This is a genomic window from Klebsiella sp. w6, from assembly GCF_033100215.1.
Classification (GTDB): domain Bacteria; phylum Pseudomonadota; class Gammaproteobacteria; order Enterobacterales; family Enterobacteriaceae; genus Klebsiella; species Klebsiella variicola.
This window is the reverse complement of sequence record NZ_CP136907.1, coordinates 3867058-3980786: the sequence shown is the minus strand read 5'-3', so window position 1 is coordinate 3980786 and position 113729 is coordinate 3867058. Positions and strand designations below refer to the sequence as shown.

Here is a 113729-nt window from a genome sequence, read left to right as displayed (position 1 = left end):
TGGTTGAAGAGGGCACGGACGTGAAGGCCGGTGAGCCGATCCTGGAAATGGATCTGGACTTCCTCAACGCCAACGCGCGCTCAATGATTAGCCCGGTCGTCTGCAGCAATAGCGATGACTACAGCGCGCTGGTGATACTGGCGAGCGGTAAGGTCGTTGCCGGCCAGACGCCGCTGTATGAGATTAAAGGCAAGTAAGGCTCCTGAGTCGAGTTTATGCCTCAGCGGCGAAGGGAAACCTTCGCCGCTTTTTTTTCCAGCAATCGGCCCCATAATCCTCTTCTGATACCTATTTTACGTAACTAATAGTTGTCACTACGTCCTGCTTGTAAGATCATGTGCCGTTATACGTTGTTTACGCTTTGAGGAACCCGTGATGAGTGAGGCAGAAGCCCGCCCGACTAACTTTATCCGTCAGATCATTGATGAAGATCTGGCTACCGGTAAACATACCACCGTTCACACTCGCTTCCCGCCGGAGCCGAACGGTTATCTGCACATTGGCCATGCGAAATCCATCTGCCTGAACTTCGGCATCGCGCAGGATTATCAGGGTCAATGCAACCTGCGTTTCGATGACACCAACCCGGTGAAAGAAGATATCGAATACGTGGAGTCGATTAAAAACGACGTGCAGTGGTTAGGTTTCCACTGGTCCGGGGACGTTTGCTACTCGTCTGATTACTTTGATCAGCTGCATCAGTATGCGGTTGAGCTGATCAACAAAGGTCTGGCCTATGTTGATGAACTCTCTCCTGATGAAATTCGCGAATACCGCGGCACCCTGAAAGCGCCGGGTAAAAACAGCCCGTATCGCGACCGCAGCGTGGAAGAAAACCTGGCGCTGTTTGAAAAAATGCGCAGCGGCGGCTTCGAAGAGGGTAAAGCCTGCCTGCGCGCGAAGATCGATATGGCATCGCCGTTCATCGTGATGCGCGATCCGGTGCTGTACCGCATTAAGTTCGCTGAGCATCATCAGACCGGCAACAAGTGGTGCATCTACCCGATGTATGACTTCACCCACTGCATCAGCGATGCGCTGGAAGGCATCACCCACTCGCTGTGTACCCTGGAGTTCCAGGACAACCGCCGCCTGTACGACTGGGTGCTCGACAACATCAGCATTCCGGTTCACCCGCGTCAGTACGAATTCTCGCGCCTGAATCTCGAATACACCGTGATGTCCAAGCGTAAGCTGAACCAGCTGGTGACCGAGAAGCACGTGGAAGGCTGGGATGACCCGCGTATGCCGACCATCTCTGGTCTGCGTCGCCGTGGCTACACCGCTGAATCCATCCGCGAGTTCTGCAAGCGCATCGGCGTGACCAAGCAGGACAACACCATCGAGATGGCATCGCTGGAGTCCTGCATTCGTGAAGATCTGAATGAAAACGCCCCGCGCGCGATGGCGGTGATCGATCCGGTGAAACTGGTTATCGAGAACTATCCGCAGGGCGAAAGCGAAATGGTGGCGATGCCGAACCATCCGAACAAGCCGGAAATGGGCAGTCGTGAAGTGCCGTTCAGCGCCGAAATCTGGATCGATCGCGCTGACTTCCGTGAAGAAGCCAACAAACAGTACAAGCGTCTGGTGCTGGGTAAAGAAGTGCGTCTGCGCAATGCCTACGTGATCAAAGCGGAACGCGTGGAGAAAGATGCCGAAGGCAATATCACCACTATTTTCTGCACCTACGATGCCGATACCCTGAGTAAAGATCCGGCCGACGGTCGCAAGGTCAAAGGCGTGATCCACTGGGTGAGTGCGGCGCATGCGCTGCCGGTGGAGATCCGTCTCTACGATCGCCTGTTCAGCGTACCAAACCCGGGGGCGGAGGAAGATTTCCTCGCGGTAATCAACCCGGATTCGCTGGTGATTAAGCAGGGATATGCGGAGCCGAGCCTGGCGCAGGCCGAAGCAGGCAAAGCTTACCAGTTTGAGCGTGAAGGTTACTTCTGCCTCGACAGTCGCTATGCAAACGCCTCCAGTCTGGTGTTCAACCGCACTGTCGGGCTGCGTGATACCTGGGCGAAAGTCGGCGAATAAATTTCCCTCTCGTAAAAGCGTCGCACCTTGCGGCGCTTTTTTTTGTTTCAGAATCAGCCAATTAAACTTTTCATTTTCGCGATGCGAATTAATCCTGTTACTGCGCGGTAATAAATAGCGCTTCTGATGTTTCCTGTCATATACAAAAAACCAATGTAATCGCTTTCAGTTCTTCTATTTTTCCCTGATTTTGCAATGACTTCCATGACAAAATTATCAGGGATAAGACTGTAACAAAAAGACATAAATTATGTGCGCTTTGTCATAATCTTAAGCTTTGCCTCACGAAAAACATTGATAATTCGCGTCACGAAAAATAGTCTATCTACAGTGGTTTCGCGGCCTTTTTCACCGCCCCACATTTTGCAGTTTTATTTATTTTTTTAGCGAATGACCGTTGGTCTTCGCCTTTTAAAACGTCAAAGAGGATATGCACATGCGTACGTTTAGTGGCAAACGTAGTACGCTGGCGCTGGCTATTGCCGCCGTCACCGCGATGTCGGGCTGGGTTGTGGTTCCGCAGGCCAGCGCAGCAGGCTTTATCGATGATTCAACCTTAACCGGCGGTATCTATTACTGGCAGCGTGAGCGTGACCGTAAAGATGTCACCGACGGCGACAAATATAAAACCAACCTTTCCCACTCCACCTGGAACGCTAACCTGGACTTCCAGTCCGGCTATGCTGCCGATATGTTTGGCCTTGATATTGCTGCATTTACCGCGATTGAAATGGCCGAGAACGGCGATAGCGGCCACCCGAACGAAATTGCCTTCTCATCGCGCAACAAAGCCTATGACGAAGACTACTCCGGCGATAAGAGCGGTATCAGCCTGTATAAAGCCGCCGCGAAATTCAAATACGGTCCGGCGTGGGCACGTGCGGGCTATATCCAGCCAACCGGCCAGACTCTGCTGGCCCCGCACTGGAGCTTTATGCCAGGTACCTATCAGGGGGCGGAGGCCGGGGCTAACTTCGACTATGGCACGGCGGGCGCGTTAAGTTTTTCCTATATGTGGACGAACGAGTATAAAGCGCCATGGCATATCGAGATGGACGATTTCTATCAGAACGACAAGAAAACCAAAGTTGATTATCTCCACTCCGTCGGCGCCAAATATGATTTCAAAAACGACCTGGTGCTGGAGGCGGCATTTGGTCAGGCTCAGGGCTATATCGATCAGTACTTTGCTAAAGCCAGCTACAAATTTGACGTCGCCGGCGCGCCGCTGAGCACCAGCTACCAGTTCTACGGCACCCGCGATAAGGTCAGCAACGGCGGGGTCAATGACATCTATGACGGCACCGCATGGCTGCAGGCGTTAACCTTCGGCTATAAAGTGGCGGATGTGCTGGATCTGCGTCTGGAAGGCACCTGGGTGAAGGCCGATGGCCAGCAGGGCTACTTCCTGCAGCGTATGACGCCGACCTATGCCTCTTCCAACGGTCGGCTCGATATCTGGTGGGATAACCGCTCCGACTTTAACGCCAACGGCGAAAAAGCGGTCTTCTTCGGCGCGATGTATGACATGAAAAACTGGGATATGCCTGGCTGGGCGTTTGGCGCGTCTTATGTCTACGCCTGGGATGCGAAGCCGGGAAGAATGTCCTCTCCGGATGCGTACTATGACCCTGACTATCGCCTGAAAGAATCGGCTTACAGCCTGGATGCGTTGTATACCGTGCAGGAAGGTCGGGCGAAGGGCACCCTGTTCAAACTGCACTTTACCCAGTACGACAACCATTCCGATATTCCGAGCTGGAGCGGCGGCTACGGCAACATCTTCCAGGATGAGCGCGACGTGAAGTTCATGGTTATCGCCCCGTTCACTATTTTCTGATGCCTGCGCGGCGGGCGTGAGCCTGCCGCACCTCTGTGAGAACGACAATGAAAAAAATGCTGCTTATTGCCATGATGGCCTCGGGTCTGGTGGCCTGCGCCACGTCGCCGGCACCGAAAGAAGACACCAAACTCAAAGATGCCTATAGCGCCTGTATTAATACGGCGGAGGGGAATCCGGACAAGATTGAAGCCTGTCAGAGCGTACTGAATGTACTGAAAGAGGATAAACAGCACCAGCAATTTGCCAATCAGGAGAGCGTTCGCGTCCTGGATTACCAACAGTGTATTCAGGCCACCCGCACCGGCAACGATCAGGCGGTGAAAGCGCGCTGCGACCAGATCTGGAAGGAGATCCGCAGCAATAATACGACCCATTAAATCAGACGTTAGCGGCAAACGGGCGGAGCATACCTCCGCCCGTTTGTTTTTTTAGCGCTGACTCTCCGCCGGCTGATAGCCTCGGCTCAGCCGCACGAACAGCAGCGCGGTGGCAATGAACCCGCACAGCGCGGCGCACATTAGCCACCAGCCCGGCGCGCTTTTATCGCCGGTGAGCTCGACCAGGGCGGTAGAGATAGCCGGCGTCAGGCCGCCGAAAATGGCAGTAGCGAGACTAAAGGCCAGAGAGAATCCCACAGTGCGGACGTACACCGGCATCACTTCGGTGAGCGCCGCCACCATCGCGCCGTTATACATGCCAAAAAAGAACGAGAACCACAGCAGGACCAGCGTCATACGCGTAAAATCGGGCGCGGCGGTGAGCCAGTGCATCACCGGCCAGGTGGTGAGCAGCGCCAGCACGGTAATGCCCATCAGCACCGGGCGACGACCGATCCGGTCAGAGATCGCCCCGCCAATCGGTAACCAGATAAAGTTGGAGATGCCCACCAGCATGGTCACCAGCAGGCTGTCGCGAGCGCTGAGGTGTAGCACCGCTCTGCCGTAGGTCGGCGTATAGACGGTGATAAAATAAAAGGTGGTGGTGGTCATCGCCACCAGTAATGTCCCCGCGCTAATAATGCGCCAGTTCCTGACGATGGTGGTCAGGATCTCCTTGGTATCCGGGCGGTGTTTACGCTGCAGGAATTCCTCTGTTTCCTGCAGCGAGCGGCGCAGCACGAAAATCAGCGGAATAATCAGACAGCCAATGAAGAAAGGGATGCGCCAGCCCCAGTCGGCGATCTCCTCATGCTCAAGCGTGGCGTTCAGCGCATAGCCAATCAACGCCGCCATGACGATAGCCACCTGCTGGCTGGCGGACTGCCAACTGGTATAGAAGCCTTTATTGCCCGGCGTGGCGATTTCCGACAGATAGACCGACACCCCGCCAAGCTCGACGCCCGCGGAAAACCCCTGCAGCAAGCGGCCCACTAACACGAGGATCGGCGCCAGCACGCCGATGGTCTGATAGCCAGGTACCAGGGCGATGAGTAGCGTCCCGCAGCCCATGATCGCCAGGGTGACCATCAGCCCTTTGCGGCGCCCGATTCTGTCGATATAGGCGCCGAGGACCACCGCGCCGATGGGGCGCATCAGGAAGCCCGAACCAAACACCGCAAAGGTCAGCATCAGCGCTGCGAACTCGCTCTCCGCCGGAAAGAAGGTGCGGGCGATATAGGTGGCATAAAAGCCAAACAGGAAAAAGTCGAACTGTTCGAGAAAATTACCGCTGGTCACGCGGAGGATAGCGCCGACGGTGCCGGCGCGCGTGGATTGTTGCGTCATAGGGTGTGCTCTCCATTGTCTTTATCTTGTTTTTATAGAGGTAAGAGGGAGCGGGTTAGTCGCCTGCGACTGCCGCCTGTTTTCCGCGCCGCTTCTCAATTGCCCACTTGAGTAGCGCCGCACAGCGATAAAATCCGTGGGCAAATTTTCCGTAGGGAAGGGTTAAGAACAGGGCCATTACCACCCCGAGGTGAACAGCGAGCAAAATACCCATCCATGAGGTATCCCGTCCCGCCAGCAGCGCCAGGCCGGTGAAGCTGGTCAGCAGCAGTAGCAGGATAAAGCCGCGGTCCATCGGTTTTTGTCGTGCATCGCCGTGCAACGGCGACCGGCGCAGGTTTAGCCACAGCAGGCCAGCCGGCCCCACCAGCAGGCCGATGCCGCCAAGGGTCCCCAGCAGCACCGGGACGCTGAAGAACGGGTAGGGAGCTTCCCGGTCGGCGAAATAGTGATAGCCCGTGGCCACCACGGTGGCGGCGAAGCAGAGCATAAAGCCGTAGAAGGTGAAGTGGTGGAAACGGCGGCGCATCAGCGTGAAGGCGTCATCGGCTTCGTTGCAGCCTTTGCCATGCCCGCCATCGAGATATTTCAGCGTCAACGCATCCTGTGAGGCCTTGGCGATATCAACCGCGTGCGGCTGGCCCGGGGAGATCTCGCGCCAGAAGCGGATCACCCCGGTCATCAGCAAGCCAAAGGCCAGCACGAAGACCGAGCCAAACATCCACGCCAGCAGGTTATGCGGGAATATCTGATAGAAATCGCCCGCCAGCGGCGGATGAAGCAGCGAGCCTTTGAGCCCCATCGCCAGCAGCAGAAAGAAAATCAGTCCGCCGACCAGCGCCAGTACGGTGGTCACGCCAGCCCGGCGGTACAGGCTGCCAAAGGCGGCGGGCTGGGCGTAATGCTGATAAGTTTCCAGCCGAACTTCGGCCATCGCCTTCGGCACGTTAATCGCGAATTCGTGCGGCGGCGCGTACTGACAGGCGTGCAGGCAGGCGCCGCAGTTATGACACAGGTTAGCCAGATAGTTAATATCTGCTTTGCCAAAGGCCAGGCGCTGGGTCATCGCCGGGAATACGGCGCAAAACCCTTCGCAGTAGCGGCAGGCGTTACATACCTGCATCACCCTTTCCACTTCCGCCTCCGGCTCGGTGATGATCTGCGCCTCAATGATCAGCTTCTCAAGCGACTTCATGGTGTTTCTCCTGCTGTGCCGCCCGGGCGGCTTGCTGGCCGGCAATGCGGCCGAAGGTGGTGCCGATCGACATCCCGACGCCGGCGGTATAGCCTTTGCCCAGCACGTTGCCAGCCATCATTTCCCCGGCGACAAACAGGTTGCGGCTGGGTTTACCGGCGAAGTGGACGGCGGCGGTGTCGTCGACGTAGAGCCCGAGGTAGGTGAAGGTGATCCCCGGACGTAAGGCATAGCCGTAGTAAGGCGGCGTATCGATAGGCCGCGCCCAGTGGGTCTTTGGCGGCGTCAGGCCGGCGGTGGCGCAGTTATCCAGGCGGGTATGATCGAACTGGCCTGGCGCGCAGGCGGCATTATAGTCGGCGATGGTTTGCGTAAAGCGTTCGCTGTCCAGGCCGAGCTGGCGGGCCAGCTCGGGAAGGGTGTTGGCCTGAGCGCCGGGAAAGACGGGCGGCATAAAGTGGCCGATGGCTTTGCTGTCGATGATCGAGTAGCCGATTTGCCCGGGCTGGTGGGCGACCAGCCGGCCCCAGATGGCATAGCGTTTGGGCCAGAAATCTTCTCCTTCATCGTAAAAACGGTCGGCATCGCGGTTGACCACTACCCCCAGCGACACGCAGTCGACGCGGGTACAGATCCCGCCATCGTAGAGCGGCGCCCGGGCGTCAATGGCGACGCAGTGGGACTGCGAGGGATCGCCGATAATATCGGCCCCGGCGTCGATCATAAACTTAAGCAGCACTCCCTGGTTGAAGCGGGTGCCGCGGATGAGAAAGTTATCGGCGGGCCATTCACCGCGGTCATTTTGCCCCCAGGCCTCGCGCAGCCATTCGCGGTTGGATTCAAATCCGCCGGCGGCGAGGACGCAGCTTTTTGCAACAATCCGTTCCTCGCCCGCCAGCGCGGCGACAAATTCGCCGTTGCGCAGCTCGAGAGCCTGCACCGGTGTGTTGTAGCGGATCTGCACCCCCATTTGCTCCGCGCTGCGGTAATAGGCATTGACCAGCGCTTTGCCGCCGCCCATAAAAAAGGCGTTGGTGCGGGCCACGTGCAGGGCGCCGGAGAGCGGTGGCTGAAAGTTCACGCCGTGCTGGCGCATCCAGTCCCGGCATTGTGACGAGGTGCGGATCACCATTCGGGCCAGCGCTTCGTTGGTATTCCCCTCGGTGACGCGCAGCAGATCCTGCCAGTACTCTTCTTCCGGGTAGCTGTCGACCAGCACGTCCTGCGGCGCATCGTGCATACAGCGCAGGTTACGCGTGTGCTGCGAGTTGCCGCCGCGCCACTCCCGCGGCGCCGCCTCCAGCAGCAGCACCGAGGCGCCAGCTTCCCGGGCGGTTAAGGCGGCGCATAGCGCGGCATTGCCGCCGCCAATCACCAGTACATCCACCATTATCGGCTCCCTTACAATTTAATTAATTGTTAAATTTGTAATGGGAATGTAGGTGGTAACAGCGGTGAGGCGCTATGGTGTAATGCTAAAGAGGGGTTTAGTGAGCGTAAAGGGTAGCACCCGGCCAGCGGTCAGACTCCACCAGCTGGCGCATGACTTTGCTGAGTATCACTCGAGCCGCAAGGCCTGCCGGAGTGAGTTCATCATCAGACAGACTGACCAGAAAGTTGGGGCGACTGAGTATCGGGTTGACGACGTCGATCACCCTCAGCGCCTGATGGTCGAGGTGGGAGATGGCGGCCCCGGGCTGCAGGGTGGCCCCCAGTCCGCTGCGCACGGCCTGCATCAGCAGGGCCAGACCGTCAATGTCCGCCACCACCTCAACGCTGAGATGATGCTGCTGGCAAACTGCCTCCAGCCTGCCGCGCAGGCCATGGCCCTGGCTTGGCATAATCAACGGCAGGGAGGTGAGCTGGTCAGGGGAGATGTGGTCCTCCTGCAGGGGGGCCAACAGCGCATGGGTGCCAATCAGGAACAGGCGTTCTTCCAGCACCGGTCTGGCGCTCCAGCGCAGGATCTTTTCCTGCTGGAAAACGATAGCTAAATCGAGCTGGCGGGTGTTGATCATCCGCTCCAGATTACCGGAGAGGCTTTCCACCAAATGCAGGCGCACGTCGGGATAGCTTTCGCGCATCGCATTGATGAACGGGACGCCGAGAACGGAGGCGGTGCTGGGGGCCATGCCGACGCTAACGTGGCCTGACAGGCGCGCCTCGCGGGCGGCGAGGATGGCATCATCGGCATGGCGCAGCGCCAGCTGTGCCTGCGAGTAGAAAGCGAGACCCGCGCTGGTGGGCGTGACCCCGCGGGAGGTCCGCTGCAGCAGGCGAATGGCCAGTTCGTTTTCCAGGCGTGCGATCTGCTGGCTGAGCGCCGAGACGCCGATATTAAGATCAAGCGCGGCGCGCCCCATGCTGCCGGTTTCAACAATGCGCACAAAATAGCGTAGCTGGCGAAGTTCCATATCAACTCTCCGGACAAAACGGGGACGCGGGAAGGTCACCTGTGGGACGAGAGCGGTAAGGGCAGCAGAGGCGCCCATAAAAAAGCCAACCGGCAGGTTGGCTTTTCAGTCTCAGCGAAGCGGGGAATTATTTTTCCACCGCGTCGTGGGCGTGTTCGTCCTCGCGGCAATCACCTTCCGCACAATGACCGTACAGATACAGACTGTGGTTGGTCAGGCGGATGCCGTGGCGGGAGGCAATTTCACGCTGGCGTAATTCGATCGAGTCATCGCTGAATTCGATCACTTTGCCGCAGTCGAGGCAAATCAGGTGATCGTGGTGATGCTGCTGGGTCAGTTCGAAAACGGATTTACCGCCTTCAAAATTATGACGAGTCACGATACCGGCATCATCAAACTGGTTGAGTACGCGGTAAACGGTCGCCAGACCGATCTCTTCGCCCATGTCGATCAGGCGTTTATATAAGTCTTCCGCACTGACATGATGGTTATCCGGTTCCTGCAGCACTTCAAGGATTTTCAGTCGAGGAAGTGTGACTTTCAGGCCAGCCTTCTTTAATGCGGTATTGTTGTCAGTCATGCGGAATCTGTCCTGTTGCTAAACGATCTACTTCCTTCAACGGAAGTCATACAGAAATTAACCCGACGTAATGCGTCTCATTATAGAACTGCCACTGGTAAATGAAAACTGCAAGCATCAGGCCTGGTTTGCTGTCAAAAACGAGGCACCAGCTACAAACTGCGTCACGTGCCTCGTAGAATCAGAGGACATTGTACAGATATGTGATTAAAAGTTAAAAACTTGTAGCTATTAGTTTGATTGCTTTTGTCTATTAATGCGACGCAACTCAATGATTGCGCCGCTTAATCATCAGGCGTTTTTGATTTCTTCGAGGTGCAGCTCTTCGGCAACCTGCTTCACCCATTTCTCAACGCGCTCGTTGGTCAGCTCCGGCTGGCGGTCTTCATCAATGGCGAGGCCGACGAAGTGGTCGTCATCCGCCAGGCCTTTGGAGGCCTCAAAATGATACCCGGCTGTCGGCCAGTGACCGACGATGGTCGCGCCGCGCGGCTCAATGATGTCGCGGATGGTGCCCAGCGCGTCACAGAAGTATTCTGCGTAGTCTTCCTGGTCGCCACAGCCGAACAGCGCCACCAGTTTACCATTGAAGTCGATCTCTTCCAGCGTCGGGAAGAAGTCGTCCCAGTCACACTGCGCTTCGCCGTAGTACCAGGTCGGGATACCGAGCAGCAGAATGTCGTGGGCTTCCAGGTCTTCTTTGCTGCTTTTGGCAATGTCGTGAACATCAGCAACATCTTTACCAAGCTGCTTTTGAATCATTTTTGCAATATTTTCGGTGTTGCCGGTGTCGCTGCCAAAAAAGATGCCGATGATTGCCATGAGTAAAATAACCTCTTGAAACTTAAATGATGTGGTAGGGACGCGATGCCCATAGATAACGGCAATCATAGCAGAACAGGCAAGGGCGCGGAAACAGCAATCACGCCCGACTGCACACTCTGCTACACGAATGCGGATTTTTCGCGGAAAGTTAGACTTTTCCCTGGCTGTGCAGGGCGCGCAATTGGGTCATCAGCATCTCTTCAATGAGATCGCTGCGGCTCATATTACGCGCTTCCGCCAGTTCATTGAGCGCATCGACCGCGTCGGCGTTGAGTTTTAACTCGACGCGCTTCAGCCCGCGAACCTTATCGCGTTTCAGCTGGTTACGTTTGTTGATGCGCAGTTGTTCATCGCGCGACAGCGGATTGGTTTTCGGTCTTCCCGGGCGACGCTCGTTTGCGAACAAATCTAATGTCGTACGGTCCGTTTGTTCTTTTGCCATGATTCTGAGTGACTTCGGGGAAACAAGCTGCCGGGCTCTAGCCGGCGCAGATAGCGCGCCATCATACATCAGGCGAACGGCTGCGCCAACGACCGCGGGCATTCTGCGGCGCGGTCGGGCATATTTTAGCCAATCAGGCGGCGATGCTCGTCAGATAGCGGCGGATGGCGCGTAACACCGCCTCGGGTTTCTCGGCATGCACCCAGTGTCCGGCGCCGGCGATGACGTGCGCCCGGGCCTGCGGGAACTGCGCCAGCAGCGCGTCGCGGTAGGCGTCGGTCACATAGGGCGAGTTGCCGCCGGGAATAAACTGCGTCGGGTGCGGCCAGGCCGGAATGGTTTCCCAGCCGACGATATGCGGGTACTGGTCCCACAGCACCGGCACGTTAAAGCGCCATTCGCCGTCGACAAAAGATTTCAGCAGGAACTGAATCACGCCCTCTTCCCGCAGATGCTCACGCATCACCTGCGCCGCCTGCTGGCGACTGCTGGCGGAGGATTCGCTGACGGCGCGGATAGCGGCGAAGATCTCATCATGGCGGCGCACATGATAATCCACCGGCGCGATATCGATCGCCACCAGCCCGCTGATGCGTTCCGGCGCCAGGGCGGTCAACGCCATCACCGCTTTCCCGCCCATCGAATGGCCGATAAAGGTGGCGCGCTCGATCTGGTGCGCGTCAAGCGTATCAAGCAGATCCTGCGCCATGGCGGGGTAGGTCATCTCTGGCGATCGCGGCGACAAACCGTGGTTGCGCATATCGACCTGCACAATATCGTGGTCGGCGATCAGGTCGCGGGCGAGGATGCCCAGGTTGTCCAGGCTGCCAAACAGACCGTGGACCAGCACGATCGGGGAGTGGTTGTGCGGATTCTGTGCAGATTGCGCTCGGCTATTTAATTTCATGGCAAAGTTCTTTTTTTCGCTCCGTCGGGTTAGGGTATTATGTTGGACATTCTGCCATCCGGCTGCAAGACCCAGAAGTTTTCTGAGTTTTACCGCCATCCTGGTTTGACGCTATCCGCGGTTGGGATTTGTACTTATAATCCCAACGATTTGTATTCAGAAAAGATATCGCACTGGATTAAGATGAAAACAATTGAAGTTGATGATGAACTCTATCGCTATATTGCCAGCCACACTCTGCATATCGGCGAGAGCGCATCCGACATTTTACGGCGCATGCTGAAATTTTCCGCCGTTTCCCAACCGGCTACACCGGTCAGCAAAGCCGCGCCGGCACTGGCGCCAGCGCCTGCCGTGGAGGTGAAACCCGCTAACCCGGCGAAAGATAAAGTCCGCGCCATGCGCGAGCTGTTGTTATCTGATGAATACGCCGAGCAGAAGCGTGCGGTGAACCGTTTCATGCTGGTGTTGACGACCCTCTATTCTCTGGACAATAAAGCATTTGCCGAGGCGACTGAGTCTCTGCATGGCCGCACGCGCGTCTACTTTGCAGAAGATGCGCGTACGCTGCTGAAAAGCGGTAATCAGACCAAACCAAAACAGGTTCCTGGTACACCGTGGTGGGTTATCACTAATACCAATACCGGCCGTAAATGCAGCATGATTGAGCACATCATGCAGTCGATGCAGTTCCCTGCGGAGCTGATTGAAAAGGTTTGCGGCACGATCTAGCTTTTTAACATTTGCACCAGAAGGATCAGGCAATGGCAATCGATAAACGTGCGGGGCAGCCTGCGCAACAGAGTGATTTGATTAACGTCGCCCAACTGACTGCTCAGTACTACGTGCTGAAGCCTGAAGTCGGTAATGCGGAGCATGCGGTAAAATTCGGCACCTCTGGCCATCGCGGTAGCGCGGCGCGCCACAACTTCAACGAACCGCATATCCTGGCCATCGCCCAGGCCATTGCGGAAGATCGTGCGAAGAACGGGATCACCGGTCCGTGCTATGTCGGCAAAGATACCCACGCTCTCTCCGAGCCGGCGTTTATTTCGGTGCTGGAAGTGTTAACCGCCAACGGCGTTGACGTGATCGTGCAGGAAAACAACGGCTTCACTCCGACGCCGGCAGTCTCCAACGCGATTCTGGTGCATAACAAAAAAGGCGGTCCGCTGGCGGACGGCATTGTGATCACCCCGTCACACAACCCGCCGGAAGATGGTGGTATCAAGTACAATCCGCCAAACGGCGGCCCGGCTGATACCAACGTCACCAAAGTGGTGGAGAACCGCGCCAACGAACTGCTGGCCGCGGGCCTGCAGGGCGTGAAACGCATTTCTCTGGACGCGGCGCTGGCTTCTGGTCACGTTAAAGAACAGGATCTGGTGCAGCCGTTCATTGAAGGGCTGGCGGACATCGTCGACATGGCGGCGATCCAGAAAGCGGGCCTGACGCTGGGCGTCGATCCGCTGGGCGGGTCCGGTATCGAATACTGGAAACGCATTGGCGAACACTACAAGCTCAATCTGACCATTGTGAACGATCAGGTTGACCAGACCTTCCGCTTTATGCACCTCGATAAAGACGGCGCCATCCGTATGGACTGCTCCTCAGAGTGTGCGATGGCGGGCCTGCTGGCGCTGCGCGATAAGTTCGATCTGGCGTTTGCTAACGATCCGGATTACGACCGCCACGGGATTGTCACCCCAGCCGGGTTGATGAACCCGAACCATTACCTGGCGGTAGCGATCAACTACCTGTTCCAGCATCGTCCGCAGTGGGGCAAAGAGGTGGCGGTGGGTAAAACGCTGGTCTCCTCCGCGATGATTGACCGCGTGGTGAACGATCTGGGCCGCAAGCTGGTGGAAGTGCCGGTGGGCTTTAAATGGTTTGTCGACGGCCTGTTCGACGGCAGCTTCGGCTTCGGCGGCGAAGAGAGCGCCGGGGCCTCCTTCCTGCGCTTTGACGGCACGCCATGGTCCACCGATAAAGACGGCATCATCATGTGCCTGCTGGCGGCGGAAATCACCGCGGTGACCGGGAAAAACCCGCAGGAGCATTATAACGAACTGGCCGAACGCTTCGGTGCGCCGAGCTACAACCGTCTGCAGGCTTCCGCAACCTCCGCGCAAAAAGCGGCGCTGTCCAAGCTCTCTCCGGAAATGGTCAGCGCCGACACCCTGGCGGGCGATCCGATCACTGCTCGTCTGACCGCGGCGCCGGGCAACGGGGCGGCGATTGGCGGCCTGAAGGTGATGACCGACAACGGCTGGTTCGCGGCGCGTCCGTCAGGCACCGAAGACGCCTACAAGATCTACTGCGAAAGCTTCCTCGGCGAAGAGCATCGCAAGCTGATTGAAAAAGAAGCGGTAGAGATTGTCAGCGAAGTGCTGAAGAACGCGTAACCGCAGCCAAACATCAGGCCCCTTGTGGGCCTGATTTTTTTCGCAAGGATAGCGATGAAAATACAACGGAAGTCCCTGTTTTTATTCTGGGCGTGGATGGATCTCTTTTTCGTCCTGCAATTCTTATGGTGGAATATTGCCCACCGCCGCCTCCCTTTTTACGACGACCTGCTGGCTTATCTCCAGCTGCTGCATACTTACGGCTTTGGGGCGGTCTGGCTGTATCCGCTGAATGTTCTGCTGATTATCAGCATCCCGCTATCGATGATCCTCTTTTTCCGTCAGAGCCGCTATGCGCTGTGGCTGGCCTGGGGGCAGGCGCCGCTCAGACTGGTGTTTATGCAGCCTTCGCTGTCGCTGGGTCTGTGGCTGATTCAGGCTGCCGGCGTCATGCATGTAGCGATCCTGGCCGGTTTTCTGCTGCTCTCTGAAGGGCTGAAAATCGCCAGCCTCTGGTACTGCAGAGGCGGGGCTCAGGGCATAAAGCGATAGCCAATGCCGGTTTCAGTCAGCAAATGCTGCGGCCGTGCCGGATCGGCCTCCAGCTTTTGTCGCAAATGACCCATATAGATCCGCAGATAGTGGCTGTGCTCCACGGCGTTAGGCCCCCACACCTGATTCAGCAACTGGCGCTGGGTAAGCACTTTGCCGGGATTATTCAACAGCGCCGCCAGCAGGCGAAACTCGATGGGCGTCAGGTGGATCTCTTCGCTGCCGCGCAGGATGCGGCGGGCGGGGATATTGACCTCCAGGTCAGCGAAGCGCACCACTGGCTCATCGGCCTGCGCCGCGCCGTGGCGACGCAGCGCGACGCGCAGGCGAGCCTGTAGCTCGCCGATGCCAAAGGGTTTACTTAAGTAGTCATCGGCGCCGGCATCCAGGGCGGCAATTTTGTCATGCTCTTCGCTACGCGCTGACAGGACGATAATCGGCATCTGGCTCCACTGACGCAGGTCGCGAATAAAATCAATGCCGTCACCATCCGGCAGGCCCAGATCGAGGATCGCGAGGTCGGGCTTACGGGTAGCGGCTTCAATCAGCCCACGCTGCAGGGTTTCCGCTTCAAATACGCGCATGCCGTCGGCTTCCAGCGCGGTGCGCAGAAAGCGTCGGATAGCGTGTTCGTCTTCGATAATCAGAACGTTAATCACAATTCCTCAGGTAGCTCTTCCAGTTCAGGGGGCGTTTCTCCCGGCAGTGTAACACGGAATGAGGCACCGCCCTCGGGCCGGTTGCTGGCGGAGATGGTCCCGCCGTGAACGTCGACGATGGCCTGACAGATGGCAAGGCCCAGCCCGACGCCAGGGATCGCCGACTCTTTGTTGCCGCGGGCGAATTTATCAAAGATAGCCTGTTCCTGGCCTGCCGGGATCCCCGGACCGTTATCCCATACCTCCAGCGACAGCTGCCGGGCGTCCGCTTCGGCGCGGATGCCGATGTTCGCCCGGGCGCCGGCATACTTATGGGCATTTTCCAGCAGGTTGATCAGCACCCGCTCGAACAGCGGCCCGTCGACATGCACCAGCTGGAGGGGATCGGGGAGATCCAACTGAATGTGCTGGCCGCCGAGGCTCGGTTCGAGCATGCGCAGCGCGCTGCCGACCACTTCCTCCAGCGTCAGCCACTCCTTATGCAGATTAAAGCCGCCGGACTGGATCCGCGCCATATCCAGCAGGTTGTTCACCAGTCGGGTGGTGTTGAGTACATGCTGGCGAATTTCGTTGGCCTGCGGAGCATGCTTTGAACCTTCGCTGGCCAGATCGAGGGTCAGAATTTCCGCCTGGCCAAACAGCACGGTCAGCGGAGTACGCAGATCGTGCGACAGGGCGGCGAGCAGCGAGTTACGCAGGCTTTCCCGCTCGCTGGTCAGCCGGGCCTGCTCTTCGCTGGCGGTCAGGGTGAGGCGCTCCAGGGCGCTGGCCACCAGCAGGGTAAAGGTCTCCAGCAACCGCTGCTGCTCCGGGATCATCAGCTGGCGCAGATTCTCCGGCTCCACCACCAATAGCCCCCAGGTGCGGGCGGCGCTCTTCAGCGGTAAAATTTGGTACGGCACGCCGGGCAGGGTATCGGTGCCGGCGCCGGCAGGCTGCCCCTTATCAAAGCTCCAGCGGGCGATGGCGTCATCCCATGGGGTCAGCCCTGGCTGGTGGGTTAAGGGCAGCAGTTTTCCCTGGGCGTCCGGCAGCAGCAACTGGCTGCGGGCCTGAAAGGTGGAGGCGATGAAGCGCTCGCTGGTGGTGGCGATATCCTGCTGGCTACGACCCACCGCCAGTGCTTTAGACATCTCATACAGGTGGCGGGTACGGCGTTCACGGTAGCGCGCCACCCGCGCCTGGTAGCGTACGCCAGCGGTGAGGTTACCGATAAGCAGGCCCACAGTGAGCATCACGCCGAAGGTGAGCAGATACTGGACATCTGACACCGCCAGCGTCCCGCGCGGGGCGACAAAAAACAGATCGAAGCTGATAACGTTGATCACCGTCGCCAGCACCGACGGCCAGCGGCCATAGACCAGGGCGATGATCACCACCCCCAGCAGATAGAGCATCACCAGGTTGGCGGCTTCGAAGGCCATCAACCACTGCATGGCCACCAGGGTGATGATGGCGCATAGCGCCACCGCCACCGCGCAGCCCTGCAGCTGCAGGCGCCACTTTTCCAGCGCCGTACGGCTGTCGTTGGCCCGCGCAGGGAGAGGGGACGGTTTTTCATCGAGGGCGATCACCACCAGATCGAGGTCCGGCGCATGGCGAGCCAGACGGTCGGCGAAGCCGCTGCGATCCCACCAGCGGCGTTTGCGCTGGCGGCCGATGACGATTTTGCCGAGGTTATGCTCGCGGGCGTAATGGAGGACCGCTTTCTCTTCCGACGGGTCGGAGAGGGTGGCGGTTTCGGCGCCCAGCTCCTGGGCCAGACGCAGCGCGGCGAGAATAGCCCGCCGCCGGGCTTCCGGCAGCCGGTGCAGGGAAGGGGTCTCGACATACACTGCATGCCAGACGCTGCCCAGGCGGGCGGCGAGCCGGGCGGCGGCGCGTACCAGCTTTTCGCTGCCGGTGTTGTGCCCGATACAGAGCAGGATCGCATCGCGGGTGTGCCAGACTTTCTCCTGGCCCTGGCGGTCGCGCCAGGCGCGCATCTGCTCATCGACGCGGTCAGCGGTGCGGCGCAGAGCCAGTTCACGCAGCGCAATCAGGTTTCCCTTGCGGAAAAAGTTTTCGATGGCGCGCTCGGCCTGGCCGCCGATATAGACTTTGCCCTCATTGAGCCGCTGGCGCAGATCGTCAGGGGGGAGGTCCACCAGCACCACGTCGTCCGCGGCGTCAAAGAAGGGGTCGGGAACGGTCTCCCGCACCTGCACGCCGGTGATCCCGCTGACGACGTCGTTCAGGCTTTCCAGATGCTGGACGTTGACGGTGGTAAAGACATCAATTCCGGCCTCCAGCAGTTCATCCACATCCTGCCAGCGCTTCGGATGGCGGGAGCCGGGCGCATTGCTGTGCGCCAGCTCATCCACCAGAATCAGTGCCGGACGGCGGGCGAGGGCGGCGTCGAGATCGAACTCATACACGTACCGCCCGCGATGAGCGAGCCGCCGCGGCGGCAGGGTGCTCAGGCCCTCCAGCATCGCAGCGGTCTCTTTTCGGCCGTGGGTCTCCGCCACGCCAATCAGAATATCCAGCCCCTGGGCGCGCAGCCGCTGCGCTTCCGCCAGCATCGCCCAGGTTTTCCCCACCCCGGCGCAGGCGCCGAAGAACACTTTCAGTTTGCCGCGATGCGGGGCGGCGGTGTGCTGCAGCAGGCGGTCAGGGTCCGGGCGCAGCGGCTCGTCACTCATTTACTTATCCTTCAGGGCATCCAGCGCCATATTGAGTTGCAGTATATTGACCTCCGGCTGACCAAGGAAGCTCAGCAGCGGGGTTTGTGTGGCCTGGTTCACCAGCTGGCTTACCTGCTCAACGCTCAGCTGACGCGCTTTAGCCACCCGGGGGACCTGCCACAGCGCGGCGGCCGGGGTCAGGTTGTTATCGAGACCGCTCGCCGAGGTGGTGACCAGCTCGACCGGCACCCGCGGGTCGGCGTCCGGGTTCGCGGCGCGCAGGGCCTGTACGCGCTCGCTCACCGCTTTATCCAGCGCCGGGTTGCTGGCGGCAAGGTTGCTGCCGCCTGACGCCATGGGATTATCCGCCGTCTCAGCGGTGGCCGACGGGCGGCCCTGGAAATAGCCTGCGGCAGTAAAGTTCTGGCCAAGCAGTCCGGAGCCGCGCACCTCACCGTTCAGGCGGATCAGCGAGCCGTTGGCCTGTGAGTGAAACCACCATTGTCCCAGGCTGGTGGTCAGCAGAGGATAGACGCCGCCGGTGAGCAGCGTTAACAGAATAAATAGCACAAGTGCTGGACGAATCAATGACATAGTTTTTTCCTCACACCAGACCGCTCAGGGTCAGCAGCAGGTCGATGACTTTAATACCGATAAAGGGCACCAGCAGACCGCCGAGGCCGTAGATCCACAGGTTGCGGCGCAGCATCGCCGAGGCGGAGAGTGGGCGATAGCTCACGCCTTTCAGGGCCAGCGGGATCAGGAAGACGATGATCAGCGCGTTAAAGATAACGGCGCTAAGGATCGCTGATGACGGCGAATGCAGGCCCATCACGTTCAGCATGGCCAGCTGGGGATAGACCGCGGCAAATGCCGCCGGAATAATGGCGAAATATTTCGCCACGTCGTTGGCAATACTGAAGGTAGTCAGCGAGCCGCGCGTCATTAACATCTGTTTACCGATATGGACCACCTCAATCAGCTTGGTGGGGTTGGAATCCAGGTCGACCATGTTGCCCGCTTCCTTCGCCGCCTGGGTGCCGGAGTTCATGGCCACCGCCACGTCGGCCTGAGCCAGCGCGGGCGCATCGTTGGTGCCGTCGCCGGTCATCGCCACCAGCCGACCTTCCGACTGATACTGGCGGATCAACGCCAGTTTGGCTTCCGGCGTCGCTTCGGCGAGGAAATCATCGACCCCGGCCTCGGCGGCGATCGCCGCGGCGGTCAGGCGGTTATCGCCGGTGATCATCACCGTTTTAATGCCCATTTTGCGCAGCTGGGCGAAACGTTCTTTGATACCGCCTTTAACGATATCTTTGAGCGAAATAATCCCCAGCACCTTTTCCCCTTCGGCGACCACCAGCGGCGTGGCCCCCTGGCGGGCGACCTCTTCCACCTGCTTATCGACATCGGCAGGGAAGTGGCCGCCGTTGGCCTCCACGTGGCGGCGAATGGCGTCCACCGACCCTTTGCGGATCATGCGTTGATCAATATTGATGCCGCTCATCCGCGTTTGCGCGGTAAAGGGGACAAAGGTGGCGTGCAGCGACTGCAGATCGCGTTCGCGCAGGTTAAAGCGCTGTTTCGCCAGCACCACGATGCTGCGCCCCTCAGGGGTTTCATCCGCCAGCGAGGAGAGCTGGGCGGCGTCGGCGAGGGTTCGCTCTTCCACGCCGCGCGCCGGCAGGAAGGCGGAAGCCTGACGGTTGCCGAGGGTAATGGTCCCGGTTTTATCCAGCAGCAGGACATCGACGTCGCCAGCGGCCTCCACCGCGCGGCCACTGGTGGCGATGACGTTGGCGCCGAGCATACGACTCATCCCGGCGACGCCGATGGCCGACAGCAGCCCGCCGATGGTGGTCGGGATCAGGCACACCAGCAGGGCGACCAGCACGGTAACGCTGACCGCATTGCCGCTCCACGCCGAAAACGGCCAGATGGTGGCGGTGGCCAGCAGGAACACCAGCGTCAGGGCGATCAGCAGGATCGTCAGGGCGATCTCGTTCGGCGTTTTACGGCGCTGGGCGCCTTCCACCATGGCGATCATCCGGTCGAGGAAGGTTTCTCCCGGGTTCACGCTGCAGCGGATCACCAGCCAGTCGGAGAGAATGCGTGTCCCGCCGGTCACCGAGGCAAAATCGCCACCGGATTCACGGATCACCGGGGCAGACTCGCCGGTAATGGCGCTTTCGTCCACCGAGGCGCCGCCTTCGATGACTTCGCCATCGCAGGGGATAATATCCCCGGCTTCCACCAGCACCACGTCGCCTTTGCGCAGGTCTTCCGCTGGCACGTGGTCGACCGTCGCGTCATGCTGCGGGGCGCGCAGTTTGCGGGCGAAGGCCGTTTTTTTCACCCCTTTCAGGCTGTTGGCCTGGGCTTTGCTGCGGCCTTCCGCCATCGCTTCGGCAAAGTTAGCGAACAGCACGGTAAACCACAGCCAGATGCTGACGGCGGCGGTAAAGGTGGCGCTACCGGTCAGGGCGCCGCCAGCCATGGCGATCGCCAGCAGGGTGGTTAACAGACTGCCCACCCAGACGATAAACATCACCGGATTGCGCCATTGCACCATCGGGCTGAGTTTTTTCACGGCATCCAGCAGCGCCTGGCGCACCAGCGTCGGCTCCAGCAGGGCTAATTGTTTGCGACTCATAACAGGGTGCTCCGCATCGCTCAAAGTAAGGAAAAGTGTTCAGCCAGCGGGCCAAGCGCCAGCGCAGGAATAAAGGTCAGGGCGCCCACCAGCAGCACGGTGCCGATCAGTAAACCGATAAACAGGGCGTCGTGGGTGGCCAGGGTGCCGGGGCTGGCCGGTTGAATTTTCTTCGCCACCAGCGAGCCGGCGATGGCCATCACCGGAATGATGACGGCGAAGCGGCCGACCAGCATGCAGAACGCCAGCAGCAGGTTCCAGAACGGCGTCGCCGCACCCAGGCCAGCGAAGGCGCTGCCGTTGTTATTGGCCGCCGAGGTGACGGCGTACAGCACTTCGCTAAAGCCGTGCGGTCCAGGGTTGAACATCCCGGCGCGGCCGGCGTCGGTCATCATCGCCAGCGCCGTGCCAAGCAGCACCAGCGTCGGGGTGACCAGAATGGCGAGGGCGATCATTTTCATTTCCCGGACATCGATTTTCTTCCCGAGGTACTCCGGGGTGCGGCCGACCATCAGCCCGGCGATAAACACCGCCAGCATGACGAACAGCAGCATGCCGTACAGGCCCGAACCGACGCCGCCGAACACCACTTCGCCAATCTGCATCAGCCACATCGGCACCATGCCGCCCAGCGCGGTGAAGGAGTCATGCATGGCATTGACCGCGCCGCAGGAGGCGGCAGTGGTGATCACCGCGAACAGACTGCTGGCGAGAATACCGAAGCGACTCTCTTTACCTTCCATATTCAGGCTACTGTCAGCGCCCAGCGTCAGCAGGTGGGGGTTGCCGCGAGTTTCCGCCCACATCACCACGGCGACGCAGAGGATAAAGATCAACGTCATTGCCCACAGGATGGCGCGTCCCTGACGTCGATCGCTCACCACCTCGCCGAAGGCGAAGCACAGTGCCGCCGGGATCAGGAAGATTGCCAGCATCTGCACGAGATTGGTCAGCGCGGTCGGGTTTTCAAACGGGTGAGCGGAGTTGGCGTTAAAGAAACCGCCGCCGTTGGTGCCCAGCAGCTTAATCGCTTCCTGCGAGGCGACAGGCCCCATCGGCAACAGCTGGTGCGCCCCTTCGAGGGTGGTAAAGGGCTGGTAGGCCAGCAGATTCTGCGGCACACCCTGCTGAATAAAGAACAGGGCCACCAGCAGGGAGAGCGGCAGCAGCAGCCACAGGGTAATGCGCGTCAGGTCGACCCAGGCATTGCCAAGGGTGGACATTTTTTGCCGGGCGAAGGCGCGGGTCAGGGCGAATACCACGGCGATCCCGGTGGCGGCAGAGAGGAAATTCTGCACCGTCAGGCCGACCATCTGGCTGAGATAGCTCATGGTGCTTTCGCCGGCGTAAGCCTGCCAGTTGGTATTGCTGACAAAGCTGACCGCCGTGTTGAGCGCCAGATCCCATGACAATCCCGGCAGATGCTGCGGGTTAAACGGCAACACGCCCTGGAGCATCAGCAGGGCAAACAGGGCCAGGCCGCCGAGGGCGTTAAACAGCAGGATCGCCAGCAAATACTGCAGCCAGCCCATCTCCTCGGCGCGGATCCCGGCCACGCGCCACAGGACGCGCTCGACGCCGGCCAGGCCGGGAAGCGGGATATCGTTCACCATCCTCGCCAGACACGTCCCCAGCGGGCGCGCCAGCACCAGCAACACCAGCAGGTAGCTGGCTAATAATAAAAATCCCTGGGCAGCCATCAGAATGCCTCCGCGTGTATCAAGGCATAAACCAGATAAGCCAGTAACAGGAACACCAGCCCAACGCCAGTGAGTACGCCTGCAGTCACAATCCACCTCCGGGTGTCTTTTTTGATTTACCGGGAGAATAGAAATTACGGCGCAAAGATTTCGCAAAAATCGGCGGGCGCGGTGTAAAAAAAGTATAAAAATGACAAAGGCACAATTTAACTGATGGTTAGTATTAATTTAACTTTTTTGTAACTAATTTACGTGGTGAATGTAAATTAAGTATAAATACGTGCTTTTTAGTGGTCGGATGAGTAGTAAAATTACAACCAGAGCGGTATTATTTTGCTCAGACAAACATGATTAATTTTACCGGCGCTGCTTGCCGGCCTGACAAAGGGGAGAGAAATGATGGCGTTGTACAAAGCTTATCCTGCTCATATTATTTTACTGCGTCGTGCTTTCGCCGTCGTGGCTGGCGTCGCGGCGCTGCCGGTGATGCTGTTCTGGAAAGATCGCGCCCGCTATTACAGCTGGCTGCACCGGGTGTGGTCGAAAACCAGCGAGCAGCCGGTGTGGATGGCGCAGGCGGAAAAAGCCGCTCACGATTTCTATTAATCCGTCCTGCTGCGACGAAGACAAGAAAACCGCCGGTTGCCCCCGGCGGTTTTTTTTCGTCGCTTGTCTACACTCGTTTTCATGCACCGCAGTGGAATTGGCAGGTGCTTATTTTGCCGGAGCGCGCTATTTTTTCCGGCTTATATCATGAGATGAGTTTTGCTGACGGATATTGAGGAGTTATATGGCCACCCATCTGGTCTGGTTACGCACGGATTTACGCATTCACGATAACCTGGCGCTGGCCGCCGCCTGCCGGGATCCGCAGGCGCAGGTGCTGGCGCTGTATATCGCCACCCCGGGGCAGTGGCGTGAGCATCACCTGGCGCCGCGGCAGGCCGCGTTTATCGTCAGCCATTTGCACAGTCTGCACACCGCGCTGGCGGAACGGGGCATACCGCTGTGGGTCGAAGAGGCGGATGATTTTACCGCCAGCGTCGAACGGCTGGTCCATTTCTGCCAGCAGCACCAGGTCAGTCACCTGTTCTACAACTATCAGTACGAATTCAATGAACGTCAGCGCGATGCCGCCGTTGAGAACACCTTGCGCGATGTCATTTGCCAGGGCTTTGACGACAGCGTCCTGTTGCCGCCCGGCAGCGTCATGACCGGCAGCGGCGAAATGTATAAAGTTTTCACGCCGTTTAAGAATGCGTTTATTCGCCGTCTGCGGGACGGGCTCCCGGCGTGCGTGGCGGCGCCGAAGCCGCGCCAGGCGCCTGCCCGCCAGGCGCCGCCGCTGCCTGAGCTCAACTACCCGCAAACGCCGTTCGATGGGCTGCTGTTTGCCGCGGATGAAAAAACGGCGCTGGCGCGGCTGCGCGCGTTTTGTCAGCAACCGGCGGCGGAGTATGAGGGGCAGCGTGACTTCCCCGCCGTGGAAGGGACCAGTCGCCTGTCGCCCTGCCTGGCCACCGGGGTGTTGTCACCGCGCCAGTGCCTGCATCGTCTGCTGACGGAACACCCCGCCGCGCTGGACGGCGGGGCAGGCGCCACCTGGCTTAATGAGCTGATCTGGCGCGAGTTTTACCGCCATCTGATGGTCTACTATCCGAAACTCTGTAAAGGACGCCCGTTTATCGCATGGACTGATAAGGTCGCCTGGCGTGAAGATGACGCCGCCCTGCAGGCCTGGCAGCGCGGGGAGACCGGCTTTCCGATAGTCGATGCCGCGATGCGCCAGCTTAACGCCACCGGCTGGATGCATAACCGGTTGCGCATGATTGTCGCCAGCTTCCTGACGAAAGATCTGCGCCTCGACTGGCGGGCAGGGGAGCGCTACTTCATGAGTCAACTGATTGATGGCGACCTGGCGGCGAACAACGGCGGCTGGCAGTGGGCGGCCTCGACAGGCACCGACGCCGCGCCCTATTTCCGCATATTTAACCCCACCACCCAGGGCGAGAAGTTTGATAAGCAGGGGGTGTTTATGCGTCGCTGGCTGCCTGAGCTGGCAAAGGTGCCGGAGAAGGCGCTGCATCAGCCGTGGGCGTGGGCGGATAAACAGGGGATCAAACTGGATTATCCGCGCCCGATAGTCGATCACAAACAGGCGCGGCAGGAGACGCTGGCGGCCTGGGAGGCCGCCAGAAAAGGAATTACTCCACCGCCAGACGGCGGGTCCTGACCTTCAGCGAGTGATACAGCCAGATGACCAGCACCACGCCGACACAGGCCAGCGCGCCCCAGGTGATCTGGCTGAAGACCTTGATGTAGGCGTCAATGGAGTAGTTCACTGCCCCGGCGGCGTCGAAGGACGCCTGCGAGGTCTGGTCGGCGATGACGCCGGCCAGATAGTTGGCGATGGCCCCGGAGAGCAGCATATAGATACCGGTCAGCACCCCGGTGACCCCCGGGATCTCAATGCGGGTGATTTGCGACATGGCGACCGGGTCGATAAACAGTTCGGCAAAACCCATCACCGCCAGCCCCAGCACCATCAGCGGCATGGACGACTGGCCATAGGCCGCGGACCAGCGGGCGCTGAGGGTCAGGATGCAGAACCCGGCGCTCATCAGGCCCAGACCGAGGGCAAATTTCCCCCAGATGCGCACGGTGCGATTGCCACCGACGCTCTCTTTCACCAGCCACGCCAGCACCATCCCGCAGAGCATCACCGCGAAGGCGTTGACCGACTGGAACATGGCGGTAGGGACTTCGTAGCTCATGATATGGCGATTAACGAAGCGGTCAATATACAGGCTGATGGAGCTCCCGCCCTGCTGGGCGAAGGCCCAGAACAGCAGGCTAAACGCGGTGAGGACGACGATCAGGCGCAGATCCTTACGCTGTTTATCGGTTTCAGCGCGCAGGTAGATCCGCGCCAGCACCGCCAGGCCGATAACGGTGGCCACGATCAGGGCATACACCGACCACTCCTGCCAGAACAGCACGGCGATCAGCAGCGGGGCGGTAACCAGCAGCACCAGCAGCCAGCCCCAGTTCGGCAGCAGGAAGCGGCGCGCGCACAGCGCCTGGCGGTTGACGCCGGCAGTATGCTGGAAGTGACGGTTGCCGCAGAGAAAAATCACCAGTCCCGCCACCATGCCGATGGCCGCCAGGGCAAAGCCCATCGCCCAGCTATACTCCTCCTGTACGTAGCCGCAGGCGATCGGCGCGATAATCGAGCCGATATTGCCCGCGGCATACATCAGCGAGAAGCCGCCGTCGCGACGCGGATCGGCAGGTTCGTAGAGTTCGCCCAGCAGACAGCTGACGTTGGATTTAAACAACCCGTAGCCGCAGACGATGATCGCCAGCGACAGGTAGAGGAAGACTGGGGCGGTTTCGCTGGCTCCGAGCACCAGATGGCCAATGGCCATCAGCAGCGCGCCGAGCATGACCGCCATCCGGTTGCCTAACAGCTTATCGGCCAGATAGCCGCCGAGGATCGGCGTGACATAGACCAGCGAACAGTAGGCGCTGAACAGGGCATAGGCGTGGTTATCGTCATATTTGAGCTGATTGGTGAGATAGAGGATCAGCAGGGCGCGCATGCCGTAGAAGCTAAAATATTCCCAGATTTGCAGCGCCACGACGTAGTAAATCGCCCGCGGTTGCGATGATGTTGTCTTCATGAGAAGTGTGGTTTCCTGGCGTAAAGCGAAAGTCGATCGTTCTGCATGAATAGCGCTTTATTAGTCATATTCATGGCTTGAGGGGCTTTCTGTTTATTTAATATGCTTTATTAATGCATAAATATACACGAATGCGCGATGGGGTGGGTAGACAAAATGCGGGATTAACAAAAAAGTCATGGTCGGTGCCGGTTGTGGACTATCGACGGCCCGAATGGATCTGGTTATGTTATGCCTTTGTATACCCTGATTATCTGCTGGAGTGGCGATGAAAAATAGCGAACTGGAACAACTGATAAACGACAAGCTCAATAGTGCGGCCATCAGTGATTTCGCCCCTAACGGTCTGCAGGTGGAAGGACGTGATACGGTGCAAACGATCGTCACCGGGGTGACGGCCAGCCAGGCGCTGCTGGATGAAGCCGTTCGGCTGCAGGCGGATGCGGTGATCGTCCATCATGGCTATTTCTGGAAAAACGAGTCGCCAGTGATCCGCGGCATGAAGCGCCGCCGCCTGAAGACTCTGCTGGCCAACGATATCAATCTCTACGGCTGGCACCTGCCGCTGGATGCCCACCCGGAGCTGGGCAACAACGCGCAACTGGCGCATCTGCTGGGGATTAACGTGCTGGGTGAAATCGAACCGCTGGTGCCTTGGGGCGAACTGTCGATGCCGGTTTCCGGCCTCGAACTGGCCTCGTGGATCGAAGCGCGGCTGGGGCGCAAGCCGTTATGGTGCGGCGATACCGGGCCGGACACCGTCAGCCGCGTCGCCTGGTGTACCGGCGGCGGCCAGAGCTTTATCGACGCCGCGGCGCGCTTTGGGGTGGATGCGTTTATTACCGGCGAGGTGTCGGAACAAACTATTCACTCTGCCCGCGAACAGGGGCTGCATTTTTATGCCGCCGGCCACCACGCCACCGAGCGGGGCGGCATTCGCGCCCTCAGTGAATGGCTGACGGAAACGACCGACCTGGATGTCACCTTTATTGATATTCCTAACCCTGCCTGACGGGAGAGAGAAAAGTGCAGCGAGCGCGTTGTTATCTGTTAGGAGAAACGGCCGTCGTGCTGGAGCTGGAGCCGCCGGTCACGCTCGAGAGCCAGCAACGGATCTGGGGATTGGCCCAGCGTCTGTCTCACCATGAAGAGGTGGTTGACGCCATTCCCGGCATGAACAATATCACCGTGGTGCTCCGCCGCCCGCAGGAGATGGCGTGGGAGGCGATAGACCGTCTGCAGCGCTGGTGGGAGGAGAGTCTTGCGCTGGAGCCGGAGTCGAGGTCATTAACCATCCCGGTCGTGTACGGCGGCGAGGCCGGGCCGGATCTCGGGGTGGTGGCGCAACACAGCGGCCTGAGTGAAAAACAGGTTGTGGAGCTGCATGCCTCGGTGGAATACCTGGTCTGGTTTATTGGTTTTCAGCCGGGATTCCCCTACCTGGGCGGGCTGCCGCTGGCGCTGGCGACCCCGCGTCGCGCCGAACCGCGCGTGCGGGTCCCGGCCGGATCGGTGGGCATTGGCGGCGCGCAAACCGGCATCTATCCGCTGGCGACGCCCGGCGGCTGGCAGCTGCTGGGGCGGACCGCGTTGACGCTGTTTGACCCGGCGCGTAAGGAGCCTGCGCTGTTGCGCGTGGGCGATAAAATTCGCTTTGTGCCGCAAAAGGAGGGGGTATGTTAACCCTGATCCGCGCCGGTCTGTACACCTCGGTACAGGACGGTGGACGAGAAGGCCTGCGCCAGTCTGGCATCAGCCGCTGCGGCGCTCTGGATTATCCCTCGCTGGTGATTGCCAATCTGCTGGTTGGCAACGAGGCGAACGCCGCCGGGCTGGAGATTACCCTCGGTCAGGTGGAGATCGAATTTGCCCGCAGCGGCTGGTTCGCGCTGACCGGCGCCGCCTGCGAAGCGACGCTGGACGGCAAAGCGGTCTGGGTGGGCTGGCGCACCGCCTACCGGGCCGGGCAACGGTTGGTGCTGAAAACGCCGCAGCATGGCATCCGCAGCTATCTGGCGGTGGCGGGCGGGGTCGCGGTCCCGGTGGTGCTTGGCTCGCGCAGCACGGATCTTAAGGCGGGGATTGGCGGTCTGGAAGGACGCCGCCTGCAGGATGGCGATCAGCTGAAGCTCGGGAAAGCCGCTCGGCGCTTTACCACCTCGCGCGGTGTCAAGCAGCTGCCGCTGGGCAACCGCATTCGCGCGCTGCCGGGCCCGGAGTATCATGAGTTTGATGCGGCCTCGCAGGCGTCGTTCTGGCGCTCCCCCTGGCAGCTCAGTCCGCAGAGCAATCGCATGGGCTACCGCCTGCAGGGGCAGCCGTTGAAACGGATCACCGATCGCGAGATGCTGTCGCACGGTCTGCTGCCGGGCGTAGTGCAGGTGCCGCATAACGGCCAGCCCATCGTCCTGATGAACGATGCGCAAACCACCGGCGGCTATCCGCGCATCGCCTGCATTATTGAGGCTGATATGTACCAGCTGGCGCAGATCCCGCTGGGGCAGCCGATCCACTTTGTCGCCTGCTCGCTGGAGGATGCCTTAAAAGCACGGGCCGATCGCCAGCGTTATCTTGAACAACTGGCCTGGAGACTCCACGATGATGATTGATCTCAATGCCGATCTCGGGGAAGGGGGCGCGAACGATAGCGCGCTGCTCCAGCTGGTCTCGTCGGCGAATATCGCCTGCGGCTTTCATGCCGGCGACGCCGGACTGATGGTGCAGAGCGTACGCGAGGCGCTGAAGTACGGCGTGGCGGTGGGCGCCCATCCGGGATACCCCGACCGGGAAAATTTTGGCCGTACGGCGATGGATCTGCCGCCGGAAACGGTCTATGCCCAGATGCTGTATCAGATTGGCGCCCTGGCGGCGATCGTTCAGGCGCAGGGCGGCGAGCTACAGCATGTGAAGCCGCACGGCATGCTTTATAACCAGGCGGCCAAGTCGCCGCCGCTGGCGGACGCGATCGCCCGCGCGATCCGTGATGTTAACCCGAAGCTGGTGCTGGTGGGGCTGGCGGGCAGCGAACTGATCCGCGCCGGGCAGCACTATGGTCTGACGACGCGCCAGGAGGTGTTTGCCGACCGCGGCTACCTGGCCGACGGTAGCCTGGTGCCGCGCAGCCAGCCCGGCGCGCTGATCGACAGCGAAGAGCAGGCTCTGGCGCAAACCCTCGAGATGGTGCAGCACCACCGGGTGCGCAGCATCAGCGGCGAGTGGGCGAACGTGGTGGCGCAGACGGTGTGTCTGCACGGCGATGGCCCGCACGCGCTGGATTTTGCCCGCCGTCTGCGGGCGGCCTTTGCCGGGCGCCATATTCTGGTCAGCGCGCAACTGGACGCTGAAGCGTGACAACCTGAATGACCGCGAAGGAGAGGATGATGGCGGGAGTATTGCTCACCGGTTTTGAACCCTTTGATGGCGAAACGGTTAACCCTTCATGGGAAGTGGTGAAGCAGCTGGACGGGACGATGATTGCCGGGCAGCCGGTGATCGCCCGCCAGCTCCCCTGTGTGTTTGGCGAGGCGCTGTCGGTGCTTTACGCGGCGATAGAAGACCTGCAGCCGAGGCTGGTCATTGCCGTTGGGCAGGCTGGTGGTCGCGTCGATATCAGCGTTGAACGTGTGGCTATCAACGTCGATGATGCGCGCATTCCCGATAACAAAGGCCAGCAGCCTGTCGACACGCCGATCGTCGACGGGGGGCCGGCGGCGTGGTTCAGTACCTTACCGATCAAAGCGATCGTCAGCGCGTTGCGCGATCGCGAGATCCCGGCTTCGGTCTCCCAAACCGCCGGCACCTTCGTCTGCAATCACGTGATGTATGGTTTGCTACATAAGCTGCAGGAGCAGGCTGGCGTCAGGGGCGGCTTTATCCATATTCCATGGCTACCGGCGCAGGCGGCGGCCCATCCCGGCGAGCCGAGTATGGCGACCGTCACCGTGCGGGAAGCGCTGGAAACGGCCATTGCCGTGGCGCTGCGCCAGTCGGTGGATAGTAAACTGGGCGGCGGCGCCACCCATTAACAGAAGGATGACAGTATGCCGGAAGGTCCGGAGATCCGCCGCGCGGCGGATAAACTGGAGGCGGCAATCAAAGGCGAACCCTTAACCGATGCCTGGTTCGCCTTTCCGCAGTTGCAACCCTATCAAAGCCTGTTGATTGGCCAGCGGGTGACCCATATCGCCACCCGCGGCAAGGCCCTGTTAACACACTTCTCCGGCGGGCTGACCCTGTACAGCCATAATCAGCTGTACGGTGTCTGGCGCGTGGTTGACGCCGGGGAACAGCCCGCCTCTAACCGGGTGCTGCGCGTCAGGCTGCAGACCGCCCGCAAGGCGATTTTGCTCTATAGCGCCTCGGACATCGAGATGCTCACGGCGGAGCAGGTTGCCCATCACCCGTTTTTACTGCGCGTGGGGCCAGATGTGCTGGATATGACGTTAACCGTGGAGGAGGTGAAAGCGCGGCTGCTGTCGGCCAAATTCCGCCATCGTCAGTTTTCCGGCCTGCTGCTGGATCAGGCTTTTCTGGCCGGGCTCGGTAACTATCTGCGGGTGGAGATCCTCTGGCAGGTGGGATTAAGCGGAAAGCGTAAAGCCGCTGAACTGAGCGATAGTCAGCTGGATGCGCTGGCGCACGCGCTGCTGGCTATTCCGCGGTTGTCGTATCACACCCGCGGCCAGGCCGATGACAACAAGCATCACGGCGCGCTGTTTCGCTTTAAGGTCTTCCATCGCGACGGGGAAAGGTGCGAGCGCTGTGGGGGCGTGATTGAGAAGACGACACTCTCCTCGCGGCCGTTTTACTGGTGTCCCGGATGCCAGCATTAAGCCCGGCAGTCAGGCAGATAAAAAAACGCGCCAGGTGGCGCGTTTTTTTTCATCCGGACGGCAAGATTAGCGCTTAATGTCGGACTGGTAATCGCGTTTGGTGTAGCCAGTGTACAGCTGACGCGGACGGGCGATCTTCATGCCATCGCTGTGCATTTCGTTCCAGTGCGCAATCCAGCCCACGGTACGCGCCATGGCGAAGATAACGGTAAACATGGAGGACGGAATACCCATCGCTTTCAGGATGATACCGGAGTAGAAGTCGACGTTCGGGTAGAGTTTCTTCTCGATGAAGTACGGGTCGTTCAGCGCGATATGCTCCAGCTCCATGGCTACCTGCAGCAGATCGTCTTTGGTGCCCAGCTCTTTCAGCACTTCATGGCAGGTTTCACGCATCACGGTGGCCCGCGGGTCGTAGTTTTTGTAAACACGATGGCCGAAGCCCATCAGGCGGAAAGAGTCATTCTTGTCTTTCGCACGACGAACAAATTCCGGAATGTGCTCAACGGAGCTGATCTCTTCCAGCATCTTCAGCGCCGCTTCGTTGGCGCCGCCGTGCGCCGGTCCCCACAGGGAGGCGATGCCAGCAGCGATACAGGCGAACGGGTTAGCGCCGGAGGAGCCGGCGGTACGTACCGTCGAGGTCGACGCGTTCTGCTCGTGATCGGCGTGCAGGATCAGAATACGATCCATCGCGCGTTCAAGCACCGGATTGACTTCATACTCTTCGCACGGTGTCGCGAACATCATGCGCAGGAAGTTGCCGGCGTAGGAGAGGTCGTTGCGCGGATAAACAAACGGCTGGCCGATAGAATACTTGTAACACATGGCTGCCATGGTTGGCATTTTGGACAGCAGACGGTAGGCAGCAATCTCGCGGTGACGTGGGTTATTCACGTCGAGGGAGTCATGATAGAACGCCGCCAGGGCGCCGGTGATCCCGCACATCACGGCCATCGGGTGGGAATCGCGACGGAATGCATGGAACAGACGCGTGATCTGCTCATGAATCATGGTGTGGCGGGTGACGGTGGTTTTGAATTCGTCATATTCGGCCTGAGTCGGTTTTTCACCGTACAGCAGAATATAACATACTTCGAGATAGTTAGATTCGGTCGCTAACTGGTCGATCGGGAAGCCGCGGTGCAGCAGGATCCCCTCGTCACCATCGATAAACGTAATTTTAGATTCACAAGAAGCGGTGGATGTGAAACCTGGGTCAAAAGTAAATACGCCTTTTGAACCAAGACTACGAATATCAATAACATCCTGACCGAGCGTGCCTTTTAGCACATCCAGTTCAATAGCAGTGTCACCACCCAGGGTGATTTTTGCTTTAGCATCAGACATTTATGGTCTCCTTAGCGCCTTTATTGCTTAAGACTGCCGGGTGGTGGATTTGCTTTCGGCCCGCGCCTGCATACGTTACCAGTTTGTTATGTTGCACACAGCTCTGCGTCAGCGAAAAGGGCAGGGTACAGAGCAACGGCGCTTGATGGTACGTCCTTCAGGGCTGCGGTGAAACAACAGCAAATCAGCGTTTTAGCAGTCCGAATATTAAAACCTGTATACCACTAATAACTGTCCTGATTACATCGGTCAATACTGACACACTGTTACATAACTTATTCTCAGGTGAAAGAGTGACCCCATAACTTTTGAGCATTATTGCATTTAACTGGTAATGGTTGTAACAAGAATGTTTAATATTTGTCAAATCAGGTGATTAAAAATTAAAAAAATGTTGTTATCGTGACCTTGATCACTGTTCCGGAGAAAACCCAACAAACTATATGTAGGTTAATTGTAATGATTTTGTGAACGGCCTATACTGCGGCCAGGTCTCCGGAACACCCTGCAATCCCGAGCCACCCAGCGTTGTTTAGTGATGTTTTAATGCCTGAAAAGACGTTTTAACATGACTTCTGGTTATAGAAAGGACGCTGTCTGACCCGCAAGCAGACCGGAGGAAGGAAACAATAAGAACAGCATGTGGGCGTTATTCATGGTAAGAAATGTGAAAAAACAAAGACCTGTCAATCTGGATCTACAAACGATACGGTTCCCAATCACGGCGATAGCGTCCATTCTCCATCGCGTTTCCGGTGTCATCACCTTCGTGGCGGTCGGAATTCTGCTTTGGTTGCTGGGCACCAGCCTTTCCTCCCCTGAAGGTTTTCTGACGGCGGCCTCGATCATGGATAGCTTCTTTGTGAAGTTCATCATGTGGGGCATTCTCACCGCACTGGCCTATCATGTCGTTGTCGGTATCCGCCATCTGATGATGGACTTTGGCTACCTGGACGAAACCCTCGAAGCAGGGAAACGTTCCGCCAAAATCTCTTTTGTTATTACTGTCGTGCTTTCACTTCTCGCAGGAGTCCTCGTATGGTAAGCAACGCCTCAGCACTGGGACGCAACGGCGTACATGACTTTATTCTGGTCCGTGCTACCGCCATCGTTCTGACCCTCTACATCATCTACATGGTTGGCTTCTTCGCCACCACCGGTGAAATCTCATGGGAAGTGTGGACCGGATTCTTTGCCTCCGGCTTCACTAAAGTCTTCACTCTGCTGGCTCTCGTCTCCATTCTCATCCATGCCTGGATCGGGATGTGGCAGGTGTTAACGGACTACGTTAAACCACTGGCTCTGCGCCTGGTTCTGCAACTGGCTATCGTTGTGGCGCTGGTGGCTTACGTTCTTTATGGATTTGTTGTGGTGTGGGGTGTGTAATGAAATTGCCAGTCAGAGAGTTTGATGCTGTTGTTATCGGTGCCGGCGGCGCAGGTATGCGCGCGGCGCTGCAAATTTCCCAGAGCGGACAGACCTGTGCACTGCTCTCCAAAGTGTTCCCTACCCGTTCCCATACCGTATCCGCGCAGGGTGGTATCACCGTCGCGCTCGGTAACTCCCATGAAGATAACTGGGAATGGCATATGTACGACACCGTAAAAGGGTCGGACTATATTGGCGACCAGGACGCCATCGAATATATGTGTAAGACCGGCCCGGAAGCGATTCTTGAGCTGGAACATATGGGCCTGCCGTTCTCCCGTCTTGACGACGGCCGTATTTATCAGCGCCCGTTCGGCGGCCAGTCGAAAAACTTCGGCGGCGAGCAAGCGGCACGCACCGCGGCGGCGGCTGACCGTACCGGCCACGCGCTGTTGCACACCCTGTATCAACAGAACCTGAAAAACCACACCACTATCTTCTCCGAATGGTATGCCCTCGATCTGGTGAAAAACCAGGACGGCGCGGTGGTCGGTTGTACCGCCCTGTGCATCGAGACCGGCGAAGTGGTCTACTTTAAAGCCCGCGCCACAGTGCTGGCGACCGGCGGCGCAGGCCGTATTTATCAGTCCACCACCAACGCCCACATCAACACCGGTGACGGCGTCGGGATGGCCATCCGCGCCGGCGTTCCGGTGCAGGATATGGAAATGTGGCAGTTCCACCCGACCGGCATCGCCGGGGCAGGGGTGCTGGTCACCGAAGGTTGCCGCGGCGAAGGCGGTTACCTGCTGAACAAACACGGCGAGCGCTTTATGGAGCGTTATGCCCCGAACGCCAAAGACCTGGCGGGTCGTGACGTGGTGGCGCGTTCCATCATGATCGAAATTCGCGAAGGCCGCGGCTGCGATGGTCCGTGGGGCCCGCATGCGAAACTGAAACTGGATCACCTGGGTAAAGAGGTTCTGGAATCTCGTCTGCCAGGTATCCTTGAGCTGTCCCGTACCTTTGCTCACGTCGATCCGGTGAAAGAGCCAATCCCGGTTATCCCAACCTGCCACTACATGATGGGCGGTATCCCGACCAAAGTCACCGGTCAGGCGCTGACCGTGAATGAGAAGGGCGAAGACGTGGTGATCCCGGGCCTGTTCGCGGTAGGCGAAATTGCCTGCGTATCGGTCCACGGCGCCAACCGTCTGGGCGGCAACTCGCTGCTCGACCTGGTGGTCTTCGGCCGCGCGGCGGGCCTGCATCTGCAGGAGTCCATCGCCGAGCAGGGCACGCTGCGCGACGCCAGCGAATCGGATGTCGAAGGCTCGCTGGACCGCCTCAATCGCTGGAACAATACCCGCTCCGGCGAAGACCCGGTGGAAATCCGCAAAGCACTGCAGGAATGTATGCAGCACAACTTCTCGGTGTTCCGCGAAGGCGATGCGATGCACAAAGGTCTGGAGCAACTGAAAGTGATCCGCGAGCGCCTGAAAAACGCGCGTCTCGACGATACTTCCAGCGAGTTCAACACCCAGCGCGTCGAGTGCCTGGAGTTGGACAACCTGATGGAGACCGCGTTTGCGACCGCCGTGTCCGCTAACTTCCGTACTGAAAGCCGTGGCGCCCATAGCCGCTTCGACTTCCCGGATCGTGATGATGAAAACTGGCTGTGCCATTCCCTGTATCTGCCAGAGTCGGAATCCATGACGCGTCGTAGCGTCAACATGGAACCGAAACTGCGTCCGGCATTCCCGCCGAAGATTCGTACTTACTAATGCGGAGACAGGAAAATGAAACTCGAGTTTTCAATTTATCGCTATAACCCGGATGTTGACGACGCTCCGCATATGCAGGATTACACCCTCGAAGCGGAAGAAGGTCGTGACATGATGCTGCTGGATGCGCTGATCCAGCTGAAAGAAAAAGATCCGTCGCTGTCGTTCCGCCGCTCCTGCCGTGAAGGGGTTTGCGGTTCCGATGGTCTGAACATGAACGGGAAAAACGGTCTGGCGTGCATCACGCCAATCTCCGCGCTGAATCAGCCGGGCAAGAAGATTGTTATCCGTCCGCTGCCAGGATTACCGGTTATCCGTGATTTGGTGGTGGACATGGGGCAATTCTATGCACAATATGAGAAGATTAAGCCTTACTTGTTGAATAATGGGCAAAATCCTCCGGCTCGCGAGCATCTGCAGATGCCTGAGCAGCGTGAGAAACTCGATGGTCTGTACGAGTGTATTCTGTGCGCATGTTGTTCAACCTCGTGCCCGTCGTTCTGGTGGAACCCGGACAAGTTCATCGGCCCGGCTGGCCTGCTGGCCGCGTATCGCTTCCTGATCGACAGTCGCGATACCGAAACCAGCGAGCGCCTGGAAGGCCTGAGCGATGCTTTCAGCGTATTCCGCTGTCACAGCATTATGAACTGCGTCAGCGTGTGTCCTAAAGGGCTTAACCCGACGCGCGCCATCGGCCATATTAAGTCGATGCTGCTGCAGCGCAGCGCGTAAGCAACACGGTCTGTCCCGGATGGCGCTTGCGCTTATCCGGGCTACCAAAGCAGTAGCCCCGGCAAGCGTTAGCGCTGCCGGGGGACAGATAGCAGGAAATCTTTAAAAACCGCCACAAGATGTACCAGTAATCGAGGCGTTCAGTGCGAGGTAAGGCGGCAACTGAGCGCATCCCCGGGAGCATAGTGAACTATGTGACCGGGGTAAGCGAAGGCAGCCAACGCAACCGCAGCCTGAACGCTGAAGATTAATGGCAGTTTTTAAAGGTTCCTTAGCGGATCGAAACCACAACTCGTCCGCAACAAGTGAACCCCGGCACGTGCACTCGGTGTGCGTGGTAGTTTCTACGGCGAAATAAGCATAAAAGTGCTTAAGGGATCACGATGCAGAACGGCGCAATGAAAGCCTGGCTGGACTCTTCTTTCCTCTCTGGTTCGAACCAGAGCTGGATAGAACAGCTCTATGAAGACTTCTTAACCGATCCTGACTCTGTTGACGCCAACTGGCGTTCGATGTTCCAGCAGTTACCTGGCACCGGAGTTAAACCGGATCAATTCCATTCCAAAACACGTGATTATTTCCGTCGACTGGCGAAGGATGCCTCACGTTACACTTCTTCGATTTCCGACCCTGACACCAATGTGAAGCAGGTTAAAGTCCTGCAGCTCATCAACGCATACCGTTTCCGTGGCCACCAGCATGCGAATCTCGATCCGCTGGGACTGTGGAAGCAAGAGAGAGTGGCGGATCTTGATCCGGCCTACCACGATCTGACCGAGGCCGATTTCCAGGATAGCTATAACGTAGGTTCATTCGCCATCGGTAAAGACACGATGAAGCTGGGCGACCTGATTGCCGCCCTCAAGCAAACCTACTGCGGCTCCATCGGCGCGGAATACATGCATATCACCTCTACTGAGGAAAAACGCTGGATCCAGCAGCGTATTGAATCGGTAGCCGGTAAAGCGAGCTTCACCGCGGCAGAGAAAAAGCGCTTCCTCAGTGAACTGACCGCTGCAGAAGGGCTGGAACGCTACCTCGGCGCCAAATTCCCGGGGGCGAAACGCTTCTCGCTGGAAGGGGGTGATGCCCTGATCCCGATGCTCAAAGAGATGATCCGCCATGCAGGCAAAAGCGGCACCCGCGAAGTGGTGCTGGGCATGGCGCACCGTGGCCGTCTGAACGTGCTGGTCAACGTGCTGGGTAAAAAACCGCAGGACCTGTTCGACGAGTTCGCGGGCAAACATAAAGAACACCTCGGCACCGGCGACGTGAAGTACCACATGGGCTTCTCTTCCGATATGGAAACCGAAGGCGGTCTGGTCCACCTGGCGCTGGCGTTTAACCCGTCGCACCTGGAGATCGTCAGCCCGGTGGTTATCGGTTCCGTACGCGCCCGTCTGGATCGTCTGGACGAGCCAAGCAGCAACAAAGTTCTGCCTATTACCATCCACGGCGACGCCGCCGTTACCGGCCAGGGCGTGGTTCAGGAAACCCTGAACATGTCGAAAGCCCGCGGTTACGAAGTCGGCGGTACCGTGCGTATCGTTATCAACAACCAGGTTGGCTTTACCACCTCCAACCCGCTGGATGCGCGTTCTACGCCATACTGTACCGATATCGGTAAGATGGTTCAGGCGCCGATTTTCCACGTTAACGCGGATGACCCGGAAGCCGTTGCTTTCGTTACCCGTCTGGCGCTGGATTTCCGTAATACCTTCAAACGCGATGTCTTTATCGACCTGGTGTGCTACCGCCGTCACGGCCATAACGAAGCCGACGAGCCGAGCGCAACCCAGCCGCTGATGTACCAGAAAATCAAAAAGCATCCGACCCCGCGCAAAATCTATGCTGACAAGCTGGAGCAGGAGAAAGTTGCGACGCTGGAAGACGCGACTGAGCAGGTTAACCTTTACCGCGATGCGCTGGATGCCGGCGAATGCGTGGTAGAGGAGTGGCGTCCGATGAATATGCACTCCTTTACCTGGTCTCCCTACCTCAACCACGAGTGGGACGAGAGCTATCCGGATAAAGTGGATCCGAAACGTCTGCAAGAGCTGGCTAAACGCATCAGTACGGTGCCGGAAGGTATCGAAATGCAGTCCCGTGTAGCGAAAATCTACGGCGATCGCCAACTGATGGCCGCCGGCGAGAAGCTGTTCGATTGGGGCGGCGCTGAAAACCTGGCTTATGCCACCCTGGTTGACGAAGGCATTCCGGTGCGCCTGTCCGGTGAAGACTCCGGTCGCGGCACCTTCTTCCACCGTCACGCGGTTATCCATAACCAGAGCAACGGTTCTACCTATACCCCGCTGCAGCATGTGCACAACGGCCAGGGCCAGTTCCGCGTCTGGGACTCGGTGCTGTCTGAAGAAGCCGTGCTGGCGTTCGAATACGGTTACGCCACCGCAGAGCCGCGTACGCTGACCATCTGGGAAGCGCAGTTCGGCGACTTCGCCAACGGCGCGCAGGTGGTGATTGATCAGTTCATCTCCTCTGGCGAACAGAAATGGGGCCGGATGTGCGGTCTGGTGATGTTGCTGCCGCACGGCTACGAAGGGCAGGGCCCGGAGCACTCCTCCGCGCGTCTGGAACGCTATCTGCAGCTGTGCGCTGAGCAGAACATGCAGGTTTGCGTACCGTCCACCCCGGCACAGGTTTACCATATGCTGCGTCGTCAGGCGCTGCGCGGTATGCGCCGTCCGCTGGTGGTGATGTCGCCGAAGTCTCTGCTGCGCCACCCGCTGGCGGTCTCCAGCATGGACGAACTGGCGAACGGCACCTTTATGCCGGCCATCGGCGAAATCGACGAACTCGATCCGCAAGCCGTGAAGCGCGTCGTACTGTGCTCTGGTAAGGTTTACTACGACCTGCTGGAACAGCGCCGCAAAAACGAGCAAAAAGATGTCGCCATCGTGCGTATCGAACAGCTCTACCCGTTCCCGCATCAGGCGGTGCAGGAAGCGCTGAAAGCTTACTCGCACGTACATGATTTTGTCTGGTGCCAGGAAGAGCCGCTCAACCAGGGCGCATGGTACTGCAGCCAGCACCACCTTCGTGAAGTAGTTCCATTTGGGGCCTCTCTGCGTTATGCAGGCCGCCCGGCCTCCGCCTCTCCGGCGGTAGGGTACATGTCCGTTCACCAGAAACAGCAACAAGATCTGGTCAATGACGCGCTGAACGTCGATTAATTAAAGGATACACAATGAGTAGCGTAGATATTCTGGTTCCCGACCTGCCTGAGTCCGTAGCTGACGCAACCGTCGCCACCTGGCATAAAAAACCGGGCGACGCGGTCGTCCGTGACGAAGTTCTGGTCGAAATCGAAACTGACAAAGTGGTACTGGAAGTACCGGCATCAGCGGACGGCATTCTGGATGCAGTGCTGGAAGACGAGGGCGCTACCGTCCTGTCTCGCCAGATCCTTGGCCGCCTGCGTGAAGGCAACAGCGCAGGTAAAGAAACCAGCGAAAAAGCGGATGCGAAAGCGTCCACCCCGGCGCAGCGCCAGCAGGCTTCTCTGGAAGAGCAGAACAACGATGCGCTCAGCCCGGCGATCCGTCGTCTGCTGGCGGAGCACAACCTCGACGCCGCTGCCATCAAAGGTACCGGCGTGGGTGGCCGTCTGACGCGTGAAGACGTTGAGAAACATCTGGCGAAAGCCCCGGCGGCGGCTGAAGCCAAAGCGCCAGCGGCTACCGCGGCAGCGACACCAGCGCCGCAGCTGGGTCACCGTTCAGAAAAACGCGTCCCGATGACCCGTCTGCGTAAACGCGTGGCCGAGCGTCTGCTGGAAGCGAAAAATTCCACCGCCATGCTGACGACCTTTAACGAAGTCAACATGAAGCCGATTATGGATCTGCGTAAGCAGTACGGCGATGCCTTCGAAAAACGTCACGGTATCCGTCTGGGCTTCATGTCCTTCTACGTGAAAGCGGTGGTTGAAGCGCTGAAACGCTATCCGGAAGTGAACGCTTCCATCGATGGCGACGACGTGGTTTACCACAACTACTTTGACGTCAGCATGGCAGTGTCCACTCCGCGCGGCCTGGTAACCCCGGTTCTGCGTGACGTTGACCTGCTGGGCATGGCGGACATCGAAAAGAATATCAAAGAGCTGGCGGTGAAAGGCCGTGACGGCAAGCTGACTGTAGATGACCTGACCGGCGGTAACTTCACCATTACCAACGGCGGCGTCTTCGGTTCCCTGATGTCCACGCCGATCATCAACCCACCGCAGAGCGCCATCCTGGGTATGCATGCCATTAAAGACCGTCCGATGGCGGTGAATGGCAAGGTAGAGATCCTGCCGATGATGTACCTGGCGCTCTCCTATGACCACCGTCTGATCGATGGGCGTGAATCGGTTGGCTTCCTGGTGGCGATTAAAGAGCTGCTGGAAGATCCGACTCGTCTGCTGCTGGACGTGTAGTCAGTAAGAGTATGACTTACCGTAGGCCGGATAAGGCATTTTTGCCGCCATCCGGCGTTGATGAGATGCCTGATGGCGACGCTAGCGCGTCTTATCAGGCCTACAGGTTTAAAGATAATTACACCCTGAAGGATGGACTGAACACATGAACTTACATGAATATCAGGCAAAACAACTTTTTGCCCGCTATGGCTTACCGGCGCCGGTGGGTTATGCCTGTACTACTCCGCGTGAAGCAGAAGAAGCCGCTTCAAAAATCGGCGCGGGTCCGTGGGTAGTGAAATGTCAGGTTCACGCTGGTGGCCGCGGTAAAGCGGGCGGTGTGAAAGTAGTTAAGAGCAAAGAAGAGATCCGCGCTTTTGCTGAGCATTGGCTGGGCAAACGCCTGGTGACCTACCAAACCGATGCCAACGGCCAGCCGGTCAACCAGATTCTGGTGGAAGCGGCGACCGATATCGATAAAGAGCTGTATCTGGGCGCGGTCGTTGATCGTAGCTCTCGTCGCGTGGTGTTCATGGCGTCGACTGAAGGCGGCGTAGAAATCGAAAAAGTCGCGGAAGAAACCCCGCACCTGATCCACAAGATCGCCATCGATCCGCTGGCGGGCCCGATGCCTTACCAGGGGCGTGAACTGGCGTTCAAACTGGGTCTGGAAGGTAAGCAGGTTCAGCAGTTCACCAAGATTTTCATGGGTCTGGCGACCATTTTCCTTGAGCGCGACCTGGCGCTGATCGAAATCAACCCGCTGGTTATCACTAAGCAGGGCGACCTGATCTGCCTCGACGGCAAACTGGGCGCTGACGGCAACGCGCTGTTCCGCCAGCCGGATCTGCGCGAAATGCGCGACCAGTCTCAGGAAGATCCGCGCGAAGCGCAGGCGGCGCAGTGGGAACTGAACTACGTTGCGCTCGACGGCAACATCGGCTGCATGGTCAACGGCGCAGGCCTGGCGATGGGCACCATGGACATCGTTAAGCTGCACGGCGGCGAACCGGCTAACTTCCTCGACGTTGGCGGCGGCGCCACCAAAGAGCGCGTGACCGAAGCGTTCAAAATCATCCTCTCTGACGACAACGTTAAAGCGGTTCTGGTTAACATCTTCGGCGGTATCGTACGTTGCGACCTGATCGCTGACGGCATCATCGGCGCGGTAGCGGAAGTTGGGGTTAACGTTCCGGTCGTGGTTCGTCTGGAAGGTAACAACGCCGAACTGGGCGCGAAAAAACTGGCTGACAGCGGCCTGAATATTATTGCAGCGAAAAGTCTGACGGACGCAGCACAGCAGGTTGTTGCCGCAGTGGAGGGGAAATAATGTCAGTTTTAATTAATAAAGATACCAAGGTTATCTGCCAGGGCTTCACCGGTAGCCAGGGGACCTTCCACTCTGAACAAGCGATCGCTTACGGTACGCAAATGGTTGGCGGCGTGACGCCAGGCAAAGGCGGCACCACCCACCTGGGCCTGCCGGTATTTAATACCGTGCGCGAAGCTGTTGAAGCGACCGGCGCGACCGCGACCGTTATCTACGTTCCGGCGCCGTTCTGCAAAGACTCCATTCTGGAAGCAATCGACGCGGGCATTAAGCTGATTATCACCATCACCGAAGGTATCCCGACGCTGGATATGCTGACCGTGAAAGTGAAGCTGGACGAAGCGGGCGTGCGCATGATTGGCCCGAACTGCCCAGGCGTTATCACCCCGGGCGAATGCAAAATCGGCATCATGCCGGGTCACATTCACAAGCCGGGTAAAGTGGGCATCGTTTCCCGTTCCGGTACCCTGACCTATGAAGCGGTTAAGCAGACCACCGACTACGGCTTCGGCCAGTCTACCTGCGTCGGTATCGGCGGCGACCCGATCCCGGGCTCCAACTTCATCGATATCCTGAAGCTGTTCCAGGAAGATCCGCAGACCGAAGCGATCGTGATGATCGGTGAGATCGGCGGCAGCGCGGAAGAAGAAGCGGCAGCCTACATCAAAGAGCACGTGACCAAGCCGGTTGTCGGCTACATCGCGGGCGTGACCGCGCCGAAAGGCAAGCGTATGGGCCACGCGGGCGCCATCATCGCTGGCGGTAAAGGTACTGCTGATGAGAAATTCGCCGCCCTGGAAGCCGCTGGTGTGAAAACCGTTCGCAGCCTGGCCGATATCGGCGAAGCGCTGAAAGCTATCATCAAGTAAACCCTCTCTGCTTCTCCGAAGCAGAAATCTGTCCGATTTCGACATGGTTGGCCACCGTCAGGTGGCCTTTTTTATGGGCGTTATCCATCTCGCCAGAACATCCGCTGAACCGGCGGAATGCCTGCTCCGTGAAAAACCTTATCTATCATATTGATTTTATGAATTATTTCATGAATATAATCCCGGCAGCGTGGTTGCTGAAGGAAATATTTCCGCAATTCGCGACAGGCAAGGGTTTTAGATAGTGAAAAAACAGAAGAGAAGGGCATAAGAAAACAGGAAAAATACTGTGAGCAGTCTAGCATTATTAGGATCGGCGCATTTTTTTCATTTTTCCCCGCGGCGTTAAATAATATTACCTATGATTCTCATATCTCTCTTTTCAGTAACCAAGCAAGCCATACTTTAAACACAACATTAACATTAAGTTCACCAATATTCTTTATTGAGCTACATAATTAACACGTAGAGTAAAAATTGATTTATATCAATGCTTAATGCTTGGAAAAATTCTTCAAAAAACGTTAAATTGTCGCAAGTCAAATTGGCCTAAACAGGCTATCTTCGCTATATATTGATCACCGTCGAAAAATGTAAAACTGGAACAATAAAAACATATTTATTGTAAGGTTATTGCGGCGTAATATATTGGGGAATCAATTGGGTTTTCGTTAACGTATTTGTAACCTTGACGTGGCGTGGCTTCACTTTCAGGTGAAACGCGCTGCGGACGGGCCAACAAATAACTTTTGTATTGGGGCATGCGTATGAGCCAGAGCTTCTCGGTTCATTTTCGGAGTCTTCATGCGATGAGCAAGGAGTCATGATGTTAGATATAGTCGAACTGTCGCGCTTACAGTTTGCCTTGACCGCGATGTACCACTTCCTTTTTGTGCCGCTAACGCTCGGTATGGCGTTCCTGCTGGCCATCATGGAAACGGTTTACGTCCTTTCCGGCAAACAGATTTATAAAGATATGACCAAATTCTGGGGCAAGTTGTTTGGTATCAACTTCGCGCTGGGTGTGGCGACCGGTCTGACCATGGAGTTCCAGTTCGGGACTAACTGGTCGTATTACTCACACTACGTGGGCGATATCTTCGGTGCGCCGCTGGCCATTGAAGGTCTGATGGCCTTCTTCCTCGAATCCACCTTTGTAGGTCTGTTCTTCTTCGGTTGGGATCGTCTGGGTAAAGTTCAGCACATGGCGGTCACCTGGCTGGTTGCGCTGGGCTCCAACCTCTCCGCGCTGTGGATCCTCGTCGCCAACGGCTGGATGCAGAACCCTATCGCATCGGACTTCAACTTCGAAACCATGCGTATGGAGATGGTCAGCTTCTCCGAACTAGTCCTGAACCCGGTTGCTCAGGTTAAATTCGTCCACACCGTGGCCTCCGGCTATGTGACTGGCGCGATGTTCATCCTGGCTATCAGCTCCTGGTATATGCTGAAAGGCCGCGACTTTGCCTTTGCTAAGCGCTCCTTTGCCATCGCAGCCAGCTTCGGTATGGCGGCGATCCTCTCCGTTATTGTGCTGGGTGACGAATCCGGTTACGAAATGGGTGACGTGCAGAAAACCAAACTGGCGGCTATCGAAGCTGAGTGGGAAACCCAGCCGGCGCCGGCTGCCTTTACTCTGTTTGGTATTCCCGATCAGAATGCGCAGACCAACCACTTCGCGATCCAGATCCCTTACGCGCTGGGCATCATCGCCACCCGCTCGGTGGATAAGCCGGTTATCGGCCTGAAAGATCTGATGGTTCAGCACGAAGAGCGTATCCGTAACGGGATGAAAGCGTACGCGCTACTGGAGCAGCTGCGCGCCGGTTCGACCGACCAGGCCGTGCGTGACCAGTTCAATAGCGTGAAGAAAGACCTCGGCTATGGCCTGTTGCTGAAGCGCTATACCCCGAACGTCGCTGACGCCACGGAAGAGCAGATCGCCAAAGCGACCAAAGACTCTATTCCAAGCGTCGCCCCGCTGTACTTCGCCTTCCGTATCATGGTGGCGTGCGGCATCCTGATGCTGTTGATTATCGGCGCCTCCTTCTGGAGCGTGATTCGTAACCGCATTGGCGAGAAAAAATGGCTGCTGCGCGCCGCGTTCTTTGGCCTGCCGCTGCCGTGGATTGCTGTGGAGTCGGGCTGGTTTGTTGCCGAGTATGGCCGTCAGCCGTGGGCGATTGGTGAGGTCCTGCCGACCGCGGTGGCCAACTCGTCGCTGACCGCAGGCGATCTGATCTTCTCAATGTTGCTGATCTGCGGTCTGTACACGCTGTTCCTGGTGGCTGAACTGTTCCTGATGTTCAAGTTTGCCCGCAAAGGACCTAGCAGCCTGAAAACCGGCCGCTATCACTTTGAACAGTCCTCTGCGGCTATTCAGTCGGCACGCTAAGACAGGAGTCGTCAAATGATCGATTATGAAGTATTGCGTTTTATCTGGTGGCTGCTGATTGGCATTCTGCTGATTGGCTTCGCTGTCGCCGACGGGTTCGACATGGGGGTGGGCATGCTCACCCGTTTCCTCGGCCGTAACGACACCGAGCGTCGGATTATGATCAACGCCATCGCTCCGCACTGGGACGGTAACCAAGTGTGGCTGATCACCGCCGGCGGCGCGCTGTTCGCGGCCTGGCCGATGGTTTACGCCGCAGCGTTCTCTGGCTTCTATGTGGCGATGATTCTGGTGCTGGCTTCGCTGTTCTTCCGTCCGGTCGGTTTTGACTACCGTTCCAAGATCGAGGACACCCGCTGGCGCAACATGTGGGACTGGGGCATCTTCATCGGTAGCTTCGTGCCGCCGCTGGTGATTGGTGTGGCCTTCGGCAACCTGTTGCAGGGCGTGCCGTTCCACGTCGATGAATACCTGCGTCTGTTCTATACCGGAAACTTCTTCCAGCTGCTGAACCCGTTTGGTCTGCTGGCCGGTATCGTCAGCGTGGCGATGATCCTGACTCAGGGTGCCACCTACCTGCAGATGCGTACCGTAGGCGAACTGCACCTGCGTACCCGCACCGTTTCCACGGTGGCGGCGCTGGTGACGCTGGTCTGCTTCGCGCTGGCCGGTGTGTGGGTCTACTACGGCATCGACGGCTATGTGGTGAAATCAGTAATGGATCATAGCGGCCCGTCTAACCCGCTGACTAAAGAAGTTGTGCGTGAGGCCGGTGCATGGATGGTGAACTTTAATAACATGCCAGCGCTGTGGGCCGTTCCTGCCCTGGGCGTGGTGCTGCCGCTGCTGACCGTCGTCTCGACTAAAGCGGATAAAGGCGCGTGGGCATTCCTGTTCTCCTCGCTGACCCTGGCCTGCATCATTCTGACCGCCGGTATTGCGATGTTCCCGTTCATCATGCCGTCCAGCACCATGCTGAACGCCAGCCTGACGATGTGGGACGCGACCTCCAGTCAGCGGACGCTGAACCTGATGACCTACGTGGCGATTGTCTTCGTGCCGATCATTCTGGCCTACACCAGCTGGTGTTACTGGAAGATGTTCGGCCGCATTACGCGCGAAGACATCGAAAAGAACACCCACTCGCTGTACTAAGGTAAGGAGCTATATATGTGGTACTTCGCATGGATTTTGGGAACGCTTCTTGCCTGTGCCTTTGGGGTGATTACCGCGCTGGCGCTTGAGCACGTGGAAGCCACCAAAGCAGGTAAAGAAGAACACTGATGAGTATTATCGTGATGCGATATACGAAATCATTCGGGTTGCATCGAGGCGGCAAGTCTGTGAATCCCCAGGAGCTTACACCAGTAAGTGACTGGGGTAAGCAGACGTAGCCAACAAAGAGGCGACGTGAATGATAAAGTATATGTATGCGATAATGGACAAGCGCCCGTTAAGGGCGCTTTCCTTACTGATGGCGCTGCTGCTGGCAGGCTGCATCTTCTGGGATCCGTCGCGCTTTGCGGCGAAGACCAGCGAGCTGGAAATCTGGCATGGTTTCTTGCTGATGTGGGCGGTTTGCAGCGGCGTTATTCACGGCGTGGGCTTCCGTCCGCGTGCCGTTCACTGGCAGGGGATTTTTTGTCCGCTTATCGCTGATATCGTGCTCGCTTTGGGTCTCTTCTTTTTCTTCTTTTGAATAAGAGATCTCTGTTAATGGTATGGGCTTGCATAAGCCCATAAAAATTTACGCCCCGTTTACTTTCCCCCATTCCAAACCACCTTTCCCGCGCGTATAGTAGCGAAGTTTGAAAGCTCTAACCTTTTTTTGCATTACCGGGATGTAAAGTGAATACAACGCTGTTTCGATGGCCGGTTCGGGTCTACTACGAAGATACCGACGCCGGTGGTGTGGTTTACCACGCCAGTTACGTCGCTTTTTATGAAAGAGCACGCACAGAGATGCTGCGCCACCATCACTTTAGTCAACAGGTGCTGTTGGCTGAACGCGTTGCCTTCGTGGTTCGCAAAATGACGCTGGAGTATTTTGCCCCCGCCAGACTCGACGACATGCTCGAAGTCCAGACGGAAATTACCTCGATGCGCGGCACCTCTTTGGTTTTCACGCAGCGAATCGTCAACGCCGAGAATACAGTGTTAAACGAAGCTGAGGTTCTCATTGTGTGCGTTGATCCACTCTTAATGAAGCCACGTGCGCTTCCCAAGTCTATTGTCGCGGAGTTTAAGCAGTGACTGACATGAATATCCTTGATTTGTTCCTGAAGGCGAGCCTTCTGGTTAAACTTATCATGTTGATTTTGATTGGTTTTTCTATCGCTTCCTGGGCTATCATTATTCAGAGAACGCGTATCCTTAACTCGGCCGCGCGTGAAGCTGAAGCGTTCGAGGACAAATTCTGGTCCGGGATCGAGCTGTCCCGTTTGTACCAGGAGAGCCAGGGGCGTCGCGATAACCTGACCGGTTCGGAACAAATCTTCTACAGCGGTTTCAAAGAATTTGCACGCCTGCATCGGGCCAACAGCCATGCGCCGGAAGCGATTGTCGAAGGGGCATCGCGCGCGATGCGTATTTCGATGAACCGCGAGCTGGAAACGCTGGAAACCCATATCCCGTTCCTCGGCACCGTAGGCTCCATCAGCCCGTATATCGGTCTGTTCGGTACTGTCTGGGGGATTATGCATGCCTTTATCGCCCTTGGCGCGGTGAAGCAGGCCACCCTGCAGATGGTGGCGCCAGGTATCGCCGAAGCGCTGATCGCCACCGCGATCGGTCTGTTCGCCGCGATCCCGGCGGTCATGGCGTACAACCGCCTGAACCAGCGCGTGAACAAGCTTGAACTGAACTACGACAACTTTATGGAAGAGTTCACCGCTATTCTGCACCGTCAGGCCTTTACCACCAGCGAAAGCAATAAGGGGTAAGCCATGGCCAGAGCACGTGGACGCGGACGTCGCGAACTGAAGTCCGAGATCAACATCGTTCCGCTGCTGGATGTCCTGCTGGTACTGCTGCTGATCTTTATGGCAACGGCGCCCATCATTACGCAGAGCGTGGAAGTCGATCTGCCGGACGCCACGGAATCGCAAGCGGTGAAAAGCAATGACGATCCGCCGGTGATTGTGGAAGTCTCCGGGGTAGGGCAGTACAGCGTGAAAGTGGGGCAGGAGACGCTGTCCCAGCTGCCGCCGGAGCAGGTGATTGCCGAAGCGAAGCGTCGTCTTGAAGCCAATGAGAAAACGGTATTCCTGATCGGCGGTGCGAAAGACGTCCCTTACGATGAAATTATTAAAGCGCTGAACCTGTTGCATAGTGCAGGGGTTAAATCGGTCGGCTTGATGACCAAACCTATTTAATCGCTTCAGGTATGTGCGTCCGCGTGGCGTCCGATGGTGAGTATCGCTCGCCGTCGGCGTGCATCGCGGGTACAGGCGAACAGTTTTTGGGAACCGATAGTGTCAAAGGCAACCGAACAAAACGACAAGCTTAAACGAGCGATCATCATTTCAGTCGCGCTGCACATCATTCTGATCGCGCTGCTGATCTGGAGTTCGTTTGACGAGCATCTGGATGCCTCTGCCGGCGGCGGCGGGGGATCGTCCATTGATGCCGTCATGGTCGATCCGGGGGCGGTGGTAAATAACTATAACCGTCAGCAACAGCAGCAGGCCAGCGCACGTCGCGCCGCTGAGCAGCGTGAAAAACAGGCACAGCAGCAGGCGGAAGAGTTACGTGAGAAACAGGCAGCGGAACAGGAACGGCTGAAACAGCTCGAACAGGAACGGCTGCAGGCGCAGGAAGCGGCGAAAGAAGCGAAGGAACAGCAGAAGCAGGCTGAGGAAGCGGCTGCCAAGGCTGCCGCGGCGGCGAAAGCCAAAGCGGATGCGCAGGCTAAAGAAGCGCAGGAAGCGGCTGCCAAAGCGGCTGCCGACGCAAAAGCGAAGGCGGATGCCCAGGCAAAAGCGGCTGAGCTGGCAGCGGCTAAAGCCGCCGCTGACGCGAAGAAACAGGCCGATGCCGCCGCCGCGAAAGCGGCAGCCGATGCGAAGAAACAGGCGGAAGCCGAAGCGGCGAAAGCCGCAGCAGAAGCGCAGAAGAAAGCGGAAGCGGCAGCGGCGAAAAAAGCGCAGCAGGAAGCAGAGAAGAAGGCCCAGCAGGAAGCGGCTAAGCAAGCTGCGGCTGAAAAAGCGGCAGCAGAAAAAGCCGCCGAAAAAGCCGCTGAGAAAGCTGCCGCCCAAAAAGCGGCCGCAGAGAAGGCCGCCGCCGAGAAAGCCGCCGCAGCTGAAAAAGCGGCGGCAGCCAAAGCGGCTGCGGCTGAGAAGGCAGCGGCCGATAAAGCGGCCAAAGCGGCAGCAGCAAAAGCGGCGGCAGCGAAGAAAGCGGCTGCCGCGAAAGAAGCGGACGGCGTTGACAACCTGCTTGGCGATCTGAGTTCGGGTAAGAATGCGCCGAAAGGTAGCACCAGCGGTAGCGCAGGCGGCTCTTCACCTGCTAAAGGAAGTAAACCAGGGCAGGGCGGTGCGTCTCAGGCGGAGATTGCCAGCTATATTTCGCAAGTGCAGGCCGCGATTAAAGGACATCTCTATGACTGGGATACGTACAAGGGTAAAGTATGTACGTTGCGCGTAAACCTGGCTCAGGATGGAACGTTGTTGAGTGTGAAATCGGAAGGCGGCGATCCGGCTTTCTGTCAGCAGATGCTGGCGGCAACCAGTCGGATGAGCAAATTCCCTAAACCGCCTTCGCAGGCAGTTTATGAAACGTTCAAAAATGCGCCATTGGACTTCAAACCTTAAGCGCTTTTTCCCCCGCGTCAGTGGGGGAAAAGAATATCGGGCGGTCATGGGGTTTTGGTAGTTTTGTGTATTTCAGTTTGTTAACATTCTGCTAAATTATCGTGGGCTTTCCGCCCGGATAAGGGAGATATGATGAAGCAGGCATTACGAGTAGCATTTGGTTTTTTAATGCTGTGGGCGGCGGTGCTGCACGCAGAAGTACGTATCGAGATCACCCAGGGGGTGGACTCGGCACGCCCTATCGGCGTGGTACCGTTCCAGTGGGCCGGCCAGGGCGCTGCGCCTGAAGATGTTGGCGGTATCGTGGCAGCTGACCTGCGCAACAGTGGTAAATTCAACCCGCTGGATCGCTCGCGTCTGCCGCAGCAGCCGACCAGTGCCCAGGAAGTGCAGCCTGCTGCCTGGTCTGCGCTGGGTATCGACGCCGTGGTCGTCGGTCAGGTCACGTCAAACCCGGATGGTTCTTATCAGGTAGCATATCAGCTGGTGGATACCGGCGGTGCGCCGGGTACAACGCTGGCGCAAGGCTCTTTTAAAGTCACTAAACAGTACCTGCGCTACGCAGCGCATGCTGCCAGCGACGCGGTATTTGAGAAGCTGACCGGCATCAAGGGCGCCTTCCGTACCCGTATCGCCTACGTGGTGCAGAAAAACGGCGGCCAGTTCCCTTACGAACTGCGCGTGTCCGACTACGATGGTTACAACCAGTTCCTTGTTCACCGTTCCTCCCAGCCGCTGATGTCCCCGGCCTGGTCTCCGGACGGTTCTAAACTGGCTTACGTGACCTTTGAAAGTGGTCGTTCTGCGCTGGTGGTTCAGACCCTGGCGAACGGCGCTGTGCGTCAGATCGCCTCCTTCCCGCAGCACAATGGCGCGCCGGCGTTCTCTCCGGATGGCTCTAAGTTGGCCTTCGCGCTGTCGAAAACCGGTAGCCTGAACCTGTACGTGATGGATCTGGGCTCCGGTCAGATTCGTCAGGTGACTAACGGTCGCAGCAACAACACCGAACCAAGCTGGTTCCCGGACAGCCAGAACCTGGCCTTCACCTCTGACCAGGCCGGTCGTCCGCAGGTGTATAAAGTCAACATCAATGGCGGCACGCCGCAGCGTATCACCTGGGAAGGTTCACAGAACCAGGACGCCGACGTGAGCGCGGATGGTAAAACCATGGTAATGGTCAGCTCGGCCGGCGGTCAGCAGCACATTGCCAAACAAGATCTGGAAGCGGGTGGTGTACAGGTTCTGTCATCAACGTTTTTAGACGAAACGCCAAGTCTGGCACCTAACGGCACTATGGTAATCTACAGCTCTTCTCAGGGGATGGGATCCGTGCTGAATCTGGTTTCTACAGATGGGCGTTTCAAAGCGCGTCTTCCGGCAACTGATGGACAGGTAAAATCGCCTGCCTGGTCGCCGTATCTGTGATAATAAATAATTGATTATTAAAGGAATCAAAGAAATGCAACTGAACAAAGTGCTGAAAGGGCTGATGATCGCTCTGCCGGTTATGGCAATCGCGGCATGTTCTTCTAACAAGAACGCCAGCAACGACCAGAGCGGTGAAGGCATGCTGGGTGCCGGCACTGGTATGGACGCTAACGGTAACGGCGGCAACATGTCTTCTGAAGAGCAAGCTCGTCTGCAGATGCAGCAGCTGCAACAGAACAACATCGTTTACTTCGATCTGGACAAGTACGATATCCGTTCTGACTTCGCTGCCATGCTGGACGCGCATGCGAACTTCCTGCGCAGCAACCCGTCCTACAAAGTGACTGTAGAAGGTCACGCGGATGAGCGCGGTACGCCGGAATACAACATCGCTCTGGGTGAGCGTCGTGCTAACGCCGTTAAGATGTATCTGCAGGGCAAAGGTGTTTCTGCCGATCAGATCTCCATCGTTTCTTACGGTAAAGAAAAACCAGCAGTACTGGGTCATGACGAAGCGGCATATGCCAAAAACCGTCGCGCCGTACTGGTTTACTAAGAGAATTGCATGAGCAGTAACTTCAGACATCATTTATTGAGTCTGTCGTTACTGGTTGGCATAGCGGCCCCCTGGGCCGCTTTTGCTCAGGCGCCAATCAGTAGTGTCGGCTCAGGCTCGGTCGAAGACCGCGTCACTCAACTCGAGCGTATTTCCAATGCTCACAGCCAGCTTTTAACCCAACTCCAGCAACAACTCTCTGATAACCAGACTGACATTGATTCTCTCCGTGGCCAGATCCAGGAGAACCAATATCAGCTGAATCAGATCGTTGAGCGCCAGAAGCAGATTCTGCTGCAGATAGATAGTCTGAGCAGCGGTGGCGGCGCAGCGGCAGCATCAGGTACGCAGGCTCCATCGTCTTCCGGCGATCAGAGCGCGGCTGCCACCAGCACAGCGCCAGCGGCCTCGTCAGGCGCCCCGGCGATGACCGGCGATGCGAACACCGATTACAATGCGGCCATTGCCCTGGTGAAGGATGCTTCACGCCAGGATGACGCAATGGTGGCGTTTCAGAACTTCGTTAAAAAGTACCCGGATTCAACTTATCAGCCGAACGCCAACTATTGGCTCGGACAGTTGAATTACAATAAGGGGAAAAAAGACGATGCGGCGTTTTACTTCGCCTCGGTGGTGAAGAACTACCCGAAATCGCCAAAAGCGCCTGACGCCATGTTTAAGGTCGGCGTGATCATGCAGGACAAGGGTGATACCGCGAAAGCGAAAGCGGTTTACCAGCAGGTGATCAGTAAATTCCCCGGCACCGACGGTGCGAAACAAGCGCAAAAACGTCTTAATGCTCTTGGTTGATTACGGCATGACCAGAAATCGCGTTATTTCTGGTCTTGTCGCCTGAATCACCAGCAGTTAAGTGATCTTTATCGAAATTTTAGTTGCGCTGAATTCTGAAATCAGTAATATATGCCGCCGTTGCCAAGGGATATCAAACAAGCCCAAAGCGATGCCAGAGTGGGTCGTTAGCTCAGTTGGTAGAGCAGTTGACTTTTAATCAATTGGTCGCAGGTTCGAATCCTGCACGACCCACCAATCGTTCTGGTGGAACGCGATAGTAAAACGTGAAGGATAACGTTGCGACAGCAACGGCCCATAGGGCGAGGCGAAGCCGAGTCATCCTGCACGACCCACCACTTAGCAGTATCCAGCGCAGTATCGGGTGATTAGCTCAGCTGGGAGAGCACCTCCCTTACAAGGAGGGGGTCGGCGGTTCGATCCCGTCATCACCCACCACCGGGTCGTTAGCTCAGTTGGTAGAGCAGTTGACTTTTAATCAATTGGTCGCAGGTTCGAATCCTGCACGACCCACCATCTTTAACATCGAACGTCGGTGTTAAACGTGAAGGATAACGTTGCTTCAGCAACGGCGCCTCAGGGCGAGCGAAGCGAGTCATCCTGCACGACCCACCATTTTAATGATGGGACCGGTGGACGCAGTATCGGTAGTATCCAGCGCAGTTTCGGGTGATTAGCTCAGCTGGGAGAGCACCTCCCTTACAAGGAGGGGGTCGGCGGTTCGATCCCGTCATCACCCACCACTCGGGTCGTTAGCTCAGTTGGTAGAGCAGTTGACTTTTAATCAATTGGTCGCAGGTTCGAATCCTGCACGACCCACCAATTTCAGCATTTAACTCAAATGTTGAACGTGAAGGATAACGTTGCGTCAGCAATGGCCCGAAGGGCGAGGCGAAGCCGAGTCATCCTGCACGACCCACCAATTTCAATATTGGTGTCGAGTGAAATTATTCAGGTAGTACCAGAGCGGGTCGTTAGCTCAGTTGGTAGAGCAGTTGACTTTTAATCAATTGGTCGCAGGTTCGAATCCTGCACGACCCACCATCCTGAATGATTACAGTAGCAAAATCCCGCAAGGGGTCGTTAGCTCAGTTGGTAGAGCAGTTGACTTTTAATCAATTGGTCGCAGGTTCGAATCCTGCACGACCCACCAATGTAAAAAGGCGCCCTAAAGGCGCCTTTTTGCTATCCGCCATACTCCAAAATTCGACTTCAGCATGACTCCACGGTCACGCTGCGCTTACCGTGGCTACACAGGGTACGAACCGGTCGTTTGGGCAGATGTGTAGCATCGTCCGCGGCATACGGGCTGATGTACAAAATTCATCACGACTTTTTGCTCGTAATCCGCTATCTTGTTTAGCATATAAAACACCATGACCGTGTTAAGGCGCAGACAGGCCATAGTGACGGTCTTAGAGTTAAGCCAGTAAAACGAGATTGCATGATGAGCGTAATGTTTGATCCTGAAACGGCGATTTATCCTTTTCCAGCGAAACCACAACCGCTGACCGTCGACGAAAAGCAGTTTTATCGCGAAAAAATCAAGCGCCTGTTGCGCGAGCGCGACGCCGTGATGGTGGCGCATTACTACACCGATCCTGAAATTCAACAACTGGCGGAAGAAACCGGCGGCTGTATCGCCGACTCGCTGGAGATGGCGCGTTTTGGCGCCCGTCATTCGGCCTCCACGCTGCTGGTCGCCGGGGTGCGTTTTATGGGGGAAACCGCCAAAATCCTCAGCCCGGAAAAGACCATTCTGATGCCGACCCTGAACGCGGAGTGTTCGCTGGATCTGGGCTGTCCGATTGAGGAATTCAACGCCTTCTGCGATGCCCATCCCGATCGCACCGTGGTGGTTTATGCCAATACGTCCGCCGCGGTGAAGGCCCGCGCTGACTGGGTGGTTACCTCCAGTATCGCCGTGGAACTCATTGATCATCTGGACAGCCTGGGTCAAAAGATCCTCTGGGCGCCGGACCGCCACCTTGGCCGCTATGTCCAGCGTCAGACCGGCGCAGACGTGCTGTGCTGGCAGGGAGCGTGCATCGTGCACGATGAGTTTAAAACCCAGGCACTGACGCGTATGAAGGCCCTCTATCCTGAAGCTGCTGTACTGGTCCATCCTGAATCGCCGCAGGCGATCGTCGAGATGGCGGATGCCGTGGGATCCACCAGCCAGCTGATTGCGGCGGCGAAAAGCTTGCCCCAGCGCCAGCTGATCGTGGCCACCGATCGCGGTATCTTCTATAAAATGCAGCAGGCGGTACCGGAGAAAACGCTGCTGGAAGCGCCCACTGCCGGCGAAGGGGCGACCTGCCGCAGCTGCGCGCACTGCCCGTGGATGGCGATGAACGGCCTGAAAGCCATTGCCGAGGGACTCGAACAGGGCGGCGCTGAACACGAAATCCACGTCGACGAAGCGCTGCGCACCGGGGCATTGATTCCGCTTAACCGGATGCTGGATTTTGCGGCTACACTACGGGGATAACGTATTGTCGCGTCGCAAGACGCTGAGGGGATGAAATGGATTTTTTTAGCACGCAGAATATCTTAGTACATATACCCATCGGCGCCGGGGGGTACGATCTCTCCTGGATAGAGGCCGTGGGGACCATCGCCGGGCTGCTGTGCATCTGGCTGGCGAGCCTGGAGAAGATCAGTAACTATGCTTTCGGGCTGGTCAACGTCACGCTGTTCGCCATCATCTTCTTTCAGATCCAGCTGTATGCCAGCCTGCTGCTGCAGCTGTTCTTCTTTGCCGCTAACGTTTACGGCTGGTATGCCTGGTCGCGACAAAGCAGCAACCATGAGGCTGAGCTGCAGATCCGCTGGCTGCCGCGCAGCAAAGCGCTGGGCTGGCTGGCGGCCTGCGTGGTGGCGATCGGCTTGCTGACCCTGTTTATCAACCCGTTTTTTGCTTTCCTTACGCGGATCGCGGTCAGCCTGATGCAAGCGCTGGGTCTGCAGGTCTCCATGCCGGTGCTGCAGCCGGATGCCTTCCCGTTCTGGGACTCCTGCATGACGGTGCTGTCGGTGGTGGCGATGATCTTAATGACCCGCAAGTATGTTGAAAACTGGCTGCTGTGGGTGATTGTCAACGTGATAAGCGTGGTGATTTTTGCCCGCCAGGGCGTCTATGCCATGTCGCTGGAATACCTCTTGCTGACGTTCATTGCGCTGAACGGCAGCCGGATGTGGATAAACAGCGCGCGTGAGCGAGGTTCTCACGCGTTTTCTGGCTAATGGTGGTGGTGATGATCGTGCCCGGCGTGCATCGTGTTGAGATGGCACTCCGGGCCGCTGCAGGGCTGGTACTCCATCTGCACCGTGGCATGCTCAATTTCATATTTATGTTCCAGGAAATGCAGGATACGGTTGAGTAACGCATCATGATCGTGCGGCGGGACCACCTGAACATGGAGCGTCATCACCGGTTTTTCCCCCACCAGCCAGACGTGGACGTGGTGAACATCGCGTACCTCCGGGATAGAGCGACGGATATCCCGCTGCAGGGCCGCCACATCCAGCGAACGCGGCGCGCCTTCCAGCAGTTCATTCAGACTCTCCTTCAGTAATCGCCAGGCGCTACGTAATACCAGGCAGGAAACCAGCACGGAAAGAATCGGGTCGACAGGCGTCCAGCCGGTGGTGAGGATCACCACAGCTGCCACGATTGCGCCGACCGAGCCCAGCAGGTCGCCCAGCACGTGTAGCGCCGCAGCGCGCACGTTGAGATTCTGCTCTTCACTCCCCCGATGCAGGATCCAGAAGGCCAGCACGTTAGCCAGCAGGCCGGCGACCGCAATCACCATCATCGTCACGCCGGCCACCGGCTGCGGATGCTGGAAGCGCTGAATCGCCTCCCAGACAATCAAAATGGTAATCACCACCAGGGCAATGGCATTGAGAAACGCCGCCAGGGTGGTCAAACGCAACCAGCCAAAGGTATGGCGGGTATTCGGTGGGCGGCTGGCGAAGCGAACCGCCAGCAGCGCAAACAGCAGGGCGGCGGAATCGGTGAGCATATGGCCGGCATCCGCCAGCAGGGCCAGCGAACCGGAGATCGCGCCGCCGACGGCTTCAACCAGCATAAAACCGGCGGTGACGATAAACGCCCATCGCAGCCGGCGAGCGTTACTGCTGTCCGGAGCCTGAGCAGGGGGGTGCGAATGCGGGTGGGCCATCGTGTCGTCCCTTAATAGTTATCATTATTACGCTATGACATCATAAACAGAGAGCGATAACAAACGAAGAAAAGGCGAGCCCGGCTCGCCTTTTCTTCGTTTGTTCCCACCGCATCACTTACTGGGTGGTACCGTCGGTTTTGCTGTTGTCGTGGTTCATGCTGCCGCCATTGTCCAGTTTCTTACCGGTGTCTGGACAGCGGCCATCTTTACACATCGAGTTTTTATGCACTTCATCGCTCGACATATTATCCTGGCTCATCGTCGAACCGTCAGGATGGAGCATGGTGCCGCCAGAGCCGGAATTGATCTGGTTATTGTCCACATTGTTTGGCGCCACGTTCTCACGGGCATCCGGCGCCACCTGACCGGCATCCGCTGAAGAGTTGGCCTGGCCATTATTGGACTGGGCGCCAGTGTCTGCCGCCAGGGCCGCGCCGCTGGCAAGACCTAAGGTGGCGGTGAGCAAAAGGGTCGTCAGTTTTTTCATATTCATCGGATACTCCTGTTAAGCCGGGAAGGGAAATGCGCTTCCCGCGGTGAGTGTGCCAGGGATCTGACTCGCTATGGTTAAAGACTCCGCAGACGATCGCAGTGTCACTATATAATCCTGAAACGTAAGACTTAATTAGCTCTAACAGTTAATTATTGTAGTGCATGAGCCTGGTTTCGCTACTTTATGGCGTATTTTTGCCTATTTCCAGGATTATTCCATCACTACTGTAAAATCACGTTTACACTTTTTCGACGAAGAGATAGATTGGAGGGATTGCATTTCATTGAATAAGTATGGCAACGCTGGAAAGAAGATGAATTATCAGAACGACGATTTACGCATTAAAGAGATCAACGAATTATTACCTCCCGTTGCGCTCCTGGAAAAATTCCCTGCTACCGAAAATGCTGCAAATACCGTTGCGCATGCTCGCAAAGCGATCCATCAGATCCTCAAGGGCGACGATGATCGTCTGCTGGTAGTGATTGGGCCCTGTTCGATTCACGATCCGGCAGCGGCGAAAGAGTACGCTTCCCGTCTGCTGCCCCTGCGCGAGGCATTGAAGGGCGAGCTCGAGATCGTCATGCGGGTCTATTTTGAAAAACCACGCACCACCGTCGGCTGGAAAGGGCTTATCAACGATCCCCATATGGATAACAGCTTCCGCATCAACGACGGGTTGCGCATCGCGCGCAAACTGCTGCTGGACATTAACGACAGCGGCCTGCCGGCGGCGGGGGAATTCCTCGATATGATCACCCCGCAGTATGTCGCCGATCTGATGAGCTGGGGCGCCATTGGGGCGCGTACCACCGAATCCCAGGTTCACCGTGAGCTCGCCTCCGGACTCTCCTGCCCGGTGGGCTTTAAGAATGGTACCGATGGCACCATCAAGGTGGCTATCGACGCGATTAACGCCGCTGGCGCACCGCACTGTTTCCTGTCGGTCACTAAGTGGGGCCACTCCGCTATCGTTAATACCAGCGGTAACGGCGACTGCCATATTATTCTGCGCGGCGGCAAAGAGCCGAACTACAGCGCGAAGCACGTGGCGGACGTGAAGATCGGCCTGGCGAAAGCGGGCCTGCCGGCTCAGGTGATGATCGACTTCAGCCATGCCAACTCCAGCAAGCAGTTCAAGAAGCAGATGGAAGTGGGCGCGGACGTATGCCAGCAGATTGCCGGCGGTGAGCGGGCGATCATGGGCGTGATGATTGAAAGCCATCTGGTGGAAGGCAACCAGAGCCTCGAGAGCGGTGAACCGCTGACCTACGGCAAGAGCGTCACCGACGCCTGCATCGGCTGGGAGGATACCGAAACGATCCTGCGTCAGCTGGCGGAAGCGGTGAAAACCCGCCGCGGCTAAGCGAATCTGCGCTGGCGCAGGCAATGAAAAAAGCGTGGAGATTTCCACGCTTTTTTGTTTTTACCGGGAGGAATTACTTCGCTTTACCCTGGTTGGCGACGGCAGCCGCTTTCGCCGCGATCTCTTCCGCATTGCCCAGATAGTAATGTTTGATCGGCTTGAAGTTTTCATCGAACTCATACACCAGCGGTACGCCGGTCGGGATGTTCAGTTCGAGGATCTCGTCTTCGCCCATGTTGTCGAGGTATTTCACCAGCGCGCGCAGGGAGTTACCGTGAGCGGCGATGATCACGCGCTCACCGCTTTTCAGGCGCGGCAGAATGGTTTCGTTCCAGTAAGGCACGACGCGGTCGATGGTCAGCGCCAGGCTTTCAGTGGTCGGCAGTTCGGCGTCGGTCAGTTTTGCATAGCGCGGATCGTGGCCCGGGTAGCGCTCGTCGTCTTTGGTCAGCTCCGGCGGAGTGACAGCGAAGCCGCGACGCCACTGTTTAACCTGCTCGTCACCGTATTTCTCAGCGGTTTCCGCTTTGTTCAGGCCCTGCAGCGCGCCGTAATGACGCTCGTTCAGCTTCCAGGATTTCTCAACCGGCAGCCAGGCCTGATCCAGTTCGTCCAGCACGTTCCACAGGGTGTGGATGGCACGTTTCAGCACGGAGGTATAAGCAAAATCAAAGCTGAAGCCTTCAGCCTTCAGCAGTTTACCTGCCGCTTTCGCTTCGCTAACGCCTTTCTCGGACAGATCAACGTCGTACCAACCGGTGAAGCGGTTTTCGTTGTTCCACTGGCTTTCGCCATGACGAACCAGTACCAGCTTAGTTACAGCCATTCTCTTACTCCTCTCTACACGCCATCCCTCGCGCCGCGAACGGTGCGCTGAATATGTTGGTGTATGTGTTATTGATTGATAACTATTCTCATTATATTGCCGTGATTTGGCTCACGGCAATGCTTATCCCTAACCATAGCGAAAATAGTGGCTCAGTGTAAGGTGCTTGTAAAACACAGGTTATTTTTTTGTCCTTTGGTGACGGAAAATAGAGCAGGTTGCTGAAAAAAGAGGCGGCAGAGAGGAGGGCGGGGACGAAAAACAGCGCCCCCGGCGGAGGGCGCTGGCGATTAACAGGCGATAAACTGATATTCCGTCAGGCTGACGTACTCCTGGCCCGGACGTAACACACAGTCCGGCTGCGGCCATTCCGGATGATTCGGCGAATCCGGCAGGAATTCGCTCTCCAGCGCCAGCCCCTGCCAGTCGGCGTAGGGCTCCGTCGTCTGCGACGGGGTGCCGCCGAGATAGTTGCCGGAGTAAAACTGCAGCGCCGGAGCGGAGGTATAGACCGTCATCTGCAGCTTGCCGTCCTGCGACCAGACCTGCGCCGCAGGCTGGCTGGCGTCGCCTTTGGCATCCAGCAGGAAGGCATGATCGTATCCCTTCACCTTTTGCTGATCGGCGTCGGCGAGGAAGTCGGCGGCGATGGTTTTCGGCTGGCGGAAATCAAAGCTGGTGTTAGCAACATCTTTGAGTTCACCACCCGGGATACCGTCGCTTTCCACCGGCAGATACCTCTGGGCGAGGATCTGCAACTGGTGCTGGCGCACGTCGCGCTGGTCACCGTCGAGGTTGAAATAGACGTGATTGGTCATGTTCACCGGGCAGGGTTGGTCCACGGTGGCGCGATAGGTAATCGCGATGCGGTTATCGTCGGTCAGACGATAGTGCGCGGTGGCCTGCAGAGTGCCGGGGAAGCCTTGATCGCCATCGGGCGAGGTCAGAGCGAACAGCACTTCCTGCTCGTCGGCGCGGACAATGCGCCAGCGGCGCTTATCAAACCCTTCCGGGCCGCCGTGGAGCTGGTGGCCCGCGTCGTTTGATGGCGTGACGTTGACGAGCTGGCCGTCAAGCGGGAAGCGGCTATTGCCGATACGGTTGGCGTAGCGGCCTACCGAGGCGCCAAGAAACGCGGCCTGGCGGGCATAGTCCTCCAGCTTCGCACAGCCCAGCAGCGGATGACGCAGGCTGCCATCAGCCAGCGGCACCTCGGCGCTGAGCAGCGTCGCGCCCCAATCCGCCACGGTAACGGTCATCCCCGCCTTATTGCGCAGGGTCACCTGCTGCCAGGGCTGGCCGTCCGGCGCCAGCGCGGTGGTTTGCGTTACCATTGGCCTGCCCCCTGTGACGGTTTGCAGACATAGAATGTCTCTTTAATACCGGTTTTCGCTTCATACGTTTTAGCAACGGCCTGCTGAACGGTATCGACCAGATCTTCCGGGACCAGCGCTACCACGCAGCCGCCAAAGCCGCCGCCGGTCATGCGTACGCCGCCTTTATCACCGATCGCGGCCTTAACGATCTCCACCAGAGTGTCGATCTGCGGGACGGTGATCTCGAAATCATCGCGCATCGAGGCATGGGATTCGGCCATCAGCTCACCCATCCGCTTCAGGTCGCCTTTTTCGAGGGCGCTGGCGGCTTCCACGGTGCGGGCGTTCTCCGTTAGCACATGGCGTACGCGCTTCGCGACGACCGGATCCAGCTCATGGGCGACGGCGTTAAATTGCTCGAGGGTAACATCGCGCAGGGCGGGCTGCTGGAAGAAGCGCGCGCCGGTTTCGCACTGTTCACGACGGGTGTTGTACTCGCTGCCGACGAGGGTGCGCTTAAAGTTGCTGTTGATGATCACCACCGCCACGCCTTTCGGCATCGAGACGGCTTTGGTGCCCAGCGAACGGCAGTCGATCAGCAGCGCGTGGTCTTTTTTGCCCAGCGCCGAAATCAGCTGATCCATGATGCCGCAGTTGCAGCCGACGAACTGGTTTTCCGCCTCCTGGCCGTTGAGGGCGATTTGCGCGCCATCCAGCGGCAGATGATAGAGCTGCTGGAACACGGTGCCGACGGCGACTTCCAGCGAGGCTGAGGAGCTTAACCCCGCACCCTGCGGTACATTGCCGCTGATCACCAGATCCGCGCCGCCAAAGTGGTTGTTCCGCTGCTGCAGATGCTTTACCACGCCGCGGACATAGTTCGACCACTGCTGGGTATCGTGGCTGATAATCGGCGCGTCGAGAGAGAACTCATCGGTCTGATTGTCGTAATCGGCGGCAATCACCCGCACCGTACGATCGTCGCGCGGCGCACAGCTGATCACCGTCTGGTAGTCGATGGCGCAGGGCAGCACAAAACCGTCGTTGTAATCGGTATGCTCGCCGATCAGGTTGACGCGGCCTGGCGCCTGAATGACATGGCTGGCCGGATAACCGAAGGCGTCAGCAAACAGGGTTTGGGTTTTCTCTTTCAGACTCATCATTACACTCCGGATTCACGAAAATGGACGTCGCTGACGGCGCGCAGTCGTTCGGCAGCTTGCTCGGCGGTCAGATCGCGCTGGGTTTCGGCCAGCATTTCATAGCCAACCATAAACTTGCGGACCGTCGCGGAGCGCAGCAGCGGCGGATAAAAGTGGGCATGAAGCTGCCAGTGGTGATGGTCTTCGTCGTTAAACGGCGCGCCGTGCCAGCCCATGGAGTAGGGGAATGAGCACTGGAACAGGTTGTCGTAACGGCTGGTCAGCTTTTTCAACGCCAGCGCCAGATCGCTGCGCTGGGCGTCGGTGAGATCGGTAATACGCTGCACGTGCGCTTTCGGCAACAGCAGCGTTTCGAATGGCCAGGCGGCCCAGTAGGGCACGACCGCCAGCCAGTGCTCGGTGTCCACCACCGTGCGGCTGCCGTCGGCCAGTTCGCGCTGAACATAGTCCAGCAGCATCGGCTGACCTTGTCCGGCGTAATACTCTTTCTGCAGACGGTCTTCCCGTTCCGCTTCATTAGGCAGGAAGCTATTGGCCCACACCTGACCATGCGGGTGAGGGTTGGAGCAGCCCATCGCTGCCCCTTTGTTTTCAAAGACCTGGACCCACGGGTAGCTTTTCCCGAGGTCCGCGGTCTGTTCCTGCCACGCTTTAACCACGCCTTCCAGCGCTTCAAGGCTCAGTTCCGGCAGCGTTTTGCTGTGGTCTGGCGAGAAGCAGATCACCCGACTGGTGCCGCGCGCGCTCTGACAGCGCATCAGCGGATCGTCACTCTCCGGTGCGTCCGGAGTGTCGGTCATCAGGGCCGCAAAGTCGTTGGTAAACACGTAGGTACCGGTGTAATTCGGGTTGGTGTCGCCGGTGACCCGGGTATTACCTGGGCACAGGAAACAGTCCGGATCGTGGGCTGGCAAGGTCTGTTTTGCCGGCGTTTCCTGCGCCCCCTGCCAGGGGCGCTTGGCGCGATGCGGAGAAACCAGAATCCACTGCCCGGTTAACGGGTTATAACGACGATGTGGATGGTCAACGGGGTTAAATACGCTCATGAAGGTTCCTTAGTCTGGATAACCCTGCGGATGGCGGGACTGCCAGTGCCAGGTGTCCTGCGCCATTTCGTCCAGGTTGCGCGTCACGCGCCAGTTCAGCTCGCGGTCGGCCTTGGCGGCATCCGCCCAGTAGGCCGGGAGGTCGCCATCGCGGCGCGGCGCGAAATGGTAGTTAATCGGTTTGCCGCAGGCCTTGCTGAAAGCATTGACCACGTCGAGCACGCTGCTGCCGACGCCGGCGCCAAGGTTGTAGATATGGACCCCGGCTTTGTCAGCCAGTTTTTCCATGGCCGCGACGTGGCCATCGGCGAGGTCCATCACGTGGATATAATCGCGTACGCCGGTGCCATCTTCAGTCGGGTAGTCGTTACCAAAGACGGCCAGCGAGTCGCGACGGCCAACGGCGACCTGGGCGATGTACGGCATCAGGTTGTTAGGGATCCCCTGCGGGTCTTCCCCCATGTCGCCCGACGGATGGGCGCCAACCGGGTTGAAGTAACGCAGCAGGGCAATGCTCCACTCTGGCTGGGCTTTCTGCAGGTCGGTCAGGATCTGCTCCACCATCAGCTTGCTTTTGCCGTAAGGGCTTTGCGGGGTGCCGGTCGGGAAGCTTTCTACATATGGGATTTTCGGCTGGTCGCCGTAGACGGTAGCTGAGGAGCTAAAGATGAAGTTCTTCACGCCCGCGGCGCGCATGGCAGAAACTAATTTCAGTGTGCCGGTGACGTTATTATCGTAATATTCCAGCGGCTTGGCGACGGACTCCCCGACGGCTTTCAGCCCGGCGAAGTGGATCACCGCCTCAATGGCGTGATCGTGGAGGATCTCCGTCATCAGCGCTTCGTTACGAATATCGCCTTCAATAAAGGTGGCTTCTTTGCCGCCGAGACGCTCAATCACCGGCAGTACGCTGCGCTTGCTGTTGCAGAGATTGTCGAGGATCACCACCTCATGTCCCTGCTGCAGCAGTTGAACGCAGGTATGACTTCCAATGTAACCGCTACCACCTGTAACCAGAACTTTCATGATTCGCTCCATTCGGCTTATCGTGTATGAGGAAGATAGCATATCAAAGAAGTGAAAAGTGTGACACAGGGCAAGTTAGTGGAATCGTTTACACTTGATGGTGAAACGACATAAATTAAAATTTTTTATCTTTAATACAGATGGTTAGGTGGTTTTGCCGCTATTTTTCTGAAAAATACCAGGGATCTTTCGACCCCCGGCAGGGGGCATCAGGCCACAGGACCGAGCTGATAAGTGTAACCGTCTCCACTGGGAACGAACGCCAGGCGATGGGTAATACAGTCCGGGGCATCTTCCGCATGGTGCGAGACAAACAGCAGCTGTGTGGCCCCTTCGCCAATCAACACGTCGACAAAGCGACGCACCAGCTGGCGATTGAGGGGATCCAGCCCCTGCAGCGGTTCATCGAGGATCAGCAGGGTCGGATGCTTCACCAGCGCGCGAACGATAAGCGCCAGCCGCTGCTGGCCCCACGACAGGCTATGAAACGGCGCGTCGGCAGTGCGTTTATCAATGCCGAGAATATCCAGCCACTGTTGCACCAGCTTGTGTTGCTTGTCCGAGACCGCCTGATAAATGCCGATAGAGTCAAAATAGCCCGACAGGATGACGTTGCGGACGTTGGTGCTGACCCGGTAGTCCAGATGCAGGCTGCTGCTGACGTAGCCGATATGCTTTTTAATATCCCAGATGGTCTCACCGCTGCCGCGACGGCGGCCAAAGAGCGTCAGATCGTTGCTGTAACCCTGCGGATGATCGCCGGTGATAAGGCTCAGCAGCGTGGATTTACCGGCGCCGTTGGGGCCGACGATCTGCCAGTGTTCGCCCGGGTTCACGGTCCATGAGAGGTGATTGATGACCGGGCGATCGTTGTAGGAGACCACACCGTCATTGAGCACGATACGCGGCGCCGAGTCTGCCAGCGCATGACGGGCTGGTGGGACATCCGGCTCCGGCAGGGTGATGCCGTCCAGTTTTTCACTGTGCGCCAGCTGGGCGACCAGCGCCTGCTGCAGCAGGGAAGACTTCTCGCCGGTCTCGCTGAGGGTGCAGTCAGCCAGCACGCCGGCGAATTGTACAAACTCCGGGATCTCATCGAAGCGGTTGAGGACCAGCACCAGGGTGATGCCGGCGCGGTGCAGGTCGGCCAGCAGGGCAGCCAGCTGCTGGCGGGAGTTGACGTCGAGGCCGTCGAAAGGTTCGTCGAGGATCAGCAGTTGCGGATCGGTCATCAGGGCCTGACACAGCAGGGTCTTACGCGTTTCCCCGGTCGACAGGTACTTAAACCGGCGGTCCAGCAGGGCGCTGATGCCAAACTGTTCGGCCAGGCGCGCGCAGCGGGCAGGATCTTTTACCTCATCCTGGATAATCTCTGCGGTGGTGCGGCCGGTGTCTTCTTCGCCGGGGCTGAGCAGGTCGGTGTTATTGCGCTGCCACTCGTCGCTGACCAGCTTCTGCAACTGCTCGAAGGAGAGGCGGGTTACGCGGGAGAAGTGGCTTTCGTGCTGGCCGCTGAGCAGGGTCAGGTCGCCAGCCAGAGCCCGCGCGAGGGCGGATTTGCCGCTGCCGTTGCTACCGACAAACGCCCAGCTTTGACCCGCTCTCAGGTTCAGCTGGTCTATTTTTAAGGTTTTTGTATCGCTCAGGCGAAACGTGCCTTGCGAAATTTGCAATGATGACATGATGTATCCCATTTTTTGCAGCGATGTGCATCAGGGATACGACTTCGGGCGCGTAATGTCAATGGGGTCAGCATAACGTCGCGAGAATGATGCGATCGGCATTGCAGTAAGCGATCGCCTCCGTCCCTTCCGCCAGGCCAGACGTCTGCGCCTGTGGCAGAGTGGCGCACAGGGTCTGACCGTCGGCCAGCGTCATCAGTACTTCGCACTGCCCGGACCCGCATTCGATATGGCTGATACGACCCGACAACTGGTTATCGGCCTGGCGGGCCACGGCGGGGTCGAGGGTGATGCCGACCCAGGGCGCCTTCAGCAGGACCAGCACCTCCTGGCCCTCATCGAGCCCCAGTTTCTCAGCGCTTTGTGCGGTGATGGCGACGGTCAGGCGCGTCTGCCCGTCGGCCAGCAGTACCTCGACGTGCTGCTGCACCTGCTGGCGATCGCGGCCGGTAATGGTGCCGAACCACTGGTTGCGGGCGCTGGTCTGCAGGGAAAAGCGTGAGATGGCCGCCAGCAGGCTGTCCAGCGGCAGGGCATCGTCATCGCTGAGCACATCAAACGCTTTCTGCTGGATCTGCGCCAGCAGATCGTACAGTTGGATCAGCCGCTGCCCATAGCGGGTCAGCACCGCGCCGCCGCCGCCTTTACCGCCGGTGGCACGATCCACCAGCGGTTGTTCGCTGAGCTGGTTCATCTCGTTGATAGCATCCCACGCGCTTTTATAGCTGATACCCGCGTGCTTGGCCCCCTGGCTTATCGAACCGGTCTGGTCAATCTGTTTGAGCAGGGCGATCCGCCGCGGATCGGCAAACAGGCGCTGCTGTAGCTTAAGGGTAAGAAGAATTTCGGCCTGCATAATCGTTTCCTGACAAAAAAGGGTATTGTGACCGATAGTCACCCGCTTGCAAAACCTCTGTGCGCGGTTTTGTCATTACCCACCGCACAAATGGGGCGTGTTTTTTCGGCTGAAACCGTTACAATCAGCAAATCATACTATCTGGAGTGAACCATGTTAGAGCTTTTGAAAAGTCTGGTTTTTGCGGTCATCATGGTACCGGTGGTGATGGCGGTCATCCTGGGACTGATTTACGGTCTTGGCGAAGTGTTCAACCTCTTCTCCGGCGTAGGCCACAAAGATCGCAGCCAGCAAAATCATTGATTTCCCGGCGCCCGGTTTAACCGGGCGCTGTGCTATTTCCCTCCTGTATCATTTCCCTTCGTTTTATTGTCCTGTGTCACTATAAAAATGCTCTGCATATCGTTATATTGTCGAATACATAACGCATTGACAGGAGATTCAGATGGCAGGTTCTTGGTTACGCGGGGTTATCGGGGTATCACTCACGCTGTGCGTCGCGGGTCAGGCGCTGGCGGCAGAGGGGAAAGTGACCGTTTTCGCCGCCGCATCGTTAACCAACGCGATGCAGGATATTGCCCAGGCGTATAAGAAAGAGAAAAACGTCGATGTCGTGTCGTCGTTTGCCTCGTCGTCGACGCTGGCGCGGCAAATTGAAGCGGGCGCACCAGCCGATCTGTTTATCTCCGCCGATCAGAAATGGATGGATTACGCCGCAGACAAAAAGGCCATCGACCCGGCAACCCGAGCCACCCTGCTTGGCAACAGCCTGGTGGTGGTCGCGCCGAAAGCCAGCGCGCAGGAGGCGATTACCATTGATGAGAAAACCGACTGGACCAGCCTGCTGAAAGGAGGCCGTCTGGCGGTGGGCGATCCGCAGCACGTTCCGGCAGGCATCTACGCTAAAGAGGCGCTGCAGAAACTCGGCGCCTGGGAGACCTTGTCGCCGAAACTTGCCCCGGCGGAAGACGTGCGCGGCGCGCTGGCCCTGGTGGAGCGCAACGAAGCGCCGCTGGGGATTGTCTATGGCTCCGATGCCGTGGCCAGCAAAGGGGTTAAAGTGGTCGGCACCTTCCCGGAGGCCTCGCATCAGAAAGTCGAGTACCCGCTGGCGATTGTCGATGGTCATCGCAATGCGGCCGTGAGCGCTTTCTATGACTACCTGAAAGGGCCGGAAGCGTCCGCGATTTTTAAACGTTACGGATTTACCACCCGCTGATGTTTCTGAGCGAACCCGAATGGCAGGCGGTGCTGCTGAGCCTGAAAGTCTCCTCCCTGGCGGTGGCCTTGAGCTTGCCTTTTGGCATCTTTTTTTCCTGGCTGCTGGTTCGGCGCACCTTTCCCGGCAAGGCGCTGCTCGACAGTATTCTCCATTTACCGCTGGTGCTGCCGCCGGTGGTGGTGGGGTATCTGCTGCTGGTGGCCATGGGGCGGCGCGGGTTTATTGGCAGTTGGCTGTATGACTGGTTCGGCATCAGCTTTGCCTTCAGTTGGCGCGGGGCGGTGCTGGCGGCGGCGGTGATGTCTTTCCCGCTGATGGTGCGCGCCATTCGCCTGGCGCTGGAAGGGGTGGATGTCAAACTGGAGCAAGCGGCGAGAACCCTCGGGGCCAGCCGCTGGCGAGTGTTTATGACGATTACGCTACCGCTGACTCTGCCGGGGATTATTGTCGGCACAGTGCTGGCCTTCGCCCGCTCGTTAGGGGAGTTTGGCGCGACCATCACGTTCGTCTCCAATATTCCCGGCGAAACGCGCACCCTGCCTTCGGCGATGTACACCTTGATCCAGACCCCGGGCGGGGAGGGGGCGGCGGCTCGCCTCTGCCTCATCGCCATCGGACTGGCGCTGGTTTCGCTGCTGATTTCGGAATGGCTGGCCCGCGTGAGCCGCCAGCGCATGGGAGGATAATGATGCTGGAGCTGGACTTTACCCAGACCCTCGGCAGTCACTGCCTGCAGATCCGTGAAACCCTGCCCGCCAGCGGGATCACCGCCATCTTTGGCGTCTCCGGCGCTGGCAAAACCTCGTTGATTAACGCCATTAGCGGCCTGACCCGGCCGCAAACGGGGCGCATCGTGCTCAACGGCCGGGTGCTGAACAACACCGCCCAGCGTATCTGTCTGGCGCCGGAGCAGCGCCGTATCGGCTATGTGTTTCAGGACGCGCGCCTGTTTCCCCACTATAAAGTGCGCGGTAATCTGCGCTACGGGATGGCGAAATCCATGGTCAGCCAGTTCGATAAGCTGGTGGAATTGCTGGGGATCGCGCCCTTGCTGGATCGCCTGCCGGGCCGGTTATCCGGCGGCGAAAAGCAGCGAGTGGCCATCGGCCGCGCCCTGCTGACCGCTCCGGAGCTACTGCTGCTGGATGAGCCGCTGGCCTCGCTGGATATTCCGCGCAAACGCGAACTGTTGCCCTACCTGCAGCGGCTGGCGCAGGAGATCCATATTCCGATGCTCTACGTCAGCCACTCGCTGGATGAGATCCAGCATCTGGCCGATCGCGTGCTGGTGCTGGAGGCCGGTAAGGTGAAGGCTTTTGGTCCGCTGGAGGAGGTCTGGAGCAGCAGCGTGATGCACCCCTGGCTGCCGGCGGAACAGCAGAGTACGATCCTCAGCGCCACCGTCGCCGCGCAGCATCCGCAGTACGCGATGACGGCTCTGACGCTGGGTGACCAGCTGCTGTGGGTCAACCGGCTCGAACGTCCCGCAGGCGACACCGCACGGATCCGCATTCAGGCGTCGGACGTTTCGCTGACACTGGCCCAGCCGTCCGGGACCAGCATCCGCAATATCTTGCGCGCCGAGGTGGCTCAGTGTCTGGAGGTCAACGGACAGATTGAAGTGCAGCTCAGAGTGAGTGGCCGTCTGCTATGGGCCAGGATTAGCCCATGGGCGCGGGACGACCTGGCGATAGCGCCAGGTCAGCAGGTGTTTGCTCAGATCAAAAGCGTGTCGATCGCCGCCTGATTACAGCAGCTGGCGGTAGATAAACTCGGCGATGCTGGTGGACTCATTGTCGCCGATGACCACCCTGGCGCGAGCTTTCACCTCGTCCACCGCATTGCCCATCGCCACCCCAGTGCCCGCCGCTTCCAGCATGCTAAGATCGTTGTAGTTATCGCCGAAGGCCACCACATCCTGCATCGACAGCCCCTGGCTGGCCACCCATTGCGCCAGGCGTTTGCCTTTGCTGTTGCCGGCGCGCGCGATATCCACCTGATCGTGCCACGACCATTCGCACTCCAGGCCCAGCGTCTCGCCGACCTCGCGGGCAAAGCGCTGCAGACGGGGAATGTCTTCATCGGTGAGGGCGAATTTCCATACCGCGTTGACCTCGCGGACCGCCTGCGCCAGCGAGTCGACCTGGCGGAATACCGGGCGCTGATCCTCCGGCAGCGCCTGCGCCCAGTTGCGGGTGCGGATCACATGCCCGGTGGGCTGTTCATAAAGCATCGCATCATCCACATACGCCAGGCCATGGATCTGCTGTTCGGCGAGCATGGCCGTCAGGCTTACCGCTTGCGCTACCGGCATAGGATCGGCTGCCAAAACCTCTTTTGCGTGATAATCATACAAATAAGTGCCATTACAACAAATTGCAGGTGTATCGAGAGCCAGTGCCTGATAAAAAGGATGGATAGCGACGTGATGACGTCCGGTAACGACGATAACCTGGTAGCCCGCCTCTCTGGCACGGGCCAGTGCCTCCAGCGAAGCGGGCAGGATGGTTTTTTTGCTGGTGAGCAGGGTGCCGTCTAAATCCAGGGCAATCACGCGTGTTGTCATGTGTTATTTCCGGTTGATGTTGAAAAGTGACCTGGCCATGATGGTACACCGCCGTGGCGTCAGGACCAATTTTTCCACATCTGCCGTGAATGCCTGTATGCCCTTTGTGCCGCCGTCCGTCGGAAATTCAGCGGACTTTGCGAGTATCATGGGCGGATGTCTTATAATTTTCAGGGTGCTGTTATCCTGAAAATGAAAATTCCACGTGCAGTGAGGGAAGGAGTAGTCATGAAACAAACCGTTTATACCGCCAGCCCGGAAAGCCAACAAATCCACGTCTGGAGTCTTGAAGCGGACGGCAAACTGACGCTGGTGCAGGTGGTTGATGCCCCGGGGCAGGTACAGCCGATGGTGGTCAGTCCCAATAAGGAGTATCTGTACGTTGGCGTTCGTCCGGAGTTTCGCGTGTTAGCGTATCGCATCACGCCGGATAACGGAGCGTTGACCTTTGCGGGAGAAGCGGCGCTGCCGGGCAGCCCGACCCACATTTCTACCGATCATCATGGCCGCTTTGTCTTCAGCGCCTCCTACAATCAGGGTTGCGTCAGCGTGACGCCGCTGCAGGACGGCCTGCCGGGCGAAACCGTCACCGTGGTGGAAGGGCTGGAAGGTTGCCACTCGGCCAATATCTCCCCGGACAACCGCACCCTGTGGGTGCCGGCTCTGAAGCAGGATCGTATTTGCCTGTTTACCCTCAGCGAGGATGGTTTTCTCTCCGCTCAGGAGCCGGCGGAAGTGACCACCGTCGAGGGCGCCGGTCCGCGCCACATGGTGTTCCATCCGAACCAGCAGTATGGTTATTGCGTCAATGAACTCAACAGTTCCGTTGACGTCTGGGAACTGAAAGACCCGAATGGCAACATCGAATGTGTACAAACCCTGGATATGATGCCGCAGGATTTCACCGGCGTGCGCTGGGCGGCGGATATTCACATCACCCCTGACGGTCGTCATCTGTACGCCTGCGATCGTACCGCCAGCATCATTACGGTGTTCAGCGTCTCGGAAGATGGCAGCGTGCTGGCAGTGGAAGGCTATCAGCCGACGGAAACTCAGCCACGCGGCTTTAACCTCGATCACAGCGGTAAGTATCTGATTGCCGCAGGGCAGAAATCGCACCATATCGCAGTGTATGAAATTGAGGGTGAGCAGGGGCTGCTGCATGAGAAAGGCCGCTATGCGGTTGGGCAGGGGCCGATGTGGGTGGTGGTCAACGCCCACTGAAGGGTCAGGCGGTAAAAGAAAAACCTCGCGTCAGCGAGGTTTTTTGATCAGAGCGGACAGGCTCTGTAGAGAAGCTGTTGCCCTGGCGGGCCTGAAGCGTGATGGCTTTAGATATCGTCCATGGTGTAGCCGACGACAATCTCCAGCGTTTTACGGATCACGTCGGCGGTCACCACATCATCGGTGCTTTCCAGCGCCTGAATCAGCCATAATATAATGGCCTTATTGTTCAGGTGCCCCTCGGACTGAAGAATACTGTTGATGGCGAGCGACATGACGGCGGACTCATCAACCAGTTTATCACCGGCGGTACGGAAATAATCTGAGAGCGCGGTGTCCTGCAGTCCTGCGTAAATATCGGGTTGCTGATGCATAGTCTGTCTCATCACATTCTCACTCTGTTTTATTCACCATGGTTGGGACAATCAGTGGATTTTTTTAGCTTCCGGCGCCATGCTGCTCTGCGCCAGCGTTCCTCTGCTTTCCCAACGGCCATTGATTTTCTTAACCTGCAAAGGCGCGTGCTTCCGCTGGAGGGCGAGCTTCGCGCAAATTTCTTCAATAACGGCAGCGATGATTTTCCTTCGCTGGCGATCTGACTCTGTGGCCTGCATCAACCGAAGCCGAACCAGCAGGGTCGGGGTGGTAATCGGGCGATTCGTTTTCAGAAGCGCGAGCACCGCCTCGCCGATGATCTCATCGGTTATTTCCTCAGTATCACTGCTATTCATAACCGTCTCTCTGCATGCCACACTCTTCCTGAATCTGATAACGGGCATTCAGGTCAGCAGCAGGTTTATGGAAGCGATCGCCCCTCATCTGCTACTGCGGTTGCAACAGGCGACGATCGATGACGTTATTCCTGACCGGCAAACAACAAACCAATTAAGGTTTGATAGTGGCTCTCTTCCTCAGGCGCACGGGCGCTGTCAAGGCGGCTCAACAGTTTGGTGCACAGGGCCTTGCGGTTGAGATGGCGCCCTTCGTTGAGAATATCCATCACGATCTGACCCAGCGTTTCCTGCTGGGAAGGTAACGATGCTTTGTTGAAATACTGGGCAATTGCGTTCGCTGTATCTGGAATGTAACCATTCTGCTGCATATGTGCTCCTTTCATTTCATTCATCTGTTAACTGCAAATAAACTTATACAATAATTAATAAGTTGTACATAGAAAATTGCGTAATATTGCAGCGATCGTTGCTATCATGATGATTTTTAATGTAATATTTGTTTTTGTTTGCGGAGATCCTGGCTTGTAAAGGTAGGGGGTAGCGTTGCATGTTGTACAAGAAAAGAAAAAAAAGAAAAAACCTTGCACAAAGAGTGGATTTTTAGTGTATCTTTTTTGTTAAGATAAAACGTAGTTTTGCAAGACGATTAGCCTGATAACTGCTACTGTGAATGCTTATCCCTCCCATCTGGAATCACTATGCTTACCACCATCATTTATCGCAGCCATATTTGCGACAATGTCTCATTCAAATCGATCGAGGCCATGGTTGCCAGGGCAAACGAGAGAAATGGGCAGGCGGATGTCACCGGTATATTACTGTTTAACGGGACGCATTTTTTTCAACTTATTGAAGGACCGGAAGAAAAGGTAAGGGATATTTATCAAACAATTGTCCTCGATCCTCGTCATTATAATCTGGTGGAGTTGTTTTGCGATTATGCACCGTCCCGTCGATTTGGTAAGGTCGGTATGGAACTGTTTGATTTACGGGAACATGATCGTGAGGAAGTACTACAGACAGTAATGGACCGGGGCACGACAAAATATCAGCTCACCTATGACGACCGGGCGCTGCAATTTTTCCGTACTTTTGTCGAATCCACGGAAAAAGCGAACTATTTTGAGATCCCTTCGGCGGACAGTTGGGTTTTTATTCCCGATAAGGACACTTTTTATCCGGACACCCCCATTATCGATAATACGGAAAACTGGTCTTTTGCCTTTCAGCCGATCGTCGATCCTTTCGCCTGCGAAATTATCTCGTGGGAAGCGCTGCTGCGTACACCGGACGGCCAGTCTCCTGGCGCCTATTTTGCCGGGCTGGCAGGGGATGATATTTATCTCGCCGACCTGCACAGTAAGCGCGTCGCGCTGTCTCTGGCGGGTAAATTAGGTTTACGTAATAAGGCGTTAAGCATTAATTTGCTGCCGATGACGCTGGTCAAAGCGCCGAATGCGGTGGCTTTCCTGCTCGACGAAATTAGTCGCAATGACCTGATCCCGGAGCAGATTATTGTCGAGTTCACTGAGCGGGAAGTGATTTCGCGGATGGCCGATTTTACCGATGCGGTGCGCAAACTGAAGGGCGCGGGGATTAATCTTGCCATCGATCACTTCGGCGCCGGGTTTGCCGGGCTGTCGCTGCTGGCGCAATACCAACCCGACAGAATTAAAATCGACCATGAGCTGATCCGCAATATCCACCAGGACGGGCCGCGCCAGTCGATTGTACAGGCGATTATCAAATGCTGTACTTCTCTGGAGATTGCGGTCTCAGCCGTCGGCGTTGAGCGTGCTGAAGAGTGGATGTGGCTTGAATCAGCCGGGATTTCGCAGTTTCAGGGCAATTTATTCGCGGGTGCCCGCCTGGGGGGCCTGCCCGCCGTTGCCTGGCCGGAGAAGAAATAATCCACCGCGAAATCAGCTTACTATTTTTTCATCTTTTTCCCCGCGCGCTGTGAGCCACAACCTGATATCTTTATCTGTACAAGAAAATAGAGTTGTACAGGATGCCTGAATTCGTTAGTTTAGGTAAAAAGTATCAGGTTGATGTGAGGCTGCTATGGCGTTTTACAGTATCGGTGAAGTCGCCGAACGTTGCGGAATCAATCCGGTTACATTGCGCGCCTGGCAGCGGCGTTACGGTCTACTGAAACCGCAGCGCAGCGAAGGCGGGCATCGACAGTTTGATGAAGAAGATATCCTGCGCATAGAAGAGATCAAGCGCTGGATAGAGCGCGGTGTATCCGTAGGGAAAGTCAAAGCGCTGCTGGAGGATAATCTGCCGGCGGCGCGCGACGAATCCGCGCATCTTCAGGAAGAGATGATGTCCATTCTGCGTTATATGCAGCCCGCCAGAATCCGCGCCAAATTAATGGCGCTGAGCCATCAACACCCCGTTGATACCCTTATCGATAGCCTGTTAGTGCCGGTACGACAGCGTCTCAAGCTCGATCAGAATACCTCGTTGGTGATTAGCAGCCTGCTGGATGGCTTGCTCATTGACTGCGTGGCGCTGTTTCTCGCCGAAGCGCGTAAAAAAAATGGTAAAGAGACACTGCTGGTGGGCTGGAGTAATGAAGACCGGACTCGTCTGTGGCTGGAGGCATGGCGTCTTTCGCAGCGCGGTTGGCATGTCAACGTTCTCGCTGAACCGCTGGAGTCGCCGCGGCCCGAGCTCTTCCCCGGGCAGCATATCTTTGTCTGGACCGGACGCGCCGCCACGCCACTGCAGGAGGAACTGCTCAGCCACTGGCAGGAGCAGGGCTTCAGCATTCATTTTCACGGTACGCAATAGCCCCGTCTGGGGGGACAGGCCGGGGCTATTGCACCTGACTACAGGTGAATCTGACTCCAGGATTTAAAGGTTTCACTACGACTGATATTAAAAAAATCGGTCCTACCGCTACAGCCGAGCTTTTTAATCAGATTCAGCCGGATCTGATAAATGGTTTTGATGTGCAGATTTAGCGAACGACCAATGCTGGCAACCGCTTCGCCATTGCTGATAAGCTGAATAACTTTCTTTTCCCGTTCGGTAAACTGCACCGAGGCGCCCGGCGCCGGGTGCGTTTTGTAATAGCGGGTGGGCTGATGCAGGAAGATTTTTAATTCTTCCGGCGTCGAATTTGCCGGTAAGCGCAACATAGGCAGTTCACTGAGAAAATTAAGATCGTTTCCCTCAGTTAACAGAATAAATAACGTATCCCGCCGATTATAGTTATGCTCAAGCACCGCGAAATAATTGTCGCTGGTAAAAAAAACATGTTTTTTACGAAAATAAGATGCCGGCAAGGTATTCAGGATCAGCGACATCCCGTAGAGAAGAAAACGATTATCAAACCACAGATCGTAATGCTCAGAACGATAGCAAGTATTATGGTGTGACATTTTTTGAGCCCCAGTTAGCAGATGAAAACCCAGGCGTGCCGGCACAGCAGGGCTGTCCCTGCTGTCGGCGCGGTGGGATCACTTAATGATGATGTTTTTTGCTGTACAGCATATCCAACGCCTGCAGATAGAGGTCGGAAAGTATTTCATTACTTTCCGTTTGCAGGCGGTGCTGGATTTCCGTAATCATCCGCTCATTATTGATCGTGCTGTGCTGCTTCATGAGCGTGTTTTCAATATTCTTCATCAGGGCTGAATTGAAGACAAATTCTGCTGGAATGGTATTTTTAATATGCATAGCTCGAACTCTCCCACGTATAAAGCAAACTGACCATAAAAGTCGCAGCGTACCGGTGGTACGCGAAAAGTCACTAACAGGAAATGCAAAACCAGGAACCACCGCCAGACTCGCCACGCAACCGTTTAGCGTTCCCGCTTTGTTGCGCAACAAGCAGTTAACACTCAAAAACTATAGTCGGTGATTTTAGGATGTACAACTTTTTTCATAACGATATGTACAGCGAGACGATTTATTTTTTCGTTTTAATTTTATTTGTTGATTTTAAAGGTATTTTTAATTTTATTAACTTGTACAAAAAAGCGGTTCTGTGCAGGATGCGGATACAGGGCAATCAGACAGGGGATAATGACGCAGACCCGATCGGAATACGGGCTCTGTCGGTTTACGTCACTTGAGCAGAAAGAGCGCCGACGCAGGAAGGGGTACACAGCAACTCTGTCGTCGACAGGTGGCTAACTTCCGCGTCGGACCCTGAGCATAGCGGAAAACAGGTGAGGTTTTGTCTGTTTTTTGCACAATATAGTAAAGAGAGAAATATCAACCACTCCGCTATCGCCATGGTCGGTTTGTTGGCGGATTAGGCGTGTGCTACGCTTTTCTGGAACTCCATTTTCATTTCGGCACGGTTATCTTCCCCCATTTTCCTGTCGGGTGTCGCACCAGCATAACGACCGGTAAATACGGCAAAAGCATTCTGTTCATGGACAGGCATAGAGGACTGAGGAGGGATGATGCGTGGTAAAAGCGTGATGCTCCTGGCCGGGTTAGCCGCTTTCGCGCAGGCGAAAGAAATTAATCTCTATTCGGTAAATACTGGTTCCTATGTTTACCATCTGACCAATAACCACGGACAATATACTGAGAATTTTGAAAACCACTTTTTCTCGGTAGAGCGGAAATTCTCGGAAGATTCGAAATATAGTCTGCTGATTGGCACGATGAACAATAGTTTCGACGATCGTTGCCTGGCGCTGGGGGTGAGAAGAGACTGGTACCACAACGGCAGTGGATGGACCTTTAAAGGGGTCTACGGCTACACCGGCGAATTCTTCTTCGACGCCTTTGAGCATTGCGGCGATCATGGCTCCTACAAAGATTTTAAGGACGCCACCGGGATCGGCTTTTCCCCCTATATCTACCATGCCATTCAGTACAACTTTACCGACTATTTCGCCCTTGAGAGCGGCATCATTATTCCCAGCGTGTTTGTGATTAGCATCCAGTGGAGTTTCCGCTAAGTTGCCGCGTCGTTTGTCACAGGGTTATCACCTTCTTGAGCAGCGTGCTGGAGAGCACAGCGAGAGAAATGAGCACCGACAGGATAAACGTTAGCGCAATCACGCCCAGCTTGGTGGCTAACGAGTGAATAGGGATCAGCATCACCAGCAGGTGGAAAACGGAGTAGTGCAGAATATAGACCCCGGTCATCGCTTTGCTAACCGTCGCCAGCACCGCCTCCTTCAGTTCGCGGTTCTTTTTAAACTGCACGGCGTTAGCGGCGATCACCAGCAGGACGATCAGAATATAAATTTGCGATCCCGTCAGAATGAACGCATTGCGATCGGCTTTAAACAGCGCGAAGAAAAAATGGCGTTCATAAAACCAGGTAAATAAATAGACAAAGGGCAGGGCGATAATGGAGGCTTTAATCACCCGCGGGTCGCGTATCCACTCCGTGACTCGCGGATCGTTAAACAACTGCCCGGTTAAATAAAAAAGTAGCCATGTCCACAGACGATACTGCGGCGGCAGGCTGAAGAGATGTTTGTCCGGGTAGAGCACCGAGAGCAGGTCGTAACCATAAGCGCAGCACAGCAGCGTCAGAACCACGGTGAAAAACAGGCCCCGCCGCTGGCTGAGCCAGGCGATAAAGGGATGGAAGGTATAGATCACGATCAGGGCGAAAATAAACCAGGGCTGGATCAGGTAGCCGCGCTGATAAGGCTCCCAGACATAATAGACCGTTACCCAGAACAGAAAGACGATGACCACGCTTTTAATTTTGCCGATTTGCCAGTTGGCATCGTGACGCGTCTGTGCATCAAGATAACCAGCCACCACAAAAAACAACGGCGTCGCGATGGTCGAGATAAAGGTCAGCAGCCCGAGGATCCAGTGATAGTCATAATCATAGTGATCCCAGGTGTTATAGATAGTGAAAAAGGTCACCGCTGTCATACAGCCTAATGTCTTGATAATGCTGAGACCGGTACTGTTCATCGTTGAGGCGTCATATCCTTATGGTGGAAGCAAGCGTAAATTACCGGCAGAACCAGTAGCGTCAGTACGGTGGCAAAGGCGAGGCCGAACATGATCACCACCGCCATACTCTGGAAAAAGACATCGCGCAGCAGCGGGGCAAGGCCAAGCACAGTGGTAAAGGCGGTCAGCAGGATCGGCCGCAGACGAGAGGTTGCCGCATCAATGATTGCTTGTCTTTGATCTTTCTCCTGTTTTTGTTGCTCTATCTCTTCCACCAGCACAATGCCGTTGCGGATCAGCATACCGCTGAGGCTAAGCAGGCCGATTAAGGCCATAAAGCCGAAAGGGATGCCGGTCAGCAAAAAACCGGGCGTGACGCCGATCAGCGCCAGCGGGACGGTCAGCCAGATGGCAACAGCGTTTTTCAGCGAACTGAACATCAGCACCGTAATGATAAACATCACCAGATAGCCAAGCGGCAGGGTCGTGAACAGCCCTTGCTGCGCTTCACTGGAGTTCTCCGCATCGCCGCCCCATTCGATGCGGTAGCCATGCGGCAGCGTCAGCGCGTCAATGCGTGGTTTCACTCTGGCAAGGATATCGCCCGACGTTTGGCCGCTTTGCGGGCTGGGGTCGGTCTGAACGGTAAGCACGCGGGTGCGATCGCGACGGAGAATCAATGGATCTTCCCACTCCAGCGAGAAGCCATGGATGACGTTACTCAACGGAATATACTGCTGCCGGCTCTGGCTCCAGACCAGCACGTTATTCAGGTGATTGGCATCCTGTCGCTCCGCTTCCGGCGGACGGACGATAACCGGCAGCAGGTCGGCGCCCTCGCGATATAACCCGGCTCGACTGCCGGAGAAATTCATCTCCAGCGCGCTATCAATATCCTGTTTATCCACCCCCAGCTCACGTCCCAACGCCAGAGAGTATTGCGGGCGGATCACCTTGCTGCGGTTCTGCCAGTCGTTACGTACGCTGTCGGTCGCCGGATCCGCGGCGAGAATGTCGCCCACCTGACTGGCCAGCGCGCGCAGAGTATCCGGATCAGGGCCCTTAATGCGCACTTCAATCGCGCTATCGCCGGACGGGCCGAACATAATGCGTTTGGTGCTGGCGTTCACCTGCGGGTAGTTTCTGGCAATCCAGGCCTCGACGTGGCGGGTGACGGGGGCGATACTGCGCTGGTCGTCCATCCGCACCATAATCTGCGCGTAGTTGCTGTACTGGCGCTGCCCGCTGTAGGTGAGAATAAATCGCATACTGCCCTGGCCAATGGTGGAGACGGTGGTAGCCACCCCCGGCTGGCTGGCGATCGACCGCTCAATATCGCGGGTCATCTGCTCGGTGGCGTTAATATCGGTACCGTAGGGCAACCACAGGTCGACAAAGAAAATGGGCGTATTCGATGACGGAAAGAAATTCTGCCGGACGAAGGTGAAGCCCCAGATCGCCCCGGCTAACAGCGCGCCCATCAGCACCAGCGTCAGGGTCTTTTGCTGCAGCAGTATTCGCAGCGTCTGCTGATAGCCACGATAGAAGCGGCCGCGGTAGGGATCGGCTTTTTCCTTCGGCGCCTCGGCCGACGGGGCGTTTTTAAACAACCACCACTTGATGAGTACCGGCGTGATGGTCAGGGCGGAAAACCAGCTGAGCATCAGGGAGATCAGCAGCACCTGGAACAGGGATTTGCAATACTCCCCGGTGGAGTCCTGGGAAAGGCCAATTGGCGCGAAGGCGAGGATGGCGATGACCGTGGCGCCGAGCAGCGGCAGGGCGGAGCGGCGGATCACATAGTTAATTGCGCCCAGCAGCGGAGCTCCTTGCTGGCGGGCGATCAGCACCCCTTCGACAATGACAATGGCATTGTCCACCAACATACTCAGGGCGATGATCAGCGCCCCGAGGGAGATTCGCTGTAACTCGATCCCCCAGATATACATAATAAGCAGAGTGCCGAGAACGTTGAGCGCCAGCGACAAAGCAATAATGATCCCGCTGCGCACCCCCATGAACACCAGCAGCACGCCGACGACGATCGCCAGGGCCATCAGGAAGTTGGTAATAAAACCATTGACCGAGTGGGCGACCTCTGCCGCCTGATCGTAAAAAATGGCGATGTCGATACCCGCCGGTTTATCGGCGGCCATCTGCTGAAGTCGGGCTTCGAGGGCATGCCCCACGTCAATGACGTTAACGCCAGGGATAAAGGAGACCCCCATGGTCACCGCCTGGCGGCCGTTGGCATGATAGATACTGGAGGGAGAGTCGGTCAGCCCGCGCGACAACGTGGCAATATCCCGTAGTCGGGTGGTGGCGCTGGCGCCATGAGGGCTGACCAGAAGATCCCCCAGTTCATCGATATTCTGAAACTCCCCGGTGGGGTGAAGGCGGATCGATTCGCTGCCGGCGCGGATCTCCCCGGCGCTGGATACCACGTTGAGCCGGGTCAGGATAGCGGCAAGCTGGTTAAGCGTAATACCGCGCGCCGCCATTTTCGCCAGCGAGATATCAACATTGATCTGCTGTGGAATCGCGCCGCCAATGGCGACTTTGCCGACGCCCGGCACCAGCACCAGCTCACGGCGCAACTGCTCGGCATAGCGCACCAGCTCAGGATTGGTAAAACTGTCGCCCGAAATGGCGAAGAAAAAGCCAAACACATCGCCAAAGTCATCATTGACGAAGGAGGGGACTACCCCCGGGGGAAAAAGCCGGCTGGCGTCACCGACGCGGCGACGCAGCTCATCCCAGATTTGCGGCAGTTCGCTGGAATGGTACTGCGAAGCAATATTCACTGTAATTTGCGATAAGCCATTCGAGGAGATGGAGCTGACGTTATCCAGCGAGGGAAGCTGCTGAATCGCGTTTTCCAGCGGCAGGGTCACCTCCTCCTCCACCTGCTGAGCGGACGCGCCAGGGTAGTGGGTGACGATCACCGCCGTTTTGATGGTGAAGGCGGGATCTTCCAGGCGGCCAATATTGAGCAGGGCGAACAGGCCACCCACCCCCAACAGCAAAATGGCTAACCAGACGCGGGTCGGGTTGTTAATAAACTGACGGGAAATGTCCATTTATAATCCTCGTTCACGCGTCCAGATCCGCACCGGCTGCCGGTCGTGGAGTTCGCTTACCCCCGCTGCAACCACCTGTTCGCCCGCACGGAGCCCTTCGGTGATCATCACTCCCTGCGAGGTCACTTCCCCGACCGTGACTCTGCGCTCCTCAAGATACAGATGGGCGTTTTCGCCTTTTACCACCCAGACGACCGGTTCATTCTTCGGTCGGTTATCGGGGTTAAACACTGCTTCCACGGGCACTACGAGGGTTTCCCGTCCGGCGCTGGCCGGCAAATTGCCGAGATTGACCGTCACGGTGCCGCTAACCCCGCCGACGGTGGGAAAATCATCTGGTCGCGGCATGGTTAAAATGATCTGCCAGGTGAGGGTGCTGTTGTCGCTGCTGCCGGTATGCTCTTTGTATTCCGCGGTAAACTCGCGGCCCGGCAGAGTATTGATCCTGACGACGGGGCGGTAGGCGGTATTGCGGATATCGAGCGAGGTGAACAGATTTTCCGGAATGCTGAAGACCACATCGAGCAGGTCGGTACGCGTCAGGGTAATCACCGGCTGGCCAGCGGCGACCACCTGATGATTACGGATATGCACGCCGGCGGCAATCCCGCCGAAGGGGGCGGTGAGACTCATTTGCGCCAGCTCTTCACGGGCAATTTTCAAGGCCGCGTTGGCGGCATCGCGATTGGCGCGCTGCACGTCCATCTCCGCCTGGGAAATCGCCTGACGTCCTGCCAGGGTCTGGAAACGATCAAACTGACGCTGGGCGAGGGTTGCCGCCGTTTGTCGCTCATTGACCCGCTGCTGGGCTTCGCGGGCATTCAGACGCGCCAGCGTTTGTCCCTGAGTTAGGGTTGCACCCTGGCGAATATCCAGTGACTCCACCTGACCACCCCGTTTAAACGACAGTTCGGTGGAGTCGCCAGACTCGATGCGGGCTGGAAACGTCCGCTGCTGGGTGTTACCCACGGCGGTGACTTGCGCCACCTTGACCATCCGGGGAGCGGCTTCGACGGACGGAGCTTTCTGATCGCAAGCGGTTGTTAATAAAATAACAACCGGGATGAGAGAAAAATAACGGTTCACAGTATTCCCCTCAGACTCATGATTTATTTTACGTTTTTATTAGGCGGCGCACGCTTATTCTGCGAGGGCGGCGACAACCAGATAGGTGAATAGTCCTACCAGTGTACAGGCGACAATGGCCAGCGCGACAAACAATCCCAGACGTAACAGGCTATAACCAAACATGATTTTCTCCCTTAACTCCCACCCGAACCGCGAATGTCATTTCGCCCGGCACAATGTGTGACCGTCGGACATTCGGTGCGGCACTCCTGCTTGTAATCAGCATAGTCGGAGAAAACATGAAGTGTTAAAAAAGAGAATACCGCGTCGCTGTTGGCGTCAAGGGGTTAAGGGCAGGAGATCTGCGGGCTTTCGCGGGCTTTTATAATATTTTTCAGTCTATTAATGGCTCATTTTCTAATGTTAATTTTCCTGTGCTACGTTTAATAACATCGATTCCGCTTGCCGCTTCTGTTGTTGAGATTTGCTTCCTCCCCAAGTATGGGGCTATTCATCACTACGCATTGTATTGGTAATAAAAGGATTATCTCATGTATAAAAATATCGTTGTTCCCGTTGACGTGTTTGATGCAGGCCTGGCCGACAAAGCCCTCTCTCATGCGAAGTTCCTCGCCCAGCACTCTGCCGGGCAAATTCATCTTGTGCATGTTATTCCGGCATTTTCACCGGTATTAACGCGTGGATTTATCTCTGATGCGCGAAAGATGGAAGAGCATTTGATTTCTACCGCTAAGGAAAAACTCAGCGATCTGGTAAAGAAAAATTCTCTGGCGGAAGAGACCAGCCATCTTTATGTGCGCAGTGGCAATATTCGCGATCAAGTGATTGACCTGGCCGATGAGCTGAAAGCGGACGTGGTGATTGTCGGTTCGCGCAATCCGGGGATCCAGACCCATCTTCTGGGCTCTGAAGCGGCAAACATCGTGCGCTACGCCCATGTACCGGTTTTCGTTGTGCGCTGATGACGGCGGGATGTCGTCCTGACTTCCGCTTCAGAAATCGAGGGAGAGAGTATGAATACAGATAAACCGGGGGCGCCCTTCTATCAGCGTTCCGTCGAGGAGACGCTCGCCAGCGTGCAAAGTACGCCGGAGGGCATTAGCGGGACAGAAGCGACCACACGCCTGCAGCAGTATGGCGAAAACGCCCTGCCGCAGAAGCCGGGTAAGCCAGCCTGGCTGCGTTTTATCGTGCATTTTAACGATGTACTGATCTACGTGCTGCTGGCGGCGGCGCTGCTGAAGGCGGTGATGGGCCATTGGATCGACATGGCGGTGATCCTCGCGGTGGCGGTCGTCAATGCGCTGATTGGCTTCATCCAGGAAAGTAATGCGGAGAAATCGCTGCAGAGTATCCGCAATATGCTGTCCAGCGAAGCGGTAGTGATCCGCCAGGGTAACCATGAAACCATCCCCACCACCTCGCTGGTACCCGGCGATATCGTGGTGATCCGCGCCGGCGACCGTATCCCCGCTGATTTACGGGTGATTGAGGCGCACAACCTGCGGGTGGAAGAGGCCATCCTCACCGGGGAGTCAACGGTGGTGGAAAAAACCACCGAGCCGCTGAGCGGCGATTTACCGCTCGGCGATCGCAGCAACCTGTTGTTTTCCGGTACCACCGTCAGCTCAGGGGCGGGCAAAGGGATCGTGGTGGCGACCGGCGGCGATACCGAGCTGGGTCACATCAACCAGATGATGGCGGGCATTGAAAAACACCGTACGCCGCTGCTGGTGCAAATGGACAAGCTGGGCAAAGCCATCTTTATCCTCATTCTGGTGATGATGGCGGCGCTGTTCGTCTTTAGCCTGCTGTTCCGCGATATGCCGGTCTCCGAACTGATGCTGTCGCTGATTAGCCTCGCGGTGGCGTCAGTCCCGGAAGGCTTGCCGGCGATTATCTCGATTATTCTGTCGCTCGGTGTGCAGGCGATGGCGCGCCAGAAAGCGATTATCCGCAAGCTGCCGACGGTGGAAACCCTCGGCGCGATGACGGTTATCTGTTCGGATAAAACCGGGACCCTCACCATGAACGAAATGACGGTGAAGGCGGTGATCACCGCGGACAGCGTCTATCGGGTGGAAGGGGATAGCTATGAGCCGGTCGGTAAGATCCACGCCATTGATGACCCGACGCCGGTCGCGGTCGCGCCTGGCACGCTGTTCGAACGCTATCTGCGTACCATCGATCTGTGTAACGACAGTCAGCTTATTAAAGATGAGAGCGGGTTGTGGAAAATCACCGGTGGCCCGACCGAGGGGGCGCTGAAGGTACTGGCGGCGAAGGTTACTCTGCCGCCGCTGACCAGCGAGCTGCGCAGTAAAATTCCTTTTGATTCGCAATATAAATACATGTCGACCCTCTACCGGCTGGGTGAAGAGGAGGTGGTGCTGGTCACTGGCGCGCCGGATGTCCTGTTCCGCTTGTGTCAATATCAACAGAGCGACAGCGGATTGCAGCCGCTGGATCTACCGTACTGGGAAGGCAAAATTGAAGAGTACGCCCGGGAAGGGCTACGGATGGTGGCCGCGGCCTGGAAGCCGGCTTCCGCAGGCCAGACGGAACTAACCCATCAGGATCTGCAGCAGGGGGTGATTTTGTTAGGGGTTGCCGGGATGATGGATCCGCCGCGTCCGGAGGCCATCACGGCGATTGCCGACTGCCTGCAGGCCGGGATCCGCGTGAAGATGATCACCGGCGACCACCCGCAAACGGCGATGAGTATCGGCAAGATGCTGGGGATTGGCAATGCGGGGAATGCCATTACCGGGCGCGAACTGGAGGTGATGGACGACGCGCAGCTGAGCGTGGCCGCGCAGCAGTATGATATCTTTGCCCGAACCAGCCCGGAAGATAAGTTCCGCCTGGTGCAGGCCCTGCAGAGCAAGAAAGAGATTGTCGGGATGACCGGCGACGGGGTGAACGATGCTCCGGCGCTGAAGCAGGCTGACGTCGGCGTGGCGATGGGGATCAAGGGGACCGAGGTGACCAAGGAAGCCGCCGATATGGTGCTGACCGATGATAACTTCGCCACCATCGCCAGCGCGGTCCGCGAGGGGCGTCGGGTGTATGACAACCTGAAGAAAACCATTCTCTTCGTCATGCCGACCAACCTTGCGCAGGGGTTACTGATCGTGATCGCGCTGCTGGCGGGCAACGTACTGCCGCTGACGCCGGTGCTGATCCTGTGGATGAACATGGCCACTTCCGCCACGCTGTCGTTTGGTCTGGCGTTTGAAGCCGGTGAGAAAAATATTATGCGGCGGCCGCCGCGTGATCCGAAAATTCACGTCATGGACGGCTTTGCCATCTGGCGCGTGGCGTTTGTGGGGTCGATGATTGCGGTCAGCGCATTTATTCTCGAAGCCTGGCTGCAGCCGCGCGGCTATTCGCCGGAGTTTATCCGTACCGTGCTGTTGCAGACCCTGGTCACCGCCCAATGGTTCTATATGCTGAACTGCCGCGTGTCGGATGGTTTCTCGTTGACGAAAAGTCTGCTGGCTAACAAAGGGATCTGGATTGTCAGCGGCGTGCTGCTGGTGCTGCAGCTGCTGATTATCTATGCGCCGTTTATGCAGATGCTGTTCGGTACCACCGGGCTGCCGTTCCGCTACTGGGTGATCACCTTCATCATCGGCTTCGCGATGTTCCTGATCGTTGAACTGGAAAAACCGCTGACCCGCAAATGGCGAACCGCCTGACGGCGTGACGTGCAGTACGCAAAAGAGAAGAGGGGGCATCGCCCCCTCTCTGGCTGACGACAAACCTGTTTCGTCATTGTGCTCGCATTTCTGCCGGGTGGCGGCATTCGCCTTACCCGGCCTACGAAAGACTTCAATATCAAACTGTTATGCAGTTAGCAGTAGGCCCGCGCAAGCGCAGCGCCGCCGGGCAATCCCTGAAGATTGCACGTTGTCAGCAGTCTGAGAGAGGGCATCGCCCTCTCTTTTATTATGGTTCACGCTTGTTGCGCGTTACTGTTTCGGCTCGGCGACCACAGTGCTTCCCACGCCGCGGTTGTTATATTCCCACATGCGATTGACGCTATTGTCGTTGAGGTTGCGCTGCAGATTGCCTTTGGCATCTACTGCGCCAACGTTACCGCTAAAGGCACGGTTTGAACCGACCGCTGCCGCCCACGGCTGGGCGATGTTAAAGCCTTCATTGATGACGCTGTCGCGGATCACGACCTGGCCATTGCTGTTGCCGTCAACGTCCAGCGCGCGGCCCAGCTGCGCGACGTTATCGCCGGACGCGGTAAAGCGGCTGTTGGTCGCCAGGAAGCCGTAGGTCACGCTCTTCAGGGTAGCCGGCGCGAAAACATAGGCTTCTTTCTGGGTACGCGAGTTCACCACGCGGAAATCGGTGTTATCAAATACCACCGCGCCGCGACCGGACACGATATCCACATCGCCTTCAATGTAGCTGTTGGTCACCAGGGTGCGGGTCTGGCGGTTATCCTGCAGACGGTTCTGCACGCCGCTGTTGGTCACAAAGAAGGTGTTCTGACGGCCAAGAATATTGACCTTGTTGATCTGCACCTGATCGCCATCGGTGCGCAGGGCGATGGCCTGGTGAGTACCGGCGTCGACGCTGTCGCCAAGGTTGTTGGCGATGGTCAGGTTCTGCAGCTGCAGGCCGTTATTCTGCGACCAGAAGACCGCAGAGCACATCACGCCGACGGTGGCCGCGGATTTATTCTGGCAGCTATCGAACATATACCATGCCGGTTTGCCCGGCATATATTTACCGCCCGGATTGACCAGACGGCGCCAGGTGTTGCGATCCATTTCAGAATCAATGGCTTCGCTGATTTTCACGTCAATCGGTTTATCGCCGGTACCATACAGGGTCAGGGCGCCAGGCGCCGCCGGTACGTAAACCGTTCCCGGGTACTCGCCAGGCATGATGGCAATAAACAGACGGCGATTTGAATGACGGGCAATCGCCGCATCGACCGCCGCTTGGACGGTGGTATGGGTCACGCCCTGGGTTCCCGCCGGGCCAACGATAAAGTCAGGCTGCGCCGGCAGGCTGATGGCAGATGGCGTCCAGGCCGCGGCATTGGGAGTCAGCGACTGGAAATAGGCTGCCGGGGTAAAGTTTTTCGCTTCATCGGCGTTCAGAATGGGACGCGCGGTGGTGCCCGGTGCAGTCTGCGTAGAGGGCTGTTGATCGGCAGGCGTCGAGCTACAGGCGGACAGCGTCACGCCGAAGGCCAGCGCCAGCGCCAGACGGGAAACGGAATATGTGTTCATGTTGCTCCGGGCAAAATTAAGCGTAGTGAAATACCCCGGCTGAGACGCCAGGGTATAAGTCCTTTAAAACCTGCTGTTTTATACTAACTTGAACGAAACGGGAAGACATGGGCGGAAAAACTTACCGTCTTTACGCAACGTTCAGTCCTGCTGGATGGTCTTTAGTCACAAAAAAATAACATTTCCCCGCGCTATTGTTGACTTTATCGGCGTTATGAAAATAAATGTCTATACAACCCATGACAAGTTAAGCGCTATGACTCAAGCCACCTCTGAACGCGTTATCTGGCGAAACGCGCGTCTCGCCACCCTGAACCCTGATTACTCTCAACCCTACGGTCTGCTGGAGCGCCATGCGCTGCTGGTGCGCAATGGCCGCATTGAGGCAATTGTCGCCGACGCTGACGCCCCCGGCGGGCGCAGTATCGATCTCGAAGGCCGGCTGGTTACGCCGGGTTTAATCGACTGCCATACCCACCTGATCTTTGGCGGCAGCCGGGCGCAGGAGTGGGAGCAGCGGCTGAACGGCGTCTCCTATCAAACCATCAGCGCTAACGGCGGTGGGATTAATTCCACCGTGCACGCCACGCGCGACAGCAGCGAAGCTGAACTACTGGCGCTGGCGCAGCCGCGTCTGGCACGCCTGCTGCGTGAAGGGGTGACCACCCTGGAGATTAAATCAGGCTACGGTCTCGATCTGCAAAACGAACGCAAAATGCTGCGGGTCGCCCGCCAGCTGGCCGACGACAATGGCGTGGAACTGTCGGCGACGTTGCTCTCCGCCCACGCCACGCCGCCGGAATATCATGGCGACGCCGATGGCTATATCTCGCTGGTCTGCGAGACCATACTGCCGACGCTGTGGCAGGAGGGACTGTTTGAAAGCGTTGACGTCTTCTGTGAAAACGTTGGCTTCAGCCCGCAGCAAACCGAGCGCGTCTTTCAGGCGGCGCAGGCGCTGGGCATTCTGGTAAAAGGCCACGTTGAGCAGCTCTCGTCGCTGGGCGGTGCGCAGCTGGTGAGCCGCTATCACGGACTGTCCGCCGACCATATCGAGTATCTGACGGAAGAGGGCGTGGCGGCGATGCGCGAAAGCGGCACCGTGGCAGCTCTGCTCCCCGGCGCGTTCTACTTCCTTAATGAAACCCGCAAACCGCCGGTGGAACTGCTGCGCAAATACCAGGTGCCGATGGCGGTGGCGACCGATTTCAACCCCGGCACCAGCCCCTTCGCCAGCCTGCATCTGGCGATGAACATGGCCTGCGTCAAGTTTGGTTTAACGCCGGAAGAGGCCTGGGCCGGGGTAACGCGCCATGCCGCGCGGGCGCTGGGGCGGCAGGACAGCCACGGTCAGCTGGCGGCGGGCTTTGTGGCTAACTTTGCCATCTGGGATGCCGAGCATCCGGTCGAGATGGTGTATGAGCCGGGGCGCGCGCCGCTCTGGGGACGCGTGGTACGAGGAGAACGGCAATGATGCTGTGGCAAGCTACGCCCGCCAGTCTCTGGCAGGGACGCGATGATAGCGCGGAAGCGCCCAATGCGCTGCGCCTGTTCCAGACTATCGCCCGCGCGGAACGCTTCGCGCCGCAGGAGATGCCCGGTGATATCGCGCTGCTCGGCTTCGCCTGTGACGAAGGCGTCCGGCGTAACAAAGGGCGTACCGGCGCCGGGCATGGTCCGGAAGCGCTGCGCCGGGCGCTGGCCAATATGGCCAGCCATCAGGGCCACGACCGCTGCGTGGATATGGGCACCATCAGCGTCGACGGCGAACAGTTAGAAGCCGCGCATCAGGCGCTGCGCGAGGCGGTGGCCGCCTGCCAGCGTGCCGGTAAACGTACGCTGGTCCTGGGCGGCGGTCATGAGACGGCCTTCGGCCATGGCGCTGGGGTTCTGGATGCCTTTCCGGGCGAAAAAGTGGGCATTATTAATCTCGATGCGCATCTGGATTTACGCTTTGCCGAATGCGCCAGCTCCGGGACGCCGTTCCGCCAGCTGGCGCTGGAGTGTGACGCCCAGCAGCGCGGTTTTCACTATACCTGCATCGGCGTCAGCCGGGCGGCGAACACCCAGGCGCTATGGGATGAAGCAGCGCGCCGCCAGGTGGCTGTCGTTGAGGATCTGGCGGTGCTGGCGGCCTTCGACACTCACGTGTTGCCGGAGCTGGAGCGCAATATCGCGCAGTATGATCGTCTGTATCTGACCATCGATCTCGACGTGCTGCCGGCGCGCGAAATGCCGGCGGTTTCCGCGCCGGCGGCGCTGGGCGTGCCGCTGGCAATCCTGCTGCGCATCGTTGAGCCGTTGTGCCGCAGCGGAAAGCTGCAGGCGGTGGATTTGGTCGAGTTTAATCCGCAATTTGACATCGATGGACAGGGCGCCCGCGCGGCGGCCCGTCTGGCATGGCAAATCGCCCATTGGTGGCGCTAGCGATCCGCGCTATTATTTTCGCTTCGCCGCTCCGCTTATTATGCATAAGGAAAGCCAGGCCATGTTTGCACAACAACCTCGTTCCGCGCCCGCGCCTTTCTATGAAAAGGTGAAGCAGGCGATCAGCGAAAAAATCTACCGCGGCGAGTGGCGTCCGCACGACCGAATTCCCTCGGAGGCTGAACTGGTTGCCCAGTTCGGCTTCAGCCGGATGACCATCAACCGCGCGCTGCGCGAGCTGACGGATGAAGGCCTGCTGGTCAGGCTGCAGGGGGTCGGGACCTTTGTCGCCGAGCCGAAAGGGCAGTCGGCGCTGTTTGAAGTGCGCAGCATTGCCGATGAAATTGTCTCTCGTCGCCATCAGCACCGCTGTGAAGTGCTGCTGCTGGAGGAGACCGAAGCCGATCTCATTCAGGCGGAGGCGCTCACCGTCGCCGAAGGCACGCGTATCTTTCATTCACGGATGGTGCATTTCGAAAACGAGGTTCCGGTACAAATCGAAGATCGCTGCGTGAATGCTGCGGTGGTGCCGGATTACTTGTTACAGGATTACACCACTACCACGCCGCATGATTATCTGTCGCTGATCGCGCCATTAACCGAAGGCGAACATATTGTCGAGGCGGTGCAGGCGACGTCAGAGGAGTGCGCGCTGCTGCGCATTCTGCCGCACGATCCCTGCCTGCTCATTCGCCGTCGCACCTGGTCGAAGACGCATATCGTCTCACACGCTCGCCTGCTGTTCCCCGGCGCGCGCTACCGTCTGCAGGGCCATTTCAGCTCGTAATTTTCCCTGGCGTCAGCAAAACGTGATTGCTGACGCAATATAACAAAATTGTATCATTTCTGTTAAATCCTGGCTTGCGCAGAGTTGTATAGACAAGTATATGTATCTACGTACACAACGTTAATTGTCAGGAGAAACCCCGATGTCGCAAAGCAAATATCGCCAGCTGGACGTCCGTGCCCCGAGAGGCACGACGCTGACCGCCAGGAGCTGGTTGACCGAAGCGCCGCTGCGTATGTTAATGAACAACCTCGATCCCGATGTCGCTGAAAACCCGCATGAGCTGGTGGTCTATGGCGGTATTGGTCGCGCTGCGCGCAACTGGGAATGCTATGACGCTATCGTGAAGGCGCTGAAAAACCTGGAAAGCGACGAGACTCTGCTGGTGCAGTCCGGCAAACCGGTCGGCGTCTTTAAAACGCATGAAAACTCGCCGCGCGTGCTGATCGCTAACTCCAACCTGGTTCCGCACTGGGCCACCTGGGAACACTTCAACGAACTGGATGCCAAAGGGCTGGCGATGTACGGCCAGATGACCGCCGGCAGCTGGATCTACATCGGTAGCCAGGGCATCGTGCAGGGCACCTACGAAACCTTCGTCGAAGCCGGTCGCCAGCACTATCAGGGCAGCCTGAAAGGCCGTTGGGTATTAACCGCCGGTCTGGGCGGCATGGGTGGCGCGCAGCCGCTGGCCGCGACGCTGGCAGGCGCCTGCTCGCTGAACATCGAATGTCAGCAGAGCCGCATCGATTTCCGTCTGCGTACCCGCTACGTGGATGAACAGGCCACTTCTCTGGATGACGCCCTGGCGCGCATCAAAAAATACACCGCCGAAGGCCGCGCCATCTCCATCGCGCTGTGCGGCAACGCTGCGGATATCGTGCCAGAGCTGGTGAAACGCGGCGTGCGCCCGGATATGGTTACCGATCAGACCAGCGCCCACGATCCGCTGCATGGCTATCTGCCGAAAGGCTGGAGCTGGGAGGAGTATCAGCAGAAAGCTGAATCCGATCCGCAGGGCACCATTCTGGCGGCGAAACGCTCAATGGCCGACCACGTGCAGGCGATGCTGGCCTTCCACGAGATGGGGGTGCCGACCTTCGACTACGGCAACAACATCCGTCAGATGGCGCAGGAAGTGGGCGTCAGCAATGCCTTCGATTTCCCGGGCTTCGTGCCGGCGTATATCCGCCCGCTGTTCTGCCGGGGTATCGGCCCGTTCCGTTGGGTAGCGCTGTCCGGCGATCCGCAGGATATCTACAAAACCGACGCGAAAGTGAAAGAGATCATTAAAGATGATCAGCACCTGCACCACTGGCTGGATATGGCGCGCGAGCGCATCAGCTTCCAGGGACTGCCGGCGCGTATCTGCTGGGTAGGTCTGGAGTGGCGTCAGAAGCTCGGTCTGGCGTTTAACGAAATGGTGCGCAGCGGCGAAGTCTCCGCGCCGATCGTGATTGGCCGCGATCACCTTGATTCCGGCTCCGTCGCCAGCCCGAACCGCGAAACCGAAGCCATGCGCGACGGCTCAGATGCGGTATCCGACTGGCCGCTGCTGAACGCCTTGCTTAACACCGCCAGCGGCGCGACCTGGGTGTCGCTGCACCACGGCGGCGGCGTAGGTATGGGCTTCTCGCAGCACTCCGGGATGGTTATCGTCTGTGACGGTACCGATGAAGCGGCGGCGCGTATCGCTCGCGTCCTGCGCAACGACCCGGCGACCGGCGTGATGCGTCATGCCGATGCGGGTTACGATATTGCTATTGAATGCGCAGCAGAACAGGGTCTGAATCTTCCGATGGTGGCAGCAACGCAGGGGAACGCTAAATGAAATCGTTAACGCTCATTCCGGGGAAACTGAGCCTGTCGCAGCTCCGCGAGGTTTACAGCCACCCGCTGAACATTACCCTCGACAGCAGCGCGTTTGCCGCCATTGATGAGAGCGTGGCCTGCGTCAACGCCATCCTTGCCGAAGGGCGTACCGCCTACGGCATCAACACCGGCTTTGGCCTGCTGGCGCAGACCCGTATCTCGACGGACGATCTGGAGAACCTGCAGCGTTCGCTGGTGCTGTCCCATGCGGCGGGCGTTGGCGAGCCGCTGGACGACGACCTGGCGCGCCTGATTATGGTGCTGAAGATTAACAGCCTGTCTCGCGGTTTCTCCGGGATCCGCCTGAGCGTGATCCAGGCGCTGATTGGCCTGGTGAATGCCGGCGTGACGCCGTGGATCCCGGCGAAAGGTTCCGTCGGCGCCTCCGGTGACCTCGCACCGCTGGCGCATATGTCGCTGACCCTGCTGGGCGAAGGCAAAGCGCGGGTACGCGGCGGCGAATGGCTGCCGGCCACCGACGCGCTGCGTCAGGCGGGGCTGGAACCGATTACCCTGGCGGCGAAAGAGGGATTGGCGCTGCTGAACGGCACCCAGGCCTCGACGGCTTTTGCGCTGCGCGGTCTGTTCGAAGCCGAAGATCTGTTCGCCTCCGCGGTCGTCTGCGGGGCGTTAACCACCGAAGCGGCGCTGGGTTCGCGTCGTCCGTTCGATGCGCGTATTCACGAGGTGCGCGGCCAGCGCGGGCAGATTGATGCGGCGGCACTGTATCGCCACCTGTTGACCGATGACAGCGCGATCTCGCGGTCGCATCATAATTGCACCAAGGTTCAGGATCCGTACTCACTGCGCTGCCAGCCGCAAGTGATGGGCGCCTGCCTGACGCAGATCCGCCAGGCGGCGGAAGTACTGTTAGCCGAAGCGAATGCGGTCTCCGATAACCCGCTGGTCTTTGCCGCCGAAAATGACGTCATCTCCGGCGGTAACTTCCACGCCGAACCGGTGGCGATGGCGGCGGATAATATCGCGCTGGCGATCGCCGAAATCGGCTCGCTCTCCGAGCGTCGTATCGCGCTGATGATGGACAGCCATATGTCGCAGCTGCCGCCGTTCCTCGTGAAAAATGGCGGCGTCAACTCCGGGTTTATGATTGCCCAGGTCACAGCGGCGGCTTTGGCCAGTGAAAACAAAGCGCTGTCACACCCGCATAGCGTTGACAGCCTGCCGACGTCCGCCAACCAGGAAGACCACGTCTCGATGGCGCCGGCTGCCGGTCGTCGCCTGTGGGCGATGGCGGAAAACACCCGCGGGGTGCTGGCCGTTGAGTGGCTGGCGGCGGCGCAGGGCCTGGATATGCGCGAAGGGCTGACTACCAGTCCGCTGCTGGAAGAGGCGCGTCATCTGCTGCGCGAACGCGTGCCGCACTATACGCAGGATCGCTTCTTCGCCCCTGATATTGAAAATGCCATTGCACTTTTGGCTGCACGTCACCTGACGCGTCTGCTGCCTGCCGTACTGCATTAATCACCGTTGTTCTCTGTACCCGCGTCGGGGGAAGTCATTCCCCCGGCCGACCTACATCGCATATTTGTCGTCATATAAAAAAATCAGGACACCTGTATATGCAACAACAACACAAACCGCATCTGCTGCGCGGGCTGAATGCCCGACACATTCGTTTTATTGCGCTCGGTTCCGCTATCGGCACCGGGCTGTTCTACGGTTCGGCCTCCGCCATTAAGGCGGCGGGCCCGGCGGTGCTGCTGGCCTACCTGATTGGCGGCGCGGCGGTCTTTATGGTCATGCGCGCGCTGGGTGAAATGGCGGTGCGCAATCCGGTTTCCGGCTCCTTTGGCAGCTATGCGCGCCAGTATCTCGGGCCGCTCGCCGGGTTTATTACCGGCTGGACCTACACCTTTGAAATGGTGATCGTGGCGCTGGCCGACGTCACCGCGTTCGGTATCTATATGGGACTGTGGTATCCCGATGTGCCGCGCTGGATCTGGATCCTCAGCATCATCTTCTTTATTGGCGCGATGAACCTGTGCAACGTGCGGGTGTTCGGTGAGATGGAGTTCTGGCTGTCGCTGATTAAAGTGGTGGCGATTATCGCCATGATGGCGGCGGGCGCGGGGATCATCTTCTTTGGCTTTGGCCATAGTTTCCCGGCTACCGGCCTGGAAAATTTGTGGAGCCACGGCGGCTTTGCGCCACATGGCTGGCAGGGGATCATCGCCTCGCTTGGCATCGTGATGTTCGCTTTCGGCGGCGTGGAAATTATCGGCGTCACCGCGGCGGAAGCGCAGAACCCGAAGAAGGTCATCCCGCAGGCCATCAACACCATTCCGCTGCGTATTATTCTGTTTTACGTCTGCACCCTGGCGGTGCTGATGGCGATCTTCCCGTGGAATAGTTTTGGCGAGCAGGGCAGTCCGTTTGTGCTGATCTTCGATGGCCTCGGGATCCCGGCGGCGGCGACCGTGCTGAATATCATCGTGATTAGCGCCAGTATCTCGGCGATTAACAGCGATATTTTTGGCGCCGGGCGCATGATGTACGGCATGTCGAAAGAGGGGCTTGCGCCGAAGTGCTTCCAGCGGATTGCCAGCAACGGCGTACCCTGGATGACGGTGGTGGTGATGGGCGTGGCGCTGCTGGTGGCGGTGGTGCTTAACTATCTGATGCCGGAACAGGTCTTTGTCCTGATTGCCTCGCTGGCGGCGTTCGCCACCGTCTGGGTGTGGCTGATGATCCTGCTCTCTCATTTCTCGATGCGCCGCGGTTTGTCGGCCGAAGAGCGCAGTAAGATCGAATTCCCGATCCCCTTCTGGCCGGTTGGCCCGCTGTTGACGCTACTGTTTATGGGGCTGGTGATCGCCGTGCTGGGAATGGTGGAAGAGACGCGCGTGGCGCTGTTAGCCGGGTTGGTCTGGTTGGGGCTGCTGACGGTGGTGTGGTATGCACGCGTGCGTAAAACCGCGCTGCAGGTGGCCACGGAACAGTAAGGTCAATCTCCCCGGTGGCGCTGCGCTTACCGGGGCTACAAATGGCACTGACTGTAGCGAGTAGCCCGGATAAGGCGTAAGCCGCTATCCGGGGGGATAATTAACTGAACAGGGCGGTGATGGAAGCGCTGGCGAGGGAATGGAAATGGACGTTAAAGCCGACCATCGCGCCGCTCGCCTCGGCATCGACATCAATCTTATCGATATCCAGGGCGTGGACGGTAAAAATGTAGCGGTGGGTTTCGCCCTTCGGCGGTGCCGCGCCGCCGTAGCCTGCCTTACCAAAATCGGTGCGGGTCTGAACGGCCTCTTCCGGTAGCTCCGCCTGACCGGAGCCGGCACCCTGCGGTAGCACCCGAGTATCGGCAGGCAGGTTGACTACCACCCAGTGCCACCAGCCGGAGCCGGTCGGTGCATCCGGGTCGTAGCAGGTGACGACAAAGCTTTTGGTGCCCGCGGGCACATCATCCCACATCAGGTGCGGCGAAATATTGTCGCCATCATAGCCCATGCCGTTGAAGACGTGACGATTAGGCAGCTTGCCGCCGTCCTGGAGATCGTGACTGATCAATTTCATGCTTCATCCTCATTGATAATGTGCAGATTAACAAAGAAGTGTAGCCTTCCCGGCGGCGCGAATCCGCTGTTTATTCGCTAAAAAATGTTTCGTCCTGCACGGCCAGGTTGACCGCACGGGTCAGGCGGGTCAGCTGTTTGGGCGTGATGATGTACGGGGGCATCAGATAAATCAGACGGCCAAACGGGCGGATCCACACCCCTTGTTCGACGAAAAAGCGCTGCAGGGCGGCCATATTTACCGGACGCCGGGTTTCAACCACGCCAATCGCGCCCAGCACGCGCACATCGGCGACCAGCGCAGATCCCCGCGCCGAAGCCAGCTCGGCCTGTAGTTGGGCTTCAATCGCCGCCACCTGCTGTTGCCACTCGCCGCTCTCCAGCAGGCGCAGGCTTTCGCTTGCCACCGCGCAGGCCAGCGGATTGCCCATAAAGGTGGGGCCGTGCATAAAGCAGCCGGCTTCGCCATTGCTGATGGTTTCCGCGATCTCGCGGGTGGTCAGTGCGGCGGAAAGAGTCATGGTGCCGCCGGTCAGCGCTTTACCCAGACACAGAATATCGGCGGCGATACCAGCGTGTTCGCAGGCGAACAGTTTGCCGGTGCGGCCAAAGCCGGTAGCAATCTCATCGGCGATCAGCAAAATCCCTTCCCGGTCGCACATTTTACGCACCCGCCTCAGCCACTCCGGATGGTACATCCGCATTCCGCCGGCGCCCTGGACGATCGGTTCGAGGATCACCGCGGCGATGTCGTGGCGATGCGCGGCCATCAGGCGGGCAAACGGCACCATATCCAGCTCATCCCACTCGCCGTCGAAGCGGCTTTGCGGCGCGGGGGCAAACAGGTTATCCGGCAGATAGCCCTGCCACAGGCTGTGCATTGAATTCTGCGGATCGCAGACCGACATCGCGCCGAACGTGTCGCCATGATAGCCGTTGCGGAAGGTCAGGAAACGACGACGCGGCTGGCCTTTGGCCTGCCAGTACTGCAGCGCCATTTTCATCGCCACCTCTACCGCCACCGAACCGGAATCGGCGAGGAAAACGCACTCCAGCGATTCCGGGGTCATCGCCACCAGTTGGCGGCACAGCGCCACCGCCGACGGATGGGTGATCCCGCCAAACATCACGTGCGACATCTGATCGATCTGCGCTTTCATCGCCGCATTGAGGCGCGGGTGATTGTAGCCGTGGATCGCCGCCCACCAGGAGGACATGCCGTCAACCAGTTGTTCACCGCCGGCGAGGGACAGCTCGCACCCGTGGGCGGAAACCACCGGGTAGACCGGCAGGGGGGAAGTCATAGAGGTGTAGGGGTGCCAGATGTGGCGCCGATCGAAGGCGAGATCGTCCAGTGTCATAAGCGACTTGTAAACCATTTTGAAAACATTTAGGTTTACGAGTATAAACCGAACCGCAAATTAACAAAACCTTTTGGAGAGGCTAATGGCTCACCACGCACGCTGGACAATGTCGCAAGTTACTGAGTTATTTAATAAACCACTCATCGATCTGTTATTCGAAGCGCAGCAAATCCACCGCCAGCATTTTGACCCGCGTCAGGTGCAGGTCAGTACGTTGCTGTCGATTAAAACCGGCGCTTGTCCGGAAGACTGTAAATATTGCCCGCAAAGCGCACGCTACAAAACCGGTCTTGAATCCGAGCGCCTGATGGAAGTCGAGCAGGTGCTGGAGTCGGCACGTCAGGCGAAAAACGCCGGCTCCACTCGCTTCTGCATGGGCGCGGCGTGGAAGAACCCCAATGACCGCGATATGCCCTATCTGGAGCAGATGGTGAAAGGCGTCAAGGCGCTGGGTCTGGAGTCCTGTATGACGCTCGGTACCCTTACCGATAGCCAGGCGCAGCGCCTGGCCGGTGCGGGGCTTGATTACTACAACCATAACCTCGACACCTCGCCGGAATTTTACGGCAACATCATCACCACCCGTACCTATCAGGAGCGTCTGGATACGCTGGATAAAGTGCGCGATGCCGGGATCAAAGTCTGCTCCGGCGGCATCGTCGGGCTGGGAGAGACCGTAAAAGATCGCGCCGGGCTGCTGCTGCAGCTGGCTAATCTGCCGACGCCGCCGGAGAGTGTGCCGATCAACATGCTGGTGAAAGTTAAAGGCACGCCGCTGGCGGATAACGACGATGTCGACGCTTTCGATTTCATCCGCACCATCGCCATCGCACGCATCATGATGCCCACCTCTTACGTGCGTCTCTCCGCCGGCCGCGAACAGATGAACGAGCAGACCCAGGCGATGTGCTTTATGGCCGGGGCGAACTCGATTTTTTACGGCTGCAAGCTGCTCACCACGCCGAACCCGGAAGAGGACAAAGACCTGCAGCTGTTCCGCAAGCTGGGGATCAACCCGCAGCAGACGGCTGTACTGGAGGGCGATAATGAGCAGCAGCAGCGCCTGGAGCAGGCCTTACTCACCCCCGACACTGAGGAATATTACAACGCGGCGGCGCTATGACCTGGCAGCAACGAATCGAGCGGGCGCTGGACGAGCGGCGGCAGACGGATGCGTTTCGCCGCCGCCTGCCGGTAAGCCACGGCGCCGGACGCTGGCTGGAGCGCGAAGGGGAGCGCTGGCTCAACTTCTCCAGCAATGATTACCTGGGCCTGAGCCAGCATGCCGGCATTATCGCCGCCTGGCAGCAGGGGGCGGAACGTTATGGCGTCGGCTCCGGCGGATCGGGCCACGTGAGCGGCTATAGTGAGGCCCACCGCGCGCTGGAAGAGGAACTTGCCGACTGGCTCGGTTACCCGCGCGCGCTACTGTTTATCTCCGGCTTTGCCGCCAATCAGGCGCTGGTTGCCGCGCTGGCGGAAAAAGAGGATCGGATTGTCGCCGACCGCCTGAGCCACGCCTCCCTGCTGGAAGCGGCGAGCCTCAGCCCGGCCCAGCTGCGGCGCTTTGCCCACAACGATCCGCAGCAGCTCGCGCAACTGCTGGCGAAACCGCTGGACGGTCTGCAGTTAGTGGTGACTGAAGGCATTTTCAGTATGGACGGCGACAGCGCGCCGCTGGCGGCCATTCATGCCGCAGCGCAGACCGCCGGGGCGGTATTGCTGGCGGATGACGCCCACGGCATCGGCGTGGTTGGTGAGGAAGGGCGTGGAAGCTGCGCCGAGCAGGGGGTGCGCCCGGAGCTGCTGGTGGTCACCTTCGGTAAGGCGTTTGGGGTGAGCGGCGCGGCGGTACTGTGCAGCGAATCGATGGCCGATTATCTGCTGCAGTTTGCCCGTCATCTGATCTACAGCACCGCCATGCCGCCCGCCCAGGCGGTGGCGCTGAGCGCGGCGCTGCGGGTCATTCGTAGCGATGAGGGCCAGCAGCGGCGGGAAACCCTGGCCGCCCGCATCCGTCAGTTCCGTGCAGGGATGGGCGATGTGTCGCTGGGGCTGACCGATTCCGTCAGCGCGATCCAGCCGCTGATCGTCGGCGATAACGCGCGAGCGCTGAGCCTGGCCTGCCGTCTGCGCGGGGCCGGCTGCTGGGCGACGGCGATCCGACCACCGACGGTGCCGGTCGGCAGCGCTCGCCTGCGTCTGACCCTGACCGCCGCTCATCAGGCTGAGGACATTAACCGTTTACTGGAGGCGCTGCATGGTCACGGTGAATAAGCAGGCGGTGGCCGCGGCGTTTGGCCGGGCGGCCAGCGGCTATACGCAACATGATGAACTGCAGCGGCGCAGCGCCGATCTGCTGCTGCGCCAGCTGGCGCGCCGCGATTTTGCTCAGGTGCTGGATGCTGGCTGCGGCCCCGGCAGCATGAGCCGCTACTGGCGTGAGGCGGGCAGCGTGGTGACCGCGCTGGATCTCTCCGCCGGCATGCTGGCCCAGGCGCAGCGCCACGACGCCGCGCAGCATTATCTGCAGGGCGATATCGAAGCGCTGCCGCTGCCGGATGGCTGCGTCGATCTGGCATGGAGCAACCTGGCGGTGCAGTGGTGCGACGATCTGCGCGCGGCGATCGGCGAGCTGTGCCGGGTGGTGCGACCCGGCGGGCGGGTGGCGTTTACCACGCTGCTGGCCGGATCGCTGCCGGAGCTTAATCAGGCGTGGCAGGCTATTGACGACCGTCCGCATGCCAACCGTTTTCTCAGCGAACCGGCGGTAAGGGCGGCGCTGAGCGGCCTGCGCGCCGAAGGCATCGTTCATCAGATTAGCCTGCCGTTCGCCGATGCGCTGAGCGCTATGCGCTCCCTGAAGGGCATCGGCGCTACCCATTTGCACCAGGGGAGGGCATCCGCCCCGCTTGGCCGCGGCAAACTGCGCGAACTGCAGCTGGCCTGGCCGCAACAGCAGGGTATCTGCCCGCTGACGTATTATCTTTTTACAGGAGTCATTGAACGTGACTAAACGTTTTTTCGTCACCGGAACCGATACTGAAGTCGGGAAAACGGTCGCCAGCAGCGCACTGCTGCAGGCGGCGAACCAGTTGGGTTTTAACACCGCCGGCTATAAACCGGTGGCTTCCGGTAGCGACCTGACCGCACAAGGGTTACGCAATGAAGATGCGCTGGCTCTGCAGCGTAATAGCCGGGTGGCGCTGAGCTATGAACAGGTCAACCCTTATACTTTTGCCGAACCGACCTCGCCGCATATTATTAGCGCCGATGAAGGGCGACCGATTGCCGCGGCGGCGCTTTCCAGTGGCTTACGCGAACTGGAGCGCCTGGCAGACTGGGTACTGGTGGAAGGGGCCGGCGGCTGGTTTACGCCGCTCTCGGACACCCTGACCTTCGCCGACTGGGCGCAGCAGGAGCAGCTGCCGGTGATTCTGGTGGTGGGGGTCAAGCTCGGCTGTATCAACCATGCGATGCTTACCGCCCAGGCGGTGCGCCAGGCGGGGCTGCCGCTGGCGGGCTGGATCGCCAATGACGTGCAGCCGCCGGGCAAGCGCCATGGCGAATATCTGGCGACGCTGAAAAACCGGTTGGCCGCGCCGTTTCTTGGTGAAATACCGTGGCTTGTCGATATCGCGCAGCGCGACGATCTCGGCCAGTATCTGGATCTCAGCGCGCTGGATCTGGCGTCATCCACTGCGCCAGCAGCGGTTCATCCAGCGCCATAATATCGCCCTCGGCGACATTACGCCCCCGGTGAAGGACACAGAACCGATCCGCCACCCGGCGGATAAAGGGCAGGTGCTGCTCGGCGAGCAGCACCGTCAGACCGATATCGCGATTTAACCGCAGCAGCAATTCCGCCAGCTTTTGCAGGCAGCGCGGCCCTGCGCCGCGTGAGGGTTCGTCAAGGATCAGCAGTCGTGGCTGGACGATCAGCGCCCTGGCCAGCGCCAGCTGGTACTGATCGTCGGCGCTTAGCGAAGCGCCTTTGCGCTGCCGTAGCGCATAGAGTTCGGGAAAATGGTCATAAATTTCGCCGCCGCTGGCGTTAGCCCCGGGTTTCCCGGCCGCCAGGGCAATATGCAGGTTCTCTTCCACGCTGAGCTGGGAAAAGATGCGTTTATCCTGCGGCACGTAGCCGATGCCGATGGCGCTGCGCGACTGTGCGGACAGGGGGGTGAGATCGCACGGCGGGGCGCCAATGTCATGCCAGGTCATCCGACCGCTGGCCACCGGCAGATGGCCGGCAATGCAGTTGACCAGGGTGGTTTTTCCCATTCCCTCGCGTCCCAGTACGCCAATGCACTCTCCCGGGCGTAGTTCAAGATCGACATTCCACAGCGAGTGCTGATTACCGTAAAAATGATTTACTGCCTGTAAATTCAACATGGACGTTTTCTCCTTATCCTGGCGTCAGGGCGACAGAAAGATGCTGCAAAACTCTTGCCAGGAAAAAGAACGCTCGGAAAAAACCGCGAAACGCCGACACCATCGGGCATAGTCAGCGCGGGCGCTGCACTTTTCCGGTGCCCGACGCTAAAGGGTGGTGCAAAAAGCAGCAAAAATCGAGCGGCTTTAAACGGATAGTTATCAAAAATAGTTCGATAAAAATTTTTCGCCGCACGGTTTACGGCGAAAGTCGATTTGCGCCGGGCGGCGGCGGTCTTGGGCTGCAGACAGTTATCCACTATTCCTGTGGATAACCTTGTGTATTAGAGTTAGAAAACCTGCGGTAAGCTAGAGCGTACGCGGCCTGCGGCTGAATTGGCGCGAAAGGCGTCTTTTCTTTAAATTCATTAAATATCAGTTTGTTAGATAAAATCAATGGGTGTAAGAAAAGCGTCATCTACTGCCATAAAACTTTCACCCGTCCGCTTGACAAATGTTAAAAGGTAAAAATTTCTGGGGATAACCCTGCCGGCCGGAGGATTATTCCACCCGGCGCGCGTTTTATGCGCACCATGGCGGCGAAATAAGCCGTTTGCTGACGCTATCATAGTGATGCACTGTTTAAATATCCAGTATAATTTGTTGGCAAAAAATGGCCCGGAGGGTAGAATTAAACACCGGCCGCTAAATCCATCTTCAGGTTTTGATCAATGAGTAAATCGTTTGTTCTGCATTCCGCCTTTCGCCCCTCCGGAGACCAACCGGAAGCCATCCGCCGCCTGGAAGAGGGGCTGGAGGATGGGCTCGCGCATCAAACGCTGCTGGGGGTCACCGGCTCCGGTAAAACCTTCACCATCGCCAACGTAATTGCCGACCTGCAGCGGCCGACGATGGTGCTGGCGCCAAACAAAACCCTGGCGGCCCAGCTCTACGGCGAGATGAAAGAGTTTTTCCCGGAGAATGCCGTCGAGTATTTCGTCTCCTACTACGATTACTATCAGCCGGAAGCCTACGTCCCCAGCTCAGATACCTTCATTGAGAAGGACGCCTCGGTAAACGAACATATCGAGCAGATGCGCTTGTCGGCGACCAAAGCGCTGCTCGAGCGGCGCGACGTGGTGGTGGTGGCGTCAGTCTCGGCTATCTACGGCCTCGGCGACCCGGACCTGTACCTGAAGATGATGCTGCACCTGACGGTCGGGATGCTGATTGACCAGCGCGCTATCCTGCGCCGTCTGGCCGAACTGCAGTATACCCGCAACGATCAGGCCTTCCAGCGCGGCACCTTTCGCGTGCGCGGCGAGGTGATCGACGTCTTCCCGGCGGAATCCGACGATATCGCGCTGCGCATTGAGCTGTTTGATGAAGAGGTCGAGCGCCTGTCGCTGTTCGACCCGCTCACCGGCCACGTGGAATCGACGGTGCCGCGCTACACCATTTATCCCAAGACCCACTACGTGACGCCGCGGGAACGCATCGTCCAGGCGATGGAAGAGATCAAGCTGGAGCTGGCGGAGCGGCGCAAGGTTCTGCTGGCCAACAACAAGCTTCTGGAAGAGCAGCGCTTAACCCAGCGTACCCAGTTCGACCTCGAAATGATGAACGAGCTGGGCTACTGCTCGGGCATTGAAAACTACTCGCGCTTCCTTTCCGGTCGCGGGCCCGGCGAGCCGCCGCCCACTCTGTTTGACTATCTGCCGGCAGACGGTCTGCTGGTGATAGACGAATCCCACGTTACGGTGCCGCAGATCGGCGGTATGTACCGGGGCGACCGGGCGCGCAAAGAGACGCTGGTGGAGTACGGTTTCCGCCTGCCGTCGGCGCTGGATAACCGGCCGATGAAGTTTGAAGAATTTGAAGCGCTGGCCCCGCAAACCATCTACGTCTCGGCAACCCCCGGCGCCTATGAGCTGGATAAATCCGGCGGCGAAGTGGTGGATCAGGTGGTGCGGCCGACCGGTCTGCTTGACCCGATCATCGAAGTGCGGCCGGTAGCCACCCAGGTAGACGATCTGTTGTCAGAGATCCGCCTGCGCACGGCCATCAACGAGCGCGTGCTGGTGACCACCCTCACTAAGCGGATGGCGGAGGATTTAACCGAGTATCTTGAGGAGCACGGCGAGCGGGTGCGCTATCTGCACTCGGATATCGACACCGTCGAGCGCATGGAGATTATCCGCGACCTGCGCCTTGGCGAGTTTGACGTGCTGGTAGGGATCAACCTGCTGCGTGAGGGGCTGGATATGCCGGAGGTGTCGCTGGTGGCGATCCTGGATGCCGATAAAGAGGGCTTCCTGCGCTCCGAACGCTCGCTTATCCAGACCATCGGCCGCGCGGCGCGAAACATCAACGGCAAGGCCATCCTTTACGGCGATAAGATCACCCCTTCCATGGCCAAAGCCATTGGCGAGACCGAGCGTCGACGGGAGAAACAGCAGCGTTATAACGAAGAGCATGGCATCGTACCGCAGGGCCTCAACAAGAAAGTGGTGGATATCCTGCAGTTGGGCCAGGGCCTGGCGAAAACTAAAGCCAAAGGGCGCGGTAAAGCGAAGGCCGTTGAGCCTGCCGGGCTTAGCGCCGTGGAGATGACGCCAAAAGCGCTGCAGCAGAAGATCCACGAGCTGGAAGGGCAGATGATGCAGCACGCCCAGAACCTCGAGTTCGAAGAGGCGGCGCAAATTCGCGACCAGTTGCATCAGCTGCGCGAGCTGTTTATCGCCGCCTCCTGAGTCCCGGCGCATACTGCCGGAGTGGGCGTGTGGGGCGTAGTGAAGGCGGGACGCTTCTCTCATTGTCCCGCTACCAGATAGCAAACCTTTGAGAAGAAAAAAGGCCGCATTGCGGCCTTCTTAATGTTTGCTTAATCTCGCCAGGCGACACTAACCTCCCCATGATGAGGATAGCGCCCATGCAAAAAATCAACTTCCGTGAATATCTGGCGGTCGCCACCGCCCTGGTTATTATTGTTGCCTTTTTCCATCAGTGGGTACTGACGTTCTGACCCGCGCGCCGCGGGAATAACACCCACGCGCGGACGCCGGGCCCCGGCTGGCGGTTGTGCAGGAAGAACTGGGCGTCATGCAGCTGAGCAATGCGCGTGACGATGCTCAGTCCGAGGCCTATGCCGCCGTAGCGACTGTCCATGCGCACAAACGCTTTACTGAGTTCGCCGCTTTTCGCCTCATCAATCCCTGGGCCTTCATCTTCCACCGCCATCACCGGCATCAGGCCCGCTTTCACCGACACGCGGATAGTTGACCCTTCCGGGCTGTAGCGGTGAGCATTCTCCACCAGATTGCGCAGGATCACACGGATTAACGTCGCGTCGCCAGAGACGATGGCCTCGCTTTCGACATCCGTCAGCAGCAGCCGCTGCTGACGCTGCGCCAGCATGGTCTCCAGCTCATCCTGCAGCGGTTTGACCACGTCATCCAGCAGCAGCACCTGCTGATAGCTGCCGGCGGAAAAAGACTGTCCGACGCGCGCCAGCTGCAGCAGCTGCGAAATGCTGGTGGTCATCTGGTCGAGGCGCTGGATCAGCGGGTCGACGCCCACGCCGTGCACTTTCGCCAGTAGTTCGAGGTGCAACCGCAGGCCGGCCAGCGGGGTACGTAGCTCATGCGCCACATCAGCGGTAAACAGCCGCTCACGGTCGAGGGTCAGATTGAGGCGGGAAACCAGCTGATTCAGGGCGGTGGTCACCGCCGTGACTTCGGGCACCGATTCGCTGAGCACGATGGGGGTGAGGTTATCCGGCGTGCGGCTCTCCAGCTCGCTTTGCAGTCGGGAGAGCGGGCGGGTGATCTTGCGCACCGCCAGCATGCTGATATACAGCGCCAGGCCAACGATCAACAGGCTCGGCACCAGCAGGCTGGCGACCGCTTCCCGTACCTCATGCTCCACATGTTTCTGGTTATTGTGGCCTTCGATGGCGCTGGCCACCAGCAGCTGGATCTGCTCTTTGCTCTCATGCCATAGCCAGAAGACGCTGATCAGCTGGCAGACCACCAGGATGGCGCCAATGGTCAGCAGCAGCCGGTTGCGCATGGTCCAGGTTTCGGTTGCAAACAGAGCCATGGTCTATTCCGTGTCGATGTGGTTAGCCAGCATATAGCCAAAACCCCTGACGGTGCGGATCCGCGATTTGCCAATCTTTTCGCGCAGGTTATGAATATGCACCTCAAGGGTATTGGTCGCCGGCTCGTTGTCCCAGCTGTAGATGTCGTTGTAGAGGATTTCACGATGCACCGGGCTACCGGCTTTCATCATCAGCCGCGACAGCAGGGCATACTCTTTTGGCGTCAATTCCAGCGCCGTCTCACCCAGCCATACCAGGCGGCGGGTGACGTTGAGGCGCAGATCGCCGACGCTGATTTCGTTATCGCCCTGGTTATTATGCCGGCGGAGCAGGGCGCGAATGCGCGCATTCAGCTCTTCCAGGGCAAAGGGTTTCACCAGATAGTCATCCGCGCCGGTATCGAGACCGCTAATGCGATCCTCAAGCGTATCACGGGCGGTGAGGATCAGCACCGGCTGGGTCATCTTCTCCCGCCGCATGCGGGTGAGAAAATGCAGACCGTCTTCATCCGGCAGGCCGAGGTCGAGTACGATCAGGCTGTAGTGATTGCTGGCCAACGATAGCGCCGCTTCGTGCGCTGTGGAGACGCCGTCGCATACGTATCCTTCACTTTGCATCGCCAGAATCAACCCCTGCAACAGCAGCGCATCGTCTTCAATGACTAAGATTTTCATCAACCAGCCTCTCTACATGGCGTTAAAATATCATCTGCTGCCTGGTACTCGTGGGTGCTGACGCCGAGCAGGCCGAGCAGGGTGGAGAACAGATTATCTTGTGAATAATCCTTCGTCTTGGCCTGTTGTTGCAAACACTGGCTGGAGACACCGTAACGTTGCTGGTAATCCGGCGACAGCCACAGCAGCATGGGCACGTGTTTTTGCGTATCCGGCGCAATTGAGTACGGCAGACCATGCAAATAGACGCCATCTTCACCCAGCGATTCGCCGTGATCGGACAAATAAACCAGGCTAGTGGTAAATTTATCCTGTTTGGATTGTAGTAATTTTATCGCTTTATCAACAACATAGTCGACATACAGAATGGTGTTGTCGTAGGTATTGGTCAACTGTTGTTGCGTACAACTTTGGATTTCATTGGTATCGCAGGTCGGGGTGAATTTTTTGAATTCAGCCGGATAGCGGTTGTAATAGGTCGGGCCGTGGCTGCCGATAGTATGCAGTACGATAATGCCATCCTGTTTCAGGTTGTCGATGTAACTGTCCAGATTATGGAACAGGACCTCATCGTAGCACTCGCCGTCGATGCACTGACCGCTGAGGTGCAGTTCGGTGACGTTCTGGTGCGGTACGCGGTCACAGGCGCCCTTACAGCCACCGTCATTGTCGTTCCACAGCACCTGAACACCGGCGCGCTGCAGAATATCCAGGACGCCTTCCTGATGGTGCGCCAGTTCTTCATCGTAATGCGCGCGCGGCATATTGGAGAACATACAGGGGACGGAAACCGCAGTTGCCGTGCCGCAGGAGGTGGTTTTCGGGAAGTACACCACGTCGTCCTGTTGCAGGCGTGGGTTAGTCTCCCGATCGTAGCCGCCCAGCGAGAAGTTCCCGGCGCGCGAGGTTTCGCCCAGCACCACAATCGTCAGGTTTTTGCGGGGGCCGCTATGCATCACTGGTTTCTGCCTGGCATCTTCGCCAATCTTCACCAGCGGCAGATTGTCCATGCGGTTGTGCGCATACCACGAGTTCAGCGCCACAATGCTGTTGGAGGGACTCAGGGATTTCACCAGCTCTTTGTTGTTACGGAACACCGAGGCGTAATCTTTGTAGAACAGCGCGGCCACCAGAATAATCAGCAGCGCCGAAACGGCGATATTGAGCAGGCGCATCGCCGCGCCGCGCCACCGCGTGGCGGGCTTACGGATTTTCACCCACCAGGCGACGAATACCGCTAAAACCCCCGAGAGGCCGAGGACGGCGATCATTTCGCCGGAGAGCAGAGCAAAGCTCTCCGCCGGAGTGGTGTCGAGGATATTGGTGATCATGCTGCGGTCGATCACTACCCCGAAGTTCCAGATAAAGTACTGCGCCGACGCGCTGAGCAGAATAAACAGGCTGATGACCACCCGATCGAGCTTCAGGAACGAGGCGAGGGTGGTGATGATATTCATCACGCTAATGGCCACGATCGGCATACTGAGGAATACCAGCCAGTTATGCAGGCTGTTTACCGGCAGTAACGGGAAAACCTGGCGATAAAAAGCCAGGTTGAGAAAGATACCGATATAGCAAGCAAAGAGAATCAAATAAGTCGTGCGGCTGAAGAGCGGCCGACGCAGAGGCAATAACGACATAATACCTACCCACAGAAAGAGATAAGCGTATAGTGCCAGCCCTATTTTAAGACAACCTTAAGATTTTAAGGTGCACCGAAGGTTGGCCCTCCGGCGCGCAGCGTCAGCCAGGAAGCTGAATTGCCTTTTCCAGCGCGCCGCGAAGCAGCGCCCGATCATGGCGATAGGGCACGTCACTGGCCTCCAGCGGCGTCTGGATCACCAGCCGGTCGTTGATGCCGCGGATATCGGCTTTTGGCCCGGCGATCACCGCATCCACCACCCGCTTACCCACATAGCGCTCCATAATCGCAATGCGCTCCGCCAGCGACAGCCTCGCCGCCGGGCTGTGCTCTTTACCCAGATTATCGATAAACACCATCGGCGCCGGGGTGCGGCGCAGCGCCTGGGCCATCTCGTCGAGCAGCAGGATCGGCAGCAGGCTGGTGTAAAAGCTGCCCGGGCCGATGAGGATCAGATCGGCTTCGGCGATCGCTTCCACCGCCTCGCGAGTGGCGGGTACCGGTGGGGTAAGCATCAGCTCCTGCGGTAGGTTGTCGAGCTGATCGATATTCACTTCGCCGTAAACTTCATGGCCTTCATGATCGAGCGCCATCAAATCCACCGGTTGTTCCGACATCGGGATAAGAAACGCGTCTACTTTGAGCAGGTTTCTGATTAAATTGATAGCTTCTAAAGGCCGCACGCTCAGGTGGTCCAGCGCCTTTAACATCAGATTTCCGAGGTTATGCCCGGAAAGTTCGCCATTACCGCTAAAACGATACTCGAACATCGCCGACGCCACGCTGGGCTCGGCAATTAACTGATTGATGCAGTTGCGCATATCGCCCCAGGCAATGCCGCCTTCCGAGCGGCGGATCCGCCCGGTGGAGCCCCCGTTGTCGGTGGTGGTGACAATGCCGGTCAGCCGCGAGCCGAGCGAGGAGAGGGAGGACATCACCCGGCCCAGACCATGCCCGCCGCCGAGCGCGACCACCCGATCGAGGTCAGCGAATGTACGATTGCGCATAGAAATTCCTTATTTCACATAAACGGCCACACACTACCCGATCTACCCCTAAAAGACGATGGGAGGAGCCCGACAAACTGACCGACATCAAGGCAAAAAAATGATTTATGGCTATTCTGTAGCGAAAATGCACGAAGGTAGCGATATATACAATGTTATATAACGAAATCGCAAATGGCGAAACCGTCCGTAACGCGCTACTATCGGCATAACCTGTTAACACTCTAGCCTCTTCGCCTGTGTCAAAAGATATGGCGGTTTGGCCGCGACCCCTCCGGGTGTCGCCAGGGCGTGGGAAGAAATGACCGCGCCTCCCGTATTTGGAAAGGTGTATATGGCCTCACAGCTTACCGATGCATTCGCGCGTAAGTTTTTTTACCTGCGTCTGTCGATTACCGATGTGTGCAACTTCCGTTGCACCTACTGCCTGCCGGACGGCTACAAACCCGGCGCCGTCAATAACAACGGCTTTCTCAGCGTAGACGAAGTGCGCCGCGTCACGCGCGCTTTCTCCGCGCTGGGCACCGAAAAAGTTCGCCTCACCGGTGGGGAACCCTCTCTGCGTCGCGACTTCACCGAAATCATTGCCGCGGTGCGTGAAAACCCGGCGATCCGTCAGATTGCGGTTACCACCAACGGTTACCGCCTGGCGCGCGATGTCGAACGCTGGCGCGATGCCGGGCTGACGGCGATTAACGTCAGCGTTGATAGCCTCGACGCCCGTCAATTTCAGGCCATCACCGGCCAGGACAAGTTCCACCAGGTGATGGACGGCATTGATGCTGCTTTCGCCGCGGGCTTTGACAAGGTGAAGGTCAATACCGTGCTGATGCGTGATGTTAATCATCACCAGCTCGATACCTTTCTCGCGTGGATCCAACCCCGTCGTATTCAGCTGCGTTTTATTGAGCTGATGGAAACCGGAGAGGGCAGCGATCTGTTCCGCCGTCACCATCTTTCCGGCATGGTGCTGCGCGACGAGCTGCTGCGCCGCGGCTGGATCCACCAGATCCGCCAGCGCAGCGATGGCCCGGCGCAGGTCTTTTGTCACCCGGATTACGCCGGTGAAATCGGCCTCATCATGCCGTATGAAAAAGATTTCTGCGCCACCTGCAACCGCCTGCGCGTCTCATCCGTTGGCAAACTGCACCTGTGTCTGTTTGGCGAAGGCGGCGTCGACCTGCGCGACCTGATGGCTGAGGACGAGCAACAGGCCGAGCTGGAAGCGCGGATAGCCGAAGCCTTGACCCATAAAAAGCAGACCCATTTCCTGCATCAGGGCAACACCGGTATTACGCAGAACCTGTCCTATATTGGCGGTTAATCGTTTTCGAAAGGAGCATTCAGATGAGCCAGGCTAGCGCTGAGTTTATTCCGACCCGTATTGCTATTCTTACTGTTTCCAGCCGCCGTGGCGAAGAGGATGATACCTCCGGCCACTGGCTGCGCGAGGCGGCGCAGGAGGCGGGACACCATGTCGTCGATAAGGCGATTGTGAAAGAAAACCGCTACGCCATCCGCGCCCAGGTGTCGGCGTGGATCGCCAGCGATGACGTGCAGGTGGTGCTGATCACCGGCGGGACCGGGTTCACCGAGGGTGACCAGGCGCCGGAAGCGCTGCTGCCGCTGTTTGACCGTGAGGTCGAAGGCTTTGGCGAAGTGTTCCGCATGCTGTCGTTCGAAGAGATCGGCACCTCGACGCTGCAGTCCCGGGCCGTGGCCGGCGTCGCCAACCGCACGCTGATTTTTGCCATGCCGGGCTCGACCAAAGCCTGCCGCACGGCGTGGGACAACATCATTGCCCCGCAGCTGGATGCTCGCACCCGTCCGTGTAACTTCATTCCTCACCTGAAGAAATAATCTATGTCACAACTGACCCATATTAACGCCGCGGGCGAAGCCCATATGGTGGATGTCTCCGGCAAAGCGGAAACGGTGCGCGAAGCGCGCGCCGAGGCTTATGTCGAAATGCAGGCGGCGACGCTGGCGATGATTATCGACGGCAGCCACCATAAAGGCGATGTGTTCGCCACCGCGCGTATCGCCGGGATCCAGGCGGCAAAACGTACCTGGGAGCTGATCCCGCTGTGTCATCCGCTGATGCTGAGCAAAGTGGAAGTCAATCTGCAGGCGCAGCCGGAGCATAACCGGGTGCGCATTGAGTCACTTTGCCGTCTGACCGGTAAAACCGGCGTTGAGATGGAAGCATTGACCGCCGCCTCCGTTGCCGCGCTGACCATCTACGACATGTGCAAGGCGGTGCAAAAAGATATGGTCATTGGCCCGCTGCGCCTGCTGGCGAAAAGCGGCGGCAAGTCCGGCGATTTTAAGGTGGACGAACGCCATGATTAAGGTTCTGTTTTTCGCCCAGGTGCGCGAACTGGTCGGCACCGATGCCCTGACACTCGACGCCAGCGACCTGGCAACCGTCGAGGCCGTGCGCCAGCAGCTTGCCGCGCGCGGCGACCGCTGGGCGCTGGCCCTGGAAGAGGGCAAGCTGCTGGCGGCAGTCAACCAGACGCTGACCGCGTTTGACCATCCGGTCGCCAGCGGCGACGAAGTGGCGTTCTTCCCGCCGGTGACCGGAGGCTAAGATGACGCAAACTCGTATCGTGGTTAGCCCGGCACGCTTTAGCGTCGGCGATGAGTATCCGTGGCTGGCCGAGCGCGATGAAGACGGTGCGGTGGTTACCTTCACCGGTAAAGTGCGCAATCACAATCTTGGCGACAGCGTAAAAGCGCTGACCCTCGAGCACTATCCGGGGATGACCGAGAAATCACTGGCGGAAATTGTCAACCTGGCGCGCGAGCGCTGGCCGCTGGGCCGGGTGACGGTTATCCACCGCATCGGCGAAATGTGGCCGGGGGAAGAGATTGTGTTTGTCGGCGTCACCAGCGCCCACCGCGGCAGCGCCTTCGCCGCCGGCGAGTTTATTATGGACTACCTGAAAACCCGCGCGCCGTTCTGGAAGCGTGAGGCGACGCCGGAAGGCGAACGCTGGGTCGACGCCCGCGACAGCGATCGTCAGGCGGCAGAGCGCTGGTAGTGTGATACGCTTACAGGGTGAAACTTTGTTAATCAGGAGAGAGTCATGGACAGATATCCGCGTTCCGATTCAATCGTGCAGGGCCGTACCGGCCTGCAGACTTACATGGCGCAGGTATACGGCTGGATGACGGTCGGCCTGCTGCTGACGGCGTTTATCGCGTGGTTTGCGGCGAATACCCCGGCGGTGATGATGTTCGTCTTTTCGAGCAAAATCACTTTCTTCGGGCTGATTATTGCCCAGCTGGCGCTGGTGTTTGTGCTGTCGGGGATGGTGCAGCGGCTGAGCGCCGGGATGGCCACCACGCTGTTTATGCTCTACTCGGCGCTGACCGGGCTGACGCTGTCGAGCATTTTTATCGCCTATACCTACTCATCGATCGCCAGCACCTTTGTGGTCACCGGCGGGATGTTCGGGGCGATGAGCTTGTATGGTTACACCACGAAGCGCGATCTGAGCGGCTTCGGCAGCATGCTGTTTATGGGGCTGATTGGCATCGTGCTGGCATCGCTGGTCAACTTGTGGCTGAAGAGCGAGGCGCTGATGTGGGCGGTGACCTACATTGGGGTGGTGCTGTTTGTCGGCCTGACGGCGTATGACACCCAGAAGCTGAAAAACATCGGCGAGCAGATTGACACCCGCGACAGCGCCACGCTGCGTAAATACTCGATCCTCGGGGCCTTAACGCTGTACCTGGACTTTATCAACCTGTTCCTGATGCTGCTGCGTATTATGGGCAATCGCCGCTAACCTCTTAATATCAGAGGGTTGCATCTCCTAACGCCCGGCAAGCGCAGCGCCGCCGGGCGATGGCATCAGGCACGGTACCCGTGGTGCTGCCGGGTGGCGGCTGGCGCCTTATCCGGCCTACGGTGCGTGCGACCTGTCGTTAATTTATTCACCTTTCTTGCTGAAACTGCCGGTGCTGACGGCCTCAAAATCGCTGAGA

The 113729-nt window shown here is 58.0% G+C and carries 106 protein-coding genes, 7 tRNA genes, 2 pseudogenes and 1 riboswitch (1 of these 116 running past the window's edge); of the genes and pseudogenes, 71 read left to right on the top strand and 44 right to left on the bottom strand.

Features of this window, described 5'->3' with window-relative positions:
- The 4 genes from nagE to chiQ form a co-directional block, all read left to right on the top strand.
- On the top strand, positions 1-197 hold the 3' portion of the coding sequence (gene nagE, locus R0140_RS19620; RefSeq protein ID WP_032739321.1) for a PTS N-acetyl glucosamine transporter subunit IIABC. 1759 nt of this gene lie to the left of the window's left edge; 197 of the gene's 1956 nt are visible here — the last part of the coding sequence; its start codon lies off the left edge, out of view; it ends in the stop codon at positions 195-197.
- Between the two features lie 178 nt (positions 198-375).
- Positions 376-2043, top strand: coding sequence for a glutamine--tRNA ligase (gene glnS, locus R0140_RS19615; RefSeq protein ID WP_012542445.1), 1668 nt, complete (start codon positions 376-378; stop codon positions 2041-2043).
- Positions 2044-2479: 436 nt separating this feature from the next.
- The gene (chiP, locus tag R0140_RS19605) at positions 2480-3883 is read left to right on the top strand and encodes a chitoporin ChiP (RefSeq protein WP_008805658.1); all 1404 of its coding nucleotides are present in this window, start codon (positions 2480-2482) and stop codon (positions 3881-3883) included.
- A gap of 47 nt (positions 3884-3930) precedes the next feature.
- On the top strand, positions 3931-4263 hold the full coding sequence (chiQ, locus tag R0140_RS19600) for a ChiQ/YbfN family lipoprotein (protein ID WP_008805659.1): 333 nt from the start codon (positions 3931-3933) through the stop codon (positions 4261-4263).
- A gap of 51 nt (positions 4264-4314) precedes the next feature.
- On the opposite strand, the gene R0140_RS19595 is transcribed toward chiQ, so the two are convergent.
- The 8 genes from R0140_RS19595 to ybfF form a co-directional block, all read right to left on the bottom strand.
- Entirely contained in the window at positions 4315-5610 is a 1296-nt protein-coding gene (locus R0140_RS19595; RefSeq protein ID WP_032753883.1) for an MFS transporter, read from the bottom strand.
- A 55-nt stretch (positions 5611-5665) separates the two neighbouring features.
- Positions 5666-6805, bottom strand: coding sequence for a tricarballylate utilization 4Fe-4S protein TcuB (gene tcuB, locus R0140_RS19590; protein ID WP_023322236.1), 1140 nt, complete (start codon positions 6803-6805; stop codon positions 5666-5668).
- Positions 6792-8195 (bottom strand): FAD-dependent tricarballylate dehydrogenase TcuA, encoded by a 1404-nt coding sequence (gene tcuA / locus R0140_RS19585; protein ID WP_022065690.1) that lies wholly within the window; start codon positions 8193-8195, stop codon positions 6792-6794. The genes tcuB and tcuA overlap by 14 nt, the downstream gene beginning before the upstream one ends.
- Before the next feature lie 97 nt (positions 8196-8292).
- The gene (gene tcuR, locus R0140_RS19580) at positions 8293-9219 is read right to left on the bottom strand and encodes a tricarballylate utilization LysR family transcriptional regulator TcuR (protein ID WP_008805663.1); all 927 of its coding nucleotides are present in this window, start codon (positions 9217-9219) and stop codon (positions 8293-8295) included.
- A gap of 127 nt (positions 9220-9346) precedes the next feature.
- A complete protein-coding gene (fur, locus tag R0140_RS19575; protein ID WP_002894761.1) occupies positions 9347-9799 on the bottom strand; it encodes a ferric iron uptake transcriptional regulator in 453 nt (150 codons plus the stop codon).
- A 291-nt stretch (positions 9800-10090) separates the two neighbouring features.
- Positions 10091-10621 carry a flavodoxin FldA gene (fldA, locus tag R0140_RS19570; protein ID WP_002894765.1) on the bottom strand — a complete coding sequence of 177 codons (531 nt, stop codon included), beginning with the start codon at positions 10619-10621 and terminating at the stop codon, positions 10091-10093.
- A 151-nt stretch (positions 10622-10772) separates the two neighbouring features.
- The gene (gene ybfE / locus R0140_RS19565; protein ID WP_012542441.1) at positions 10773-11066 is read right to left on the bottom strand and encodes a LexA regulated protein; all 294 of its coding nucleotides are present in this window, start codon (positions 11064-11066) and stop codon (positions 10773-10775) included.
- Positions 11067-11199: 133 nt separating this feature from the next.
- The gene (gene ybfF, locus R0140_RS19560; protein WP_012542440.1) at positions 11200-11973 is read right to left on the bottom strand and encodes an esterase; all 774 of its coding nucleotides are present in this window, start codon (positions 11971-11973) and stop codon (positions 11200-11202) included.
- Between the two features lie 183 nt (positions 11974-12156).
- Here ybfF and seqA point away from each other — a divergent pair, with 183 nt between their 5' ends.
- Genes seqA through R0140_RS19545 form a run of 3 tightly spaced genes read left to right on the top strand, consistent with a single transcriptional unit; the run spans position 12157 to position 14870 of the window.
- Positions 12157-12705 (top strand): replication initiation negative regulator SeqA, encoded by a 549-nt coding sequence (gene seqA / locus R0140_RS19555; protein ID WP_012542439.1) that lies wholly within the window; start codon positions 12157-12159, stop codon positions 12703-12705.
- Between the two features lie 32 nt (positions 12706-12737).
- A complete protein-coding gene (gene pgm, locus R0140_RS19550; protein ID WP_002894773.1) occupies positions 12738-14378 on the top strand; it encodes a phosphoglucomutase (alpha-D-glucose-1,6-bisphosphate-dependent) in 1641 nt (546 codons plus the stop codon).
- A 54-nt stretch (positions 14379-14432) separates the two neighbouring features.
- Positions 14433-14870, top strand: a complete 438-nt coding sequence (locus R0140_RS19545; protein WP_317703878.1) for an arginine:ornithine antiporter — start codon at positions 14433-14435, stop codon at positions 14868-14870.
- Here the strand turns inward: R0140_RS19545 and kdpE are convergent.
- From kdpE to kdpF, 6 genes are read right to left on the bottom strand one after another with little or no spacing between them, the layout of a single operon-like run.
- Positions 14852-15529 carry a two-component system response regulator KdpE gene (kdpE, locus tag R0140_RS19540; protein ID WP_002894776.1) on the bottom strand — a complete coding sequence of 226 codons (678 nt, stop codon included), beginning with the start codon at positions 15527-15529 and terminating at the stop codon, positions 14852-14854. The two genes, R0140_RS19545 and kdpE, sit on opposite strands and share 19 nt — an antisense overlap.
- Positions 15526-18213, bottom strand: coding sequence for a two-component system sensor histidine kinase KdpD (gene kdpD, locus R0140_RS19535; protein ID WP_012542437.1), 2688 nt, complete (start codon positions 18211-18213; stop codon positions 15526-15528). The genes kdpE and kdpD overlap by 4 nt, the downstream gene beginning before the upstream one ends.
- Positions 18214-18789, bottom strand: coding sequence for a potassium-transporting ATPase subunit KdpC (gene kdpC, locus R0140_RS19530; RefSeq protein ID WP_032753886.1), 576 nt, complete (start codon positions 18787-18789; stop codon positions 18214-18216). It lies immediately after the preceding gene.
- A 10-nt stretch (positions 18790-18799) separates the two neighbouring features.
- Positions 18800-20848, bottom strand: coding sequence for a potassium-transporting ATPase subunit KdpB (kdpB, locus tag R0140_RS19525; RefSeq protein WP_032753888.1), 2049 nt, complete (start codon positions 20846-20848; stop codon positions 18800-18802).
- Positions 20849-20868: 20 nt separating this feature from the next.
- On the bottom strand, positions 20869-22548 hold the full coding sequence (gene kdpA, locus R0140_RS19520; protein WP_023322238.1) for a potassium-transporting ATPase subunit KdpA: 1680 nt from the start codon (positions 22546-22548) through the stop codon (positions 20869-20871).
- Complete coding sequence (kdpF, locus tag R0140_RS19515) at positions 22548-22637, bottom strand: K(+)-transporting ATPase subunit F (RefSeq protein WP_020323459.1); 90 nt, start codon at positions 22635-22637, stop codon at positions 22548-22550. The genes kdpA and kdpF overlap by 1 nt, the downstream gene beginning before the upstream one ends.
- Positions 22638-22944: 307 nt before the next feature.
- Between kdpF and R0140_RS19510 the strand changes: the two genes are divergently transcribed.
- Together R0140_RS19510 and phrB are read left to right on the top strand one after the other, a co-directional pair.
- On the top strand, positions 22945-23154 hold the full coding sequence (locus R0140_RS19510) for a DUF2517 family protein (RefSeq protein WP_004142243.1): 210 nt from the start codon (positions 22945-22947) through the stop codon (positions 23152-23154).
- 184 nt (positions 23155-23338) lie between these two features.
- Positions 23339-24781 (top strand): deoxyribodipyrimidine photo-lyase, encoded by a 1443-nt coding sequence (gene phrB, locus R0140_RS19505; RefSeq protein ID WP_016160504.1) that lies wholly within the window; start codon positions 23339-23341, stop codon positions 24779-24781.
- On the opposite strand, the gene R0140_RS19500 is transcribed toward phrB, so the two are convergent.
- Positions 24753-26231, bottom strand: a complete 1479-nt coding sequence (locus R0140_RS19500) for an MFS transporter (protein WP_012542433.1) — start codon at positions 26229-26231, stop codon at positions 24753-24755. The genes phrB and R0140_RS19500 overlap by 29 nt on opposite strands.
- A 268-nt stretch (positions 26232-26499) precedes the next feature.
- Here R0140_RS19500 and R0140_RS19495 point away from each other — a divergent pair, with 268 nt between their 5' ends.
- The 6 genes from R0140_RS19495 to nei are packed head-to-tail and all read left to right on the top strand — an operon-like array spanning position 26500 to position 31063.
- Positions 26500-27243, top strand: coding sequence for a type 2 GTP cyclohydrolase I (locus R0140_RS19495; RefSeq protein WP_008805677.1), 744 nt, complete (start codon positions 26500-26502; stop codon positions 27241-27243).
- 14 nt (positions 27244-27257) lie between these two features.
- Positions 27258-27914: a 5-oxoprolinase subunit PxpB gene (gene pxpB, locus R0140_RS19490; RefSeq protein ID WP_032739332.1), complete on the top strand. Its 657-nt coding sequence runs from the start codon at positions 27258-27260 to the stop codon at positions 27912-27914.
- Positions 27908-28840: a 5-oxoprolinase subunit PxpC gene (gene pxpC, locus R0140_RS19485; protein WP_023297234.1), complete on the top strand. Its 933-nt coding sequence runs from the start codon at positions 27908-27910 to the stop codon at positions 28838-28840. Before pxpB ends, pxpC begins: the two co-directional genes overlap by 7 nt.
- Positions 28830-29582, top strand: a complete 753-nt coding sequence (gene pxpA, locus R0140_RS19480; RefSeq protein ID WP_012542430.1) for a 5-oxoprolinase subunit PxpA — start codon at positions 28830-28832, stop codon at positions 29580-29582. Before pxpC ends, pxpA begins: the two co-directional genes overlap by 11 nt.
- Positions 29583-29611: 29 nt before the next feature.
- Positions 29612-30256, top strand: coding sequence for a pyroglutamyl-peptidase I (pcp, locus tag R0140_RS19475; RefSeq protein ID WP_317704061.1), 645 nt, complete (start codon positions 29612-29614; stop codon positions 30254-30256).
- A gap of 15 nt (positions 30257-30271) precedes the next feature.
- Entirely contained in the window at positions 30272-31063 is a 792-nt protein-coding gene (nei, locus tag R0140_RS19470; protein ID WP_008805682.1) for an endonuclease VIII, read from the top strand.
- A gap of 66 nt (positions 31064-31129) precedes the next feature.
- On the opposite strand, the gene gltA is transcribed toward nei, so the two are convergent.
- Positions 31130-32413 (bottom strand): citrate synthase, encoded by a 1284-nt coding sequence (gltA, locus tag R0140_RS19465; protein WP_008805683.1) that lies wholly within the window; start codon positions 32411-32413, stop codon positions 31130-31132.
- A gap of 640 nt (positions 32414-33053) precedes the next feature.
- Between gltA and sdhC the strand changes: the two genes are divergently transcribed.
- From sdhC to R0140_RS19335, 26 genes are all read left to right on the top strand, one after another.
- A complete protein-coding gene (gene sdhC / locus R0140_RS19460) occupies positions 33054-33458 on the top strand; it encodes a succinate dehydrogenase cytochrome b556 subunit (protein WP_004142216.1) in 405 nt (134 codons plus the stop codon).
- Positions 33452-33799 (top strand): succinate dehydrogenase membrane anchor subunit, encoded by a 348-nt coding sequence (gene sdhD / locus R0140_RS19455; RefSeq protein ID WP_002894949.1) that lies wholly within the window; start codon positions 33452-33454, stop codon positions 33797-33799. Before sdhC ends, sdhD begins: the two co-directional genes overlap by 7 nt.
- Positions 33799-35565, top strand: a complete 1767-nt coding sequence (sdhA, locus tag R0140_RS19450) for a succinate dehydrogenase flavoprotein subunit (RefSeq protein WP_008805685.1) — start codon at positions 33799-33801, stop codon at positions 35563-35565. Before sdhD ends, sdhA begins: the two co-directional genes overlap by 1 nt.
- Before the next feature lie 15 nt (positions 35566-35580).
- A complete protein-coding gene (sdhB, locus tag R0140_RS19445) occupies positions 35581-36297 on the top strand; it encodes a succinate dehydrogenase iron-sulfur subunit SdhB (protein ID WP_008805686.1) in 717 nt (238 codons plus the stop codon).
- 383 nt (positions 36298-36680) lie between these two features.
- Positions 36681-39488, top strand: coding sequence for a 2-oxoglutarate dehydrogenase E1 component (gene sucA / locus R0140_RS19440; RefSeq protein WP_008805687.1), 2808 nt, complete (start codon positions 36681-36683; stop codon positions 39486-39488).
- A 14-nt stretch (positions 39489-39502) separates the two neighbouring features.
- Complete coding sequence (odhB, locus tag R0140_RS19435; protein ID WP_012542428.1) at positions 39503-40729, top strand: 2-oxoglutarate dehydrogenase complex dihydrolipoyllysine-residue succinyltransferase; 1227 nt, start codon at positions 39503-39505, stop codon at positions 40727-40729.
- A 145-nt stretch (positions 40730-40874) separates the two neighbouring features.
- A complete protein-coding gene (gene sucC / locus R0140_RS19430; protein WP_002895039.1) occupies positions 40875-42041 on the top strand; it encodes an ADP-forming succinate--CoA ligase subunit beta in 1167 nt (388 codons plus the stop codon).
- Entirely contained in the window at positions 42041-42910 is an 870-nt protein-coding gene (sucD, locus tag R0140_RS19425) for a succinate--CoA ligase subunit alpha (RefSeq protein ID WP_004885990.1), read from the top strand. The genes sucC and sucD overlap by 1 nt, the downstream gene beginning before the upstream one ends.
- A gap of 826 nt (positions 42911-43736) precedes the next feature.
- Entirely contained in the window at positions 43737-45305 is a 1569-nt protein-coding gene (gene cydA, locus R0140_RS19420) for a cytochrome ubiquinol oxidase subunit I (protein WP_012542427.1), read from the top strand.
- Between the two features lie 15 nt (positions 45306-45320).
- Positions 45321-46460, top strand: a complete 1140-nt coding sequence (gene cydB / locus R0140_RS19415) for a cytochrome d ubiquinol oxidase subunit II (RefSeq protein WP_008805690.1) — start codon at positions 45321-45323, stop codon at positions 46458-46460.
- A gap of 15 nt (positions 46461-46475) precedes the next feature.
- Entirely contained in the window at positions 46476-46589 is a 114-nt protein-coding gene (gene cydX, locus R0140_RS19410) for a cytochrome bd-I oxidase subunit CydX (protein WP_004100325.1), read from the top strand.
- A gap of 130 nt (positions 46590-46719) precedes the next feature.
- Entirely contained in the window at positions 46720-47004 is a 285-nt protein-coding gene (gene ybgE / locus R0140_RS19405; RefSeq protein WP_008805691.1) for a cyd operon protein YbgE, read from the top strand.
- Positions 47005-47153: 149 nt separating this feature from the next.
- Positions 47154-47558, top strand: a complete 405-nt coding sequence (gene ybgC, locus R0140_RS19400; protein ID WP_002895056.1) for a tol-pal system-associated acyl-CoA thioesterase — start codon at positions 47154-47156, stop codon at positions 47556-47558.
- A complete protein-coding gene (tolQ, locus tag R0140_RS19395) occupies positions 47555-48247 on the top strand; it encodes a Tol-Pal system protein TolQ (RefSeq protein WP_004152221.1) in 693 nt (230 codons plus the stop codon). Before ybgC ends, tolQ begins: the two co-directional genes overlap by 4 nt.
- A gap of 3 nt (positions 48248-48250) precedes the next feature.
- Positions 48251-48679 carry a colicin uptake protein TolR gene (gene tolR / locus R0140_RS19390; protein WP_002895061.1) on the top strand — a complete coding sequence of 143 codons (429 nt, stop codon included), beginning with the start codon at positions 48251-48253 and terminating at the stop codon, positions 48677-48679.
- Positions 48680-48778: 99 nt separating this feature from the next.
- Positions 48779-50119 (top strand): cell envelope integrity protein TolA, encoded by a 1341-nt coding sequence (gene tolA, locus R0140_RS19385; RefSeq protein ID WP_032739341.1) that lies wholly within the window; start codon positions 48779-48781, stop codon positions 50117-50119.
- A 132-nt stretch (positions 50120-50251) separates the two neighbouring features.
- Positions 50252-51544 carry a Tol-Pal system beta propeller repeat protein TolB gene (tolB, locus tag R0140_RS19380; RefSeq protein WP_008805693.1) on the top strand — a complete coding sequence of 431 codons (1293 nt, stop codon included), beginning with the start codon at positions 50252-50254 and terminating at the stop codon, positions 51542-51544.
- A gap of 34 nt (positions 51545-51578) precedes the next feature.
- Positions 51579-52103 carry a peptidoglycan-associated lipoprotein Pal gene (gene pal, locus R0140_RS19375; RefSeq protein ID WP_002895068.1) on the top strand — a complete coding sequence of 175 codons (525 nt, stop codon included), beginning with the start codon at positions 51579-51581 and terminating at the stop codon, positions 52101-52103.
- A 9-nt stretch (positions 52104-52112) separates the two neighbouring features.
- Positions 52113-52913 (top strand): cell division protein CpoB, encoded by an 801-nt coding sequence (gene cpoB, locus R0140_RS19370; RefSeq protein WP_032739343.1) that lies wholly within the window; start codon positions 52113-52115, stop codon positions 52911-52913.
- A gap of 161 nt (positions 52914-53074) precedes the next feature.
- Positions 53075-53150: transfer RNA gene (locus R0140_RS19365), tRNA-Lys, on the top strand.
- Positions 53151-53275: 125 nt separating this feature from the next.
- Positions 53276-53351 (top strand) — tRNA-Val (locus R0140_RS19360).
- A 2-nt stretch (positions 53352-53353) separates the two neighbouring features.
- Positions 53354-53429: transfer RNA gene (locus R0140_RS19355), tRNA-Lys, on the top strand.
- Between the two features lie 151 nt (positions 53430-53580).
- Positions 53581-53656, top strand: a tRNA-Val gene (locus R0140_RS19350).
- Between the two features lie 3 nt (positions 53657-53659).
- Positions 53660-53735 (top strand) — tRNA-Lys (locus tag R0140_RS19345).
- 146 nt (positions 53736-53881) lie between these two features.
- Positions 53882-53957 (top strand) — tRNA-Lys (locus R0140_RS19340).
- Between the two features lie 33 nt (positions 53958-53990).
- Positions 53991-54066, top strand: a tRNA-Lys gene (locus tag R0140_RS19335).
- Between the two features lie 76 nt (positions 54067-54142).
- Here R0140_RS19335 and R0140_RS19330 read toward each other — a convergent pair.
- Positions 54143-54291 (bottom strand): annotated as a pseudogene (locus R0140_RS19330) (hypothetical protein).
- Positions 54292-54360: 69 nt separating this feature from the next.
- On the opposite strand from R0140_RS19330, the gene nadA reads away from it, so the two are divergent.
- Together nadA and pnuC are read left to right on the top strand one after the other, a co-directional pair.
- Positions 54361-55404 carry a quinolinate synthase NadA gene (nadA, locus tag R0140_RS19325; protein WP_012968682.1) on the top strand — a complete coding sequence of 348 codons (1044 nt, stop codon included), beginning with the start codon at positions 54361-54363 and terminating at the stop codon, positions 55402-55404.
- Between the two features lie 35 nt (positions 55405-55439).
- Complete coding sequence (gene pnuC, locus R0140_RS19320) at positions 55440-56159, top strand: nicotinamide riboside transporter PnuC (protein WP_008805696.1); 720 nt, start codon at positions 55440-55442, stop codon at positions 56157-56159.
- On the opposite strand, the gene zitB is transcribed toward pnuC, so the two are convergent.
- Positions 56156-57100 carry a CDF family zinc transporter ZitB gene (gene zitB, locus R0140_RS19315; protein ID WP_049153319.1) on the bottom strand — a complete coding sequence of 315 codons (945 nt, stop codon included), beginning with the start codon at positions 57098-57100 and terminating at the stop codon, positions 56156-56158. The genes pnuC and zitB overlap by 4 nt on opposite strands.
- A 118-nt stretch (positions 57101-57218) precedes the next feature.
- Complete coding sequence (locus R0140_RS19310) at positions 57219-57596, bottom strand: YbgS-like family protein (protein ID WP_012542423.1); 378 nt, start codon at positions 57594-57596, stop codon at positions 57219-57221.
- Between the two features lie 313 nt (positions 57597-57909).
- Here R0140_RS19310 and aroG point away from each other — a divergent pair, with 313 nt between their 5' ends.
- Positions 57910-58962 carry a 3-deoxy-7-phosphoheptulonate synthase AroG gene (aroG, locus tag R0140_RS19305; protein ID WP_012542422.1) on the top strand — a complete coding sequence of 351 codons (1053 nt, stop codon included), beginning with the start codon at positions 57910-57912 and terminating at the stop codon, positions 58960-58962.
- Between the two features lie 73 nt (positions 58963-59035).
- Here aroG and gpmA read toward each other — a convergent pair whose 3' ends face one another.
- The 7 genes from gpmA to modE form a co-directional block, all read right to left on the bottom strand.
- Positions 59036-59788, bottom strand: coding sequence for a 2,3-diphosphoglycerate-dependent phosphoglycerate mutase (gene gpmA, locus R0140_RS19300; RefSeq protein WP_002895089.1), 753 nt, complete (start codon positions 59786-59788; stop codon positions 59036-59038).
- 290 nt (positions 59789-60078) lie between these two features.
- Positions 60079-61122: a galactose-1-epimerase gene (gene galM / locus R0140_RS19295; protein ID WP_008805700.1), complete on the bottom strand. Its 1044-nt coding sequence runs from the start codon at positions 61120-61122 to the stop codon at positions 60079-60081.
- On the bottom strand, positions 61116-62264 hold the full coding sequence (gene galK / locus R0140_RS19290) for a galactokinase (protein WP_032701039.1): 1149 nt from the start codon (positions 62262-62264) through the stop codon (positions 61116-61118). The genes galM and galK overlap by 7 nt, the downstream gene beginning before the upstream one ends.
- A 2-nt stretch (positions 62265-62266) precedes the next feature.
- Complete coding sequence (galT, locus tag R0140_RS19285; protein ID WP_049009794.1) at positions 62267-63313, bottom strand: galactose-1-phosphate uridylyltransferase; 1047 nt, start codon at positions 63311-63313, stop codon at positions 62267-62269.
- 9 nt (positions 63314-63322) lie between these two features.
- Complete coding sequence (gene galE / locus R0140_RS19280) at positions 63323-64339, bottom strand: UDP-glucose 4-epimerase GalE (RefSeq protein WP_012542419.1); 1017 nt, start codon at positions 64337-64339, stop codon at positions 63323-63325.
- Positions 64340-64548: 209 nt separating this feature from the next.
- Positions 64549-66021 carry a molybdate ABC transporter ATP-binding protein ModF gene (gene modF, locus R0140_RS19275; RefSeq protein ID WP_012542418.1) on the bottom strand — a complete coding sequence of 491 codons (1473 nt, stop codon included), beginning with the start codon at positions 66019-66021 and terminating at the stop codon, positions 64549-64551.
- A 67-nt stretch (positions 66022-66088) separates the two neighbouring features.
- A complete protein-coding gene (modE, locus tag R0140_RS19270) occupies positions 66089-66877 on the bottom strand; it encodes a molybdenum-dependent transcriptional regulator (protein WP_032739348.1) in 789 nt (262 codons plus the stop codon).
- Between the two features lie 153 nt (positions 66878-67030).
- Here modE and R0140_RS19265 point away from each other — a divergent pair, with 153 nt between their 5' ends.
- The 4 genes from R0140_RS19265 (at position 67031) to modC (ending at position 69846) form a co-directional block, all read left to right on the top strand.
- A complete protein-coding gene (locus R0140_RS19265; protein ID WP_002895156.1) occupies positions 67031-67180 on the top strand; it encodes an AcrZ family multidrug efflux pump-associated protein in 150 nt (49 codons plus the stop codon).
- A gap of 142 nt (positions 67181-67322) precedes the next feature.
- A complete protein-coding gene (gene modA, locus R0140_RS19260) occupies positions 67323-68096 on the top strand; it encodes a molybdate ABC transporter substrate-binding protein (protein WP_032739350.1) in 774 nt (257 codons plus the stop codon).
- A complete protein-coding gene (gene modB / locus R0140_RS19255; RefSeq protein WP_008805707.1) occupies positions 68096-68785 on the top strand; it encodes a molybdate ABC transporter permease subunit in 690 nt (229 codons plus the stop codon). The genes modA and modB overlap by 1 nt, the downstream gene beginning before the upstream one ends.
- Positions 68786-68787: 2 nt before the next feature.
- Positions 68788-69846, top strand: a complete 1059-nt coding sequence (modC, locus tag R0140_RS19250; RefSeq protein ID WP_023297239.1) for a molybdenum ABC transporter ATP-binding protein ModC — start codon at positions 68788-68790, stop codon at positions 69844-69846.
- Here the strand turns inward: modC and R0140_RS19245 are convergent, their stop codons facing one another.
- Positions 69847-70665, bottom strand: a complete 819-nt coding sequence (locus R0140_RS19245) for a pyridoxal phosphatase (protein WP_008805709.1) — start codon at positions 70663-70665, stop codon at positions 69847-69849.
- A gap of 228 nt (positions 70666-70893) precedes the next feature.
- On the opposite strand from R0140_RS19245, the gene pgl reads away from it, so the two are divergent.
- Positions 70894-71889, top strand: coding sequence for a 6-phosphogluconolactonase (gene pgl / locus R0140_RS19240; RefSeq protein WP_016160516.1), 996 nt, complete (start codon positions 70894-70896; stop codon positions 71887-71889).
- A gap of 107 nt (positions 71890-71996) precedes the next feature.
- On the opposite strand, the gene R0140_RS19235 is transcribed toward pgl, so the two are convergent.
- The 3 genes from R0140_RS19235 to ycgZ form a co-directional block, all read right to left on the bottom strand.
- Positions 71997-72263, bottom strand: a complete 267-nt coding sequence (locus tag R0140_RS19235; RefSeq protein WP_012542414.1) for a biofilm development regulator YmgB/AriR family protein — start codon at positions 72261-72263, stop codon at positions 71997-71999.
- Positions 72264-72314: 51 nt separating this feature from the next.
- Positions 72315-72620 (bottom strand): hypothetical protein, encoded by a 306-nt coding sequence (locus tag R0140_RS19230; protein ID WP_008805712.1) that lies wholly within the window; start codon positions 72618-72620, stop codon positions 72315-72317.
- Positions 72621-72745: 125 nt separating this feature from the next.
- Positions 72746-72991 carry a regulatory protein YcgZ gene (ycgZ, locus tag R0140_RS19225; protein WP_012542413.1) on the bottom strand — a complete coding sequence of 82 codons (246 nt, stop codon included), beginning with the start codon at positions 72989-72991 and terminating at the stop codon, positions 72746-72748.
- A gap of 330 nt (positions 72992-73321) precedes the next feature.
- Here ycgZ and R0140_RS19220 point away from each other — a divergent pair, with 330 nt between their 5' ends.
- The gene (locus tag R0140_RS19220; RefSeq protein WP_023297241.1) at positions 73322-74533 is read left to right on the top strand and encodes a diguanylate phosphodiesterase; all 1212 of its coding nucleotides are present in this window, start codon (positions 73322-73324) and stop codon (positions 74531-74533) included.
- 154 nt (positions 74534-74687) lie between these two features.
- Entirely contained in the window at positions 74688-75422 is a 735-nt protein-coding gene (locus R0140_RS19215; protein WP_008805715.1) for a MerR family transcriptional regulator, read from the top strand.
- Between the two features lie 38 nt (positions 75423-75460).
- On the opposite strand, the gene R0140_RS19210 is transcribed toward R0140_RS19215, so the two are convergent.
- Entirely contained in the window at positions 75461-76015 is a 555-nt protein-coding gene (locus R0140_RS19210; RefSeq protein ID WP_008805716.1) for a helix-turn-helix transcriptional regulator, read from the bottom strand.
- 82 nt (positions 76016-76097) lie between these two features.
- Positions 76098-76313, bottom strand: a complete 216-nt coding sequence (locus R0140_RS19205) for a biofilm development regulator YmgB/AriR family protein (RefSeq protein ID WP_012968674.1) — start codon at positions 76311-76313, stop codon at positions 76098-76100.
- A gap of 734 nt (positions 76314-77047) precedes the next feature.
- On the opposite strand from R0140_RS19205, the gene R0140_RS19200 reads away from it, so the two are divergent.
- Positions 77048-77554 carry a hypothetical protein gene (locus R0140_RS19200; protein WP_012542408.1) on the top strand — a complete coding sequence of 169 codons (507 nt, stop codon included), beginning with the start codon at positions 77048-77050 and terminating at the stop codon, positions 77552-77554.
- A gap of 16 nt (positions 77555-77570) precedes the next feature.
- On the opposite strand, the gene R0140_RS19195 is transcribed toward R0140_RS19200, so the two are convergent.
- The 3 genes from R0140_RS19195 to R0140_RS19185 are packed head-to-tail and all read right to left on the bottom strand — an operon-like array spanning position 77571 to position 82684.
- Entirely contained in the window at positions 77571-78494 is a 924-nt protein-coding gene (locus R0140_RS19195) for an acyltransferase (RefSeq protein WP_162493330.1), read from the bottom strand.
- Positions 78495-78532: 38 nt separating this feature from the next.
- Positions 78533-81598, bottom strand: a complete 3066-nt coding sequence (locus R0140_RS19190; RefSeq protein ID WP_023297242.1) for an efflux RND transporter permease subunit — start codon at positions 81596-81598, stop codon at positions 78533-78535.
- A complete protein-coding gene (locus tag R0140_RS19185) occupies positions 81599-82684 on the bottom strand; it encodes an efflux RND transporter periplasmic adaptor subunit (protein WP_012542406.1) in 1086 nt (361 codons plus the stop codon). It lies immediately after the preceding gene.
- 533 nt (positions 82685-83217) lie between these two features.
- Here R0140_RS19185 and R0140_RS19180 point away from each other — a divergent pair.
- Both R0140_RS19180 and R0140_RS19175 read left to right on the top strand, forming a co-directional pair.
- The gene (locus R0140_RS19180) at positions 83218-83649 is read left to right on the top strand and encodes a universal stress protein (protein WP_008805723.1); all 432 of its coding nucleotides are present in this window, start codon (positions 83218-83220) and stop codon (positions 83647-83649) included.
- Between the two features lie 51 nt (positions 83650-83700).
- Positions 83701-86388 carry a cation-transporting P-type ATPase gene (locus R0140_RS19175; RefSeq protein ID WP_016160519.1) on the top strand — a complete coding sequence of 896 codons (2688 nt, stop codon included), beginning with the start codon at positions 83701-83703 and terminating at the stop codon, positions 86386-86388.
- A gap of 273 nt (positions 86389-86661) precedes the next feature.
- Here the strand turns inward: R0140_RS19175 and R0140_RS19170 are convergent, their stop codons facing one another.
- Entirely contained in the window at positions 86662-87945 is a 1284-nt protein-coding gene (locus R0140_RS19170) for a putative acyl-CoA thioester hydrolase (RefSeq protein WP_317703877.1), read from the bottom strand.
- A gap of 154 nt (positions 87946-88099) precedes the next feature.
- Between R0140_RS19170 and hutI the strand changes: the two genes are divergently transcribed.
- The 6 genes from hutI (at position 88100) to R0140_RS19140 (ending at position 95994) form a co-directional block, all read left to right on the top strand.
- Complete coding sequence (gene hutI, locus R0140_RS19165; RefSeq protein WP_163594456.1) at positions 88100-89419, top strand: imidazolonepropionase; 1320 nt, start codon at positions 88100-88102, stop codon at positions 89417-89419.
- Positions 89416-90372 carry a formimidoylglutamase gene (hutG, locus tag R0140_RS19160; protein WP_023297244.1) on the top strand — a complete coding sequence of 319 codons (957 nt, stop codon included), beginning with the start codon at positions 89416-89418 and terminating at the stop codon, positions 90370-90372. The genes hutI and hutG overlap by 4 nt, the downstream gene beginning before the upstream one ends.
- A 61-nt stretch (positions 90373-90433) precedes the next feature.
- Positions 90434-91159 (top strand): histidine utilization repressor, encoded by a 726-nt coding sequence (locus tag R0140_RS19155; protein WP_008805728.1) that lies wholly within the window; start codon positions 90434-90436, stop codon positions 91157-91159.
- 142 nt (positions 91160-91301) lie between these two features.
- Positions 91302-92990: a urocanate hydratase gene (hutU, locus tag R0140_RS19150; RefSeq protein ID WP_016160521.1), complete on the top strand. Its 1689-nt coding sequence runs from the start codon at positions 91302-91304 to the stop codon at positions 92988-92990.
- Positions 92987-94513: a histidine ammonia-lyase gene (gene hutH / locus R0140_RS19145; protein ID WP_008805730.1), complete on the top strand. Its 1527-nt coding sequence runs from the start codon at positions 92987-92989 to the stop codon at positions 94511-94513. Before hutU ends, hutH begins: the two co-directional genes overlap by 4 nt.
- Before the next feature lie 98 nt (positions 94514-94611).
- A complete protein-coding gene (locus R0140_RS19140; protein WP_022065242.1) occupies positions 94612-95994 on the top strand; it encodes an amino acid permease in 1383 nt (460 codons plus the stop codon).
- A gap of 100 nt (positions 95995-96094) precedes the next feature.
- Here R0140_RS19140 and R0140_RS19135 read toward each other — a convergent pair whose 3' ends face one another.
- Both R0140_RS19135 and bioA read right to left on the bottom strand, forming a co-directional pair.
- The gene (locus tag R0140_RS19135; RefSeq protein WP_012542402.1) at positions 96095-96571 is read right to left on the bottom strand and encodes a kinase inhibitor; all 477 of its coding nucleotides are present in this window, start codon (positions 96569-96571) and stop codon (positions 96095-96097) included.
- Positions 96572-96641: 70 nt separating this feature from the next.
- Positions 96642-97931 (bottom strand): adenosylmethionine--8-amino-7-oxononanoate transaminase, encoded by a 1290-nt coding sequence (gene bioA, locus R0140_RS19130; RefSeq protein ID WP_012542401.1) that lies wholly within the window; start codon positions 97929-97931, stop codon positions 96642-96644.
- Between the two features lie 85 nt (positions 97932-98016).
- Here bioA and bioB point away from each other — a divergent pair, with 85 nt between their 5' ends.
- From bioB to bioD, 4 genes are read left to right on the top strand one after another with little or no spacing between them, the layout of a single operon-like run.
- On the top strand, positions 98017-99057 hold the full coding sequence (gene bioB, locus R0140_RS19125; RefSeq protein WP_008805734.1) for a biotin synthase BioB: 1041 nt from the start codon (positions 98017-98019) through the stop codon (positions 99055-99057).
- Positions 99054-100211, top strand: coding sequence for an 8-amino-7-oxononanoate synthase (bioF, locus tag R0140_RS19120; RefSeq protein ID WP_032739357.1), 1158 nt, complete (start codon positions 99054-99056; stop codon positions 100209-100211). Before bioB ends, bioF begins: the two co-directional genes overlap by 4 nt.
- Positions 100195-100950: a malonyl-ACP O-methyltransferase BioC gene (gene bioC, locus R0140_RS19115; protein ID WP_023322249.1), complete on the top strand. Its 756-nt coding sequence runs from the start codon at positions 100195-100197 to the stop codon at positions 100948-100950. The genes bioF and bioC overlap by 17 nt, the downstream gene beginning before the upstream one ends.
- The gene (gene bioD, locus R0140_RS19110; RefSeq protein ID WP_012542397.1) at positions 100943-101665 is read left to right on the top strand and encodes a dethiobiotin synthase; all 723 of its coding nucleotides are present in this window, start codon (positions 100943-100945) and stop codon (positions 101663-101665) included. Before bioC ends, bioD begins: the two co-directional genes overlap by 8 nt.
- On the opposite strand, the gene R0140_RS19105 is transcribed toward bioD, so the two are convergent.
- Both R0140_RS19105 and R0140_RS19100 read right to left on the bottom strand, forming a co-directional pair.
- The gene (locus R0140_RS19105) at positions 101607-102329 is read right to left on the bottom strand and encodes an ABC transporter ATP-binding protein (RefSeq protein WP_008805739.1); all 723 of its coding nucleotides are present in this window, start codon (positions 102327-102329) and stop codon (positions 101607-101609) included. The genes bioD and R0140_RS19105 overlap by 59 nt on opposite strands.
- Before the next feature lie 89 nt (positions 102330-102418).
- A pseudogene (locus R0140_RS19100) lies at positions 102419-102628 on the bottom strand (hypothetical protein); the annotation flags it as partial.
- A 411-nt stretch (positions 102629-103039) separates the two neighbouring features.
- On the opposite strand from R0140_RS19100, the gene uvrB reads away from it, so the two are divergent.
- The gene (gene uvrB, locus R0140_RS19095) at positions 103040-105061 is read left to right on the top strand and encodes an excinuclease ABC subunit UvrB (RefSeq protein ID WP_008805740.1); all 2022 of its coding nucleotides are present in this window, start codon (positions 103040-103042) and stop codon (positions 105059-105061) included.
- A gap of 250 nt (positions 105062-105311) precedes the next feature.
- Here uvrB and pmrB read toward each other — a convergent pair whose 3' ends face one another.
- From pmrB to yvcK, 4 genes are all read right to left on the bottom strand, one after another.
- Positions 105312-106409 carry a two-component system sensor histidine kinase PmrB gene (gene pmrB, locus R0140_RS19090; RefSeq protein WP_023297249.1) on the bottom strand — a complete coding sequence of 366 codons (1098 nt, stop codon included), beginning with the start codon at positions 106407-106409 and terminating at the stop codon, positions 105312-105314.
- A gap of 3 nt (positions 106410-106412) precedes the next feature.
- Positions 106413-107084, bottom strand: a complete 672-nt coding sequence (gene pmrA, locus R0140_RS19085) for a two-component system response regulator PmrA (protein ID WP_008805743.1) — start codon at positions 107082-107084, stop codon at positions 106413-106415.
- Positions 107084-108724: a phosphoethanolamine transferase EptA gene (eptA, locus tag R0140_RS19080; RefSeq protein WP_039102987.1), complete on the bottom strand. Its 1641-nt coding sequence runs from the start codon at positions 108722-108724 to the stop codon at positions 107084-107086. The genes pmrA and eptA overlap by 1 nt, the downstream gene beginning before the upstream one ends.
- A 103-nt stretch (positions 108725-108827) precedes the next feature.
- On the bottom strand, positions 108828-109733 hold the full coding sequence (gene yvcK / locus R0140_RS19075) for a uridine diphosphate-N-acetylglucosamine-binding protein YvcK (protein ID WP_008805745.1): 906 nt from the start codon (positions 109731-109733) through the stop codon (positions 108828-108830).
- A gap of 208 nt (positions 109734-109941) precedes the next feature.
- Positions 109942-110080: riboswitch (molybdenum cofactor riboswitch) on the top strand.
- On the opposite strand from yvcK, the gene moaA reads away from it, so the two are divergent.
- From moaA to R0140_RS19045, 6 genes are all read left to right on the top strand, one after another.
- Complete coding sequence (moaA, locus tag R0140_RS19070) at positions 110068-111057, top strand: GTP 3',8-cyclase MoaA (protein ID WP_012968667.1); 990 nt, start codon at positions 110068-110070, stop codon at positions 111055-111057. Its footprint overlaps the riboswitch before it by 13 nt.
- 23 nt (positions 111058-111080) lie before the next feature.
- The gene (gene moaB, locus R0140_RS19065; protein ID WP_008805747.1) at positions 111081-111593 is read left to right on the top strand and encodes a molybdenum cofactor biosynthesis protein B; all 513 of its coding nucleotides are present in this window, start codon (positions 111081-111083) and stop codon (positions 111591-111593) included.
- 3 nt (positions 111594-111596) lie between these two features.
- Positions 111597-112085, top strand: a complete 489-nt coding sequence (gene moaC / locus R0140_RS19060; protein WP_008805748.1) for a cyclic pyranopterin monophosphate synthase MoaC — start codon at positions 111597-111599, stop codon at positions 112083-112085.
- Complete coding sequence (gene moaD, locus R0140_RS19055; RefSeq protein WP_008805749.1) at positions 112078-112326, top strand: molybdopterin synthase sulfur carrier subunit; 249 nt, start codon at positions 112078-112080, stop codon at positions 112324-112326. Before moaC ends, moaD begins: the two co-directional genes overlap by 8 nt.
- Position 112327: 1 nt before the next feature.
- A complete protein-coding gene (gene moaE, locus R0140_RS19050; protein ID WP_008805750.1) occupies positions 112328-112780 on the top strand; it encodes a molybdopterin synthase catalytic subunit MoaE in 453 nt (150 codons plus the stop codon).
- A gap of 45 nt (positions 112781-112825) precedes the next feature.
- Positions 112826-113530: a Bax inhibitor-1/YccA family protein gene (locus R0140_RS19045; protein WP_004142079.1), complete on the top strand. Its 705-nt coding sequence runs from the start codon at positions 112826-112828 to the stop codon at positions 113528-113530.
- Positions 113531-113729: the final 199 nt, after the last annotated feature.

What these genes read in the sequence shown, in the direction of transcription:
- galT (WP_049009794.1), bottom strand. Translation starts at nt 63,313, where the DNA reads ATGAGCGTATTTAACCCCGTTGACCATCCACATCGTCGTTATAACCCG.
- hutG (WP_023297244.1), top strand. Translation starts at nt 89,416, where the DNA reads ATGATGCTGTGGCAAGCTACGCCCGCCAGTCTCTGGCAGGGACGCGAT.
- R0140_RS19155 (WP_008805728.1), top strand. Translation starts at nt 90,434, where the DNA reads ATGTTTGCACAACAACCTCGTTCCGCGCCCGCGCCTTTCTATGAAAAG.
- phrB (WP_016160504.1), top strand. Translation starts at nt 23,339, where the DNA reads ATGGCCACCCATCTGGTCTGGTTACGCACGGATTTACGCATTCACGAT.
- galK (WP_032701039.1), bottom strand. Translation starts at nt 62,264, where the DNA reads ATGAGTCTGAAAGAGAAAACCCAAACCCTGTTTGCTGACGCCTTCGGT.
- ybgE (WP_008805691.1), top strand. Translation starts at nt 46,720, where the DNA reads ATGATAAAGTATATGTATGCGATAATGGACAAGCGCCCGTTAAGGGCG.
- modC (WP_023297239.1), top strand. Translation starts at nt 68,788, where the DNA reads ATGCTGGAGCTGGACTTTACCCAGACCCTCGGCAGTCACTGCCTGCAG.
- R0140_RS19220 (WP_023297241.1), top strand. Translation starts at nt 73,322, where the DNA reads ATGCTTACCACCATCATTTATCGCAGCCATATTTGCGACAATGTCTCA.
- fur (WP_002894761.1), bottom strand. Translation starts at nt 9,799, where the DNA reads ATGACTGACAACAATACCGCATTAAAGAAGGCTGGCCTGAAAGTCACA.
- R0140_RS19235 (WP_012542414.1), bottom strand. Translation starts at nt 72,263, where the DNA reads ATGCATCAGCAACCCGATATTTACGCAGGACTGCAGGACACCGCGCTC.
- tcuB (WP_023322236.1), bottom strand. Translation starts at nt 6,805, where the DNA reads ATGAAGTCGCTTGAGAAGCTGATCATTGAGGCGCAGATCATCACCGAG.
- pgm (WP_002894773.1), top strand. Translation starts at nt 12,738, where the DNA reads ATGGCAATCGATAAACGTGCGGGGCAGCCTGCGCAACAGAGTGATTTG.
- gpmA (WP_002895089.1), bottom strand. Translation starts at nt 59,788, where the DNA reads ATGGCTGTAACTAAGCTGGTACTGGTTCGTCATGGCGAAAGCCAGTGG.
- cydB (WP_008805690.1), top strand. Translation starts at nt 45,321, where the DNA reads ATGATCGATTATGAAGTATTGCGTTTTATCTGGTGGCTGCTGATTGGC.
- pal (WP_002895068.1), top strand. Translation starts at nt 51,579, where the DNA reads ATGCAACTGAACAAAGTGCTGAAAGGGCTGATGATCGCTCTGCCGGTT.
- R0140_RS19265 (WP_002895156.1), top strand. Translation starts at nt 67,031, where the DNA reads ATGTTAGAGCTTTTGAAAAGTCTGGTTTTTGCGGTCATCATGGTACCG.
- R0140_RS19215 (WP_008805715.1), top strand. Translation starts at nt 74,688, where the DNA reads ATGGCGTTTTACAGTATCGGTGAAGTCGCCGAACGTTGCGGAATCAAT.
- aroG (WP_012542422.1), top strand. Translation starts at nt 57,910, where the DNA reads ATGAATTATCAGAACGACGATTTACGCATTAAAGAGATCAACGAATTA.
- R0140_RS19205 (WP_012968674.1), bottom strand. Translation starts at nt 76,313, where the DNA reads ATGCATATTAAAAATACCATTCCAGCAGAATTTGTCTTCAATTCAGCC.
- sucA (WP_008805687.1), top strand. Translation starts at nt 36,681, where the DNA reads ATGCAGAACGGCGCAATGAAAGCCTGGCTGGACTCTTCTTTCCTCTCT.
- pmrB (WP_023297249.1), bottom strand. Translation starts at nt 106,409, where the DNA reads ATGGCTCTGTTTGCAACCGAAACCTGGACCATGCGCAACCGGCTGCTG.
- sucC (WP_002895039.1), top strand. Translation starts at nt 40,875, where the DNA reads ATGAACTTACATGAATATCAGGCAAAACAACTTTTTGCCCGCTATGGC.
- pgl (WP_016160516.1), top strand. Translation starts at nt 70,894, where the DNA reads ATGAAACAAACCGTTTATACCGCCAGCCCGGAAAGCCAACAAATCCAC.
- kdpB (WP_032753888.1), bottom strand. Translation starts at nt 20,848, where the DNA reads ATGAGTCGCAAACAATTAGCCCTGCTGGAGCCGACGCTGGTGCGCCAG.
- moaB (WP_008805747.1), top strand. Translation starts at nt 111,081, where the DNA reads ATGAGCCAGGCTAGCGCTGAGTTTATTCCGACCCGTATTGCTATTCTT.
- hutU (WP_016160521.1), top strand. Translation starts at nt 91,302, where the DNA reads ATGTCGCAAAGCAAATATCGCCAGCTGGACGTCCGTGCCCCGAGAGGC.
- odhB (WP_012542428.1), top strand. Translation starts at nt 39,503, where the DNA reads ATGAGTAGCGTAGATATTCTGGTTCCCGACCTGCCTGAGTCCGTAGCT.
- chiQ (WP_008805659.1), top strand. Translation starts at nt 3,931, where the DNA reads ATGAAAAAAATGCTGCTTATTGCCATGATGGCCTCGGGTCTGGTGGCC.
- pmrA (WP_008805743.1), bottom strand. Translation starts at nt 107,084, where the DNA reads ATGAAAATCTTAGTCATTGAAGACGATGCGCTGCTGTTGCAGGGGTTG.
- modE (WP_032739348.1), bottom strand. Translation starts at nt 66,877, where the DNA reads ATGCAGGCCGAAATTCTTCTTACCCTTAAGCTACAGCAGCGCCTGTTT.
- tcuA (WP_022065690.1), bottom strand. Translation starts at nt 8,195, where the DNA reads ATGGTGGATGTACTGGTGATTGGCGGCGGCAATGCCGCGCTATGCGCC.
- R0140_RS19135 (WP_012542402.1), bottom strand. Translation starts at nt 96,571, where the DNA reads ATGAAATTGATCAGTCACGATCTCCAGGACGGCGGCAAGCTGCCTAAT.
- bioB (WP_008805734.1), top strand. Translation starts at nt 98,017, where the DNA reads ATGGCTCACCACGCACGCTGGACAATGTCGCAAGTTACTGAGTTATTT.
- R0140_RS19510 (WP_004142243.1), top strand. Translation starts at nt 22,945, where the DNA reads ATGATGGCGTTGTACAAAGCTTATCCTGCTCATATTATTTTACTGCGT.
- sdhB (WP_008805686.1), top strand. Translation starts at nt 35,581, where the DNA reads ATGAAACTCGAGTTTTCAATTTATCGCTATAACCCGGATGTTGACGAC.
- tolB (WP_008805693.1), top strand. Translation starts at nt 50,252, where the DNA reads ATGAAGCAGGCATTACGAGTAGCATTTGGTTTTTTAATGCTGTGGGCG.
- pxpA (WP_012542430.1), top strand. Translation starts at nt 28,830, where the DNA reads ATGATGATTGATCTCAATGCCGATCTCGGGGAAGGGGGCGCGAACGAT.
- moaC (WP_008805748.1), top strand. Translation starts at nt 111,597, where the DNA reads ATGTCACAACTGACCCATATTAACGCCGCGGGCGAAGCCCATATGGTG.
- tolR (WP_002895061.1), top strand. Translation starts at nt 48,251, where the DNA reads ATGGCCAGAGCACGTGGACGCGGACGTCGCGAACTGAAGTCCGAGATC.
- R0140_RS19595 (WP_032753883.1), bottom strand. Translation starts at nt 5,610, where the DNA reads ATGACGCAACAATCCACGCGCGCCGGCACCGTCGGCGCTATCCTCCGC.
- R0140_RS19170 (WP_317703877.1), bottom strand. Translation starts at nt 87,945, where the DNA reads ATGAACACATATTCCGTTTCCCGTCTGGCGCTGGCGCTGGCCTTCGGC.
- bioC (WP_023322249.1), top strand. Translation starts at nt 100,195, where the DNA reads ATGGTCACGGTGAATAAGCAGGCGGTGGCCGCGGCGTTTGGCCGGGCG.
- R0140_RS19310 (WP_012542423.1), bottom strand. Translation starts at nt 57,596, where the DNA reads ATGAATATGAAAAAACTGACGACCCTTTTGCTCACCGCCACCTTAGGT.
- seqA (WP_012542439.1), top strand. Translation starts at nt 12,157, where the DNA reads ATGAAAACAATTGAAGTTGATGATGAACTCTATCGCTATATTGCCAGC.
- R0140_RS19495 (WP_008805677.1), top strand. Translation starts at nt 26,500, where the DNA reads ATGAAAAATAGCGAACTGGAACAACTGATAAACGACAAGCTCAATAGT.
- modF (WP_012542418.1), bottom strand. Translation starts at nt 66,021, where the DNA reads ATGTCATCATTGCAAATTTCGCAAGGCACGTTTCGCCTGAGCGATACA.
- moaA (WP_012968667.1), top strand. Translation starts at nt 110,068, where the DNA reads ATGGCCTCACAGCTTACCGATGCATTCGCGCGTAAGTTTTTTTACCTG.
- yvcK (WP_008805745.1), bottom strand. Translation starts at nt 109,733, where the DNA reads ATGCGCAATCGTACATTCGCTGACCTCGATCGGGTGGTCGCGCTCGGC.
- sdhC (WP_004142216.1), top strand. Translation starts at nt 33,054, where the DNA reads ATGTGGGCGTTATTCATGGTAAGAAATGTGAAAAAACAAAGACCTGTC.
- pxpC (WP_023297234.1), top strand. Translation starts at nt 27,908, where the DNA reads ATGTTAACCCTGATCCGCGCCGGTCTGTACACCTCGGTACAGGACGGT.
- hutH (WP_008805730.1), top strand. Translation starts at nt 92,987, where the DNA reads ATGAAATCGTTAACGCTCATTCCGGGGAAACTGAGCCTGTCGCAGCTC.
- kdpD (WP_012542437.1), bottom strand. Translation starts at nt 18,213, where the DNA reads ATGAGTGACGAGCCGCTGCGCCCGGACCCTGACCGCCTGCTGCAGCAC.
- R0140_RS19140 (WP_022065242.1), top strand. Translation starts at nt 94,612, where the DNA reads ATGCAACAACAACACAAACCGCATCTGCTGCGCGGGCTGAATGCCCGA.
- R0140_RS19230 (WP_008805712.1), bottom strand. Translation starts at nt 72,620, where the DNA reads ATGAATAGCAGTGATACTGAGGAAATAACCGATGAGATCATCGGCGAG.
- tcuR (WP_008805663.1), bottom strand. Translation starts at nt 9,219, where the DNA reads ATGGAACTTCGCCAGCTACGCTATTTTGTGCGCATTGTTGAAACCGGC.
- kdpA (WP_023322238.1), bottom strand. Translation starts at nt 22,548, where the DNA reads ATGGCTGCCCAGGGATTTTTATTATTAGCCAGCTACCTGCTGGTGTTG.
- fldA (WP_002894765.1), bottom strand. Translation starts at nt 10,621, where the DNA reads ATGGCAATCATCGGCATCTTTTTTGGCAGCGACACCGGCAACACCGAA.
- ybfE (WP_012542441.1), bottom strand. Translation starts at nt 11,066, where the DNA reads ATGGCAAAAGAACAAACGGACCGTACGACATTAGATTTGTTCGCAAAC.
- R0140_RS19210 (WP_008805716.1), bottom strand. Translation starts at nt 76,015, where the DNA reads ATGTCACACCATAATACTTGCTATCGTTCTGAGCATTACGATCTGTGG.
- R0140_RS19245 (WP_008805709.1), bottom strand. Translation starts at nt 70,665, where the DNA reads ATGACAACACGCGTGATTGCCCTGGATTTAGACGGCACCCTGCTCACC.
- sdhD (WP_002894949.1), top strand. Translation starts at nt 33,452, where the DNA reads ATGGTAAGCAACGCCTCAGCACTGGGACGCAACGGCGTACATGACTTT.
- cydX (WP_004100325.1), top strand. Translation starts at nt 46,476, where the DNA reads ATGTGGTACTTCGCATGGATTTTGGGAACGCTTCTTGCCTGTGCCTTT.
- bioF (WP_032739357.1), top strand. Translation starts at nt 99,054, where the DNA reads ATGACCTGGCAGCAACGAATCGAGCGGGCGCTGGACGAGCGGCGGCAG.
- pnuC (WP_008805696.1), top strand. Translation starts at nt 55,440, where the DNA reads ATGGATTTTTTTAGCACGCAGAATATCTTAGTACATATACCCATCGGC.
- R0140_RS19190 (WP_023297242.1), bottom strand. Translation starts at nt 81,598, where the DNA reads ATGGACATTTCCCGTCAGTTTATTAACAACCCGACCCGCGTCTGGTTA.
- sdhA (WP_008805685.1), top strand. Translation starts at nt 33,799, where the DNA reads ATGAAATTGCCAGTCAGAGAGTTTGATGCTGTTGTTATCGGTGCCGGC.
- R0140_RS19175 (WP_016160519.1), top strand. Translation starts at nt 83,701, where the DNA reads ATGAATACAGATAAACCGGGGGCGCCCTTCTATCAGCGTTCCGTCGAG.
- moaE (WP_008805750.1), top strand. Translation starts at nt 112,328, where the DNA reads ATGACGCAAACTCGTATCGTGGTTAGCCCGGCACGCTTTAGCGTCGGC.
- nei (WP_008805682.1), top strand. Translation starts at nt 30,272, where the DNA reads ATGCCGGAAGGTCCGGAGATCCGCCGCGCGGCGGATAAACTGGAGGCG.
- R0140_RS19180 (WP_008805723.1), top strand. Translation starts at nt 83,218, where the DNA reads ATGTATAAAAATATCGTTGTTCCCGTTGACGTGTTTGATGCAGGCCTG.
- galE (WP_012542419.1), bottom strand. Translation starts at nt 64,339, where the DNA reads ATGAAAGTTCTGGTTACAGGTGGTAGCGGTTACATTGGAAGTCATACC.
- R0140_RS19500 (WP_012542433.1), bottom strand. Translation starts at nt 26,231, where the DNA reads ATGAAGACAACATCATCGCAACCGCGGGCGATTTACTACGTCGTGGCG.
- modA (WP_032739350.1), top strand. Translation starts at nt 67,323, where the DNA reads ATGGCAGGTTCTTGGTTACGCGGGGTTATCGGGGTATCACTCACGCTG.
- glnS (WP_012542445.1), top strand. Translation starts at nt 376, where the DNA reads ATGAGTGAGGCAGAAGCCCGCCCGACTAACTTTATCCGTCAGATCATT.
- hutI (WP_163594456.1), top strand. Translation starts at nt 88,100, where the DNA reads ATGGTCTTTAGTCACAAAAAAATAACATTTCCCCGCGCTATTGTTGAC.
- moaD (WP_008805749.1), top strand. Translation starts at nt 112,078, where the DNA reads ATGATTAAGGTTCTGTTTTTCGCCCAGGTGCGCGAACTGGTCGGCACC.
- gltA (WP_008805683.1), bottom strand. Translation starts at nt 32,413, where the DNA reads ATGTCTGATGCTAAAGCAAAAATCACCCTGGGTGGTGACACTGCTATT.
- ybfF (WP_012542440.1), bottom strand. Translation starts at nt 11,973, where the DNA reads ATGAAATTAAATAGCCGAGCGCAATCTGCACAGAATCCGCACAACCAC.
- pcp (WP_317704061.1), top strand. Translation starts at nt 29,612, where the DNA reads ATGGCGGGAGTATTGCTCACCGGTTTTGAACCCTTTGATGGCGAAACG.
- chiP (WP_008805658.1), top strand. Translation starts at nt 2,480, where the DNA reads ATGCGTACGTTTAGTGGCAAACGTAGTACGCTGGCGCTGGCTATTGCC.
- R0140_RS19545 (WP_317703878.1), top strand. Translation starts at nt 14,433, where the DNA reads ATGAAAATACAACGGAAGTCCCTGTTTTTATTCTGGGCGTGGATGGAT.
- uvrB (WP_008805740.1), top strand. Translation starts at nt 103,040, where the DNA reads ATGAGTAAATCGTTTGTTCTGCATTCCGCCTTTCGCCCCTCCGGAGAC.
- bioA (WP_012542401.1), bottom strand. Translation starts at nt 97,931, where the DNA reads ATGACACTGGACGATCTCGCCTTCGATCGGCGCCACATCTGGCACCCC.
- eptA (WP_039102987.1), bottom strand. Translation starts at nt 108,724, where the DNA reads ATGTCGTTATTGCCTCTGCGTCGGCCGCTCTTCAGCCGCACGACTTAT.
- R0140_RS19200 (WP_012542408.1), top strand. Translation starts at nt 77,048, where the DNA reads ATGCGTGGTAAAAGCGTGATGCTCCTGGCCGGGTTAGCCGCTTTCGCG.
- R0140_RS19105 (WP_008805739.1), bottom strand. Translation starts at nt 102,329, where the DNA reads ATGTTGAATTTACAGGCAGTAAATCATTTTTACGGTAATCAGCACTCG.
- zitB (WP_049153319.1), bottom strand. Translation starts at nt 57,100, where the DNA reads ATGGCCCACCCGCATTCGCACCCCCCTGCTCAGGCTCCGGACAGCAGT.
- sucD (WP_004885990.1), top strand. Translation starts at nt 42,041, where the DNA reads ATGTCAGTTTTAATTAATAAAGATACCAAGGTTATCTGCCAGGGCTTC.
- nadA (WP_012968682.1), top strand. Translation starts at nt 54,361, where the DNA reads ATGAGCGTAATGTTTGATCCTGAAACGGCGATTTATCCTTTTCCAGCG.
- ycgZ (WP_012542413.1), bottom strand. Translation starts at nt 72,991, where the DNA reads ATGCAGCAGAATGGTTACATTCCAGATACAGCGAACGCAATTGCCCAG.
- cydA (WP_012542427.1), top strand. Translation starts at nt 43,737, where the DNA reads ATGTTAGATATAGTCGAACTGTCGCGCTTACAGTTTGCCTTGACCGCG.
- cpoB (WP_032739343.1), top strand. Translation starts at nt 52,113, where the DNA reads ATGAGCAGTAACTTCAGACATCATTTATTGAGTCTGTCGTTACTGGTT.
- kdpC (WP_032753886.1), bottom strand. Translation starts at nt 18,789, where the DNA reads ATGTCATTGATTCGTCCAGCACTTGTGCTATTTATTCTGTTAACGCTG.
- galM (WP_008805700.1), bottom strand. Translation starts at nt 61,122, where the DNA reads ATGGTAACGCAAACCACCGCGCTGGCGCCGGACGGCCAGCCCTGGCAG.
- R0140_RS19045 (WP_004142079.1), top strand. Translation starts at nt 112,826, where the DNA reads ATGGACAGATATCCGCGTTCCGATTCAATCGTGCAGGGCCGTACCGGC.
- R0140_RS19195 (WP_162493330.1), bottom strand. Translation starts at nt 78,494, where the DNA reads ATGACAGCGGTGACCTTTTTCACTATCTATAACACCTGGGATCACTAT.
- modB (WP_008805707.1), top strand. Translation starts at nt 68,096, where the DNA reads ATGTTTCTGAGCGAACCCGAATGGCAGGCGGTGCTGCTGAGCCTGAAA.